This window comes from Rhodococcus sp. F64268 (assembly GCF_023015605.1).
Taxonomy (GTDB): Bacteria; Actinomycetota; Actinomycetes; order Mycobacteriales; family Mycobacteriaceae; genus Rhodococcus.
In genome coordinates this window covers 455,862-568,517 of sequence record NZ_JALKAI010000004.1, presented here as the reverse complement: position 1 = coordinate 568,517, position 112,656 = coordinate 455,862, and the positions used below count along the sequence as shown (strand labels likewise).

General features: G+C 65.5%; 117 protein-coding genes and 3 pseudogenes (2 of these 120 running past the window's edge). 63 read left to right on the top strand and 57 right to left on the bottom strand.

Annotated features, from left to right (window positions below; translation table 11 throughout):
• Positions 1-685, top strand: the 3' portion of a protein-coding gene (gene aztD / locus MWU77_RS13055) for a zinc metallochaperone AztD (protein ID WP_247273891.1). 536 nt of this gene lie to the left of the window's left edge; only the last 685 of its 1,221 coding nucleotides appear in the window; the start codon falls outside the window, past its left edge; the stop codon is at positions 683-685.
• A 112-nt stretch (positions 686-797) separates the two neighbouring features.
• On the opposite strand, the gene MWU77_RS13050 is transcribed toward aztD, so the two are convergent.
• Positions 798-2,618, bottom strand: coding sequence for an NAD(P)/FAD-dependent oxidoreductase (locus tag MWU77_RS13050; RefSeq protein WP_169689471.1), 1,821 nt, complete (start codon positions 2,616-2,618; stop codon positions 798-800).
• A gap of 148 nt (positions 2,619-2,766) precedes the next feature.
• Between MWU77_RS13050 and MWU77_RS13045 the strand changes: the two genes are divergently transcribed.
• On the top strand, positions 2,767-4,050 hold the full coding sequence (locus MWU77_RS13045) for a GAF domain-containing protein (RefSeq protein ID WP_169689470.1): 1,284 nt from the start codon (positions 2,767-2,769) through the stop codon (positions 4,048-4,050).
• A gap of 264 nt (positions 4,051-4,314) precedes the next feature.
• Positions 4,315-5,553, top strand: coding sequence for a glycosyltransferase 87 family protein (locus tag MWU77_RS13040; protein ID WP_169689469.1), 1,239 nt, complete (start codon positions 4,315-4,317; stop codon positions 5,551-5,553).
• On the opposite strand, the gene MWU77_RS13035 is transcribed toward MWU77_RS13040, so the two are convergent.
• Entirely contained in the window at positions 5,523-5,852 is a 330-nt protein-coding gene (locus MWU77_RS13035; RefSeq protein WP_169689468.1) for a branched-chain amino acid transporter permease, read from the bottom strand. The genes MWU77_RS13040 and MWU77_RS13035 overlap by 31 nt on opposite strands.
• A complete protein-coding gene (locus tag MWU77_RS13030; RefSeq protein WP_247273890.1) occupies positions 5,845-6,543 on the bottom strand; it encodes an AzlC family ABC transporter permease in 699 nt (232 codons plus the stop codon). Before MWU77_RS13030 ends, MWU77_RS13035 begins: the two co-directional genes overlap by 8 nt.
• 58 nt (positions 6,544-6,601) lie before the next feature.
• Here MWU77_RS13030 and MWU77_RS13025 point away from each other — a divergent pair, with 58 nt between their 5' ends.
• On the top strand, positions 6,602-7,360 hold the full coding sequence (locus tag MWU77_RS13025; RefSeq protein ID WP_247273889.1) for a M50 family metallopeptidase: 759 nt from the start codon (positions 6,602-6,604) through the stop codon (positions 7,358-7,360).
• A gap of 2 nt (positions 7,361-7,362) precedes the next feature.
• On the opposite strand, the gene MWU77_RS13020 is transcribed toward MWU77_RS13025, so the two are convergent.
• Together MWU77_RS13020 and MWU77_RS13015 are read right to left on the bottom strand one after the other, a co-directional pair.
• Positions 7,363-8,013 (bottom strand): cyclase family protein, encoded by a 651-nt coding sequence (locus tag MWU77_RS13020; protein ID WP_247273888.1) that lies wholly within the window; start codon positions 8,011-8,013, stop codon positions 7,363-7,365.
• Between the two features lie 30 nt (positions 8,014-8,043).
• Entirely contained in the window at positions 8,044-8,853 is an 810-nt protein-coding gene (locus MWU77_RS13015) for an acyl-CoA thioesterase domain-containing protein (RefSeq protein WP_169689465.1), read from the bottom strand.
• An 84-nt stretch (positions 8,854-8,937) separates the two neighbouring features.
• Here MWU77_RS13015 and MWU77_RS13010 point away from each other — a divergent pair, with 84 nt between their 5' ends.
• On the top strand, positions 8,938-10,008 hold the full coding sequence (locus MWU77_RS13010) for a nucleoside hydrolase (RefSeq protein ID WP_247273887.1): 1,071 nt from the start codon (positions 8,938-8,940) through the stop codon (positions 10,006-10,008).
• A gap of 35 nt (positions 10,009-10,043) precedes the next feature.
• Positions 10,044-10,445, top strand: a complete 402-nt coding sequence (locus tag MWU77_RS13005) for an Lsr2 family protein (RefSeq protein ID WP_247273886.1) — start codon at positions 10,044-10,046, stop codon at positions 10,443-10,445.
• Here the strand turns inward: MWU77_RS13005 and MWU77_RS13000 are convergent.
• The gene (locus MWU77_RS13000; protein WP_247273885.1) at positions 10,384-11,889 is read right to left on the bottom strand and encodes an FUSC family protein; all 1,506 of its coding nucleotides are present in this window, start codon (positions 11,887-11,889) and stop codon (positions 10,384-10,386) included. The genes MWU77_RS13005 and MWU77_RS13000 overlap by 62 nt on opposite strands.
• 70 nt (positions 11,890-11,959) lie before the next feature.
• Between MWU77_RS13000 and MWU77_RS12995 the strand changes: the two genes are divergently transcribed.
• Complete coding sequence (locus tag MWU77_RS12995) at positions 11,960-12,472, top strand: MarR family winged helix-turn-helix transcriptional regulator (protein WP_169689461.1); 513 nt, start codon at positions 11,960-11,962, stop codon at positions 12,470-12,472.
• A 22-nt stretch (positions 12,473-12,494) separates the two neighbouring features.
• On the opposite strand, the gene MWU77_RS12990 is transcribed toward MWU77_RS12995, so the two are convergent.
• Positions 12,495-12,968, bottom strand: coding sequence for a hypothetical protein (locus tag MWU77_RS12990; protein ID WP_247273884.1), 474 nt, complete (start codon positions 12,966-12,968; stop codon positions 12,495-12,497).
• Positions 12,969-12,971: 3 nt separating this feature from the next.
• On the bottom strand, positions 12,972-13,103 hold the full coding sequence (locus tag MWU77_RS24720; RefSeq protein WP_281499319.1) for a hypothetical protein: 132 nt from the start codon (positions 13,101-13,103) through the stop codon (positions 12,972-12,974).
• A gap of 230 nt (positions 13,104-13,333) precedes the next feature.
• Here MWU77_RS24720 and MWU77_RS12985 point away from each other — a divergent pair, with 230 nt between their 5' ends.
• The 3 genes from MWU77_RS12985 (at position 13,334) to MWU77_RS12975 (ending at position 15,206) form a co-directional block, all read left to right on the top strand.
• Positions 13,334-13,777: a hypothetical protein gene (locus tag MWU77_RS12985; RefSeq protein ID WP_247273883.1), complete on the top strand. Its 444-nt coding sequence runs from the start codon at positions 13,334-13,336 to the stop codon at positions 13,775-13,777.
• A 456-nt stretch (positions 13,778-14,233) separates the two neighbouring features.
• On the top strand, positions 14,234-14,401 hold the full coding sequence (locus MWU77_RS12980) for a hypothetical protein (protein ID WP_247273882.1): 168 nt from the start codon (positions 14,234-14,236) through the stop codon (positions 14,399-14,401).
• A gap of 217 nt (positions 14,402-14,618) precedes the next feature.
• A complete protein-coding gene (locus MWU77_RS12975) occupies positions 14,619-15,206 on the top strand; it encodes an HdeD family acid-resistance protein (RefSeq protein ID WP_169689459.1) in 588 nt (195 codons plus the stop codon).
• A 24-nt stretch (positions 15,207-15,230) separates the two neighbouring features.
• Here the strand turns inward: MWU77_RS12975 and MWU77_RS12970 are convergent, their stop codons facing one another.
• The 3 genes from MWU77_RS12970 to MWU77_RS12960 form a co-directional block, all read right to left on the bottom strand.
• Positions 15,231-15,638, bottom strand: coding sequence for a TIGR03618 family F420-dependent PPOX class oxidoreductase (locus MWU77_RS12970; protein WP_169689458.1), 408 nt, complete (start codon positions 15,636-15,638; stop codon positions 15,231-15,233).
• Between the two features lie 87 nt (positions 15,639-15,725).
• Positions 15,726-16,103, bottom strand: a complete 378-nt coding sequence (locus tag MWU77_RS12965) for a hypothetical protein (protein WP_169689457.1) — start codon at positions 16,101-16,103, stop codon at positions 15,726-15,728.
• Between the two features lie 165 nt (positions 16,104-16,268).
• Positions 16,269-16,922, bottom strand: a complete 654-nt coding sequence (locus MWU77_RS12960; RefSeq protein ID WP_169689456.1) for a TetR/AcrR family transcriptional regulator — start codon at positions 16,920-16,922, stop codon at positions 16,269-16,271.
• A gap of 120 nt (positions 16,923-17,042) precedes the next feature.
• On the opposite strand from MWU77_RS12960, the gene MWU77_RS12955 reads away from it, so the two are divergent.
• Together MWU77_RS12955 and MWU77_RS12950 are read left to right on the top strand one after the other, a co-directional pair.
• Positions 17,043-18,521 carry a DHA2 family efflux MFS transporter permease subunit gene (locus MWU77_RS12955; protein ID WP_247273881.1) on the top strand — a complete coding sequence of 493 codons (1,479 nt, stop codon included), beginning with the start codon at positions 17,043-17,045 and terminating at the stop codon, positions 18,519-18,521.
• A 125-nt stretch (positions 18,522-18,646) separates the two neighbouring features.
• On the top strand, positions 18,647-18,967 hold the full coding sequence (locus MWU77_RS12950) for a GYD domain-containing protein (protein WP_169689454.1): 321 nt from the start codon (positions 18,647-18,649) through the stop codon (positions 18,965-18,967).
• Here the strand turns inward: MWU77_RS12950 and MWU77_RS12945 are convergent.
• The 7 genes from MWU77_RS12945 to MWU77_RS12915 all read right to left on the bottom strand — a co-directional run bounded on the left by MWU77_RS12945 (position 18,946) and on the right by MWU77_RS12915 (position 26,495).
• The gene (locus tag MWU77_RS12945) at positions 18,946-20,100 is read right to left on the bottom strand and encodes a CoA transferase (RefSeq protein ID WP_169689453.1); all 1,155 of its coding nucleotides are present in this window, start codon (positions 20,098-20,100) and stop codon (positions 18,946-18,948) included. The genes MWU77_RS12950 and MWU77_RS12945 overlap by 22 nt on opposite strands.
• Positions 20,097-21,326, bottom strand: a complete 1,230-nt coding sequence (locus MWU77_RS12940) for an acetyl-CoA C-acetyltransferase (RefSeq protein ID WP_374229861.1) — start codon at positions 21,324-21,326, stop codon at positions 20,097-20,099. The genes MWU77_RS12945 and MWU77_RS12940 overlap by 4 nt, the downstream gene beginning before the upstream one ends.
• Positions 21,319-23,013 (bottom strand): AMP-binding protein, encoded by a 1,695-nt coding sequence (locus MWU77_RS12935; protein ID WP_247273880.1) that lies wholly within the window; start codon positions 23,011-23,013, stop codon positions 21,319-21,321. The genes MWU77_RS12940 and MWU77_RS12935 overlap by 8 nt, the downstream gene beginning before the upstream one ends.
• On the bottom strand, positions 23,010-23,870 hold the full coding sequence (locus tag MWU77_RS12930; RefSeq protein ID WP_247273879.1) for an alpha/beta fold hydrolase: 861 nt from the start codon (positions 23,868-23,870) through the stop codon (positions 23,010-23,012). Before MWU77_RS12930 ends, MWU77_RS12935 begins: the two co-directional genes overlap by 4 nt.
• Positions 23,867-24,613, bottom strand: coding sequence for a hotdog fold domain-containing protein (locus MWU77_RS12925; RefSeq protein ID WP_247273878.1), 747 nt, complete (start codon positions 24,611-24,613; stop codon positions 23,867-23,869). Before MWU77_RS12925 ends, MWU77_RS12930 begins: the two co-directional genes overlap by 4 nt.
• Entirely contained in the window at positions 24,610-25,806 is a 1,197-nt protein-coding gene (locus MWU77_RS12920) for an acyl-CoA dehydrogenase family protein (RefSeq protein WP_247273877.1), read from the bottom strand. The genes MWU77_RS12925 and MWU77_RS12920 overlap by 4 nt, the downstream gene beginning before the upstream one ends.
• 86 nt (positions 25,807-25,892) lie before the next feature.
• Entirely contained in the window at positions 25,893-26,495 is a 603-nt protein-coding gene (locus MWU77_RS12915) for a TetR/AcrR family transcriptional regulator (RefSeq protein WP_247273876.1), read from the bottom strand.
• 125 nt (positions 26,496-26,620) lie between these two features.
• Between MWU77_RS12915 and MWU77_RS12910 the strand changes: the two genes are divergently transcribed.
• From MWU77_RS12910 to MWU77_RS12900, 3 genes are read left to right on the top strand one after another with little or no spacing between them, the layout of a single operon-like run.
• Positions 26,621-27,118, top strand: coding sequence for a nuclear transport factor 2 family protein (locus MWU77_RS12910; RefSeq protein WP_169689447.1), 498 nt, complete (start codon positions 26,621-26,623; stop codon positions 27,116-27,118).
• On the top strand, positions 27,115-27,486 hold the full coding sequence (locus MWU77_RS12905) for a DUF485 domain-containing protein (RefSeq protein WP_247273875.1): 372 nt from the start codon (positions 27,115-27,117) through the stop codon (positions 27,484-27,486). Before MWU77_RS12910 ends, MWU77_RS12905 begins: the two co-directional genes overlap by 4 nt.
• Positions 27,483-29,099, top strand: coding sequence for a cation acetate symporter (locus tag MWU77_RS12900; RefSeq protein WP_169689445.1), 1,617 nt, complete (start codon positions 27,483-27,485; stop codon positions 29,097-29,099). The genes MWU77_RS12905 and MWU77_RS12900 overlap by 4 nt, the downstream gene beginning before the upstream one ends.
• A 14-nt stretch (positions 29,100-29,113) precedes the next feature.
• On the opposite strand, the gene MWU77_RS12895 is transcribed toward MWU77_RS12900, so the two are convergent.
• Both MWU77_RS12895 and MWU77_RS12890 read right to left on the bottom strand, forming a co-directional pair.
• Positions 29,114-29,644: a DinB family protein gene (locus MWU77_RS12895; protein WP_169689444.1), complete on the bottom strand. Its 531-nt coding sequence runs from the start codon at positions 29,642-29,644 to the stop codon at positions 29,114-29,116.
• Positions 29,645-29,705: 61 nt separating this feature from the next.
• The gene (locus MWU77_RS12890) at positions 29,706-29,888 is read right to left on the bottom strand and encodes a hypothetical protein (protein ID WP_169689443.1); all 183 of its coding nucleotides are present in this window, start codon (positions 29,886-29,888) and stop codon (positions 29,706-29,708) included.
• 151 nt (positions 29,889-30,039) lie between these two features.
• On the opposite strand from MWU77_RS12890, the gene MWU77_RS12885 reads away from it, so the two are divergent.
• Genes MWU77_RS12885 through MWU77_RS12875 form a run of 3 tightly spaced genes read left to right on the top strand, consistent with a single transcriptional unit; the run spans position 30,040 to position 31,863 of the window.
• Positions 30,040-30,498 (top strand): SRPBCC domain-containing protein, encoded by a 459-nt coding sequence (locus MWU77_RS12885; RefSeq protein WP_169689442.1) that lies wholly within the window; start codon positions 30,040-30,042, stop codon positions 30,496-30,498.
• Positions 30,485-30,823: a helix-turn-helix transcriptional regulator gene (locus MWU77_RS12880; protein WP_240959745.1), complete on the top strand. Its 339-nt coding sequence runs from the start codon at positions 30,485-30,487 to the stop codon at positions 30,821-30,823. The genes MWU77_RS12885 and MWU77_RS12880 overlap by 14 nt, the downstream gene beginning before the upstream one ends.
• Positions 30,824-30,867: 44 nt before the next feature.
• Entirely contained in the window at positions 30,868-31,863 is a 996-nt protein-coding gene (locus MWU77_RS12875) for an MBL fold metallo-hydrolase (protein ID WP_247273874.1), read from the top strand.
• 208 nt (positions 31,864-32,071) lie between these two features.
• Here MWU77_RS12875 and MWU77_RS12870 read toward each other — a convergent pair whose 3' ends face one another.
• The 4 genes and pseudogenes from MWU77_RS12870 to MWU77_RS12855 form a co-directional block, all read right to left on the bottom strand.
• Positions 32,072-33,151 carry a PrsW family intramembrane metalloprotease gene (locus MWU77_RS12870; RefSeq protein ID WP_247273873.1) on the bottom strand — a complete coding sequence of 360 codons (1,080 nt, stop codon included), beginning with the start codon at positions 33,149-33,151 and terminating at the stop codon, positions 32,072-32,074.
• Entirely contained in the window at positions 33,148-33,663 is a 516-nt protein-coding gene (locus MWU77_RS12865) for a hypothetical protein (RefSeq protein ID WP_247273872.1), read from the bottom strand. Before MWU77_RS12865 ends, MWU77_RS12870 begins: the two co-directional genes overlap by 4 nt.
• 356 nt (positions 33,664-34,019) lie before the next feature.
• Positions 34,020-34,265: pseudogene (locus MWU77_RS12860) on the bottom strand (hypothetical protein); the annotation flags it as partial.
• A 72-nt stretch (positions 34,266-34,337) separates the two neighbouring features.
• A pseudogene (locus MWU77_RS12855) lies at positions 34,338-34,963 on the bottom strand (IS1380 family transposase); the annotation flags it as partial.
• 17 nt (positions 34,964-34,980) lie between these two features.
• Between MWU77_RS12855 and MWU77_RS12850 the strand changes: the two are divergent.
• The 3 genes and pseudogenes from MWU77_RS12850 (at position 34,981) to MWU77_RS12840 (ending at position 37,707) form a co-directional block, all read left to right on the top strand.
• On the top strand, positions 34,981-35,325 hold the full coding sequence (locus tag MWU77_RS12850; RefSeq protein WP_247273871.1) for a TRAP transporter large permease subunit: 345 nt from the start codon (positions 34,981-34,983) through the stop codon (positions 35,323-35,325).
• A gap of 405 nt (positions 35,326-35,730) precedes the next feature.
• Positions 35,731-37,049, top strand: a pseudogene (locus tag MWU77_RS12845) (TrkH family potassium uptake protein).
• On the top strand, positions 37,042-37,707 hold the full coding sequence (locus tag MWU77_RS12840; RefSeq protein ID WP_247273870.1) for a TrkA family potassium uptake protein: 666 nt from the start codon (positions 37,042-37,044) through the stop codon (positions 37,705-37,707). The pseudogene MWU77_RS12845 and the gene MWU77_RS12840 overlap by 8 nt, the downstream one beginning before the upstream one ends.
• 44 nt (positions 37,708-37,751) lie before the next feature.
• On the opposite strand, the gene MWU77_RS12835 is transcribed toward MWU77_RS12840, so the two are convergent.
• Entirely contained in the window at positions 37,752-38,111 is a 360-nt protein-coding gene (locus MWU77_RS12835) for an Rv2640c family ArsR-like transcriptional regulator (RefSeq protein WP_247274121.1), read from the bottom strand.
• A gap of 93 nt (positions 38,112-38,204) precedes the next feature.
• Here MWU77_RS12835 and MWU77_RS12830 point away from each other — a divergent pair, with 93 nt between their 5' ends.
• Complete coding sequence (locus tag MWU77_RS12830) at positions 38,205-38,702, top strand: ArsI/CadI family heavy metal resistance metalloenzyme (protein ID WP_247274120.1); 498 nt, start codon at positions 38,205-38,207, stop codon at positions 38,700-38,702.
• Positions 38,703-38,713: 11 nt separating this feature from the next.
• Here MWU77_RS12830 and MWU77_RS12825 read toward each other — a convergent pair whose 3' ends face one another.
• The 6 genes from MWU77_RS12825 to MWU77_RS12800 all read right to left on the bottom strand — a co-directional run bounded on the left by MWU77_RS12825 (position 38,714) and on the right by MWU77_RS12800 (position 43,450).
• Entirely contained in the window at positions 38,714-39,151 is a 438-nt protein-coding gene (locus tag MWU77_RS12825) for an arsenate reductase ArsC (RefSeq protein WP_169689419.1), read from the bottom strand.
• Positions 39,152-39,237: 86 nt separating this feature from the next.
• Positions 39,238-40,278, bottom strand: a complete 1,041-nt coding sequence (gene arsB / locus MWU77_RS12820) for an ACR3 family arsenite efflux transporter (protein ID WP_247274119.1) — start codon at positions 40,276-40,278, stop codon at positions 39,238-39,240.
• Positions 40,279-40,313: 35 nt separating this feature from the next.
• The gene (locus MWU77_RS12815) at positions 40,314-40,715 is read right to left on the bottom strand and encodes a helix-turn-helix transcriptional regulator (protein ID WP_247273869.1); all 402 of its coding nucleotides are present in this window, start codon (positions 40,713-40,715) and stop codon (positions 40,314-40,316) included.
• Positions 40,716-40,905: 190 nt separating this feature from the next.
• A complete protein-coding gene (locus MWU77_RS12810; RefSeq protein ID WP_169689416.1) occupies positions 40,906-41,565 on the bottom strand; it encodes a tellurium resistance protein in 660 nt (219 codons plus the stop codon).
• A 107-nt stretch (positions 41,566-41,672) separates the two neighbouring features.
• Complete coding sequence (locus tag MWU77_RS12805; protein WP_247273868.1) at positions 41,673-42,758, bottom strand: DUF475 domain-containing protein; 1,086 nt, start codon at positions 42,756-42,758, stop codon at positions 41,673-41,675.
• Positions 42,759-42,874: 116 nt separating this feature from the next.
• Positions 42,875-43,450 (bottom strand): TerD family protein, encoded by a 576-nt coding sequence (locus tag MWU77_RS12800; RefSeq protein WP_169689414.1) that lies wholly within the window; start codon positions 43,448-43,450, stop codon positions 42,875-42,877.
• Positions 43,451-43,691: 241 nt separating this feature from the next.
• On the opposite strand from MWU77_RS12800, the gene MWU77_RS12795 reads away from it, so the two are divergent.
• The 7 genes from MWU77_RS12795 to MWU77_RS12765 all read left to right on the top strand — a co-directional run bounded on the left by MWU77_RS12795 (position 43,692) and on the right by MWU77_RS12765 (position 52,109).
• Positions 43,692-44,813, top strand: a complete 1,122-nt coding sequence (locus MWU77_RS12795) for a hypothetical protein (RefSeq protein WP_247274118.1) — start codon at positions 43,692-43,694, stop codon at positions 44,811-44,813.
• A 29-nt stretch (positions 44,814-44,842) separates the two neighbouring features.
• Positions 44,843-46,000, top strand: a complete 1,158-nt coding sequence (locus MWU77_RS12790; RefSeq protein ID WP_374229876.1) for an HpcH/HpaI aldolase/citrate lyase family protein — start codon at positions 44,843-44,845, stop codon at positions 45,998-46,000.
• On the top strand, positions 45,997-47,307 hold the full coding sequence (locus tag MWU77_RS12785; protein ID WP_247273866.1) for a phosphoribosyltransferase family protein: 1,311 nt from the start codon (positions 45,997-45,999) through the stop codon (positions 47,305-47,307). The genes MWU77_RS12790 and MWU77_RS12785 overlap by 4 nt, the downstream gene beginning before the upstream one ends.
• Entirely contained in the window at positions 47,304-48,410 is a 1,107-nt protein-coding gene (locus tag MWU77_RS12780) for a cysteine protease StiP family protein (RefSeq protein WP_247273865.1), read from the top strand. Before MWU77_RS12785 ends, MWU77_RS12780 begins: the two co-directional genes overlap by 4 nt.
• Positions 48,411-48,448: 38 nt before the next feature.
• Positions 48,449-49,246: an HAD family hydrolase gene (locus MWU77_RS12775; protein ID WP_169689637.1), complete on the top strand. Its 798-nt coding sequence runs from the start codon at positions 48,449-48,451 to the stop codon at positions 49,244-49,246.
• Between the two features lie 78 nt (positions 49,247-49,324).
• Positions 49,325-50,602, top strand: a complete 1,278-nt coding sequence (locus tag MWU77_RS12770; protein WP_247273864.1) for a TerD family protein — start codon at positions 49,325-49,327, stop codon at positions 50,600-50,602.
• A gap of 10 nt (positions 50,603-50,612) precedes the next feature.
• Positions 50,613-52,109, top strand: coding sequence for a TerD family protein (locus MWU77_RS12765; RefSeq protein WP_247273863.1), 1,497 nt, complete (start codon positions 50,613-50,615; stop codon positions 52,107-52,109).
• A gap of 65 nt (positions 52,110-52,174) precedes the next feature.
• Here MWU77_RS12765 and MWU77_RS12760 read toward each other — a convergent pair whose 3' ends face one another.
• Both MWU77_RS12760 and MWU77_RS12755 read right to left on the bottom strand, forming a co-directional pair.
• Complete coding sequence (locus MWU77_RS12760) at positions 52,175-52,504, bottom strand: hypothetical protein (protein ID WP_169689409.1); 330 nt, start codon at positions 52,502-52,504, stop codon at positions 52,175-52,177.
• A 15-nt stretch (positions 52,505-52,519) separates the two neighbouring features.
• A complete protein-coding gene (locus tag MWU77_RS12755; protein ID WP_247273862.1) occupies positions 52,520-53,659 on the bottom strand; it encodes an SRPBCC family protein in 1,140 nt (379 codons plus the stop codon).
• A 139-nt stretch (positions 53,660-53,798) separates the two neighbouring features.
• On the opposite strand from MWU77_RS12755, the gene MWU77_RS12750 reads away from it, so the two are divergent.
• The 6 genes from MWU77_RS12750 (at position 53,799) to MWU77_RS12725 (ending at position 59,751) form a co-directional block, all read left to right on the top strand.
• Positions 53,799-54,398 (top strand): TetR/AcrR family transcriptional regulator, encoded by a 600-nt coding sequence (locus MWU77_RS12750; protein ID WP_169689407.1) that lies wholly within the window; start codon positions 53,799-53,801, stop codon positions 54,396-54,398.
• 116 nt (positions 54,399-54,514) lie between these two features.
• Positions 54,515-56,074, top strand: coding sequence for a long-chain-fatty-acid--CoA ligase (locus tag MWU77_RS12745; RefSeq protein WP_247273861.1), 1,560 nt, complete (start codon positions 54,515-54,517; stop codon positions 56,072-56,074).
• A complete protein-coding gene (locus MWU77_RS12740) occupies positions 56,071-57,129 on the top strand; it encodes an MBL fold metallo-hydrolase (protein ID WP_169689405.1) in 1,059 nt (352 codons plus the stop codon). The genes MWU77_RS12745 and MWU77_RS12740 overlap by 4 nt, the downstream gene beginning before the upstream one ends.
• A gap of 16 nt (positions 57,130-57,145) precedes the next feature.
• Complete coding sequence (locus MWU77_RS12735; RefSeq protein ID WP_169689404.1) at positions 57,146-57,907, top strand: crotonase/enoyl-CoA hydratase family protein; 762 nt, start codon at positions 57,146-57,148, stop codon at positions 57,905-57,907.
• An 84-nt stretch (positions 57,908-57,991) separates the two neighbouring features.
• Positions 57,992-58,861: a LysR family transcriptional regulator gene (locus MWU77_RS12730; RefSeq protein ID WP_169689403.1), complete on the top strand. Its 870-nt coding sequence runs from the start codon at positions 57,992-57,994 to the stop codon at positions 58,859-58,861.
• A 5-nt stretch (positions 58,862-58,866) separates the two neighbouring features.
• The gene (locus tag MWU77_RS12725; RefSeq protein WP_169689402.1) at positions 58,867-59,751 is read left to right on the top strand and encodes a LysR family transcriptional regulator; all 885 of its coding nucleotides are present in this window, start codon (positions 58,867-58,869) and stop codon (positions 59,749-59,751) included.
• Positions 59,752-59,756: 5 nt separating this feature from the next.
• Here the strand turns inward: MWU77_RS12725 and MWU77_RS12720 are convergent, their stop codons facing one another.
• Positions 59,757-61,022, bottom strand: a complete 1,266-nt coding sequence (locus MWU77_RS12720; protein WP_247273860.1) for an amidohydrolase — start codon at positions 61,020-61,022, stop codon at positions 59,757-59,759.
• 117 nt (positions 61,023-61,139) lie between these two features.
• On the opposite strand from MWU77_RS12720, the gene MWU77_RS12715 reads away from it, so the two are divergent.
• A complete protein-coding gene (locus MWU77_RS12715; protein ID WP_374229860.1) occupies positions 61,140-62,246 on the top strand; it encodes a trans-aconitate 2-methyltransferase in 1,107 nt (368 codons plus the stop codon).
• A gap of 30 nt (positions 62,247-62,276) precedes the next feature.
• A complete protein-coding gene (locus tag MWU77_RS12710; RefSeq protein ID WP_169689399.1) occupies positions 62,277-62,912 on the top strand; it encodes a trimeric intracellular cation channel family protein in 636 nt (211 codons plus the stop codon).
• A 29-nt stretch (positions 62,913-62,941) separates the two neighbouring features.
• Here the strand turns inward: MWU77_RS12710 and MWU77_RS12705 are convergent, their stop codons facing one another.
• Positions 62,942-63,613, bottom strand: coding sequence for a FadR/GntR family transcriptional regulator (locus tag MWU77_RS12705; RefSeq protein ID WP_247274117.1), 672 nt, complete (start codon positions 63,611-63,613; stop codon positions 62,942-62,944).
• A gap of 196 nt (positions 63,614-63,809) precedes the next feature.
• Here MWU77_RS12705 and MWU77_RS12700 point away from each other — a divergent pair, with 196 nt between their 5' ends.
• Positions 63,810-65,660, top strand: a complete 1,851-nt coding sequence (locus MWU77_RS12700; protein ID WP_169689398.1) for a 2-isopropylmalate synthase — start codon at positions 63,810-63,812, stop codon at positions 65,658-65,660.
• Here MWU77_RS12700 and MWU77_RS12695 read toward each other — a convergent pair.
• The 3 genes from MWU77_RS12695 to fabG form a co-directional block, all read right to left on the bottom strand.
• Positions 65,609-67,234, bottom strand: coding sequence for an acyl-CoA synthetase (locus MWU77_RS12695; protein ID WP_169689397.1), 1,626 nt, complete (start codon positions 67,232-67,234; stop codon positions 65,609-65,611). The two genes, MWU77_RS12700 and MWU77_RS12695, sit on opposite strands and share 52 nt — an antisense overlap.
• 198 nt (positions 67,235-67,432) lie before the next feature.
• On the bottom strand, positions 67,433-68,644 hold the full coding sequence (locus tag MWU77_RS12690; RefSeq protein WP_247273858.1) for an acetyl-CoA C-acetyltransferase: 1,212 nt from the start codon (positions 68,642-68,644) through the stop codon (positions 67,433-67,435).
• A gap of 38 nt (positions 68,645-68,682) precedes the next feature.
• Positions 68,683-69,423: a 3-oxoacyl-ACP reductase FabG gene (gene fabG / locus MWU77_RS12685; RefSeq protein ID WP_247273857.1), complete on the bottom strand. Its 741-nt coding sequence runs from the start codon at positions 69,421-69,423 to the stop codon at positions 68,683-68,685.
• A gap of 167 nt (positions 69,424-69,590) precedes the next feature.
• Here fabG and MWU77_RS12680 point away from each other — a divergent pair, with 167 nt between their 5' ends.
• Positions 69,591-70,772 carry an acyl-CoA dehydrogenase family protein gene (locus tag MWU77_RS12680; RefSeq protein ID WP_247273856.1) on the top strand — a complete coding sequence of 394 codons (1,182 nt, stop codon included), beginning with the start codon at positions 69,591-69,593 and terminating at the stop codon, positions 70,770-70,772.
• A gap of 145 nt (positions 70,773-70,917) precedes the next feature.
• Here MWU77_RS12680 and MWU77_RS12675 read toward each other — a convergent pair whose 3' ends face one another.
• The 4 genes from MWU77_RS12675 to MWU77_RS12660 form a co-directional block, all read right to left on the bottom strand.
• Positions 70,918-72,573, bottom strand: a complete 1,656-nt coding sequence (locus MWU77_RS12675) for a class I adenylate-forming enzyme family protein (protein ID WP_247273855.1) — start codon at positions 72,571-72,573, stop codon at positions 70,918-70,920.
• Between the two features lie 14 nt (positions 72,574-72,587).
• Positions 72,588-73,352, bottom strand: a complete 765-nt coding sequence (locus MWU77_RS12670) for an SDR family NAD(P)-dependent oxidoreductase (RefSeq protein ID WP_169689387.1) — start codon at positions 73,350-73,352, stop codon at positions 72,588-72,590.
• 33 nt (positions 73,353-73,385) lie between these two features.
• Entirely contained in the window at positions 73,386-74,519 is a 1,134-nt protein-coding gene (locus MWU77_RS12665) for an acetyl-CoA C-acyltransferase (protein WP_247273854.1), read from the bottom strand.
• 180 nt (positions 74,520-74,699) lie between these two features.
• Positions 74,700-76,046 carry an MFS transporter gene (locus MWU77_RS12660; RefSeq protein WP_247273853.1) on the bottom strand — a complete coding sequence of 449 codons (1,347 nt, stop codon included), beginning with the start codon at positions 76,044-76,046 and terminating at the stop codon, positions 74,700-74,702.
• Between the two features lie 307 nt (positions 76,047-76,353).
• Here MWU77_RS12660 and MWU77_RS12655 point away from each other — a divergent pair, with 307 nt between their 5' ends.
• Genes MWU77_RS12655 through MWU77_RS12645 form a run of 3 tightly spaced genes read left to right on the top strand, consistent with a single transcriptional unit; the run spans position 76,354 to position 79,985 of the window.
• Positions 76,354-77,598, top strand: coding sequence for a CoA transferase (locus tag MWU77_RS12655; protein ID WP_247273852.1), 1,245 nt, complete (start codon positions 76,354-76,356; stop codon positions 77,596-77,598).
• Complete coding sequence (locus MWU77_RS12650; protein WP_247273851.1) at positions 77,595-78,788, top strand: acyl-CoA dehydrogenase family protein; 1,194 nt, start codon at positions 77,595-77,597, stop codon at positions 78,786-78,788. Before MWU77_RS12655 ends, MWU77_RS12650 begins: the two co-directional genes overlap by 4 nt.
• Before the next feature lie 39 nt (positions 78,789-78,827).
• Positions 78,828-79,985: an acyl-CoA dehydrogenase family protein gene (locus tag MWU77_RS12645; RefSeq protein WP_247273850.1), complete on the top strand. Its 1,158-nt coding sequence runs from the start codon at positions 78,828-78,830 to the stop codon at positions 79,983-79,985.
• Positions 79,986-80,071: 86 nt separating this feature from the next.
• On the opposite strand, the gene MWU77_RS12640 is transcribed toward MWU77_RS12645, so the two are convergent.
• On the bottom strand, positions 80,072-80,689 hold the full coding sequence (locus tag MWU77_RS12640) for a LysE family translocator (RefSeq protein WP_169689381.1): 618 nt from the start codon (positions 80,687-80,689) through the stop codon (positions 80,072-80,074).
• A 122-nt stretch (positions 80,690-80,811) separates the two neighbouring features.
• Between MWU77_RS12640 and MWU77_RS12635 the strand changes: the two genes are divergently transcribed.
• From MWU77_RS12635 to MWU77_RS12600, 8 genes are all read left to right on the top strand, one after another.
• Positions 80,812-81,264: an Lrp/AsnC family transcriptional regulator gene (locus MWU77_RS12635; protein ID WP_169689380.1), complete on the top strand. Its 453-nt coding sequence runs from the start codon at positions 80,812-80,814 to the stop codon at positions 81,262-81,264.
• A 69-nt stretch (positions 81,265-81,333) separates the two neighbouring features.
• Positions 81,334-81,954, top strand: a complete 621-nt coding sequence (locus tag MWU77_RS12630) for an AIM24 family protein (protein WP_169689379.1) — start codon at positions 81,334-81,336, stop codon at positions 81,952-81,954.
• A gap of 10 nt (positions 81,955-81,964) precedes the next feature.
• A complete protein-coding gene (locus tag MWU77_RS12625) occupies positions 81,965-82,669 on the top strand; it encodes an AIM24 family protein (RefSeq protein WP_169689378.1) in 705 nt (234 codons plus the stop codon).
• Positions 82,666-83,418: an AIM24 family protein gene (locus MWU77_RS12620; RefSeq protein ID WP_169689377.1), complete on the top strand. Its 753-nt coding sequence runs from the start codon at positions 82,666-82,668 to the stop codon at positions 83,416-83,418. Before MWU77_RS12625 ends, MWU77_RS12620 begins: the two co-directional genes overlap by 4 nt.
• Before the next feature lie 139 nt (positions 83,419-83,557).
• Positions 83,558-83,755: a bacterioferritin-associated ferredoxin gene (locus MWU77_RS12615; protein ID WP_054718585.1), complete on the top strand. Its 198-nt coding sequence runs from the start codon at positions 83,558-83,560 to the stop codon at positions 83,753-83,755.
• A 48-nt stretch (positions 83,756-83,803) separates the two neighbouring features.
• Positions 83,804-84,280: a bacterioferritin gene (gene bfr / locus MWU77_RS12610; protein ID WP_169689376.1), complete on the top strand. Its 477-nt coding sequence runs from the start codon at positions 83,804-83,806 to the stop codon at positions 84,278-84,280.
• Positions 84,281-84,421: 141 nt separating this feature from the next.
• Positions 84,422-84,808: a VOC family protein gene (locus MWU77_RS12605; RefSeq protein ID WP_247273849.1), complete on the top strand. Its 387-nt coding sequence runs from the start codon at positions 84,422-84,424 to the stop codon at positions 84,806-84,808.
• 42 nt (positions 84,809-84,850) lie between these two features.
• Complete coding sequence (locus tag MWU77_RS12600) at positions 84,851-85,354, top strand: DUF1992 domain-containing protein (protein ID WP_169689374.1); 504 nt, start codon at positions 84,851-84,853, stop codon at positions 85,352-85,354.
• A 147-nt stretch (positions 85,355-85,501) separates the two neighbouring features.
• On the opposite strand, the gene MWU77_RS12595 is transcribed toward MWU77_RS12600, so the two are convergent.
• Both MWU77_RS12595 and MWU77_RS12590 read right to left on the bottom strand, forming a co-directional pair.
• A complete protein-coding gene (locus tag MWU77_RS12595; protein ID WP_247273848.1) occupies positions 85,502-86,158 on the bottom strand; it encodes a CoA transferase subunit B in 657 nt (218 codons plus the stop codon).
• A gap of 2 nt (positions 86,159-86,160) precedes the next feature.
• Positions 86,161-86,922, bottom strand: coding sequence for a CoA transferase subunit A (locus MWU77_RS12590; RefSeq protein WP_247273847.1), 762 nt, complete (start codon positions 86,920-86,922; stop codon positions 86,161-86,163).
• A gap of 198 nt (positions 86,923-87,120) precedes the next feature.
• On the opposite strand from MWU77_RS12590, the gene MWU77_RS12585 reads away from it, so the two are divergent.
• The gene (locus tag MWU77_RS12585; RefSeq protein ID WP_247273846.1) at positions 87,121-87,903 is read left to right on the top strand and encodes an IclR family transcriptional regulator; all 783 of its coding nucleotides are present in this window, start codon (positions 87,121-87,123) and stop codon (positions 87,901-87,903) included.
• 29 nt (positions 87,904-87,932) lie between these two features.
• Here the strand turns inward: MWU77_RS12585 and MWU77_RS12580 are convergent, their stop codons facing one another.
• From MWU77_RS12580 to MWU77_RS12560, 5 genes are read right to left on the bottom strand one after another with little or no spacing between them, the layout of a single operon-like run.
• Entirely contained in the window at positions 87,933-88,751 is an 819-nt protein-coding gene (locus MWU77_RS12580) for a CoA ester lyase (protein WP_247273845.1), read from the bottom strand.
• The gene (locus MWU77_RS12575) at positions 88,748-89,230 is read right to left on the bottom strand and encodes a MaoC family dehydratase (RefSeq protein WP_169688945.1); all 483 of its coding nucleotides are present in this window, start codon (positions 89,228-89,230) and stop codon (positions 88,748-88,750) included. The genes MWU77_RS12580 and MWU77_RS12575 overlap by 4 nt, the downstream gene beginning before the upstream one ends.
• Positions 89,227-90,414: an acyl-CoA dehydrogenase family protein gene (locus tag MWU77_RS12570; protein WP_169688946.1), complete on the bottom strand. Its 1,188-nt coding sequence runs from the start codon at positions 90,412-90,414 to the stop codon at positions 89,227-89,229. The genes MWU77_RS12575 and MWU77_RS12570 overlap by 4 nt, the downstream gene beginning before the upstream one ends.
• A complete protein-coding gene (locus MWU77_RS12565) occupies positions 90,411-92,417 on the bottom strand; it encodes an acetyl/propionyl/methylcrotonyl-CoA carboxylase subunit alpha (RefSeq protein WP_169688947.1) in 2,007 nt (668 codons plus the stop codon). Before MWU77_RS12565 ends, MWU77_RS12570 begins: the two co-directional genes overlap by 4 nt.
• 5 nt (positions 92,418-92,422) lie before the next feature.
• On the bottom strand, positions 92,423-94,018 hold the full coding sequence (locus tag MWU77_RS12560) for a carboxyl transferase domain-containing protein (protein ID WP_247273844.1): 1,596 nt from the start codon (positions 94,016-94,018) through the stop codon (positions 92,423-92,425).
• 92 nt (positions 94,019-94,110) lie between these two features.
• On the opposite strand from MWU77_RS12560, the gene MWU77_RS12555 reads away from it, so the two are divergent.
• From MWU77_RS12555 to MWU77_RS12530, 6 genes are all read left to right on the top strand, one after another.
• The gene (locus MWU77_RS12555) at positions 94,111-94,731 is read left to right on the top strand and encodes a TetR/AcrR family transcriptional regulator (protein ID WP_169688949.1); all 621 of its coding nucleotides are present in this window, start codon (positions 94,111-94,113) and stop codon (positions 94,729-94,731) included.
• A gap of 16 nt (positions 94,732-94,747) precedes the next feature.
• Positions 94,748-95,518 carry a thioesterase family protein gene (locus MWU77_RS12550; protein WP_169688950.1) on the top strand — a complete coding sequence of 257 codons (771 nt, stop codon included), beginning with the start codon at positions 94,748-94,750 and terminating at the stop codon, positions 95,516-95,518.
• 71 nt (positions 95,519-95,589) lie between these two features.
• Positions 95,590-96,372, top strand: a complete 783-nt coding sequence (locus MWU77_RS12545) for a CPBP family intramembrane glutamic endopeptidase (RefSeq protein ID WP_247273843.1) — start codon at positions 95,590-95,592, stop codon at positions 96,370-96,372.
• Positions 96,373-96,458: 86 nt separating this feature from the next.
• On the top strand, positions 96,459-97,343 hold the full coding sequence (locus MWU77_RS12540; RefSeq protein WP_247274116.1) for a MoxR family ATPase: 885 nt from the start codon (positions 96,459-96,461) through the stop codon (positions 97,341-97,343).
• A 4-nt stretch (positions 97,344-97,347) separates the two neighbouring features.
• Positions 97,348-98,451 carry a VWA domain-containing protein gene (locus MWU77_RS12535; RefSeq protein ID WP_247273842.1) on the top strand — a complete coding sequence of 368 codons (1,104 nt, stop codon included), beginning with the start codon at positions 97,348-97,350 and terminating at the stop codon, positions 98,449-98,451.
• On the top strand, positions 98,444-99,565 hold the full coding sequence (locus MWU77_RS12530) for an XdhC family protein (protein ID WP_169688953.1): 1,122 nt from the start codon (positions 98,444-98,446) through the stop codon (positions 99,563-99,565). The genes MWU77_RS12535 and MWU77_RS12530 overlap by 8 nt, the downstream gene beginning before the upstream one ends.
• A gap of 70 nt (positions 99,566-99,635) precedes the next feature.
• Here MWU77_RS12530 and MWU77_RS12525 read toward each other — a convergent pair whose 3' ends face one another.
• On the bottom strand, positions 99,636-100,448 hold the full coding sequence (locus tag MWU77_RS12525; protein ID WP_169688954.1) for a mycofactocin-coupled SDR family oxidoreductase: 813 nt from the start codon (positions 100,446-100,448) through the stop codon (positions 99,636-99,638).
• 158 nt (positions 100,449-100,606) lie between these two features.
• Between MWU77_RS12525 and MWU77_RS12520 the strand changes: the two genes are divergently transcribed.
• From MWU77_RS12520 to MWU77_RS12505, 4 genes are read left to right on the top strand one after another with little or no spacing between them, the layout of a single operon-like run.
• Positions 100,607-101,092 carry a (2Fe-2S)-binding protein gene (locus MWU77_RS12520; RefSeq protein ID WP_169688955.1) on the top strand — a complete coding sequence of 162 codons (486 nt, stop codon included), beginning with the start codon at positions 100,607-100,609 and terminating at the stop codon, positions 101,090-101,092.
• Complete coding sequence (locus MWU77_RS12515) at positions 101,089-103,482, top strand: xanthine dehydrogenase family protein molybdopterin-binding subunit (protein WP_247273841.1); 2,394 nt, start codon at positions 101,089-101,091, stop codon at positions 103,480-103,482. Before MWU77_RS12520 ends, MWU77_RS12515 begins: the two co-directional genes overlap by 4 nt.
• Positions 103,479-104,333 carry a xanthine dehydrogenase family protein subunit M gene (locus tag MWU77_RS12510; RefSeq protein WP_169688957.1) on the top strand — a complete coding sequence of 285 codons (855 nt, stop codon included), beginning with the start codon at positions 103,479-103,481 and terminating at the stop codon, positions 104,331-104,333. The genes MWU77_RS12515 and MWU77_RS12510 overlap by 4 nt, the downstream gene beginning before the upstream one ends.
• A 31-nt stretch (positions 104,334-104,364) precedes the next feature.
• The gene (locus MWU77_RS12505; protein ID WP_169688958.1) at positions 104,365-105,063 is read left to right on the top strand and encodes an SRPBCC family protein; all 699 of its coding nucleotides are present in this window, start codon (positions 104,365-104,367) and stop codon (positions 105,061-105,063) included.
• 36 nt (positions 105,064-105,099) lie between these two features.
• Here MWU77_RS12505 and MWU77_RS12500 read toward each other — a convergent pair whose 3' ends face one another.
• Positions 105,100-106,053, bottom strand: coding sequence for a LysR family transcriptional regulator (locus tag MWU77_RS12500; protein WP_169688959.1), 954 nt, complete (start codon positions 106,051-106,053; stop codon positions 105,100-105,102).
• Between the two features lie 264 nt (positions 106,054-106,317).
• Here MWU77_RS12500 and MWU77_RS12495 point away from each other — a divergent pair, with 264 nt between their 5' ends.
• Positions 106,318-108,627, top strand: a complete 2,310-nt coding sequence (locus MWU77_RS12495) for an ATP-binding protein (RefSeq protein ID WP_247273840.1) — start codon at positions 106,318-106,320, stop codon at positions 108,625-108,627.
• Between the two features lie 392 nt (positions 108,628-109,019).
• Here MWU77_RS12495 and crcB read toward each other — a convergent pair whose 3' ends face one another.
• The 4 genes from crcB to MWU77_RS12475 all read right to left on the bottom strand — a co-directional run bounded on the left by crcB (position 109,020) and on the right by MWU77_RS12475 (position 111,155).
• Complete coding sequence (gene crcB, locus MWU77_RS12490; protein ID WP_281499317.1) at positions 109,020-109,388, bottom strand: fluoride efflux transporter CrcB; 369 nt, start codon at positions 109,386-109,388, stop codon at positions 109,020-109,022.
• Positions 109,388-109,822, bottom strand: a complete 435-nt coding sequence (locus MWU77_RS12485; protein WP_247273838.1) for a CrcB family protein — start codon at positions 109,820-109,822, stop codon at positions 109,388-109,390. Before MWU77_RS12485 ends, crcB begins: the two co-directional genes overlap by 1 nt.
• 43 nt (positions 109,823-109,865) lie before the next feature.
• Entirely contained in the window at positions 109,866-110,045 is a 180-nt protein-coding gene (locus MWU77_RS12480; RefSeq protein ID WP_247273837.1) for a hypothetical protein, read from the bottom strand.
• Positions 110,046-110,297: 252 nt separating this feature from the next.
• Positions 110,298-111,155 (bottom strand): alpha/beta fold hydrolase, encoded by an 858-nt coding sequence (locus MWU77_RS12475; RefSeq protein ID WP_240959568.1) that lies wholly within the window; start codon positions 111,153-111,155, stop codon positions 110,298-110,300.
• 288 nt (positions 111,156-111,443) lie between these two features.
• Here MWU77_RS12475 and MWU77_RS12470 point away from each other — a divergent pair, with 288 nt between their 5' ends.
• Positions 111,444-112,274, top strand: coding sequence for an SDR family oxidoreductase (locus MWU77_RS12470; RefSeq protein WP_169689318.1), 831 nt, complete (start codon positions 111,444-111,446; stop codon positions 112,272-112,274).
• A 4-nt stretch (positions 112,275-112,278) separates the two neighbouring features.
• Here MWU77_RS12470 and MWU77_RS12465 read toward each other — a convergent pair whose 3' ends face one another.
• Positions 112,279-112,656, bottom strand: the final stretch of a protein-coding gene (locus tag MWU77_RS12465; protein ID WP_247273836.1) for a glutaminase. Its footprint extends 921 nt past the window's final position; the window shows 378 of its 1,299 coding nt (coding positions 922-1,299); the start codon falls outside the window, past its right edge; the stop codon is at positions 112,279-112,281.

Sequence of the window (112,656 nt, the reverse complement as noted above, 5' to 3'; positions counted from 1 at the left end):
CGGTGTCGCCGTGCCACTCGAAGACGGATCACTCCTCGTCACCGAGGGCGATGGCGAAAGCCGCAGCAGCGTTGTTCTTCTCGACGTCGACCGCAACGAAGTCGCGCGAACCGACGAGTGCACCGGAGTCCACGGAGAAGCCGTCGCAGCCGACTCGGTCGTGTTCGGATGTGAGGACGGCATGGTGACCTTCCGCGACGGCACCTTCACGAAGGTCACCGCCCCCGACCCGTACGGACGGCTCGGGAACCAGGCCGGATCCGACGAGTCACCGATCGTGCTGGGCGACTACAAGACCGACCCCGACGCCGAGCTCGAACGCCCCGAACGAGTTGCGCTCGTCGACACCCGCACCGCGCAGATGAAACTCGTGGATCTGGGGACGAGTTACACGTTCCGCTCGCTGGGACGGGGGCCGCACGGCGAGGCACTGGTGCTCGGTACCGACGGTGCGCTGCACGTGATCGACCCTGAGACGGGTGATGTCGTCGACCGCATCGCAGTCCTCGACCCGTGGACCGAGCCCGACGAGTGGCAGTCGCCGCGACCAGCATTGGAAGTGCAGGGCCACACCGCGTACGTCACCGATCCGGCGAACGACGAGTTGCACGCCGTCGACCTCGAGTCGGGCGGGATCCGCACGACGACCCTGCCGCACACCCCCAACGAGATCAGCATCCCCTGACCTCCACAGTCGGGGCGAGCGAAGCGAGGGGAAGCGCAACCGCTCGATGCGGTGGCAGACGCACCCGGTCGACAGGCGGTATCTGCCACCGCACCGCGCGGCTGCGTATCCGTCAGCTTAAGTGGTGGACTTCCTGGAGCCCGTAGACAGGCGTCGGGATTCCCTCGTACCGCGCCTTGAGCTGGAGGGCGAGATAGAGCGAATAGTGCCGCGACTGATGCAGATTTCCGCCGTGGAACCACAGCCCGTCCTGCTGCGTGGGCTTCCACATGTTGCGCTGCTCGCCCTCCCACGGCCCCGGGTCCTTGGTGGTGTCCGAGCCCAGGCCCCAGCACTTTCCGACCTTGTCGGCGACGTCCTGACCGATCAGGTCGGCGACCCAGCCGTTCATCGAGCCGTATCCCGTCGCGTACACGACGAGGTCGGCTTCGAGTTCAGTGCCGTCCTCGAGGATGACGGAGTGCTCGGTCAGCTCCCGCACGTTGCCGTGGGCGAGCTTGATGTCGCCGTTCGCGACGAGCTCGGAGGCTCCGACGTCGATGTAATAACCTGACGCGCGGCGCAGGTATTTCATGAACAGGCCCGATCCGTCGTCGCCCCAATCATGAAGGAATCCGGCCTTTTCCAAGCGGTCGTAGAAGTCGGCGTCGCGTTCGGCAATCTTCTGATAGACCGGGATCTGGAACTCGTGCATGATCCGGTACGGCAGCGATGCGAACGTCAGATCGGCCTTGTGCGTGGTCACGCCGTTGGCGAGTGCACGTTCGGAGTAGAGGTCGCCGAGTCCGAGGTCCATGAGCGAATCTGATTTGACGATGTGCGTCGACGAGCGCTGCACCATGGTCACGTCGGCGCCGACCTCCCAGAGCGCACCGCAGATGTCGTGTGCGGAGTTGTTGGCTCCGATCACCACCGCCTTCTTGCCCGCGTAGGCGTCCGGTCCCGGATGCGCACTCGAATGGTGCTGGTCGCCTTGGAAACGGTCCATGCCGGGGAAGCTCGGAATGTTCGGTTTACCCGACATACCCGTCGCGATCACGAGTTGCTTGGGCCGCAGCACGAGCGGTTCTCCGTCGCGCTCGACGTTCACGGTCCACTCGCCGGCCGCATCGTCGTACGACGCCGACGTGCACAACGTCTTCGACCAGTACGGCACTTCCATGATGCGGGTGTACATCTCGAGCCAGTCGCCGATCTTGTCCTTCGGCGCGAACACCGGCCAGTTCTCGGGGAACGGCAGGTACGGAAGGTGGTCGTACCAGACGGGGTCGTGCAGGCACAGCGACTTGTACCGGCCGCGCCACTGGTCGCCCGGGCGGTCGTACTTGTCGAGGACGAGCGCCGGTATCCCGAGCTGACGCATCCGCGCGCCGAGCGCGATACCGCCCTGGCCACCACCGACGATGACGACGTACGGCTGAGTCTTGTAACCGAGCTCGCGTTCCTCCGCTTCGCGCTGTTCCGACCACGTGACGCGGTGGCGGTCGGCGCCGTGCTTCGTTCCGCGCGGGCGGCGTTCCTTCTTCCCTTCCTCGTGCCCCTTCAACTCTTGGAGCGTGGTGAGCAGCGTCCACGCGCCCTCGTCGTTCAGACGCAGGTGCCCCTCGCCGCGACCGACGGCGGTCTCGAAAGCGATCCAGGCGCTGACCACGCCGTCGTCCTCGGTCGGCGTCTCGGTGGTGCGGAAGCCGCTGGGATCGGTATCGGCGAGGCGTTCGCGCAGCATCCCGGCGACACCGTCGCGTCCCTCGACAGTCTTGAGGTTCCAGGTGAAGGACACGAGATCACGCCAGAAGCTGTCGGTGGCGAACATGCCTGCGGCCGCCTCGACGTCACGTGCAGCGAGCGCCGCTTCGAAATCTCGCAGCCATACATCGACCCGCTGCTGCGGGCCGGTGACGCGATCCGAGGGGTGCTCGAGAATGTCGGTCATGGCCGATCCTTTCCGGTCGTTGATGTGATCCAGCACACTCTCGATGCAGCGGCGCGGCAAGCGTTGCATCACGTTGCGTGTGGCGCGCGACACAACGTGGGACCTATGCTGCGGAGACCAGCAGGAACACGGAGGGACAGTGACGCGGATGGACAGGAGTACGTTCAGCGCGATCACACCCGGCACCGATCTGTCCCGCTACGCCCGCGACCTGATGCGGATGCACGACACGGTCATCGGTGGCGGTAAGCCGACGATGCAGCCGCGCAGCGTTGTCGCCCGGTCGTGGTCTCGAGTCCTGCGCACAGGTCTCGACCCAGTGGGCAGCAACGTGCGCGTTCCGTATTCGCCAGAGGAGATCGAACAGCGTCGGCGGTCGTCGCCGCTGGCCTCGATCATCGGCGACCTCGAACAGGTGATCTCGCCGGTTGCCGACGCTTCACAGATGTTGCTCGTCGTGACGGACGCGGACGGCGTCATCCTGTGGCGCAGCGGTTCGGCACGCGTGCGGTCGCGGGCCGATGCGCTGGGGTTCTGCGTGGGGTCCGTCTGGACGGAAGAGAAGGTGGGCACCAACGCGATCGGCACCGCGCTGGCCGAGACCGCGCCGGTGCAGTTGTTCTCCGGCGAACATTTCGAGCAGTCGCAACACCCCTGGTACTGCACGGCAGCGCCGATACATGACCCCATCAGTGGCGATCTGCTGGGCATCGTCGACGTCAGCGGGCCGGCCATGACGCTGCATCCCGCAATCGGAGCGTTGGTCGACACCGCGGTGCGCCTCGCCGAATCGCAGTTGTGGCGGCAGCACGAACAACGACTCGATCGTCTGCGCACCGAGGCCGCGCCCCTGCTGGCGGCGGTCAGCGGTCCGGTTCTGCTGGTCGACGATCACGGTTGGGTCGCGCACGCGTCCGGGGTCGCCGCGACCCGTCGCGTCGGTGCTCCCCGTACCGACCGCGCCCTGACAGTGCCCGGTCTCGGACTGTGCGTGCCGGAGCAGTTGTCGCACGGATGGTTGATCAGGCCGTCCGAATCTGCGGCGACGATCCGCATGACGTTGCGGCTGTCATCGTCACCGACCGTCGAGGTAACGGGCACGGGGCGTCAGTGGCGCAGCGCTGTGACGGTCCGACACGCTGAGATCCTGCTGCTGTTACAGATGCGTGGCCGAATCGGGATGTCGGTGACGGAGTTGAGCCACACGCTGTTCGGCGATGCTGATCACGCCGTTGCGGTACGCGCGGAGGTGTCGCGGTTGCGCCGTGCGTTGGGCTCGGTCGTGGATAGCAGGCCTTATCGTCTGGCCGAGTCGGTGGAATTGTCGTTGGATCTCTGCGGAGCCGAGGACGTGAGCGAATCTGCATTCGTGCTGCACTGTGCCGGTTTCGGCGTGCGAACCCGGATCTCGGAGAAGTATTCGGCAGTCTAGCGATAGGCCGATACACCTGGATATTCATAGGTGGAGTACGCGCTATCGGAGTCTCTACCTATATCTAGCAAATATACGATAAATAGGTATATATCGGATACGCCTCCGTATCAAGCCTTCGGAAAACGCCTGAAAGGGATAAACCGAACAGCTTATGTGGCAGAACCGTCCGGACTCGGCTGCGCCGTACAACGTTTGTGTAACGTGACCACGGGGTCGCCCCGACGGGATCCCGAAACGTCGTCGTCCCCGGAGGTCTACCCCGTGCTGTTGTCCGAAGTCCGCGCAAGGCCCGTGCACTCCGCACTGATCGCCATCGGACTGTTGGTCACGGCGTACGCGGTGGCGGGATATGTCCAGGACGCGTTCACCGAATACCTCATGGATCTCGACGTCTTCCGCGACGCCGGGTACGCCTTCCTTCACCACACCCCCCTGTACACGGAGGGCTTCTACAGCCACTCGGGCTTCCGATTCATCTACCCACCGTTCGCCGCGTTCCTGTTCGCGCCGATGGCGATGGTCGGCAGCACAACATTGCAGGTGCTGTGGACAGCCGGTCTCATCGCCCTGGTGTGGTGGATCCTCAAGGTCGTCTACCAGCGCCTCGACGTCACCCGCGCGAGCCTCGTCGCGTCCGCCTCCCTCGGTGTGGTCCTTCTGCTCGAGCCGTTCCGGTCGAACTTCGCGTTCGGCCAGATCAACATCATCCTCATGGCACTCGTGGTCGCCGACGTCCTCGGCGTGATTCCCGCCCGCTTCCGCGGGGTCGGTATCGCAGTGGCCGCAGCAATCAAGGTGACGCCCGCCGCGTTCGGTCTGTTGCTCCTGCTCCGCAAGGACATCCCGTCGGTGGCCCGGGCGTTCGGCGCGTTCTTCGCGACGGTCGCGTTCGGCTACTGGCTGCGACCCGACTCCTCGGTGTTCTTCTGGACCGAAGAATTCTTCGCGACCGACCGCGCCGGCGACCAGGAATTCTTCCGCAACCAGGCACTCACCGGCTTGATCGCCCGGTTCGGATTCTCCGAGGGCACCAGCAAGATCCTGTGGATCATCGGCGCCGCGCTCATCGTCGCCGCGACCGCGTGGGCCGCGCACCGCTTCCTCCGCGCAGGAGAAACCGTGCCCGCCCTCGCCCTGGTGGGCCTCGCGACGCTGCTCGCCGCACCGATCGCCGTCACCCACCACTGGGTGTATTCGCTGTTCCTGGTGCCGCTGCTCGTCGCCCCGCGCTACCGCCGCTGGTGGCCCGTACTCGTGCCCGCGACGTTGATCTTCCTGTTCGGGCCCAACAAGCTGCTCACCGATGCGTCGTCGCGCGGCTGGGTGGAACAGATGGTGCTCGAGACCCTCGGCAACTCGCAGGCCATCATCGCGGTCGTCGTGTTCGTCGCCGCGGTCTTCGCCGCACGCACCCGCCGCGGCGAGATCATGACCCCGATCCCGCCGGTCACCATCCCGACAGCGGACGCTCAGCTCCAGAAGGCCGACGCCACCAAGTAGAGGCCGGTCCCTGCCACGGTGCTCAGTGCCGCGTTGCGCCGCCACAGGTGCATCGCGATCGTGCCGGACAACCCGATCGTCGCGGGGAGCCACGTCGTCGCACCCACGTCCCGCAGCGTGTACATGACGAGGATGATCATGACGCCGACGGGCATCGTCCGGCCCAGAAAGTCGACGACGGCCGAATGCTTCAGGGCGGACAGCGCCACGAATGGCGCGGCGCGCAGCGCGACCGTCACGACGAACATCACCAGCAGCGCGCCGAGCACATATCCGGCGCCGGGTACCGATTCAGGCACTGGCAGCCCTGTTCCGATAGACGAACCTCGCGAGCAGACACGCGACGAACAATCCGAGTCCGACGACAAGCATCTGTTCCTTCGCGATCAACATCGCCACCAGCCCGCACACCACCGCGAGCACCGTGGCCGGAACGTCGCGGTTGACACGGAACGCGTCGATCGCGAGCACCGTGAACAATGCGGTGAGCGCGAACTCGAGGCCCGTGAGGCCTGCGGGCAGCACCGCACCGATGAGTGCGCCGACAGTGCCCGACACCACCCACATGGCCTGGCACAACACCTGCACGGTCAGCACGCGGGTGCCGGACAGATCCTGACCGGCCTTCGGCGCAATGATCGCGTAGGACTCGTCGGTGAGCGCGTAGACGGCGTAGAGGCGGCCGATTCTGCTGCCGATCGAGTGCAGGGGAAACGACAGACCGTAGAACACGTGCCGGAAGTTCACGAGCAGCGTCGCCGCCGCGATCGATGCGAACGGTGTCACCGCGCTGACGAGACCGATCGCCAGGAATTCCATCGAGCCGGCGTAGATCACGATCGAGAAGATCGGCGCCCACCACCAGTCGAAGCCGCCCTGGGTGAGCACCACCCCGAACGCGAGGCCGAGCGGAATCAGTCCGAGTCCGACGGCCCACGAGTCCGCGATACCCGCGCGGACCGCGATGGCACGACTGTCAGGCATGCTCATGAGGCTATCGAGGCCGGCGACGTGTCGTGCCTCACCCGTACCCGACGAAAGGTGACCAGTGGCGTCGAGTCCCGATTCGTCCACGAACGCAGCCTCGTTCACGAACGCGGTGGAATCCGCGTGGCAGGCTGTCACGACCGTCGACGAACCCGCGTCGACAGTGATGGTGGTGGTCACAGCAGCGATCGCGCTGATCCTCGTGACGGTCCGGCCCCTGTGGCTCAAGACCCGCCACGTGATCACGCAGGCGCACGAGGGTTCTCATGCGCTCGTCGCGGCATTGGTGGGACGCAAGCTGTCAGGCATCCGATTGCACAGCGACACGTCGGGGGTGACGGTGTCGTCGGGAAACCCGCGCGGCCCCGGCATGGTCGCGACGGCGTTCGCGGGGTACACCGGCCCGGCGGTGCTCGGTTTCGCCGCGGCCACACTGCTGACCCTGAACCGGCCGGCGGCGGTGTTGTGGTCGATTCTCGCTGCGTTGGCGCTATTGCTCCTGTTGATTCGCAATCTGTACGGATTTTTCTCCGTCGTGGTCGCGGGTGCGATCGTGGGTGCCGCGGCATATCTCGGTGATCCGGTCGTGCGCTACGCGGCCGCGTATCTGATCACCTGGGTCCTGTTGCTCGGCGCGACGCGTCCGGTGTTCGAGCTCGCCAGTACTCACATGCGAGGACGTGGCCAGGGCTCGGACGCCGATCAGCTGAGGTGGCTGACGCGGATCCCGGCAGGTGTGTGGATCGTGGTGTTCGGCCTGATCACGGCGGGGACCGCGGTGTACGGGACGGCTCGTGTCGTGGTGACGCACCTGCCCTGACTTCACTGCGCGAGCTGCATCGCCACCGCGCGCACAGGCGCCCCGTCGGCGCCCTCGAACGGAATCGGCAGCAGGCTCACCAGCGGGTCGTCGAAATCGATCCCCGCGAGGTTCGTCAGATTCTCACAGATCACGCCGCCCGCATCGGCGATCACGTGGTGCGCGGCAAGTATCTCGTCGCCCGTCGGATCGATACTCGGGGCGTCGATGCCGATGGTGCGCACACCGCGGGCCAGCAACCACCGGCAGGCGTCCGGGCTCAGCGCCGGATGCCGGAAGTACTCATCGGTACCGAAATACTCCGACCAGCCCGTGTGCACGACGGCGATGTCGCCCGAGCGGAGTTCGATCTCACCCCACAGGTCCGGAGTGATCAGCTCGCCCGGGCCGACGCGTCCGCGCACGTCAAGTACCACGCCTCGGCCCACGAACGCGGTGAGCGGGAGCAATTCGACGGAGTCGCCGTCGTCGCGGATGTGTCGCGGTGCGTCGACGTGGGTGCCGGTCTGCGACCCCATCGCGATGTGCAGCAGGTTGTAGCCGTCGCCGGCGATGCTCGCGTGCGACGTGAATACGGGTGTCGGGTCTCCCGGATACACCTGCGTGCTCGGCGACACCGGGTGACTGAGGTCGATGACCCGCACTACTCGCATGGCGCACATGCTAGTTCGGCATCGTCGCCCTCAGCCGAAATCGACCTGCCGGTGCGGATCGGCCAGTGCGGTCACCGTTCCGGAACCGAACGGCCCGAGTCGATCGAACAGCACCGACGTGCCGACGGAGATGCCGTCGGAGCTGATGTGGTGGTCGGCCTCGACACCCACTTCCGGTCCGACGGGTAGCCGTGACAGTGTGATGGTGAGGTCGGCGTTGATGAATCCCACACCGCGGTCGCTCCAGTTGGTCACCAGGCTCGTTGCCTCCCCGACCGTCGCGGTGCGCACGAACGGCGACATTTCTTCCCCGACGACGACGGGCAGCTGGCGCGCCCACAAGCGCTTGCGACTCGCGTTCTGGTGTTCGGATCGCGTGGTCGACCACCCGTCGGGATGAGCGTCGCTACCGAACCAGGTGGGGAAGACGAATCCGGTCTCCGGATCGGCGGGGGTTTCCGCGGGCGGCTCCGGCCGGTCCTCACGGACCCACACCACACCCGGCGGCTGCTCCGATGGCCGCAGGAAGACGACGGTCGCGCGGGCGGAGATGTCGTCCCCCTGCTTCAGCAGCGCATCGGCGACACGGATCCGGTTACCGTCGCGCACGCGCGTGGTGGTGAATCGGATCTCGGCGTTGCGGACCGGCTTGAACAGGTCGACGGTCAGGCGCGCGGGCACCATCGTGTCGTCGCCGTGCAGGTTCTCGAGCTCGCGGGCGATCAGCCCGCACACGCACGGCCCCGCGAGCATCGTGGACGACCACGGACTCTCGGCGTACTTGGTGGGCAGGTATGTGCCCTCGGCGTCCGTGAAAAATCCCCAGGCCTTCTTCTGCATCGTCGAATGTTCCCAAGCCGGGATCGGCGGCAGACCGGGACCCCCGGGTGCACGATGCCGATGCGATGTCGCAAGATGTGTGCTGTGGGCTCCCCCGACCTCCCGAACACACCGGCTCGACTCGTCGTCGACGTGGACACCGGCATCGATGATGCCCTTGCGCTGCTGTATCTGCTCGCGAGCCCGGACGCCGACATCGCTGCGGTGTTGTGCACGGCCGGAAATGTTCCCGTCGATCAGGTGACCGCGAATACCCTTGCGGTGCTTGAAATGTGCGGCAGATCCGACATCGAGGTCGCGGTCGGGGCGCAGGTTCCGCTCGTCGCACCGTTGATGACCACCGAGGACACCCACGGACCGCTGGGGGTCGGGTACGCCGAGCTTCCGCCGGCATCGCGCGCGCCGTCGGCACGCAACGCAGCCGAGGCATGGGTCGAGCTCACACGCACACACCCGGGCGAGCTGACCGGACTAGTGACCGGGCCGATGACGAATCTCGCGCTGGCGATACGGATGGACCCGGACCTTCCGAGACGACTGCGCCGACTGGTGATCATGGGCGGTTGTTTCAACCATCCCGGAAACACGACGCCGACGTCCGAATGGAATGTGGCGGTCGACCCGGAGGCCGCGCGCGAAGTGTTCGATGCGTTCTCCGGTCTACCCGACTCGCAGCGTCCGATCGTGTGTCCGCTGGACGTCACCGAGACCATCGAGATGCACGCCGTGCATGTGGCGAGGATCGCGGAGGAAGCGGAAAGCCTTCCTGCCGAAGTACTGTCGCCCGACGATCCGCGGGGGCTGCGGTCTCGGGCGTCGAACATGGTGGTGCGTCACCTGTCGGATTCCCTTCGCTTCTACATGGAGTTCCACCGCGACCAGAATCTCGGGTTCCTCGCGCACGTGCACGATCCGTTCGCGGCAGCCGTGGCGCTGGGAACCATTCAGTACACGACCAAGCCCGCGACCGTGGATGTCGAGTTGGAGGGACGCCTCACCCGTGGCACCACGATCGCCGACTGGGCGGGCATGTGGGGGCGCGAACCGAACGCGGATATCGTGACCGGCACCCGGCCCGAGGCATTCTTCGAGCACTTCGTCGCCCGGGTTGGTGCATTTGCCCGGAATTTGAAGCTACCCTTCAGTAACAACTAGCGTCTTGGTTGAAAGTTCGGGGACAAGGAGACAGTGTGGCGCAGCAGGTGCGTGTCGAGTATTACGACGACATCGACGGCGAACCGATTACCGACGGTCTGGCGCAATCATTCCGGATCACGGTCGACGACGTGGAATACGAGATCGATCTTCGTCCCTCCAACGCAGACAAGTTCTGGGCCGTTCTGCAGCCATGGCTCAACGAGTCGAAGCGCAATCGGACACCGAAGCTACCCAGCATCCCTCCCACAGCCCAAGTAGCGGCACCCACTCCGGCACGGAAGCGAAAGCCACGCGATCGCAAGGTGATTCCCGGTCGCTCACCCGAGCAGCTGGCCGCGGTGCGTCATTGGGCACGGGGCCAGGGCTTCGATGTCAGTTCACGCGGACGAATTCCGTCGCACATTCTCGAGAGTTTCGAGGCAGCTCACGCGTGACCTCGGTCAGGTGAGCACGGTCGCCGCGCTGGAGGGTCAGCGCGGCGACGATCACACCGACCACAACGCCGATCAAGGTGTCGCCGACGCGGCTGAGTGCGACGTCGGGACCGAGACCGGTTCCCAGACCGGTCAGCATCAGTGCCATCGCGGTGACGAACACGGACGCGAGCGCGTAATTTCGCGTGACGAACATTTCGGTGGCCGTCTGGAGCACCACGATGACGACGACCAGCGGCCAGTAGCCCGGATCCAGCACGAGCAGCACCGCAGCAAGCATCGCTCCGAACGCATTGCCGATCAGTCGTTGGATCGCACGCTGCACGGTATGGCGGTAGTTCACGCCCTGTAGTGCAGCCATCGCGCCCATCGTCGCCCAGAGTGGATGGTCCATACCGACGGCGGCGGCAAACCATCCCGCAAGCAGAGACGCGATCGCAACCCGTGCGACGCCCATCAGAATCTCGCCATCGCGTAGGCGCCGAACACCGTCTCCGACGAAACCCCAGAAGCGCCCGGCAACTCCGGCACCGCCGACCACGACCCCCTCCGCATCGATTCGGGGAATGTCGATGTCGCGCCGCACCTTGCGCAATTCCGTCTCGAACCGGCGGAAGTCGTCGCGCCGCGCACGCACCGTGTCGTGGGACCCACTGTCGAGCACGTTCTCGGCGGCGTCGAGCAGTGCGAGCAGCTCGCGGCTGTGAGTTCGTATCCGGCGGTCGCCACCGAGGGCGATCACCTCACGGGCAGCGGCGATGTTCCGGCGGGCCGTAGCAACTTCTGCCGCGCCGTCGGATTCCACCGCGACACTTTCGAGCGCAGAAACAGAGGCCAGCGCACGGGCAACTGCGACTCGCGCCGGACTCTGCGGGTGCGACAGCGCGGGGAGCATCGCGATAGTCCAACCGACCATCGAACCGATGGCGGCTGCAGCGGTGACGAGACCCACGTCCGCAGCACTGTGGGCGAAACCGGCCGCACCAGCTGCGGCGAAGATGAGGATCACGGGGCCGGGGCCAGTGAGACGGAAGGCTGTGAGCAGCCAGAACGATACGCCGGCAGCTCCCGACAGAAGAAGAATCTGCAACCACATCGGCAGCCCCACGGCGCCGAGCGTGGCACCGAATGCGGTGAAAGCGATGAGTCCGCCGGCAACGCACGCAAGCTTCGTGGCGAGCCTCGGAAACGGTTCGTAGCGGAGAAAGGCCGAACAGAGCGCACCCAGCGCGGCGAATCCCGCAACTTCCGGGTGGCCGAGCAGGCCACCCCCGACCAGCGCGATCAAGGTGGCGACGCCGACACGAACGGCCACAGCGATCGTGGGATCACCCCTGCGTATCTCGAGAGCTTCCCGCCACGCGGTGGCCGACACCGAATGCGCCAGAGCGCCGCCCGAATCACGGAGGCGGTCGCGGTCGGAGAGTCGGCGTGTCGGAAGCATGATTCCAGGTTAATACTTCACAGGTAAAATATCTACGAAGTTGTTGGTTCTCGGACGTTAGAATGCACACATGCCCACGCACCCCACCCCGCCCGACTACGTCGAACGCATACGTCACGCGTGGGCGGCCCGCTACCCCGAACTCGATCTCCGCGCAATCGACGTGATCGGCCGTATCACCAGAATCGGCTCGCTCGCGCTTGCGCAGCTCGAGAAAGAACTCGAGCCGAGCGGCGTCGGACGCACCGAATTCGAGGTACTCAGCGCACTCGCACGCAGTGAACACCCACTACGTGCCAGCGAGGTCACCTCCGTCACCGGCATCTCGGGGGCCTCCACCACCAAGCACACCGAACGACTCGTGAAGATCGGCCTGATCGAACGTCAGCGTCTCGAACGCGACGGACGCGTGGTCCTGCTCTCGCTGACCGATGAGGGGCGCGAGGTCGTCGAGCGGGAACTTCCGCGCCGCGTCGCAAGCGAGAAGAAGATGCTCGACGGACTCAGCGACGACGAACTCGACGTGCTCACCGGACTGCTGCAGCGCATCGCGCGCAATGTCGAAGAGCAGACGCTGCGCTGACGCGCGCCCGGGACAGTGTCGGTCAGGGCATTTCCATGGTCTCGGACCGCTCGATCTCGGCGACAGCACGTCGCAGATACGGGCCCGGCGTAGATCGGCGCGCGGCAAGAAGGTCGGCGAGCACCAGTACACCCGCGCTCAGGTAGTCGGCCGGTCGCACTTTCGGCGCTTCCTCGTCGTGCACACCCAAGGTGCCGGTGAGCACGGCAACCACCGCGTCGGGCTGCAGCGACGGCAGCCAGCGCATCCCGTGCCGAAGGGCTCGCTCGAGCACGCTCTGGACATCCTCACCCGTCAATCCGTCCGGGTGAAGCTCCTCGAGCAACTCGCGCACCATCCCCGCGTGCACCGCGGTGACCTGCTCGTACGGAAACGCGACCAGCTCGGCGAGCGCTTCGTCGAACGCGAGCACCGCCTCGCTGCGGGCCGCGGTCACCGCGGCGTCGGTCTCAGTGGCGATCTGCCGGGTGATCGTCGGCCAATGTTCGGGCCACACGTGCTACTCCTCCAGACGCTCGGTCCCGGCGGTTCCGGGTCGTAGCCGGCGCTGCAATGACAGCGCGTCGTACGGGGCGAATCCTTTCATGTCGTCAATGCCGTCGGGCGTGTCGCCGTCTCGAGTCCATGTCATCGATAGAAGACTTCTCGTATGGGCAGGACCGAAATGACGACACTGTGGACGATCGAGGACCTCGAACTGTGGCGGAGCGACTCCGTCGTCGCGTCTGTGCTGGCGTTGACGCTGCAGTGACAGGTCAGAGCGGGAGCCACGCTCCTGAACCGCCGTGGCCAGCTGCCAGCAACCGTGCACCGCGATCACGGGCACAACACCGGCCACACGAGACTCTGTGGATCACGGTGGTGGCTCTGCTACCCATACTGTTCGCAGCCGCAACCCTGCTCAGCGCGCATTACCTCGACGAGCACCGCCAATCCGCCATTGGCGTTGTCCTGAGCAATTGGTACTTCGTCGCTGTGTTCGGATCCGTGGTGATCGTGCCGGTCCTGGCGGTCTCGCTCTGTGGGGCCGCAGCGCTGTCCCGCCGGTTCCGTATCGGGCGTCTGCTGTCGACGGTGGGGTGCACGGCAGCGCTGCTGGCAACTGCCGCGCTCACCTACGCCGGTGTCACCGAAGCGCTCTCCGGCGGCATTCGGCAGCAGGACCCCAACAGCTGGACACCGTCACTGTCCGCCCTTGAAACTCTCGTGTTCGCGACGCCGTTCGCCGTGATCGCGGGTGCCAATATGTGGGCGCTTGTCCGCCTCTGGGCACGCGGACCCTCGGCACAGGACGACAAGGCCTGAAGTCATCGCAATCGACCACTTCGATGGGTACCCGCGCTGGGTCCTCGTCCAGTCGATCGCCATGGCATCCGGGCTTATTCCTGTGGTCTCGGCCCGATTTCATGGTGCTTGTCGGCCCGTACGATGTGATGGATGCGCGATCGGTTGCAAACTTGTGGCTCTTCGGTCCGTAACGTGTGGTTGTGGCTCACATGCGGGGCAGTTGCGGTTGCTCTCCTCATCACAGGTATCTCCACCATTCCTCGGGCGTTTCATAACGACCCTTGCGACTCCGCCCTCCCCTTCGCGTCCGAGTTGGGACTGCATCTGTCCGGCGACGACGATGTCGTCTCTTGCGAATGGCACTCGAGCTTCCCGGACTCCTCCGGAACTGTCATGGTTCGTACCGCGTCACACGCCACGCGAGATGCCTTGCTGGAGCGGTCCGGTGTGAGCGAGGAGCTTTACCGATGGAATGTGAGTATCGATGACGGACCGTTCCGCGAAGAGGTACGCAGACCGAACCTCGAACGCAGCGAGCAGGTGTATATGGCCACCGCACCGAATGGCCACCGGCTGAGAATCAGCTACGACGAGCATGTGGAGTTCGGACTCCTGCTCACAGTGCGGGCTATCCAGGTGTGACCACTCTTCCCACCTCGTCGCATCCCGTTGACGAGGTGGATCGATTCGTCGACCCGAGTTACCGATCCGTGCCGATGCCACGTCCCGAGACTACGGCTGCATTCGTCCATCGATATGACGGTCTCGATTTCCCCTGCGGATCAAGGTAAGCCGACCTATTCTGAGGACCATCAACATCGGACCATCAAGATCGCGTCGTCATACGCAAGGAGCCGTCATGTCCGCGAATCCGGAGTCAGCATCCGACCTGTTCCGTTCGGTGTTCAAAACAGTGTGGTGGGTGGTGCTGATTCGAGGCATCCTCGCGGTCCTGTTCGGCATCGTCGCCCTGGTATGGCCGGGGATCACCGTGTGGGCCCTCGTTGTCGTATTCGCCGCGTACGCGATCGTCGACGGGGTTGTCCTCGTGTGGCATTCCATCCGCGATCGAGCAACGCTCGACGGCTGGGGGCTGTGGCTGGCCATGGGCATCCTGTCGGTTGTTGCCGGCCTGGTCGCGCTGTTCTGGCCGGGAATCACAGCGCTGGTACTGCTGTACCTGATCGCGTTCTACGCAATCCTGTTCGGCATCATCGGCATTGTCGGTGCCCTGCGGTTCCGTAAGGTCCCGGATTCCGGGTGGGTGTGGTCGCTGATCGCCGGGGTAGTTGCAGTGATCTTCGGCGTGATCCTGCTGATCTTCCCCGGCTCCGGCATCCTCGGCCTGATCGTCCTGCTCGGCATCTACGCGATCCTGTTCGGCATCCTGCTGATCGTCATGTCGTTCCAGGTTCGCAGCGCCGCCAAGAAGGCCGGCATCATGTGAGCAGGCCGCTCCCCGGCGCCGGCCTCACGCGTTCATCAACCGGCCCCACGCATGCCAGCGGTCGATCTCGATCCACGCGCTCACACGCTTACGGTCGCGAACATGATAGGGCTGCCCGGTGTAGTGCCGTGCGATCCGATCGATGTCGGTCAGGTCGGGGTCGTCGACGAATTCGACGACCCTGCCCTGAATGCTCACGTGGGTGACCCAGTCGTCCGGATCCATCGCACTCAAAGCCACTCGCGGATCATTGCGGAGATATTCGAGACGCTTGCGGCCCTCGTCCATGTTCACGAGGATGCGGCCGTTTTCGTAGATGTACCAGGTGGGGACCGAAACGGGCTGGCCGCTGGCGCGCAACGAAGCAATCGTTGCGTGGTTGGGACGAGCGAGTAGTTCTGCAACGGCGTCGGGAAGCGGGGGCTTCGGCACGGTGAAACTCCTCCAGGACGGTGGTCTGTTCGAGTTCGAAACCCGAGCGTAGCGAACACCGGTCTCGAGACCATGCCTCCCGCACGGTCATTTGGGGAGCGCAGCGAAACCGCCGTGTTCGGCCTGCTCCCCCGGATCCCGCAGCGCCTCGTCCACACCACTGCACGGCACGCCCCAGGACTTGGCGCGCTGCATCAGCGTGGCCTCCGCGGGAGTACACAGTCCGTCGAGGACGTTGTCGGTCGCGACCGCGTAGACGACCCGCTCATCGAGTTCCCGGGTCGGGGTGAGCCCGTGCTCGACCGCCCATCGCCGCACAAGTTCCCATCGGGTGAGCTCCGCCAGGCTGGCCGGGGTCCCGATCAGCAGCACCCGTGGTCGGGTTGCGCCCGGCCGCACGGGTTCCGGGGAGACGAATGTGTCGGGACGGACTGCGGTCATGAGTTGCCTTTCGGAGGTCTCCACGGATCCAACGTGTCAACAACTAATGGGTGAAATCACAAACACATTTCATTGTGATTGGCATTACACCACAATCGGGTCACACGCCACCCAGCCGACACGCCCAGGCTCCGGAAGGCTACACATCTCTCCGTCCTCCATCGGCAACCGTGGTTGCGCCGGCAACCTCTATCCGTCGGCAGCCGACGACGTCATGGCAGCCACCGCTGGGGCCATCCGATCCAGCGCCCACAACCATCGCGAGTACGGCGTCGGATGCTCCGGAGTGGAACCCATCGTGTCCCAGGTCCACAACGCCACACGCCAGGCGCTGAAAGCCAATTCCGCGTGGAGTCGCGCTTCGCCCGCGTCGAAACTCGGGGCCAGTGCACGCAGGACCGTGACGGCGACACGGGTCAATTCACCATCCTCGCTCGAGAGATGGGCACGCAGTTCCGGTTCCGCATCCAGCAGCGCGCCGATGCGCCGATGTTCGTGATGATCGATCGGATCGTCGCGGATGAGTTCTCCGAGCCTGCCCATCAAACGTCCTACGGCGTGCCGGGGAGTCAGCGCAGCATCGGCGTCCGGGGGGTGATTCGCCGCGAGGGCAAGCAGGGCCACCCTGAGTTCGCCCTGCCCGGGCAGGATCGCAGCCTCCTTGGATGGGAAATAACGGAAGAAGGTCCGTGCGGAAACGCCGGCCGTCTCCGCGATCCGAGCCACCGTCGTCGCCTCCAGCCCATCGCGCTCCACGCAATCGACAGCGGCCTGGTGGATCAGCGCAGTGGTCTCGCGACGGCGGCGCTCGCGCAATCCCCGCGCGGGTGCGGATTCAGACATATCGACATCCTGCCGCATCGATCCTGTGGGGCACCACACCATTCTGTCGCATTACGCCAACTTGGCAGAGTGTGTCATAATTTCCTGTCTCCGCATCCCACTCGGAAATCAGGTACCTCCTTGACCACGACGGCCCGAACCGCCGCACCCACAGCACTCGCGCCGGCTGTGAAGGGCACGATCACCGTGCTCGCCGTAGCCGCCTTCGTCATGATCCTCAACGAGACGGTCCTGGCAGTGGCCATGCCGCAACTCATGATCGACTTCGGCGTGGACGCCACAGCAATCCAGTGGCTCTCGACGGGATTCCTGCTGACCATGGCCGTAGTCATCCCGACGACCGGCTTTCTCCTGCAACGCTTCACGGTCCGCGCCCTGTTCACGAGCGCGCTCGTACTGTTCCTCGCCGGTTCGCTGATCGCCGCGTTGGCCCCCAACTTCCCCGTCATGCTCGCTGCCCGTGTGGTCCAGGCCGGCGGCACCGCGATCATCATGCCGCTGCTCATGACCACCACGCTCACCTCGGTACCCCCGGCCCGACGCGGCGCGATCATGGGCATGAACACCATCGTCATCGCATGCGCCCCGGCCGTCGGCCCCACGCTCTCCGGAGCCATCCTGGGTTCGGTCGGCTGGCGCTGGATCTTCTGGATGATGGTCGCCATCGCCGCCGTGACGCTGCCGATCGGACTGACCTTCATCGCCAATGGCGGCGAGCCCCGGCGCGCCCCGCTCGATGTGCTCTCGGTAGTCCTGTCCGCGTTCGGTTTCGGTGGCATCGTCTACGCCCTGTCGGGCGCGGAGGCCGCACTGAGAGGCGCATGGATTCCCACGGCCATAGCCCTTGCGGTAGGAGCCGTCGGGCTGGTGCTCTTCGTCGCGCGCCAGCGGATGCTGCAGGACCGCGGCGCGTCACTACTGGATCTGCGCCCTTTCTCTGTGCCGACGTTCCGCTACTCCGTCATCACCGTGGCAATCGGCTTCGGCCTGCTCTTGGGTTCGGTGGTCCTGCTGTCCATGGTTCTGCAGCACGGACTCGGAATGAACTCGCTCGAGGTCGGACTGTTGTTGCTACCCGCCGGGCTCGTCCAGGCGGTGCTTGCACCCTTCGTCGGCCGGGCTTTCGATCGCGTCGGCCCCCGCCCGCTGGTCCTTCCCGCGACCGTCCTCCTGGCCGTGTCGATGTTCGCGCTGGCCTTCGTCTCCACGTCCACCCCGATCTGGTACGTGCTGCTCTTCAACACCCTGTACGGAGCCGGTATGGCCTTCGTGCTCACATCCCTGCTGACCGCCTCGCTCTCGTCGCTACCGCGCCACCTCTACGGCCACGGTTCAGCGATCATGAACACCTTCCAGCAGCTGGCCGGAGCTGCCGGCACCGCACTGTTGGTGGCGGCCATGACATTCGGTGCCTCCAAGGCGACCGAAACGGGACCTGCCGCGGAGATGGCGGGAGCCCGCTGGGCATTCCTGATCTCGGGGGTGCTCTGCTTGATCGCGATTCTCACCGCGACGAAGATCCACCCGGCAGCAGCCGAATCGTCTCGACCCGAGTCCCTGGTCCCCGTGGAAGACGACGACAAGGTTCGCATCGTCTAGGGAAGCGCGCTCCCGAAGGTGCCTCGTCGACAGGTGGGTCTCTTTCCTCGAAACCACCGCGCGTTGCGCGCGAGGTGTCCGACCATGGAAGGCGACAGCAACGCCGGCCGAGGAAAGCAGGAACCATGCCGACATACCTGTGGCAGGTCACCTATACCGCAGAGGGCGCAAAGGGACTACTGAGCGACGGCGGGAGCGCCCGCCGCGATGCGATCGTCGCCATGGTCGAAAGCGTCGGCGGCACCGTCGAGTCCGTGCACTTCGCGTTGGGAGGGCACGATCTGTACGTGCTCGGTGAGGTGCCCGACGAAATTGCCGCCGCCACTTTGGAACTGCGCACCATCGCGTCGGGTGCAGCGCGGTCGAAGCCGATCGCGCTGCTCACCCCCGAGCAGGTCGATGAGGCTTCGCGCCGCGATGCGTCCTATCGAGCGCCCGGCAGCTGACCTGCTCCGAGCACCTCGGCGGTGTGCTCCCCGTGCCGAGGTGCTGGACGCGCATCGGTGTACCGGCCGTTCCAGCGCAACGGAGACCGCGCGGTGAGCACAGGGCCGATATCCGGCTGATCGATGTACTGCACCACCGAGTCGGGGCGGGCGGCGAGATCTGCGGCCACTTCGTCCATCGTGCGGTACGGCGCCCACAACACCCGCGTGCCCGCGAGGTCCGCTTCGATTCGAGCGAGGGTTCGTCGCGAAAACCAGGGTGCAAGGATTGCGGTGATCGCCTCGCGCGCCGCATAGCGGTCGCCCTCGAGATCGAAGTCGAGCCCGCGCTGCGCACCGAGCGCGTCGAACACCGCTCCGGTGCCGGTGACCTCGACAAGCGCCCGCCACTGTCCACGAGTCAGACCGACGATCATGACGTAGCGGCCGTCTGCGGTTGCGAACTCGGAACCGTAGCTGCCGTACAGGGCGTTGCCCTGCAACTCACGCCCCGACCCACGTGCCTGAGCTTCTGCAAGCCAGCCCATGCTCGCGACCGCAGCATGTGCGACGTCGTCGAGCGCGAGTTCGAGATACGCTCCCTCGCCGGTCTGTTCACGGCGACGCAGCGCGGTGACGATGCCGAGTGCGGCATGCACGCCGGTGAGCAGATCCCACGCGGGAAGCACATGGTTGACCGGTGCACCGAGACCGGTCGGGCCCGTCATCAGCGGGATGCCCGCGGCAGCGTTGACGGTGTAGTCGACCGCCGGGGTGCCGTCCGCATTGCCCGCGATATGCACGTGGATCAGGTCCGGCCGATGCGCGAGGAGCACATCGTGGGCGAGCCACGGGGCGTGCGCCGCGTTCTCGAGGACGATGCCTGCGTCGGCGATCAATTCGATGACGCGGGCGCGATCCTCGTCGCTGCGCAGATCCACCGCGATCGAACGTTTCGCCTGATTCAGCCCCGTCCAGTACAGGCTCGCGCCGTTCTCGGTCACTGGCCAGCGGCCTCCGTCGACGGCACCGCCGACCGGGTCGACGCGAATGACGTCGGCGCCGAGTTCGGCGAGCATCCGGCCTGCCGTCGGCCCGGCGACGAAGCTGGACAGATCGATTACGCGGACGCCGTCCAACGGCCGCACGGTCACGCGACCCGCTCGAAGATCGCGGTCAGGCCCTGACCACCGCCGATGCACATCGTCTCGAGGCCGTAGCGCGCGCCGCGACGATCGAGTTCACGCAGCATCGTCGCGAGGATCCGCACGCCGGTCGCGCCGACAGGGTGACCGAGGGAGATCCCGGATCCGTTGACGTTGGTGCGCTCGAAATCTGCTGCGGTGAACTTCCATTCGCGCGTCACGGCGAGGGCCTGTGCGGCGAATGCCTCGTTGAGTTCGATGAGGTCGATATCCGACAGGTTCAGTCCCGCACGATCGAGTGCTTTCGCGGTGGACGGCACCGGGCCGATGCCCATCTCGGCGGGCGCCACTCCGGCGGCAGCCCATGTGACGAGCTTGCCCAGCGGGCGCAGACCGAGCCGGTCCGCGGTCGCGCGGTTGGTCACGATACAGGCTGCGGCACCGTCGTTCTGCCCGCTGGCGTTGCCCGCAGTGACGGTGGCGTCGGGATCCTGCTTGCCCATGATCGGGCGGAGCTTCGCGAGCGTCTCGACGGTGGTGTCGGCGCGCGGGTGCTCGTCGCGGTCGATCGTCTTCGGATCACCCTTGCGCTGCGGCACCTGCACGGACACGATCTCGTCGGCGAACTTCCCCGATTCGATCGCGGCAACGGCACGGCGGTGCGATTCGACAGCCAGTTCGTCTTGTTCTAGGCGGGGGATGTCGTACTTCCGCCGCAAGTTCTCGGCGGTTTCGAGCATGCCACCGGGCACCGGATAGTTGCGGCCACCGGCGGTGACACGGCCGCGGGCGAGGCGGTCGTGCAACGCGGCGGGCGCACCCTTCGCTCCCCAGCGCATCGATTCGGTGTAGTACTCGGAGCGGCTCATCGATTCGACTCCGCCGGCGATGACGATGTCGGCGACCCCGGTCTGCACGCGCATCGCGGCATCGAGCACCGCCTGCAGACCGGAACCGCATCGACGGTCGAGTTGCAGACCGGGGACGGTGACGGGCAGGCCCGCATCGAGTGCCGCCACACGACCGATCGCGGGTGCCTCACCGTTGGGATAGCACTGGCCGAAGATGACATCGTCGATCTTCCCGGGGTCGAGCGCTGTGCGCGACAGTAACTCCGAGATGACACGCGCGGCCAGGTCGGTGGCGGGCACGTCGATGTACATGCCGCCGTAGCGACCGACGGGGGTACGCAGTGGCTCGCAGATCACCACATCGTTCGCGTTGGAATCAGTCACGACGGAAATCCCTTTCACGGTCGGTCCAGTTCTGCGCCCATTCGCGCAGTTCTACGGCCCGGATCTTCGAGCCGTTCCCGCCCACAGTGGTGGGCATGCGGTCGATGACATGGATGGCCGTCGGCACCTTGAATGCGGCGAGTTCGCTCTTGCACCAAGCTTTCAGGTTCTCGGCATCCGTGTCGGCGGGCGCATCGTCCGTCGGTACCACGAAACCGACGGCCTGCGTGTAGCCACCGTCGCCGGTGATCCCGACGACCTTCACGACACCCACCCCCGGGTGCTGTGCGAGGCGACCCTCGATTTCGGCGGGGCCGACGAGGAACCCTCGCAGGCGCAGCACGTCGCCCATGCGGCACACGTAACGGTAGCCGCCGTCGCCCAGTGCCACAGCGAGGTCGCCGCTGCGAAACCAGCCGTCCTTCGTGAAGGCGCGCACCGCAGCCTCGGGATTACCCAGGTAGGCGTCGACGACGTTGGGGCCGCGGAACTGCAGTTCACCCTGCTCGCCGTCTGCGACCCGCGTGTCGTCGAGAGGATCCGCGACACGCAGTTCGATCGCAGGCTCGACCGCGCGGCCACCACCGTTCCAGCGCACCGATTCCGGGTCGTCTGCGTTCCACAACATCGTGAGAGCGAACACCTCGGACGACCCGAAGACACCGGAGGTGTGCGTGCCGAACTCGTCGCGCGCCCACCGTGCGATCTCGTGCGATCGTCCGAGGAAATCGGCGATCCCGATCCACCTCAGGGTCGACAGATCCGTTCGCTCTCCGTCATGCCACTCGTCGTAGAGGCGGCCGAACAGGTCGTCGGCACCCACCGCATGGGTGACCTTCACCTGCCGCATGCGGCGGAGCACCGCCGACGGATCGAACACCGTTTCCATGAGCAGTGCTCCGCCCCCGGCGATCATCGCCATGGCGGTGCTGAAGCCGAACACACCGGAGACGGGAAGAACACACAGCCCCACGTCACCCTCCCCGACCTGCATGATCGCAGCATCGGCATGGCCGTGTCGCACGATGGCGCTGTGACGGTGGGCCGCGAGCTTCGGGACACCGGTCGAGCCGGAGGTCGTGAACGCGACAGCCAGCCTGTCGTCGGGGTCGTCGTCGACTCCGGCTGCGGTGAGGGTTGCCCGATCGGGTGTGTCGGGAACCCGGATGCCTCCCGTGACTCCGCTCCCAGCGATCCAGGATCCCCCGCCGAGATCGAATTCTTTGGTTATGGCGGAAGTTTCGATGGGTCCGTGCACCACCGCGACGACCGGGGTCGCCACATCGGGAACAGATGCGGCGGCTTCGGCGAGGCGACCGAACAGGTCCAAACCGTGGAATGCAGCCGGGACGGCGACCACGGCCGGACATGCAGCAGTGAGGATGTGGGCGACCTCACCGGTGTTGTACCGGGTATTGACACCGATGACGTGAGCGCCCACCGTGGCTGCAGCGAACTGCCAGACAAGCGCGTCGGACCAGTTGGGCAGCATCACCGCGATGCATTGGCCGGGACGGACTCCGACGGCGTCGAGTTCGGCGCACAGCGCTTCGGCGCGGTTGCGCAGATCGGCTCTGCTGCTGACGATGACGTCGTCGCCGACCACGTCGTACGTGATTGCCGCTTCGGGGTTTTCGGAGACGAGTGTGTCCAGTAGCGCCGAGAGAGTCTCGGTTCTGGTGCTCACAGCACTACCTCCTCGGCGACAACCGACTGCTGCAATTCGTTGATCCAGGTATCGACGAGTCCTGCGAAGTCGTCGATCTCTTCCATCGGGTAGTGGCCGATCCCGTCCAGTGCGGTGAATCGTGCACGACCGGGCGTGGTTTCGTTGGCGAGCTCTGCGACGCGCGCGATTTCGTCGACATTGATCCACGGGTCATCACGGCCCGCGACGACATGCAAGGGTGCCGTGACCTGGTTCAGCCGGTCGCGCACGTCATGAGTGCCCCAGCCGATCAGGTCGGACGACGAGATCTCGGGGTCTTCACGCTTGTGCATGAGCGCTATCAGGTGGGCCTTGCGCTCGGGAACCGAACGTCCCACCGATGCAAGAGTACCCAGGTACGTCCGTTCGGCACGAGCAGGACCGGCGACGTCTTCGAGTTCTCGACGGAGACCGTTGACGTTGACGCGACCGGGACCTGCTTCGGCCTCCATGGCGATCGCGCCGGAGAGTGGCCGCTCGGGGCGGGTTGCGAGTTCGAGGGTGAGTTTGCCACCGATCGAGCAACCGATCACGTAGGGGCGTTCGATCTCCAGAGCGTCGAGTACGCCGCACAGCCAGTCGCCGTAGTCGACGATACTGGTCACCGGACCGGACGGTGCAGGCTCGGAGCGTCCATGGCCGGGCAGGTCGGGCACGATCACGCGGTAACCCCGATCTGCGAGGTCGCGCGACACGTGCCGCCACTGCACGCCGCTCTGACCGGCAGTGTGGATGCACAGGACCGCAGGCAATGCCTCGACGTCGAGGTGGTCGGGTGTGACGATCTCGACGAAGCCGAGAGCGCCATCGATTTCGAGATAACGTGCCTCGATCATGAGTCGGCCTTCCGGGCGATGAGTCGCGCATGCGCGATGATCATGTTGAGCGGTTTGGTCAACCTCAGGTACTCGTATCCGTCTCCGGTGGAGGAGAACTCACCGCTGATCGCGCGCCGCATGAAATCGTCGGCATCCGACAGCACGAGGTCGACCCAGGTATGGGCCGGTGCGACGAAGGTGAACGTGGCGCCGTGAGGGACACGGCGGGTGACATCGATGATGTTGCCCTTGTAGACCCGGAGGTGGAGTTCCCTGTCGCCGCAGCGCAGACCGATCGTGCCGTCCCAGGTGGACAGTGACGAGGTAAAGCCCCGATCGTCTTCGAGGCTGTCGCTCAGAAGGTTTCCCCATTCAGCGCTGCAGAAGTCGAGTTCCGGCGTGGATACGGCCGCGGCGGGGTCGTCGAGAATCCATGTTTCGGTGCCGCTCTCGAGAATCGTCCCGGCTTCGTCGCGCAGCCTGATGTGCCGCTCGATGCGGCCACCGGCAACGCGGGTGATCACGGACTCGATGATCACCGTGTCGTTCACGCCCACTGGACGGTCCGTCTTCCATTGGGCTTGCGTCCGGTTGGCATCGGGTACGGCGGGGACGACGATGTCTGCGGCAGTCACACCGACACCGGGGGAGCCGGCGGGCAGGGACACCCCGGCAGCCGAGAGGATCTCGGACACGAGGAACGACTGCGGCCCGGTCCGGTCGCCGACCGCGGCAAGTTTCGGGGACATTGCGGTGCTCATGCTTTTTCCGGCCTTCCGAGCAGTTCGTCCGAGATGATTCGCATCTGGATCTCGCTGGTGCCTTCGAAGATCTTCGTCAGGCGGGCGTCGCGCCAATGCCTTTCGACCTGGAAGTCGGTGGTGTAACCGGCGCCACCGTGGATCTGCACTGCCTCGCTCGTGACCTGTTCGGCCATCTCGGTTGCCACCAGCTTGCACATCGACGCTTCGAGCGAGCAGCGGCGTCCGGTATCGATGTCGGTAGCCACCGAGTACATGAGCTGGCGGGCCGCTTCGATATCGGCGGCCATCTTGGCGATCTTGAACCGAAGATGCTGGAAATCGCCGATGGGGCGCCCGAACTGACGGCGGGTGTGCATGTATTCGATGGAGTCCTCGAGCGCGGCGCGGGCCAGGCCGATCGCGCGGGCAGCAGTGTGGGCGCGGCCTACTTCGAGGCCGGATACGGCAAGGTAGAAGCCCTTGCCTTCTTCGCCGAGCATCCTGCCTGCCGGGATGCGGTAGTTGTCGAACGCCAATTCCCAAGTGCTCCAGCCGAAGTAACCGATCTTCCGGACCTTCGTGCCCGAGATTCCGTCGGGGAATCCGCCGCGCTCCTTCTCGATGAGGAACGCGCTGATCCCGCGATGCGGCTTGGCCGGGTCCTTGTTCGGGTCTGTACGAGCGAACAGCACCATGTAGTCTGCCTCGTCGGCGTATGTGCACCACATCTTCGTGCCGTTCACGACCCATTCGTCGCCGTCACGCACGGCTCGGCACGAAATGTTGGCAACGTCGGAACCCGCTTCGGCCTCGGACAGCGCGTAGGCACCGAGGTATTCGCCGCGCGCGACCTTGGGTAGCAGCGCTTCCTGCTGCTCCGGCGTGAAGCCACCACCCATGCCGTTACCGCGCGCAAGCAGGCCCGACACGCTCATCCACGCACGGGAGAGTTCCTCCGCAACGAGGCAGTACTCGAAGACGCCGAGCCCGAGTCCGCCGTACTCCTCCGGGATCATGATCCCGAAGAAGCCGATCTCGGCCATCTCCTTCTTCAGCGAATCCGGGATCGTGCCCTGGACGGGGTCGAGTTCGTTCGCAACTGGCAACACCCGCGTCATCGCGAAGTCGCGGGCAAGATCTCGGATCCCGAGGCGCTCTTCGGTGAGGTACCGCGGCGAGTCGGTGCGGGGCTGAGACGGCCGGTGAGTCATGGGTACTCCCTCTATGGACCGGAGTAGGTCATTAACGCTTGTTCACCCAGTACAGCACGAGACCTATCGGCCGTCAACGCCCCGGATCAGACTTTCCGGCATCCCACGAGGTTGAGCGCATATCGGCCGTAGTCGTCGGCCACCTCCTGCGCGGTGAGCGGGCCGTCCGCACGGAACCACAGCGGGATCCCCGCACACATCGTCAACACCGCCGTGACGGCCTGATGCACGTTCGAGAGATCGAATAACCCCTGCTGGGTGGCCTCTTCCGCAATCCCGACGAACAAATGCTCCTGCGCGTCACGCGACCCCACGACACGTCGACGATTGAGATCGTCGAGATAGCGCAGCTCGGTGTTGGCCACCAGGCAGGCCCGGGGATTCCGCGCCGTGAACAGCGCATGAGCGACGACGGCGACCTTCCATTTTTCGGCCGGATCCGAACCGGCCTTTCGCAGGGCATTCCGGGTCGCGGTGAACTGCTCATCGCTCGCGCGACGCAGGATCTCAACCAGCAGTTCCGACTTGTTCTCGAAATGGTTGTAGACGTTTGCAGCACTACAACCTGCACTGTTCGCGATACTTCGCATGGTCGCACCGTGAAATCCGGATGCATAGAACTCGTCGAGAGCGGTTTCGAGAATTCGTTCCCGGACGGACGGCAAAGTCGCAGTTGACCGCGTGTTCATCTTTCGAAGGGTAGTGGCACATGCGCCGACCAGCAACAACGCCCCGGTTGACCGCATACCTACCCGTTGTTATGGTTCGCATCACATGAACATGCGTTAATCCCAGCGCTCCCGGAGGTTCTCCCGTGACCAACCCCGAATCCGATCGCTCTCTCATCGAGCGCATCACTCGCCTCGAAGACCTGGAGGCGATCCGCACGCTCGATGCCCGGTACTGCCGCCATCTCGACGACGGGAACTGGGACGCCCTGATGGACCTGTTCACCGAGGACGGCGAGTTCGACGGCCTATCACATCCCAAGGGCAAGGACGAGATGAAAACGTTCTTCGCCGGACTTGCCGACGGCGGCCTCACTGCGTTCTGGCATTTCATCACCAACCTCGAAATCGACCTCAACGGTGACCGCGCCACGGTCCGCTCGTTCCTGTGGCAGCCGTGCGTCACCGACGGCACGGCAAGCATCGCGGCCGGACGCTACACCGACGAGGTCGTCAAGATCGACGGCCGGTGGCTCTATCGCGTCAAACAGGTCCGTTTCCATTTCTTCGGGCCCCTCGAAGCCGGCTGGGACGAGAACCTCTTCGCGCTCGACACAGCACGCCGGGCGGCGGTGCGGGCATGAACGGCACCGTCTCCAACCAGGGCACCTTCGCTGCGGACGATCTGATCTGGTCGCGGATGCTGCAGCTACCCGAGGTCGCCGAACTGCGGCATCGACGCAAGATGGTCACCAACACCCTCGGCGGCATCACCATCGCGTTGTTCACGGGCTTCCTCGTGGCCTGGATCGGATTCCCCCATCAACTCGGTTCCACATCCGTCCTGGGAATCCCGCTTTCGCTCTGGGTGGTTCTGAGCCAGTTCGCTGGAACCTGGGTCCTCGTATGGGCGTATTTCCGACTGTCCCGCACCTACATTCAGCCCGCCGCCGACGCCGCGATCCGCGCTGTCGCCGACAACCGGCCCGAGACCGAGGAGGTCGTCGCATGACCGGCGACGCCGATTACCTGGCCATCGCAATCTGCAGTGCCGTCATCTCACTGACCCTGTGGGTGACGTTCGCGGCATCCCGGCGCGCCAAGAGCGCCGATGGTTTCTTCGCGGCCGGCCGCTCGATCTCTAGTTGGCAGAACGGATTTGCCATCGCCGGTGAGTTCATCTCCGCCGGTAGCTTCCTCGGCACCACAGGCCTGATCTTCTCCAAGGGCGTCGACGGCACCGTCATCCTGTTCACGTCCGTCATCTCTTTCCTGCCGGTGCTGTTCCTGCTCGCTGAGAAGATGCGCAATCTCGGCAAGTACACCCTCGCCGACGTGCTCGTCTTCCGCACCGAATCCCGCAATGTGCGGGTCGTGGTGGCGCTCAGCACCATCGCGACCGGCACGTTCGTGTTGCTCGCCCAGCTCGTCGCCGCCGGCGTGTTGCTCGAATCGGTGTCCGGTATCCCGTTCTGGCTGTCGGTGATCGTCGCGGGTTCGCTCATGGGTATCTACGTGTTCGTCGGCGGCATGCTCGCCACGACCTGGGTTCAGGTCATCAAGTCGTCGATCCTGTCGGTCCTCGCGCTCATCGTGTGCTTCGGCATTCTCGCGCAGTTCGGCTTCAGCTTCCCCAAGGTTCTCGGCGACGCCACCGACAATGCTGTTGCGGGCGAAGCCATCCTGTCACCGGGCCTGATCTTCGGCGAGACCAGCGCGATCAACCTCGTCTCCTACGCCTTGGCGTTCGCACTCGGCACCGCCGGCATGGCGCACATCCTCATCCGGTTCTTCACCGTCCCTGAGGCACAGACCGCACGACGCTCGCTCGGCTGGACAGTCGCGCTGTGCAGCATGTTCTACCTCATCGTCATCGTGATGGGCTTCGGCGCCGCGGCGCTGCTCGGCCCGAACGGTACCGATCTCGTCGGCCCCGGCGGCAACCTCGCCGCTCCGGTCCTCGTCACCGAACTCGGCGGCGGCATCGGCACCACCGGCGGTTCGATCGCGCTCGCGCTCGTCGCCGCGGTTGCCTTCGCGTCCATCATCGCCGTCGTCGCAGGTGTGGTCATCTCCGCCGCAGGAACATTCGCCCGCGATGTGTGGCCGGCCCTGACCCGCAAGGAACCCGTCGAGCATCTCGACGTCGCGGACCGGCGGCGCGAGGAGAACGCCCAGGCGCGAATCGCCCGATACGGCGCGGTCGTATTCAGCATCATCGCCATCGGTCTGACCATGCTGATCGGCGACGACACCAACATCACGTTCTTCATGGGCATGGCGTTCATGGTCGCCGGTAGCGCCCATCTCCCCGCCCTGGTCCTGAGCCTGAACTGGCGACGGTTCAACAGCACCGGCGCGGTGTGGGGCGTGCTTACCGGGCTGATCTCGACCGTCGTGAGCCTGATGTTCACCGAGGCACTGTGGATGGGCAGCGGACCCGCGCCCTTGACGATCCAGCTGCCGGTGATCTTCACGATGCCGCTCGGCCTGGCCGCCTGTGTCGTCGGCTCGCTCGTGGCCGAGAAGCGCCATGGTCGCGGCGTCCACGACGACGAGAAGTTCGCCGAGATGCTCGTCCGGGCAGAGACCGGCATCGGCGCGGAGCTCGCCGGCACCCACTGACGTCTGCGAGAAGATCAGTCGAAGGTCATGCCGGCATCGGCGCCGCGTTGCATGGTGGTGTTCGCACCGTCGAGCGACTCGCGAATGATGTCGGCATGACCGCTGTGGTGGGCTGTTTCGCGGATGATGTGCAGCAACACCTTTCGCGCACTCCACCATTCCCGCTCCGGCGCCCACGGTGCGGTCGGGAGCGGAACCTGCAGGTCGAGGTCGAGGCGTGCGACGAATTGCTCGGTCGCGGCCGCCACCTTCGCATACTCGTCCAGCAAACCGGCCAGCGTCTCGTCGTCGCTCATGTGGTACGACTCCGCTGCAGAGTCCATGTCGAAGACGGCGTTCTCGTCGAGCTGGCGGATCCTGTCGATCCAGCCGCTCTCGGTGCCCGATACGTGCTTGATGAGTCCGCCGAGGGTGAGGTCGCTGGCGGTGCTTCGGGCGCGAGCGCCCGCGTCGTCGAGTCCGCGCACGGTGATGAGGAGCATGTCTCGTTGTTCCGCGAGCATGGCCAGAATATCGGCGGCTTCGACGGTCATGTTTTCGGTCATGCAGTCAATGTAAGAACAATCGCGGTCGATTTCGGTCCGCAATCCTTTGATCCGACGAAATCTACGCCGCGAATCCGACCGCGCCGATCACCGGGATGACCGTCATGAACACGATCGCGATGACGAACAGGGCGATCGTCAGCTTCCGGTTCCACTTGGCTCGCGCTCCGCTGGCCGCGGCGAGGAAGAATACGAAGCCCAGACAGATGGAGCCGATTCCGATGATCACAGGTGTTTCGAGCATGTGTCCATCATTCCGTACACCGGGCGAACCGATGCCACCGGTTGGGTAGTGCGATACGCGCACCGGTATGCAACCGGGGGGTTGCAATAACGGCCATGCGCTGCAACCATGGAGTTGCACTTCATCCGGAGATCCACCCTCAGGAGGAATCATGACCGACCAACTCGGCACCATCGAACGACAGATCACGATCGACGCCCCGGCCGCACGAGTATGGGAACTCGTCGCCGAACCCGGCTGGTACATCAACGACAGCAGGATCACCGAACACCGGATCGAACGCAACGGCGACTTCACTGTAGTCCACGACCCCGTCCACGGCGCCTTCACATTCCGCACAGTCACGCTGGACGAACCGAAGTATGCAGCATTCCGCTGGCTGTCCGACCACACAGACCCCGGCAGCCCCTCCACGCTCGTCGAATTCCGACTCGATGCCGTCTCCGACACCTCGACCGTCCTGAGCGTGACGGAGACCGGGTTCGATTCACTCCCGGGTGACGCCGTCGAACGCCGCGCAAAGTACGAGGGCAATGTCGAAGGCTGGATCATCGAACTGGACCTCGCCAAGGCTCACCTGGAGAAGGGGAAAACGGTTGCAGCACACTGAGCCCGATCAGGAATCCGAGACCACACGCGTTTTCGCGGCTCTGGCCGACGAGACGCGGTGGCGGATCCTTCAACGCCTCGGGCGATCGCCCGCGTCCGCGTCGGGCCTCGCATCCGAGTTCACGGTGTCGCGCCAGGCCATCGCCAAACACCTGGCAGTACTCGAAGCATGCGAACTCGTCACATCCGAACGCGTCGGCCGCGAACTCCGGTTCTCCGCCGCCGGTTCCAGGCTGAGCGCGGTGGGCCGGGCATTGGACGCTGTCGGCTCGGGCTGGGATCGCAGGCTCGATGCCATCAAGGCGGCTGCGGAACGTTCTCGTTGAGTTCGGAGTAGCGTGAGAAAGCCGAATTTGTCGAGGGGGAGCGCATGTCGGAGTCGGGACTGACACAACTGGGCGACGGGGTGTGGGCGTTCCTGCGCCCGTCGGGCGGCTGGGGCGAGGCCAACACCGGGCTCGTCGTCGCACAGGGCACCGCGTCGCTCGTGGTGGATACCGTGTGGGACGTCGCGTGGGCAAAACGTGTCGCCGAAGTGCAGCAACCGCTCGTGGCCGACGCACCGATCACCGAGGCCGTCAATACTCACTCCGACGGCGACCACTGGTGGGGCAACGACACACTTCCCGCCGGGACACGCATCACGACCAGTGCGGCGGCACTGGACGGAATGCACGAGGATCTGCCTCCGGCGGCGCTGACCGCGATGGCCTTTGCCGGCGAGCTGATCGGGTGGATGCCCGGACCGGTCGGCGCGGCCGGGTCCTACATGGCCCGGGTACGGGCCGGCGCCCGGTTTCCGCGCCGGACGCCCCGCTTCCCCGACCACACCTTCGACGAGACCCACCGGCTCACGATCGGCGACCGAACCGTCGACCTCGAACGGCTCGGACCGTGCCACACCGCGGGCGACCTCGTGGCGCACGTGCCCGACGCGGGCGTGGTCTTCGCCGGCGACATGCTGTTCATCGGGACGACGCCCATCCTGTGGCACGGCCCGCTCGAGAACTGGATCGCGGCGCTCGATCGGCTGCTCGCGTGGGACGCCGACGTCTACGTTCCGGGTCACGGACCACTGTGCGGCGCCGACGAGATCCGTGAACTACGCGCGTACTGGGTGTGGTTGAGCGAGGCCGCCCGCGCACGATACGACCGCGGAATCGCGGCCCACCAGGCAGCACGAGAACTGGCTCGCAGCACCGAATTCGAACGATGGAACCACTGGAGCTCACCGGAGCGGATGGTGCTGAGCCTGAGCACCCTGTTCGACCAGTGGCACGGAAACCCACCCGGACCACCCACTGTGCTGCGCCGCGCGCGGGCGTTCGCCGACGCCGAAACTCTTCTGCGCGAAGGCTTGTTCTAGGACAGATGTTCCGACGCCGGATGCGACGTGCGCGTCCAGTCCGACCCCACAGGCCACTGGCCAGGTCGACCATGTCGCCGTTGTCGAATCCGCCGGCCTCGACTCGGTCGGATGCCATGCAGATGCCGGTCAGGACGTGCGGAGTCGTGCGATTTCATTGCGTGACTCGACGACGTCGGGAGTGTCGGCTCCCTTGCTGGCCGCCAGATCAGCACACAGGTCCACCGCCCCGCGGACCAGGTGTCGGCGACGCCGGCGTTCGGCACGACTGGTACCAGCCTTGACATACTGCCGCTGCTGCCGCCAGCCACCAGCGGCCGTCACCTCGCCGTCCGTCAGCACTCCGGACTCGACTTCCGGGGCGAAGGACATCACGAACGAATTGAGCCTCTCGAGGATGCGCCCAGACGAAAGCGATCCACAGCGCCGTCAACGCGAAGATCGCGTCGCCGAGCGCGATGACCAAGGTCAGAGCCCTGCTGCCCCCGGAGATCGCGACCAGCGAGTTCCAGATGCCGTGGGCCACGATCGGGGCCACGATCAACGCCACTCCCCGTCCGATCCGACGCGGCTGGGCAGCAGAGCCGATCAGATACATCACGCCCGCGCAGAAGAGCGCGGTGAACAGGGGATGCGAGATGATGTCGGAGAAGGTACGTATCGCAATCGATCCGACGAGACCGTCGGTCTGATGCGCGCCGAAGCCCTGGGTGGCCCCGGCAACTGAGTACATGAAGTCTTCGCTGGTCTGGAAACCGAGCCCGATGAACGCACCGAGGAGTAGTCCGTCGGTCACGGTGCGCACCAGGCGCGGTGCGAGGGCGAGAAGGACCACGATTCCGATGCCCTTGGCCGTCTCCTCGACCAACGGGGCCGAGAGAGCCGCGTACCAGTCCTGGGCCCACACCTGCCCGAACAGTTTGGTGTAGAGGGAGCCGAGTGCGCTGTTGCCCGGTACGGCCATGACGAATGTCGCTGCTGTTGCGCCCCACACGAAGCCCGTGACGACGAGCCCCAGCGGCTGGCGTTCGAATCGGTCGATGTGCCGGAACCACCACCCCCACACGATGACACTGATGACGGCGACGATGCCGGCAACGAGGAGTGCGCGCCCGAAGTACCCGGTATAGGGGGTGACCACCACCTGCCAGCCCTTGACCGCGCCGACCCCGCAGAGCCACAGATACATCCAGAAGACCACGTTTCGTGGTTGGACGAACCGGAACTTCTCGCCCCACGCGGTCTTGTCGAGCGCCGCTGATCGTGATTCGAGCAGTGCAGGGCTCACTGTCCGTTCCTTTCAGTGGTTCCCATGCCGGCGAGCATCGCCTGGATTTCCTGGCCACGGTCCGCGATTTGATCGGGCGGGCCGACCACCTTCACCCGCAGGCCGGTGCCGTCGGCGACGAAGGCTGTCACCGACCCGGCAGTGCTGGGTGTGTCGAATCGGACCTGGACACCGGACAGGCCTGCGTCGGTGGTCACCGGCTGCGGGGCGCTGGACAGGGCGAGCACGGAGTTCCCGTTCGAACCTATGGCATCGACACCTGTGGCATCGATCTGCGACAGCAACTCGTCCGCTGTACCGTCGAACTTGTCGGCTTTGACAGAGAACGTGACATTGCCACGGGTCAGAGCGACCTGCGGAACTGAGTCGGATGCGCCGTGTTGCCCGACACGGAATCCGCTGTCGACGTTCCACCCGGGGACGGGTGCGAACGAAATCGTGTCGGTCACCGCCAGCCGATCGCCCGCAATGACAGGATCCTCGGAAGACACCGCAGAATCGATGGCCGGCACGATCACCACCCAAAGGAGCCACACTGCGAGGATCGCCAGTGCATGCGGGAAGACGCGTGTGTCGAGTCCGAGGAATCGGTGGTCAACCGGTGGACGCCGGCCAGGTGAAAGGGACCCGGACCTCGATATCCCACTCGCTGCACTACTCGATGTCTACGCTCCTGGTCTTCAACATGGCGGGATGGACTGGGGCTGCCCCCCGGCCGTCTCGTCGGCCCGTCGGTAGTCGGGGCCCGGCCGCGTCTGTTACCCGGGTTGATCTTCGCAATTCCGACCAGCGCACTAACCGATGCGCCGCTCGACACTTGAGTTGTCACGTCGAATACATCAAGCACAGGCTCGCACCTGCTCTCGGCTCAGTGCAGAGGAGCATTCCGTATCTCGAGGCTAACACCGATGCGGCGAGAGCCGGTGCTGGTTTGATATACGACGTTGTCGCGCAACGTCGCCCACAACACGTTCGCACTGCGCCGCGCCAACGCCAGGACCGCTTGTGTGTGACGTCTTCCTTCGCTGCGTTTGCGGTCGTAGTAGGTCTGGGACTCTGGACTGGATCGGATGCTGGGCTGCGTCGACAGGCAGAACACTCGCAGCAGGCGGCGATGACCATCCGACCACTCGTATAGGGTTGTTCCACTGGGCCTTTCGTGTCGTAGATGGTCAGGGAGAGTCTGTTATCCGAGAATCGGTCGGTTCCGTCCGAACGTCGTGTCGAACAGGGTGCTCCACGCCGATTCCCATGGCCGGCCCTCGGGTAGATACAACGTCAACCGGCGCGCCGACAACGCGATTCGAGCAGGGATCGACACAATGGTCCGCCGGACGGTGCCAGTGGTGGCCTGGACCAGCTTCGGATCGCCGGTGACTGCAGCCGCGGCGCGGGTGAGATCGAACGCCATCACCACACAAACCAGCCACGCAGCATTGGCAGTGAACCGAGACGACAGTAAATGAGCGAGAGGGGAGCTCTTTCAGGTCCGCGTGGACCTGCTCGATGATCGCGTGATGGCGGTGGAGCTTGTCGGCGACGACATCGAGATCGGGGGCGTCGACAGTGGTGAAGAAGGCATGAAATCGCCAGACGTCGAACAATTCGTCCTGGCCCTGGTCCGTCTTCGGCCACAGGTCGGGATACGCCGTACGCCCACCCGGCCCGGAACCCGGTGGGCCTTCTTCTTCGAGGCGATCGCGGTCTTGATGGGTGAGGTCAGGCGGACGGTGACCGAGACATCGGCGCCGCCGCGCAGCGCCGCCGAGATGGTGGGATATCCGTAGAGAACGCCGAGCCCGCCCGCGCCAGCGGTCTGGGCGTGGCCTGTGCCGTGGTTCGCGTCCCAGATCGCGATCATCGCGTTGACGGTGCCGATCATGGGGCCGGTGGTCGAGGCGTTGGGGTACAGCCCAGTGTGGTTCGGTATCTTCGTCGTGCTGCTCGCTGAGATCGGGTTGGTGACGCCGCCGCTCGGGTTGAATGTGCTCGTTGCGTCGAAGTCGGCGAATCGTCCTGTCGGGGAAGATTTCTGGGGGGGAGTTTCCGTATGCGGTGGGTCTGTTGGTGTTCGGTGTGATCTTCCTGATGTGGCCGGACATCGTGATGTGGGTTCCGGAATCACGTTGAGCCGTCGACGGGTACTGATGCCGATCGCCGACGCTTCTCCGTAGCGCTCACCGACACTCCCTGTTCATTTGCACTACCAAAGAGTCTCCTTCAACGCTTATGACCTCTGGCCACCCACCAGCCAGTCGAGAGAGACCCACATGCCGCGCTCCGGCGAGCAGATCGTCAAGAAATGCCAACGACGCCTGACCGGGATGCCAAGGCGGATCCACCGTTCATCGGGCACTCCCTCCTGCGGCCACCGGAGGTTCGCGGGGGAGCACGTTGCGGAACCGGTTTTCTCGGAATTTACAGCCACAGCACGCCGATTCCGCGCCCGAAAGGTCGGTTTTCGCTGATCAAGGGTGGGTTCAGGAAGACCCGGCACGATGGCGGGTCTAGTGTGCGACGACGTGAATACACGCACGAGCGCGTGGCCGGGTCCGCTGCGGCGGATCAGCGCGCAGGTGATGCGCAGTCCGGCCCGGGTGGTGGCATCGAGTTTCGCTCTCGCCCTGCTGGTGGGGACCGCCTTGTTGCTGGTGCCGGCCGCGACGCAGTCCGGGGTCGGTGCCGCAGTGTTGCCCGCGTTGTTCACCGCGACGTCCGCGGTGTGTCTCACCGGGCTGATCGTCGTCGACACCGCCACCTACTGGTCCGGATACGGGCACGCGGTGATCGTCGCGCTGATCCAGGTCGGGGGTTTCGGCATCATGACGATGGCCTCGCTGATCGGCTTGGTGCTGGCCAACCGCATCGGGTTGCGGGCTCGGCTCAACGCCGCCGCGGAGGTCCGTACCTCCGGCCTGGGGGATGTGCGGTCGGTCGTCGTCGGGGTGGTGCGCACGAGTGTGCTCATCGAAGCGGTCGTGGCTACGGCGTTGGCGGTCCGGTTCGTGATCGGTTACGACGAATCCGTCCCACGGGCGGTGTGGCTCGGGGGCTTCCACGCGGTCTCGGCGTTCAACAACGCCGGTTTCGCGCTCTACAGCGACAACATCATCGGGTTCGCCGACGACCCCTGGATCTGCGTGCCACTGCTGGTCGCGGTGGTGCTCGGCGGTATCGGCTTTCCGGTGTTGTTCGAGATCGGGCGGCATCTGCGCGGCCGCAGGCGCCGGTGGTCGCTGCACACCCGGCTGACGGTGACGGTGACCGCGGTGTTGCTGGTGCTCGGCCCGCTGCTGGTGATGGTGCTCGAGTGGGGCCACACCCTCAGCGGCCACCCGCTCGGGGCGAAACTGCTGATTGCCACTTTCCAGGGGGTCATGCCGCGCACAGCCGGGTTCAACAGTGTCGACTACGCCCAGATGGACGAGGCAACGCTGCTGGTGACCGATCTGCTGATGTTCATCGGTGGCGGCAGCGGCGGCACCGCCGGCGGTATCAAGGTCACTACCTTCGCGGTGCTGCTGTTCGTCATTCTCGCCGAGGTGCGCGGAGAGAAATCGGTGACGACCGGACGAGTAGGCGCATCGATCCCCGGGTGCAGCGCCAGGCCCTGTCGGTGGCGCTGATCGGGGTCGCGCTGGTGGTGATCCCGACCCTGGCCCTGCTCGCAGGCACCGGATTCGACCTCGACGCGCTGCTGTTCGAGGTGATCTCCGCGTTCGCCACGGTGGGACTGTCCACCGGCATCACCGCGCAGCTACCGGCCTGGGGACAGGTGATCCTTGTCGTCTTGATGTATCTGGGCCGGATCGGTCCGATCACGCTGGTCGGTGCGCTGGCGGCCCGGGAGAACAATCGACGTTTCGAACGTCCCGTAGAAAGGCCCTTCATTGGCTAGAAAACCCGCTGCCGACGTCGTCGTGGTCCTCGGCCTGGGCCGCTTCGGCAAGTCACTGGCGCTCGAGTTGATGACGCAGGGCACCGAGGTGCTCGGCATCGACTCCAGCGAAGCGGTGATCGACAAGGTGTCGAGCCGGCTCACCCATGCCGCGGTCGCCGACACCACCGACGAGGAGTCCCTGCGACAGCTGTCGGTGCACGAATACGACCGGGCGGTCGTGGGGATCGGCTCCGATCTCGAAGCCAGCCTGCTGACGGCCTCGGCGCTGATCAACATGGCGGTGCCGAACGTGTGGGCCAAGGCGATCAGTAACGCGCACGCGAAGATCCTCACCCAGATCGGGGTGCATCATGTCGTGCGGCCCGAGCACGACATGGGCAAACGCGTCGCGCATCTGGTGCGGGGCCGGATGATGGATTACATCGAGTTCGATGACGGTTTCGCCATGGTCAAGACCGGCCCGCCGGCGTTCATGGTCGGCCAGCCCTTGGCGCAGACCACCATTCGTAGCCGGTACAAGGTCACGGTGGTGGCGATCAAACGTCCCGGCGAAGGGTTCACCTATGCCACCGCCGACACGATTGTCGCCCCGGGCGACACCATCATCGTCTCCGGTCAGGTCCGTGACACCGAGCGTTTCGCCGAGCTGACCTGAGCCCCGTCTCGTTGTCGGATCGGGGTCTCTGCGGGTCGGGCCGGTCAGCGGCAGCAGTTCGGGTCGAGCACCGCGCGCAGGGCGTCGAGGGCTTCGGTGCGCACTCGGTGATAGACGTTCATGCCCCGGCGGGTCGAGTCGACCATCCCGGCTTTGCGGAGTTGTCCGAGGTGGTGGCTGACGGTCGATTCGGCCAGACCCACCGCGTCGGCGAGGTCACAGGTGCATACCTCGCCGTCTTCGGCAGTGAGCAGGATCGACATGAGCTGGATGCGGGTGGGATCGGCCAGTGCCTTCAGCCGCAGCGCGACCTCGAGGGCCGCTGCGGTGTTCATCGGAGCCGCCGAGACGGGGGTGCAGCAGATCGGCGCGGTGATGTCGACGACGGGCAGAGTCTTGGGCATGGTTTCCATGCTCCCACCTTCTTGACATATGTCAAAAAGGAGCGGACAGTGAATCTCGTTAATTCGATGTATGTCTCACAGGTGGAGGTTCTCATGTCCCGCGTTCAGCTCGCCCTCAACGTTGACGACCTGCAGCAGTCGGTGACGTTCTATTCGAAGTTGTTCGGTACGGCGCCGAACAAGCTCGAGCCCGGCTACGCGAACTTCGCACTGACCGAGCCGCCGCTCAAGCTCGTGTTGCTCGAAAACCCTGGCAAGGGCGGCTCGATCAACCACCTCGGCGTCGAAGTGGAGTCCTCCGACAAGGTCCATGCGGAAATCGCACGACTGACCGGCGAAGGGTTGTTCACCGACGAGGAGATCGGCACCACGTGCTGTTTCGCCACCCAGGACAAGGTGTGGGTGACCGGTCCGGCCGGGGAGAAGTGGGAGGTCTATACCGTCCTCGCCGACTCGGAGACGTTCGGTTCGAGCCCGCAGCACCTCGACGGCCCGCAGGCGTCCGAGGCCGGTGTGTGCTGCGGTACCGCTTCAGCAACCCCGGAACAGCAGGAGGAGAAGTCGGCGGCCACCGAGGCCTCTTGCTGTTGAAGTCGCGACCGTCAGCCTGCGGTTGGCCGCGTGGCCAGCTCCGCGATCAGGGCCTCGACCTTGGCTTTGATCTCGTCACGGATCGGGCGCACGGTCTCGACGCCTTGGCCGGCCGGGTCGTCGAGCACCCAGTCGCGGTAGGACTTACCCGGGAAGACCGGGCAGGTGTCCCCGCACCCCATGGTGATCACCACATCGGAGGCCTGCACAGCGTCGACAGTGAGAATCTTGGGGTTCTGCGCGGAGATGTCGATGCCGACCTCGGACATGGCCTCGACGGCGGCCGGGTTGACCTGGTCGGCCGGGGCGGATCCGGCGGAGCGGACCTCGACCCGGTCCCCGGCGAGGTGCGTGAGGAATCCGGCGGCCATCTGGGAGCGGCCGGCGTTGTGCACGCACACGAACAGCACCGAGGGTGTGGAGTTGGCGGTCGTGGAGTCGGTGGTCATGTAGGTAGAGGGCCCTTTCGTGAGGGAAGGTCCAGTGGAGACGGTGTCGAGTTCGGTGAGCAGAGCGCGCACCCTGGCGTCTCGGGCTACGGCGCGGTGGGGGTGGCTTGGTCGGCGAAGCGTTTGCGCAGCGCCAACGAGACATAGATCAGCGCAACCAGGATCGGCACTTCGATGAGTGGGCCGACCACCCCCGCCAGCGCCTGTCCGGATGTCACGCCGAAGGTGCCGATCGCCACGGCGATGGCGAGTTCGAAGTTGTTGCCTGCCGCGGTGAATGCCAGGGTCGTAGTGCGCTCGTAGCCCAGACCGATCGCGGCGCCGAACAGGAACCCGCCGCCCCACATCAGGATGAAGTACGCCAGCAGGGGCAGGGCGATGCGCACGACGTCGAGCGGCTGCGAGGTGATCTGCTCACCCTGCAAGGCGAACAGGACCACGATCGTGAACAGCAACCCGTAGAGCGCCCACGGTCCGATCTTCGGCAGGAAGGTGTCCTCGTACCAGGTGCGGCCCTTGGCCTTTTCACCGAAGTGGCGGGTGAGGAACCCGGCCACCAGGGGGATGCCGAGGAAGATCAGCACCGACTTGGCGATCTGCCACGGCGAGACGTCCAAGGTGGTCTGCTCGAGGCCGAGCCACCCGGGCAGCACCGACAGGTAGAACCAGCCGAGGACGGCGAACATGAGCACCTGGAACACCGAGTTGATCGCGACCAACACGGCGGCGGCTTCGCGGTCACCGCACGCGAGGTCGTTCCAGATGATCACCATGGCGATGCACCGGGCCAGACCGACGATGATCAGGCCGGTGCGGTATTCGGGCAGGTCAGGCAGCAGCAACCAGGCCAGTGCGAACATCAGGGCGGGCCCGAGGATCCAGTTGAGGATCAGCGACGAGATCAACAGTTTACGATCGCCGGTGACGGTGTCGAGTCGGTCGTAACGCACCTTCGCCAGCACCGGATACATCATGATCAGCAGACCGAGGGCGATCGGCAATGAGATGTTGTCGATCTCGAGGACGCCGAGCGCGTCGCCGAGCCCGGGGATCATCCGGCCGAGCAGCAGGCCGGCGACCATGGCGATGCCGATCCACACGGCCAGGAAGCGGTCGAGGGTCGACATCTTGCCGGCGACGGACCGCTTGTCGGTAGTGGTGGTCACGAGTGGGTCTCCTCGAGGACGATGGCCGGGGTGCAGGCCGAGGTGGGCAGCACGCCGGATTCGGTGGCGAGCACCGCGGACAGCTGTTCGAGCGCGGCGGGGATCACCCGGTAGTACACCCAGGTGCCGCGACGTTCGCAGTCGAGCAGGCCGGCTTCGCGCAGCACCTTGAGGTGGTGCGAGATGGTCGGTTGCGACAGGTCGAATGCGGGGCTGATGTCGCACACACAGCTCTCGCCGCCCTGGTGGCTGGCGATGATGCTGAGCATGCGCAGGCGCACCGGGTCACCGAGGGCTTTGAACATGCGGGCCAGGTCGCCGGCCCAATCGGAGGTGAGGGGCTCACGCGACAGGGGTGGGCAGCACGGCTCACCCTCACTCGGCAGCTGATTCGACATATGTCTATATTGACCATCATCAATTCAAGCGTCAACTCGAGTTCATCCCGGAAGGCCGCCTACCGCGAACGCATCGTCGGCCCGGTGCGGCCGAGGCGCTTTCGGACCGATTTCCTGACCGCAGGCGTGCGGACCCGAACGCCCGCCACAGCGACATTCGCTCTGGCGGGCGGGAAACGGGTGAACGCGCCTACTTACGCCCGGCCTGCCACTGCATGCCCCATCCGTACTGACGGTCGAGGTCGGACTGGCTGCCGTTGACGTACTCGACGAGACGCTGCACAGTCACACCCTGCCCGGTGCTCTGCAGCATCGCGATCGCGCAGATGCGGGCGCCGTTGTTCGGCGAATCGAGACGGACCTCGATTTCCTGGCCCGAAGGCTGGGTGAGAGTGATGACGCCATCGACGGCGGCCCAATTCGCTGCGCCCTCGTAGATCATGGCGAAGATCAGCACGCGCTTGAACAGTTCGGGGCGTTCGAGGTTGATGTGCATGTTCTCGCCGCCCTGGGCGGAGCCGGTGCGGTCGTCGCCGTCGAGGTGGATATACGGCGCGGAGTTCAGCGCTCCGAAGCTGTTCCCGAGCGCCTGGATGACGCCCTTCGAACCGTCGGCCAGCTCGTAGAGGCACCCGAGGTCGAGGTCGACCCCGCCGGTGGCACCGGTGAGCTTGGCGAGGAAGCCCTTCTTCTGCTCACCGCGCGACCAGTTGAGATTCACGCGGACCACGCCCTGTCCCGCACCGCCCTTACTGAGGCTGACGGTCGGGGATTCTTTCGTCAGGTTGATCTTGCTGAGGTTCACTCCACTGGACCCTTGCTCGGGCTTCTTGTTGTAGTCGATGGCCATGTGCGTGCCTTTCACTGAGTGGTGTGCAGGTGTGCAGGTGCCGGATACGGAAAATGGGAGCCCTCGGCCCGAAATCAGGTCGGGGGCTCCCATCGGGCTCAGTGCGATCAGACGGACACTTCCGCCTTCGCTTCCTTGCGGTTTCGGTAGATGCTCGACCCGAACGCCGCACCGATCAGGACGATGCCGACGAGGCCGGTGATGAGCTCCGGGACATGAGTACCGATCGAGTACAGCAGGATCAGTGCGAGCGCACCGATCGCCCAGTGGGCTCCATGCTCGAGGTAGACGTACTCGGACAGCGTCCCCTTGCGGACAAGGTAGATGGTGATCGACCGGACGAACATGGCACCGATGAAGCCGAGACCCAGCGCGATGATGATCGGGTCGGACGTGATGGCGAAAGCACCGATGACACCGTCGAACGAGAACGAGGCGTCGAGGACCTCGAGGTAGAGGAACAGGAAGAAGCCGGCTTTACCGGTTGCCTTCGCGAGGCCGCTCGGCCCGCCGGTCGGTTCCTCGTCCTCTTCGGGGATATGGAACATCTCGCCGAGGCCGTTGACCGCAATGTAGGTGATCATGCCGAGTGCACCAGCGATCATCACGGTCGAGACCTTGTCGTCCGGCGCGATGACCGTAGCCGTGATGAGGAGCAGCACGACCGCGATGACGACCTCGAGCTGATCGAGTTTGCCTGCCTTCGCCAATGGCCGCTCGAGCCATTCCAGCCACTTGATCTCACGTTCTTCGAGGATGAAGTGCAGGAACAGCATCAGCAGGAACATGCCACCGAACGCCGCGATCTGCGGGTGGGCGTCGGTGATCAACGTTTCGTAGCTGGGATCGCCGTTGGGGAAGTACGCAGCGCCATCCGCCGGGGGATTGAGCGCGAGGTCCAACGCTGCGATCGGTCCGAGGCCCGACGCAACCCACACGATGAGCAGCGGGAAGACCAGACGCATACCGAAAACGGCGATGAGAATGCCGATGGTGAGGAAGATCTTCTGCCAGAACTCGCTCATCCGCCGCAGGACGGTCGCGTTGATGACCGCGTTGTCGAACGAGAGCGATACCTCGAGGATGCCGAGGATCACACAGAGGAACAGGGCTTGGGGGCCGCCATAGAGGAAGGCAACCACCAGAGAGACGACGGTGACGGCGAAGGACGCACCGAATATTCGCAGTACCACGAAGCGTGGCCTTTCTTTTCGACTTCAGGGCTATGCAGGGTGGTTACTGCAATCCGGCGAATGCAGATCCGGTCCCGGCATCGAGGCACAGGACCGGATCCGATTATCGGCGACTGTCAGACGTTGACGCCGTAGTCGCGGGCGATGCCCGACAGGCCGGAGGCGTAGCCCTGGCCGATCGCACGGAACTTCCACTCTGCGCCGTGGCGGTAGAGCTCACCGAACACCATGGCGGTCTCGGTGGAGGCATCTTCGCTGAGGTCGTAGCGGGCCAGTTCGGTGCCGTTGGCGCGGTCGACGACGCGGATGTAGGCATTGCGGACCTGGCCGAACGACTGGCTGCGAGCGTCGCCGTCGTAGATCGACACGGGGAAGAAGATGGACTCGATGTTCGCCGGGACGGCAGCCAGGTCGACGTTGATGACCTCGTCGTCGCCTTCGCCCTCACCGGTGCGGTTGTCGCCGGCGTGCTCGATGGAGCCGTCGGGCGACTTCATGTTGTTGAAGAAGACGAAGTGCTGGTCGGAGACCACCTTCTTGTCGGCGCCCGTCGCAATGGCACTCGCGTCGAGGTCGAAGTCGGTGCCGGTGGTGGTACGCACGTCCCAGCCGAGGCCGACCGCAACTGCGGTGAGGTTGGGGGCTTCCTTCGTCAAGGAGACGTTTCCACCCTTGGTCAAGCTGACGCCCATGCGGGGTCCTTTCGATCGGTCGTCGACGCACCGAGGCGGTACGTCCGGTTTTCGCGCGTGTTCCACCACAGTAATAGGTGGGAATGAAGTACGCTCCTGTCCACTGTGCCCAGTGTTGCGGGCCACGGTGGCGAAGACCGGGCGACCAGTACCATTCGGTCTTGTGGCGAGCCGATGGACGCGCCGCCTCTTCGGCGGCGGGAACTCCGAAGACCCCGCAGCTCGTCGTGCCCATGACGCGATGGTGGCTGCGTTCCTCGATATGGATCGACGTCAGTCGGTCGCCGAAGCAGGCGTTGCCGAGTCTCACGAACTCGCTCCCGAGCGGAATCTGCGCCGGCAGTGGGAACCGATCAGACAGAGCTGCTATCGCGCAGCCGAAGAATACCTACAACTCGCGCACACCGAACCCGACCAGGAATTGGCGTCGACGGCCGACTACGAACACGCCATTCGTCGAATAGGCGACGCAACAAGAATTCTCGATGAATTCTACGAGAACAATCGCGGTCACCTCGAGCATGTTTCCGCACTTGCCCAGACGGTTCCCCAACTTGCACATCGGGTTCGGGCGGAAGCCCGAGTCGCGCTCGAGTCGTTGCAGGCCCCCGAACGCGCAGCGTTCGCGCACTATCGATCGGTGGCTATCGCCACCGAGACACTCGAGAACGCGCTGCGTTCCCTGGACTCCGCTCGCGGTACCAGCGCTCTGCGCGCAGGAGCACATGCGGTCGAGGAAGCCACGAACACTCTGCGGCAGGCTCTGGCCGACGCCCCCGGACGTCAGAATGAGGCGCGCAACACCGTGGCGTCGGTCACCACCCGGTTGAACGCAGTGCGTACCCGGGCAGAGGGTCTGCCACCTGCATATTCGTCCTTGCTCCGTGAATTCAATGCCGCGAGCTCGGCCGATCTGTCCGACAATGCCCGACAGGCCGAGGCACTCCTCGAGCGCGCAGACGCACGCCTCGGCGAAGCACGCCGAACCGCGGACGACGCCCGGCCCGAACTCGCACTTGATCTCGCCACCGAGGTCCGCGTCGATCTCGCCGCCGCCGAAGAACTCGTCGATGCCGTAACCGACCGACTGGCGACTTTGCGCGCCGTCCGGAAGAATCCGGAGGCCAAGGTCGACGAGGTGCGGTTCCGCTTGCGTGATGCGCAGCTGCTTGCCGTGCAGCGTGACCTGACCGCGGAGTGGGGGTCGGTTCTCGACGCTCAATTGGACCGGATCGACAGGGCGGTCGATTCGCTCACCGGCGTCCACCCGGACTACTGGGCCTACGTGCGCGATCTCGATGCGGTGTCGGATTTCATCGCCACAGTGGTAGAACGAATGAGAGGACGGGCCAACGGCCGATGACGGGGGCAACTTTCACGAAGGCGCAGACGATGCGCCATTTTCACCACCTGGATCGGACCACGCTCGAGAGGTTGTTCTTTCGTGCGCCGCAGTCGTTCGGCGATGGTGACGACCGCGAGCGCCTCGCGGTCGCTCTCGGTGCCACGCTGTACGTGCCCGCGACCCGCAGCGACCTGACCGCAACGATCCTGCGCCGGGCGAGCGAGGGCGTCACGTCGATGGTCCTCGATCTCGAGGATGCCGTCGCCGATCACGAGGTGGAGCAGGGACTTCGCGACGCGGTCGCCACTCTCGACGAGCTTGCCGCACAGGGTGACGACCCGATGCTTCTGTTCATCCGTGTCCGCACGGCCGACAGCATCGACCGCATCGCGGACATCCTCGGCGACGGTGTGCGAGTGCTCACCGGGTTTGTGCTGCCCAAGTTCGATTCCGTCGGTGGCCGCGAGTTCCTCGAAGCAGTGGTGCGCGCATCCGACCGGCTCCGCAAGCATCTGTACGCAATGCCGGTCATCGAATCGACCTCGGTGGTGCACCGAGAGACCCGCGACGAAGAGTTGCGCGGCATCTCACAGTTGCTCGCCGAATTCCGGCAGCAGGTGCTGGCCGTCCGAGTCGGGGCGACCGACATGTGTGCGACGTTCGGAATTCGGCGCGACCGCGACCTGACCATCTACGACGTGCGGGTCGTCGTAGATGTGATCGCCACCATCGTCAACTATCTCGGCCGCACCGACGGCACCGGATTCGTCATCACGGGCCCGGTCTGGGAGTACTTCGCCGACCACGAGCGGATGTTCCGGCCGATGCTCCGGGCCACTCCGTTCGAGGAGCAGGACGCCGTGCTCTTCCGGCAACAGCTCGTCAGTCGCGACCTGGACGGGCTGCTGAGGGAGATCGCGCTCGACCGCGCCAACGGCATCCAGGGCAAGACCGTGATCCATCCGTCGCATGTCGCGGCAGTACACGCATTGTCCGCGGTGACACACGAGGAATACCACGATGCCATCGACATTCTCGAAGTCGACACCGGCGGTGTCCGAGCGTCCGGGTACGGCAACAAGATGAACGAACGTCGGCCGCACCGAACTTGGGCACAGCAGACCCTGGTACGCGCATCCGTTTTCGGGGTCACCAACAAAGGAGTCTCGTTCGTGGACCTGCTGACTGCACTGGTGGTCCGATGACCGACACACTTCGTCCCAGCTGGGCAACAGAGACATTCGGGCTCGAGTTGCATCATGACCTGACGTCGACGGGATACACCGTCCTCGAACTGGTCGAGCCGGGCCTGCGCCGAAACCCGCGCCGCGCACACCTGCTGGTTTCGACGGTGCTCGGCAAACACCTGCCCACCGATCCCGCTGTGGTGCTGGCCGCGGGCAACAGGCTCGGCGAGCTGGTCGCCGACGTCCTCGGCCCCGAGGCCTCCGATGCGGTTGTACTTGGGTTCGCCGAAACCGCAACGGGATTGGGCCATTGTGTTGCCGACAGGCTGGCGGCGGCGTGCTACCTGCACTCCACGCGCCGCCACGTTCCCGGTGCCGACGTGTTCGCAGGATTCGAAGAAGGCCACTCGCACGCCACATCGCACCTGCTGCAGCCCACCTCGGGAGAACTGTTCGCGAACACTGCACCGTTGGTGCTCGTCGACGACGAGATCTCCACCGGCGCCACCGCACTCGACGCGATCCGGGCCCTGCACCGGCAGCAACCGCGGCCGCGCTACGTCGTCGCGTCCCTGGTCGATATGCGCTCGGACGGACACCGCCTGCGCACCGCTGCCGTCGCCGAGGAACTCGGCGCTCACATCGATCAAGTGAGCCTCGCCTGCGGACACACCGAAGTCCCCGACGGCCTGACCGCGCGTGTGACGGCACTCCCCGATCCGGACCTGAATCCCGTTGCACCACAGCGGGGAATCAGTCGATTCGTGACATTGCCGTGGCCGGATCACGTGCCCGACGGCGGTCGGCACGGCGTATTGCGTGCCGACGTCCCGGCGTTCGACATCGCCATCACCGCCGCCGCCAATGCGCTGTCGGACGCGCGGGACACCACCCGTCCGGCGATCGTGATCGGTCACGAGGAACTGATGTATCTGCCGTTGCGGCTTGCGGATGCACTCACCTCACGTGGAACACCAACACGGTTTCAGACCACCACGCGGTCCCCTGCGTATGTCCTCGATGTTCCCGGATATCCACTGCGGCGAGGATTCACCTTCGCCGCACCGGAATACATCGACGTCGGCCTCGAAGCGGAATCACCTCGCTACCTGTACAACGCGCAGTGGACCGACGCCGACGCGCGTCCCGAACTGATCCTGGTGATCGACGACCCGGCCGACACCGAACGCTTGCGTGGCCCGGGCGGGATACTCGATGTACTGACGGCAGCGGGCGAAGACGTACTCGTCGCCGTGGTGCCGTCCACGGATCCGGTGAAGTTGCGCCGATCCAGGGAAGGTCGTGTCAGGGAGGACAACAAGTGACCACACCGTTGACCGGGCCCGATTTCGGGTCGTACGCCGCCGACGAGGTGAGCTGGCTCCTCAAGGACCTGTCCCACGTCGACCTCGAAGGCGGCATCACCGAGCGGGAGGCCAGAATCCAGGCGGGACTTGCCCACTACGCCGAGTCCCTCCCCATCGAGTACCAACCCGACGCCGCCTACCGTGAGTTGTTCGACAAGGCCCTCGCCACTACCGCGCCCCGTCTTGCGCAGGCCGTCGGCACCGTCACCGAGTTGCTGCTCGCCGAACGCGGCACCGACCTGAGCCTCGTGTCGCTGGCCCGGGCAGGCACCCCGATCGGAATTCTCATCCGGCGCTGGGCACAGCAGCATCACGACCTCGATCTTCCGCACTATGCCGTCTCTATCGTGCGCGGACGCGGAATCGACAGGGCAGCACTCGATTACATCACCGAACATCATGACCCGAAATCCGTGGTGTTCGTCGACGGCTGGACCGGAAAGGGCGCCATCGCACGGGAGCTCGCGGCAGCGCTCGCCGAGTACAGCGCCTCTGGCGGTCCGGTCCTGTCGAGTGATCTCGCAGTACTCGCAGACCCCGGACATTGCGTGCGCACGTTCGGCACACGCGACGACTTCCTCATCGCGTCGGCATGTCTGAACTCGACCGTGTCCGGCCTCGTCTCACGCACCGTACTCAACGACGACTTCATCGCACCGGGCGAATTCCACGGCGCCAAGTTCTATGCCGAACTCGCACGAGACGACGTCTCCGGTGTCCTTCTCGACACCGTGGCCGCCGAGTTCGGCGATCGCGGTGCTGCCGTTGCGCAGGCCAGGAAGGTCTCGGACTCCGACCGCGAGCCCACCTGGGCCGGTTGGGAATCGGTTGAGAAGGTCCGCATCCAGTTCGGCATCTCCAGTGTCAACTTCGTCAAACCCGGTGTCGGTGAAACCACACGTGTACTCCTGCGGCGCGTCCCGTGGAAGGTACTCGTGCGCGACATCCACGCCGACGAACACGCCCACATCCGGATGCTCGCTTCGGCTCGGGACGTGCCCGTGGTGGAAGTCCCCGACCTCGCCTATTCGTGCATGGGCCTGATCAAGGATCTCCCGTGACCGCCACCGCGCTCATCGCAACCGATCTCGATCGCACGATGATCTACTCGCGCGGCGCGATGGGCGAAGACCGTTTCGCCGCAGGCGGGCTCGTGTGCGTCGAATACTACGAGGGTGCTCCGCTGTCGTATGTGACCGAGAAAGCGGCGCTGGGGCTCCGGGAACTCGCCGCGACTCTGCCGGTGGTGCCCACCACCACGCGCACTCCCGAACAGTTCCGCCGCATCGATCTCCCTGGCGGTCCCTGGCCGTACGCCATCACGAGCAACGGGGGAGCGATCCTCGTCGACGGCGACGCCGATGTGAGCTGGCGGCGAGGCATCGACGACACGGTGCGCGCATCCTCCGCGAGCCTCGACGAGGTCGTCACGGAGCTCAGGCGACGCATATCCGACGATTGGGTCTCGAAGCTCCGGATCGCCGAGGACCTGTTCTGTTATCTCGTCGTCGATGTCGCCGCCCAGCCCCGGGGCTTCATGAGCGACTGGAGCGCGTGGTGTGCGGGTCACGGCTGGAATGCCTCACAGCAGGGACGCAAGATCTACTCGATGCCCGACCCCGTGTGCAAGAGCCGCGCAGTCGCGGAGGTGCACCGACGGCTGACGGATGCGGGACTGCTCGCCTCTGGCGCGCAGGTGTTCGCGGCAGGCGACGGTGCACTCGATGCCGAGATGCTCGCGTCCGCCGACTCGGCGATACGCCCCCGGCATGGAGAGCTCGAGTCCATGAACTGGCAGCATCCGACGCTTACCGTCACGGAGAGCACGGGCATCACGGCCGGTGAAGAGATCCTCACCTGGTTCACCCGGTCAACAGCAGTACCCGTCGCTTCGTAGAGTTGGTGGCGGTGTCATCACCGCCGACCCCGCCCCTATGCTCAACCGTCCACCCGCCGACACAGTGAGGACTTCGATTTGTCCAGCCCGCTCGCCAAAGGCCAGAACGGCCCCCTCAGCGCAAACGACGTCGTCGTTTCCCTGGAACTGACGACACCGGCAGACCTGTCTGCACTGTTGGTCAAGGCCGACGGCAAAGTCCGATCCGACGCCGACTTCGTCTTCTTCAACCAGCCCACAGGCCCCGGTGTCAACCTTGTGCCCGGTGCGCCCGGACAGGCCGCGTCGCTCGCGGTGTCGCTCGGTGCGGTTCCGGCCGATATCGAGCAGGTACGCGCAGTGATCACCCTCGACGACGCGTCGAGCAGCTTCGGGCGCTTCGCGCCTCCCACCGCGCGAGTGTCCGACGCGAACGGCACGGTGCTCTACGAATACCGGATCGAGGGCCTGAGCACTGAATCCATCGTGATCGCGCTCGAGCTGTATCGCCGCCAGGGCGCTTGGAAGGTCCGGGCGGTCGGGCAGGGTTACGCCGGCGGGTTCGCGGCGCTGGTGACCGATCACGGCGTTTCCGTGGACGATGCTCCGGCAACCCCCGCTGCGTCGCAGCCTGCGCAACCCGTGGCACCCCCGCCGCCTGCACAACCCGTGGCGCCCCCGCCGCCTGCCTACAACCCGCCCCCACAGCAGCAGCAACAGTTCGCGCCACCTCAGCAGCAGGTCAACCAGGCACCCCCCACGCCCACCGGGCCGCCCGAGGTGAGCCTGACGAAGAGTCGTCCGGTGAGTCTGGTCAAGGGGCAGAAGGTCACGCTCCGCAAGGATGGCGGTGTCGCACTCAGTTTCCTGCGGATGGGCCTCGGCTGGGACCCCGTCAAGAAGAGCGGCCTGTTCGGCAGCCGATCGGCCAACATCGACCTCGATGCGTCGGCGGTGATGTTCGCCGATCACAACATCGTCGACGTCGCCTACTACGGGCAGCTCACCGCGAAAGACGGCTCGATCCAGCACCAGGGCGACAACCTCACGGGCGAGGGCGCAGGCGACGACGAGGTGGTCCTCGTCGACCTCACACGAGTGCCCCCGCACATCAACACGGTGATGTTCATCGTCACCTCATACAAGGGCCACACCTTCGAGCAGGTCCAGAACGCATTCTGCCGCCTCGTCGACGGCACCACCAACGACGAACTCGCCCGCTACACGCTTCAGGGCGGAATGCCGTTCACCGGCATGGTGATGGCAAAGGTGTATCGCCAGGGCAGCGAATGGAAACTGCAGGCCATCGGTGAAGGCATCCAGGCCAAGCATCCGGGCGAGGCTGCGCCGCAGCTCGGTCGCTTCCTGGCGTCGTAACGTGAACGGAGTGTTCTCTCCGGGGCAGAACGCTCCGTTGACAGCCCGAGCCGTCCGTTTCACCGTCTCGGCCGACATCCCGACCGACCTGTGTGCGTTCGTGGTCGACGACCGCCTGCAGGTCGCTTCGTCGGACGACGTCGTGTTCTACAACCAGCCTCGGACGCAGGGCGTTCGACTCGACGGCGACGCGATCGTCGTCGAGTTGGACGCCCTGCGCAGCGGTGCTCGCGTGTTGTGCGCGGTGGGCACGGATTCGGCCGTCGCCGTCTCCACCTCGTTGACAGATCCGGCGGGTGCACCGCTCGCCGCATTCGATGTGGAACCATCGGGCACCGAAACCGCACTGTTGTGCTGGGAGCTCTACCCGCACAGCGGAAACTGGAAAATGCGGGCCCTCGGTCAGGGCTATGCAGGTGGTCTGGGCGAGATGTTCACCGCGCACGGAGTCGAGGTCGACGACGATCCGCCGCCGCGAGAGCAGCTGCAGCCATCCGCACCCGCCACGAGCGATGCCACACCGTCGTTCGAGTGGTTGTGGAAGATCTTCGAGGATGCCTCACGATCCGCGGCGGCCTACGTGGCGGCCCACGAATATGCGCAGCACCGCCTCGACGACGAACTCTCCGCCGCAGTCTCCGATCCCGCGACCCGCACCGGCGCGGCAGCGGAAGCAGCACGCGCACTGGCCCACCGACGGTGTGAGGAACTGAACGCTGCCGCGGAGAAGCGGCACCGTGAGGACACTGCGAGTCTCACCGACGAACTCCGCGCAATCGACGTCACGCTTCACGCGTCGCTGGCATCGTGGACGTCCCCGGCCTGGAACACACTGCGCACGACCAGTGACGGAATCCGAGTGGGCGAGCTATCGGCACCCGAACGCGGAACACTCCGGGTGCCGCTGTGCGTGCCGTTGCCCATGCGCCGGCCGCTGTGGATCGACGGCGATGATGCGGCCTCACAGCAGATCGTCACTGCACTCGCGTTGCGTCTGCTCGCCGCGCAGCCCGGCACACGTATCGACGTCATCGACCCTGCGGGTGCGCTCGTCGAGCTCAGGGAGCTGACTGCCCCGGTGCTCGCAGGACCACCCGTCCTCGGTATCGGGGGTGTCGCGGCGAAACTGAAGGGCCTGGCCGACAGCGCCGAGCTGACAGCCCTGTCGATGTCCACCGATCCTGCTGCAGCACACTTGGAACCGCGCGTTCTCGTATTGGCAGGCATGCCTCACGGATACAGCAGCGCCGACCTCATTCAGATCATTCGGCTAACCCAGCTGTCCGGTGCGCAGCACATCTCGATCGTGATCGCCGGCGCAGCCGACTCCGTGGTCGATGATCCCGCATACCGGGCGCTACTCGAACAATCCCAGCACCTACCGTCGAGTGACGATGGGCATTTCGCGGATCCGTGGACCGGCAACGACTGGACTTTCACTCCCGATGTGATTCCCGCCGACGCGGTCCTGTTGCGACGCGTGGTCGCAACCCTCGGCACGGCGTAGCGCGAAGGGGAGGTTGTGTGCGACTTTCGTCGAATCTCCGCACACAACACCCCCTTCGGCTACGGTCACGGCACCGGCTCTAGCACCGCATCCATACTCGCAGCCCCCGTGTCGGGCACTCGGGGTTGATGCCATGCCTCCACGGGGAACGAGATGTTGATCAACGAGTAGCAGACGTGCAGGAGCCGGGTGGCGTCCTCGGGCAGGTTCTCGAGGTCGAACGTGTCGAGATACGCTGCGGCATCGGCGAGCCGGGGGAGAGCTGCGTCGTAGAACGCTTGCAGTTCGGGCATCGTGCTCTCGAGACGCCGGCCGTAGCGCTGCGCCTCGGTCGGTAGCGCCCAGTCGGCCCACGGCTCGAGGTCGGAGAACTCTTCGGGAAGCAACTGTGTCATAGCGGCTTTGACTTCCTATCCGGCCGAGGCCGTTGCAGGGGTGTGCGTCGCCCGGTACTCGTCGACGATTTTCTGCGCCGACGAATGCAGATGACGCAGCAGAATCTCCTGATCGCACAGTGGGAATTCCGATACCACACGGGTTTCGAGCATCTTCTGGGTCGCTTCGAGCGTGTTGGAATCCTGCAGTGCGAATTCCTTGAACGTCACCGCAGCGATCTCCTGACGCAAGCGGTCCGTGGCGTTGCGAGGCGGCGCCATGTACATAGTGCCTTCGAAGATGTGGCGGTTGTACGCGGTCGGCCAGTAGTGATAGGTCAGGAACCAGCCCGGCTCCCACATGACGAGCATGAAGTTCGGGAAGAACACGTAGGAGTCGAGGCCCCACGAGGGATGCCGAGCGGGATTGAGTCCGGTGGGCAGATCGGCGAGACCGGGGATGTCGGGCTTGTCCCACGGACCGAAATTGCCACTGCGCAGGATACGTTCGATGGGTTTGACCATCGAAGGGTCCTTCGGCGGAGCCATTCCGCCCCACGACGACACCATTCCGTGCGGGCCGTCCACGTCGTAGTGCAGGGCTTCGAAGCCGTAGCCCTGGAGTTTTTGCGCTTCCTCCGTCACGTACTGCTTCGAGTGGAGAACCGGGGCGTGGTAGAACTCGGCGAACGCGTCGATGTAGAGCTTCCAGTTACTTCCCACCTCCGACCGGTATGTGAACCGTTGGGTGAGTTCACCGAACGGGAACCCTTCGAGTCCGGCCGCGAACTTGCCCAGGCTCTCGCGCAGCGGGTTCGTGTTCGAGTCGTCGAGGTTGACGAAGATGAACCCTTCCCACACGTCGACCTGGACGGGAGTGAGGTCGGCTGTGGATGGGTCTTCACCGATCGGGAATCGGCAGGCAGCGATCGTCCCATCGGTGTCTTCGATGATCAGCACGGTGACCTCTGCGATCACGATGTCTTGCGTGTAGCGGCGTTCGTCGTTCCGGAGTTGGTCGATACGACCGACATTGAGCCACGAGCGCTTGAAAATTGCCTCGCGTTCGAGGTCATAGTGTTCGGGGCTGATCGAATCCTCGTACGACATCGGCGTCGTACCGATTCCGTAGTGCGCGGTCCAGCTTCCTTCTTCTGGTTTCGGAAAGTGCGACATGTTCTCCAGGTCCTTCCGACCGGTGACGCTTGTGCGATGCAGTGTCTCGGGCCGGACTCGATAACATGACTGCCGGTCCAATTCGACGTGCAGCCGACGATATGGACCGACGGTCCAGTTGTCAACGGAAGGCTTCACGATGGCGGATCCACAGCCGAAGAAGGAGCGGAGCGACGCAGCACGCAATCGTCGCGCGATCCTCGACACCACCGACGCCCTCCTGGCCGCCCACGGCTCCGAGCACGTGTCGATCGACCAGATCGCGGCAGCGGCAGGCGTCGGCAAGGGCACGATCTTCCACCGCTTCGGAAGCCGTGCGGGCTTGATGCGAGAACTCGTGCGCGAGCGCGCCCTGGACCTGCGTGATGCCGTGACCGACGGTGAGCCGCCCCTCGGCCCGGGAGCACCTGCACCCGACCGGCTCCTGGCCTATTTCGATGCGATGTTCCGGCTCATCGTCGACAACGTCGAGCTCATGATCGCGTACGGCAATTCCACCAGCGAAGCTCAGGAAGACGAGATCAACGTGTTCTGGGCGCGACACATCGCCGCACTGCTGGCAGAAGCGCGGCCCGACGTCGACGCCACCGTCCTCGGTCGTCTACTCCTCGGCGCCCTGAACCCCGATGTGATCCTGCAGCACATCCGGGCGGGACAGACCGAACGACTCGCCCACGCTGTGCACAGCCTCGTGACGTCGGTCGTCGGTGAACCCGGACGCACCGACCGACGCACATAGGATTGCCCTATCGCTTGATGCGGTCGCAGGTCTTTGTCGCCGTCGTCACGGTCGTGATCGACTGGGAATCCCCGGACCGGTAGTCCGTGTGGACAGATGTCGACCAGGAGTGTCTCGTGAGCGAACTGCACCTTCCCAACCGTATCCGGCAGCTGGCGGTCTCCCAGCCGTCGGCGCCTGCGGTCACGGCCGAAGGCACAACCCTCACGTACGCGGAGTTCGACTCGTACACCAACAAGGTGGCCACAGCACTGACCGCGCTGGCGACGTCACCCGGCCGGGTCGGTGCACTGCTCCGCATGGGTCTACCCGGCGCGGCGGCATTCGTCGGTTGCGCGAAGGCCGGACTCGTCTTCACCCCCATCAACTGGCGCCTCAACCCCGACGAGATCGCGTGGATCGCAGCGGACGCGCAGCTCGGTGTGCTCATCGTCGAGGCAGACTTCGCCGACGCCGCCCGCGCTGTCGCCGCCGCGCTTCCGGATGTGCGCACCATCGTTGTCGGTGAGGCATCCCTCGACGGTGCCCGCAGCTGGGACGAACTTGTCGCATCGGGCGACGACACCGACCCGGGCCTCGGCGACGACCCTGAGACCGCGGTCCTGCAGCTCTATACTTCCGGCACCACCGGAAAACCCAAAGGCGTTGTCGCCGTGCATCGCAACCTCTACAACGTGCCCGAGAACTTCGAGCTCTACGAGTTCGACGACGATTCGGTGTCGTTGAATGCCCTCCCCCTGTTCCACATTGCCGGTTCCGGATGGACCAGCACATGCCTGTCCGCGGGTCTGCATCTGGTGCTGCTCGGCGAGATGCGCCCCGCGCTGGTGGCCGCGACGATCGCCGAGTACGGCGTCACCCACGCATTTCTCGTGCCCTCCGCGATCGGCATGATCCTCGAGTTGCCCGACCTCGCCGACTACGATCTGTCGAGCCTGAAGGTGGTCGCATACGGGGCGTCACCGATCACTCCGACGATGCTCGCGCGCACCATGGACACCCTCGGATGCCGCCTCGTGCAGCGCTACGGGATGACCGAGACGATGGGCGCACTCACCGCGTTGCGCGCCGAAGACCACGACCCGCACGGTCCACGCACGTATCTCCTTCGATCCGCAGGCACGCCGCTTCCAGGCACCGAGGTGCAGATCCGCGACATCGTCACGGGCGTGGCACTTCCGCAAGGCGAAACCGGCGAGATCGTCTCGCGATCGCGCAACAACGTCTCGGGGTACTGGCGCCGCGACCTCGAGAGCGCGTCGCTGTACACCTCCGACGGATTCCTGCGCACCGGGGACGCCGGCCACATCGACGAGGACGGCTACCTGTTCGTCACCGACCGCGTGAAGGACATGATCATCACCGGCGGGGAGAACGTGTACCCCGTCGAGGTGGAAGCGGTACTCGCCGAGCATCCCGCTGTCGCGGAGGTCGCCGTGGTCGGCCTACCCGACGAGCGCTGGGGCGAGGCGGTCACGGCGGTAGTGCGCTTGGTGAACGGCGTCGAGCGCCCGTCCGAAGCCGAACTCATCGCGTTCACGGTGGGTCGGCTCGCGTCGTACAAGAAGCCGCAGCGGATTCATATCGTCGCCGAACTGCCGCGCAATGCGAGCGGCAAGATCCTCAAGCGCACTCTGCGCGACACTCTCGGCACCCGAGTGGAGGCAACATCATGATCATCACCGAAGACATCGGTGTCGCCCAGCGCGAGGCGTGGGCCGCAAAGACCCTCCCACCGGTCGAGGAGGTGCGGCCGGGGCTGTGGTCGATTCCCGTCCCCATGCCGGGAAATGCATTGCGCTACGTCCTGATCTACGCACTCGCACTCGATACCGGACTCGCGTTGATCGACGTCGGCATGGACACCGAGGAGTCCTGGCAGGCTCTCGTCGACGGCATCGCCTCGACCGGCCACCACATCTCCGACGTCCGGTATGCGGCGATCACACACTTGCACCCCGACCACTTCGGTCTCGCTCCTCGACTACGTGAGACCACGGGCGCTGCGATCGCGATGCACACCGCCGAGGCAGCAGCACTGGGCCACTTCACTCCCACCGATGTGGCCGCCGACGTGGAAGCCTGGCGGGTGGATCTGACCGACCTCGGCGCTCCACCGGAGGTCGTCGCGGCACCCCGATTTGACCTCGTCCGGTTCAAGGCGGGTGAGTCGGCCGATTTCGTGTTGTCGGGTGGCGATCGCCTCGACCTGCCCGGATGGAACATCGAGGCGGTGTGGACACCCGGGCACACTCCGGGCCACCTCGCCTTCGTCGACCGCGACCACGACCTGCTGTTCAGTGGCGACCACATGCTGCCGCGCATCAGCCCGAACATCTCGTCCGGTCCTGGCGAACTCGAGTCCCCGTTGCATCGGTACCTGTTGTCGCTGCATGCGACGACCTCGTTGCCGGACTGCGAGGTGCTGCCCGCACACGAATACCGGTTCCGCGGTGTTGCCGAGCGCGCCCGGGAACTGATGGGACACCACGACGATCGTCTCGAGGAGATCCGCGCCGCGATCGAGGCACGCCCGGAGTCGACGGCGTGGGAGGTCACCACGCACATCACCTGGTCGCGGCCGATCGATGCGATGGACCCGAGGCTGCTCCGGCTCGCCGTCCGCGAGACACAGGCCCACCTGATCGTTCTTTCCGAACGAAATGTCATTCTCTCTGATGGAGGGACTCCTTCTCGATGGAGTCTCGCCACACCCGTCGCCGACCAGTAACGAAGGAAAAGCAGACATGAGCGTTGTTCTCACCGAGTTCGCCGACGGCATCGCCGTCTTCACTCTCAATCGCCCCGAGGCCAAGAACGCCGTCACCCTCGAGGTGTCCGAGGCACTCGCCGCCGCGATGGACGAATTCGAGGCACGCCCCGACCTGACCATCGGCATCCTCACGGGCGCGGGCGGAACGTTCTGCGCCGGCATGGATCTCAAGGCGTTCTCGCGCGGTGAGCGCCCCTCGATTCCCGGTCGCGGTTTCGGCGGCATCACCGAGGCACCGCCCACCAAGCCGCTCATCGCCGCGGTCGAAGGCTGGGCACTCGCGGGCGGATGCGAACTCGCGCTGTCCGCCGACCTGATCGTCGCGTCGCGCGAAGCGAAGTTCGGCATCCCCGAGGTCAAGCGTGGCCTCGCCGCCGCGGCCGGTGGCCTGCTGCGCCTGCCGAAGATCCTCCCGTACCCGCTGGCCATGGAGATGGCCATCACCGGCGACCCGCTCACCGCCGAGGTCGCCCTGCAGCACGGTCTCGTCAACCGGGTCACCGAACCGGGTGAGGCGCTGACCGTCGCGAAGGAACTCGCTGCACGCGTGGCTGCCAACGGACCGCTCGCGGTGAAGGCAACCAAGCAGGTCGTGGCGATGTCCGCGAAGTACACCGACCCCGACGCGTTCGTCGCGCAGCGCAAGTTCATCGACCCCGTGTTCGCATCGAACGATGCTCAGGAAGGCGCCAAGGCATTCGCCGAGAAGCGTGCTCCGGTCTGGACAGGCGCATAGAAAGAGCTTCCCGATGGAGCATCCGGCGGTGCGTTCGTGCGCACCGCCGGGCACCACAATCCGCCGACCGCCTAACATGAACGGGTGGACCTGCATCTCGTGACTTATTTCGTGGCCGTCATCGACCACGGCGGAATCACGAAAGCAGCTCAGGCTCTGTATATTTCACAGCCATCACTGTCGCAGGCCATCCGCACCTTCGAACGAAGGCTCGGCACCACCCTGTTCGACCGGACAGGTAGGCGCCTCACCCTCACCGAGGACGGCCGCACCCTCGAGATCGCGGCACGCCGCATACTCGTCGACGTCGAACGCGCGAAGAGCAAGGTCGCTGCGGTCCGCGAGCTCGAGGCAGGCCGAATCCAGATCGTGACCTACTCCGCGTTCTCGATCCATCCCGTCGTCGAACTCGTCCGACGGTTCCGAAGCCGCCACCCCGGCATCATGGTGTCGATCTCCGACTCCGACGGACCGGCGGGTGTGCACTCCGCCCTCCGGCGCGGCGAGGCCGAGATCGGAGTGACCGATCTGTCGGCCGAGCACGCAGGCATGATCACCGTTCCACTTCTCGAGCAGGAGATGGTCCTCGCTCTGCACCCCGACCTCGCGGCCGGCCTTCCCGACCCCGTCCCGCGCGAGATCGTCCGCAAGGTTCCCCTGGTCATCGATCTGGGATCACCCGCCGATGCCGCGAAAACCGGCGAGCTGCTGGGCTCCGACAATGTCGTTGTCGATTGCGCCCACCCCACTGCCATCTGGGGGTTCGTGATGCGCGGCACCGGAGCGACTGTGGTGCCCCGGCAGGTCGCCGAGAAGCAGATCCCCGGCGCGACCGTCCTGCGCCTCGACCCGCAGCTGCACCGTCCCGTCGGACTCGTTCTGCGAGCCGGGGAGCCGTCACCGGCAGCGGCCGCATTCATCTCTGCCGCAACCGGCACGAAACCGGGAGCGTAGACACCATGGAATTCCGCCAGATCGAATACTTCCTCGCAGTCGTCGAGAACGACGGCATCAACGGCGCGGCTGCCGCGCTCGGCGTCGCGCAGCCGACCGTGTCACAGGCGCTGCGCAGCCTCGAACGCGAGCTGAGTGTGCAGTTGTTCCACCGCATCGGCCGCGGCATGGTGCTCACCGCTGCCGGACACAGCCTCATCGGGCCGAGCCGCCAGATCCTGCGTGACGTGGCCGGGGTCGAAGAGCTGCTGACCTCCTCGTCGGCCGAGGTCACGGGCCGTCTCGACCTGATGGTATTCCCGGCGCTCGCAACCGGCCCGATCATCGATCTGGTCGCCCAGTTCAGGCGTGCTCACCCGAAAGCCACGGTGCGCTTCGGTGATCTCCGCACCGAGGGCGACTCGGCTTCGTTGATCCGCGACGGGCACTGCGAATTCGTGGTCGCGCATCTGCCGCTCGAAGGCAGGCTCGGACTCGACGTCATCGAGCTGGGCGAACAGGAGTACTGGATGGTGTATCCACCGGGAACCGAGCTGCCACCCGGCCCGGTCACGCTCTCGGCGATGCCCCCCATCCCGATGGTGTTCGTGCCGCGCGGAGGCGGGACGTTGAGCGACGAGTTCGATCACGAAATGCGCCAGGGAGGCCATCGGCCCCGCATCGCCGCACTCGCCAATCACCGCGAGGCGCGTCTGCCGATGGTGCTGGCGGGTGTCGGCGGGTCGCTGGTGGAGCGTTCGCTCGCCGAGTCCGTCCGTGACATTGCGGTCGTGCGGCCCTGCGAACCCACCTTCACCCGTACATTCGGCCTGGTGTTCGATCCCGCAGCGCTGTCGAAGGCCGGACGCGCGTTCGTCGACCTGGCAAAAACGGCAACGAACCGGACCTGAAGCGATCAGTGTTCCGCGAGCCACGCGAGGGCGGCGACGACGAGCGCTTCCACCCCGGTGTCCAGTGTGGGTTGCACGACCGGTGCGAACGCCGGTGAATGATTGACCGGGATGTCCTGCGCGACCCGGCCGCGTTCCACGGCGTTCCGATAGGCCGACGGGTCGATGCCACCGATACCCCAGTAGGTGTAGGGAACGCCGAGCGCATTCGGGATGTCGCTGAAATCCTCGCTGGCCGTCTGCCGGGGCAGTTCCCGGTACCGGTCACCGAAATGCTCCGCGAACGCGACCGCCACCCTTGCGGTCACTTCACCGTCGTTGCGTGTCAGCGGAAAACGTTCGTAGAGTTCGAATTCCGGTTCTCTCGGCGAATCCGAGGCCTGACATTCGGCAGTCACGATCCTGCGGATCGCGCGTAGCATCGTCTCGCGGGTGCCCTCATCGTAGGTACGCATGTTGAGTTGCAGCACCGCGCTGTCGGGGATCACGTTGCCCTTGCTGCCCGCGTGGACACTGCCCACGGTGAGCACTGCGGACTCGCCGGGCGCGGTCTCCCTCGATACGACGGTCTGGAGGCGCACGATGATCATCGCGGCGAGCACCACGGGATCGACCGCGGCCTGCGGCATGGAACCGTGCGCTCCCCGCCCGTACACGGTGATGCGCATGCTGTCCGCGGCGGACAGGACCGCTCCGGATCTGGTGCCGACGTCGCCGGCCGGTGCCGGAAGGACATGCTGAGCGAGCGCGACGTCGACGCCGGGCAGCAGTTCCGCGAGGCCGTCGTCGACCATGGCACGGGCGCCGTCGCCGGTTTCCTCGGCCTGCTGGAACAGCGTCACCAGGGTGCCCTGCCAATGGTGGGAGCCCTGCCGGAGCAGATCCGCCGCCCCGAGCAGTGCCGTGACGTGCACATCGTGCCCGCACGCGTGCATCACCGGCACATCATTTCCGTCTCCGTCGACCGTCCGGACGGTACTGGCGTAGGGGAGACCGGTCGCTTCTGCCACAGGCAGGGCGTCCATATCGGCGCGGAGCAGAACGGTGGGTCCGTGCCCGTTGCGCAGAATCCCGACGACGCCGGTGCCACCGATTCCCTCGTGCACCGCGTATCCGGTGTCGCGGAGGCGGCTTGCGACCTTGTTCGCAGTGGCGTGTTCCTGATGTGAGAGTTCCGGGTGCGCGTGCAGATCGCGGTAGAAGTCCTCCAGCCCACTGCGCACACTTGGTAGTGCGTCGAGGACCGCTCCAGCACGTGAAGACGAGATCATGCCTGACCACGGTAGCCCTCCTGGACATGATTTGGACGGCGAACGACCGGTGACACAGGCCTGCCCGCGGACGACGATGGAAACAATCACTCGTCCTCCTGCACGGAGATGACCGCTATGTCCACATCGATACCCGAACAGCCCTCGGCTTCCGTTGCCCGAACCGAATCCGTCGACGACTTCGCACAGCGCATCCTCGATGCCACACTCGGCGCGATCGACGTGTTCTCCATCTATCTCGGAGACCGGCTCGGGTGGTACCGCAGTCTGGCCTCGGACGGACCTGCGACGGCAGACGAACTTGCCGACCGCACCGGCACGCATCCGCGGTATGCGCGGGAATGGCTCGAGCAACAGGCTGCCACGGGCCTGCTCTCGGTCGATGATGCGGAACCTCCGCGGTTCACCCTCTCTGCGGCCGGTGCGGAAGTACTCACGGACGAGCGAAGCCTGTCGTACATGACTCCGCTGCCGCGGATCCTCACCGGCGGTGCCATGCAGATGCCTGCGTTGCTCGAGGCGTATCGCACGGGCAGCAGCGTCGGCTGGGCGCAGTACGGCAGCGATGCCCGGGAGTCCCAGGCCGACGTGAATCGTCCGTGGTTCGAACAGGCCCTGCCCGGCGCATTGCACTCCGTACCCGATCTCGACGAGTTGCTGCGCACCCCTGGTGCCGCGATCGCAGACATCGGGTGCGGCGGCGCATGGTCCACTCTCACGCTCGCGCGCACCTACCCGGATGCCTCAGTGCACGGTTTCGACATCGACGCCGCGACCGTCGAAATGGCCCGGTCGAATGTCGCGTCCGAACCCGAAGTAGCACAGCGCATCACGATTACCGAGACGGACGCAGCCGGGCTGCCGGAGTCGACGTTCCTGGCGGTGTTCGCATTCGAGTGCATCCACGACATGCCGCAGCCCGTCGAGGTGCTCTCGGCGGCACGCCGGTCACTGGCTCCCGGTGGCGTGGTGATCGTCATGGACGAGGCCGTAGCCGACGAATTCACGGCGCCCGGCGACGAGGTCGAGCGGCTCATGTACGGATACAGTCTGATGTTCTGTCTTCCCGACGGTATGAACCATCAGCCCAGCGTGGGGACAGGAACGGTCATGCGGCCCGCGACGCTGCGGCGATATGCGCACGAGGCCGGATTCGCCCGGATGGATGTCCTTCCCATCGAGAATTTCGGTTTCTTCCGTTTCTACCGGCTGTCGGGCGGGTGAAAGTCTGCAGCGTCCGGTAGACAGACGACCATGCCCACCGACTCGACGCTGTTGCTCGTTCTGGATCTGACCGGCACCTTCGTCTTCGCCCTCAACGGTGCACTGACCGCGGTCCGCGTCGCACGGGTCGACATCGTCGGCGTGGTGACCCTTGGCATGTTCACCGCGCTGGGCGGCGGCACGATCCGGGATGTCCTCCTCGATGCACTGCCCCCGGCCACCTTCCTCGACTGGCGTTATCTCGCGATCGCCGCGGCGGGCGGGTTGATCGCGTTCGGTCTGAGTCGCGTGCTCGACCGCCTCTCGTTTCCCATCACGGTCCTCGACGCGATCGGCTTGAGCGTGTTCGCGGTCCTCGGCGCCGCGAAAGCCCTGGCTCTGGATTTCGGCGTCGTGCAGGCCGTCATCGTCGGCACGATCACCGCGGTCGGCGGTGGCACGATCCGCGATGTCATGGTCATGCGGATTCCGACGGTGCTGACCAGCGAGCTCTACGCCATTCCCGCGCTGGTCGGTGCGGCCGGATTCGCCACCGCCCACAGTCTCGGTTTCGGTGGAACGGTAGCTCTTCTCAGCTCTGCCGCATTGTGTTTCGCAATTCGGATGCTCGGCGTGCAATTCTCCCTGCATGCTCCGAGACCACCCGGACAACATCTCGATCCGTAGATCGATGTCGACCGTCGTTCATCGCCGCGTCATCGGATGAGCAGCTCCTTGAGCGTATTCAGGTGGGTACGGGTGAGGGTGGCTGCGAGCCCGGCATCACGTGAGTCGATCGCGTCGTAGATGCGTTCGTGCGTGGCCTGGTCGGCGTCATCGCCGTGATCGCCTCGGTCGCGGAGCATGTCGACCATCGCCCGCCGGTTGCGCGGCGCGAAATGAGTGAACAACTCGAGAAGGATCGGACTGTGCGCCGCACGGAGGATGCCACGGTGGAACGCCATGTCGGTGTCGACGTGTTTCTCGACGTCGACGCGGTGGTGCGCGCGGTCGGTCAGCGCGCGGCGCAGGTCCTCGAGTTCCTCCGGTGTGCGACGTTCAGCGGCCAGTGCCGATGCCTCCACCTCGATCGCGATGCGCGCTTCGATGACGGCGACGATGTCGGCTCGATGCAGCACTGCATCCCAGTTCTCCGGAATATCGAGGGCGGTGACGAACACCCCTGCCCCTTGACGCGAAACGAGCACCCCCTGGCCGGCGAGTTGCCGGATCGCCTCACGCACGGTCGAGCGGCCGACTCCGAGCGCAGGGGCGAGTGTCGTCTCCCCGGGTAACTTGTCTCCCACGTTCCACTCGCCGTCTCTGATTCGCGACAACAGCAGGTCGGCAGCCTGTTCGGCGAGTGACTCACGACGGACGAGTGACATGTCGGCATTCTCCCATGCCGGACTCAGCACCCTCCAGCTCCTCAGCTTGTCTGAGTAGTTGTGGTAGCGTCGCCGCATGCTCATCCTCGGATTCCTCCTTCTTCGCCGCCACGGCGGGGTGTAGCCCGACCGGCTCCCGTCGTGGAGCCCGATCGCGCCGGTCGACATTTCACGACCCGTAGAAGGAACCACGAACATGACCGCCTTCCCCAGCATCAACACTCCAGCCGGACCGGTACCCGCCGATGCTCCGTCCTGGAATCGGCAGACGCACTCACAGATGCCCTCCCACCGTTACCGTGATGTGTACTCACGTGTGGAAGTGCCACTCACAGAGCGTGACTGGCCGTCCAAGCGCATGACGGCAGCTCCCCTGTGGGTGCCGGTCGACCTGCGCGACGGCAATCAGGCGCTGGCCGAGCCGATGGACCCCACCCGCAAGCGCCGTTTGTTCGAACTGATGGTCGCGATGGGTTACAAGGAGATCGAGGTCGGCTATCCGTCGGCCTCGCAGACCGACTACGACTTCATCCGTCTCATCGCCGACACCGACATCGCACCCGGCGATGTCACCATCGTCGTATTCACCCCTGCCCGCCGCGACCTCATCGAGCGCACCGTGGAGTCGATCCGCGGTGTCCGCAATGACGTTGTCGTCCACATGTACACGGCGACCGCACCGACATGGCGCGATGTCGTGCTCGGGCACGGCCGCACTGCACTCACAGAGTTGATCGTCTCCGGCGGACGCGACGTACTGGAGTTCGCCGGCGACCTGGAGAATGTGCGCTTCGAGTTCTCGCCCGAGGTCTTCAACCTCACCGAACCCGACTACGCCCTCGAGGTCTGCGACGACATGACGACGCTGTGGGATGCCTCGGCGCAGCGTCCCGTCATCGTCAACCTTCCCGCGACCGTCGAGATCGCAACGCCGAACGTCTATGCCGATCAGATCGAATACATGCACAAGAACCTCACTCGCCGTGATGCAGTGATCCTGTCCGTACACCCACACAACGACCGCGGTACCGGGGTCGCGTGTGCCGAACTCGCCGTCCTGGCCGGAGCACAGCGCGTCGAAGGCTGCATTTTCGGCAACGGGGAGCGCACGGGCAATGTCGATATCGCCACCCTCGCTCTGAACCTGCATGCGCAGGGCGTCGATCCGATGATCGACTTCTCCGACATCGACGAGATCCGCCGCACCGTCGAGCACGCCAACCGTATCGAGATCAATCCCAGACATCCGTATGTCGGAGACCTCGTGCACACCGCTTTCAGTGGCACTCACCAGGACGCGATCAAGAAGGGTTTCGCCGAGCACCATGCCCGCGCGGCCGCCGAGGGCCGTCGAGTCAGCGAGACCGAGTGGCGCGTGCCGTACCTGCCCATCGATCCCGCCGACCTCGGCCGCAGCTACGATGCCGTCATCCGGGTGAACTCGCAGTCCGGTAAGGGCGGAATCGCCTACCTGCTGGAAACCGAGTACGGCATCGAACTGCCCCGGCGTCTGCAGATCGACTTCGCCCGCCACGTACAGAAGCACACCGACGCCACCGGCAGCGAGGTCACCGCATCACAACTGTGGGACATCTTCGAGGCCGAGTACATCGTTACGCCGGGTGGCAAGCCCGCCATCGAACTGACGGGCTTCGATACCACCGAGGAAACCACGACTCTCACACTGCGCGTGGATAACTCCGAGCACTCCAGCTCGCATCACGGCGTCGGCCCGGTGGAGGCCGTCACCGAAGCACTCGCTCGTGTCGGGATCTCGCTGGACGTCCTCGCCCTGCATCAGACCAGCATCGGCTCCGGCAGCGGCGCTCCGGCGCCGTCAGCGCTCGAGGACAGCGACGCGCTCACCCTGATCGAGTACCGCAGGGGCACAGTCACGCGGTGGGCTGCCGGCAAGAGCCGATCCGTGCTGACCGCCACCCTCGAGTCCCTCATCGGCGCCGCGAACACCGGCCCGAGTGCAGCCCTCACAGGTGATCAGACCTCGGTGGTCACCGACTGCGTCAGTACCGATTTGGCCCACCGGTAATCTGCCTTGCCTGCGGGGGAGCGGACGATCTGCGGCATCACGACGACGTGCCGGGGGACCTTGTACCCGGCGATGACGGTCCGGCAGTGTTCGGCGAGCTCCTCCTGCGTCGGCTCGTGCGCACCCTCGCGTAGCTGTACGACCACCGACACCGTCTCGCCCAGACGGGGATCCGGTACGCCGGTGACGAGTGCATCCTCCACTGCGGGATGCCCCTTGACCGCCTCCTCGACCTCCTCGGCGTAGATCTTCTCGCCACCACTGTTGATGCACGCCGAGCCGCGGCCGAGCACGATGATCGAGCCGTCCGCCTCGACCGTGGCGAGGTCGCCGAGCAGCGACATCCGTGTGCCGTCCACGACGGGAAAGGTGGCGGCGGTCTTCTCGGGGTCGTTGAAGTAACCCACCGGTACGTGACCGACCCGCGCAAGGTAGCCGATGGCGTCCGAGCCCGGTTCGATCGTCGAATAGTCGGTGTCGACGACGCGCACCTTCGGGGACGCGGGCAGTCTCTGTTTGCCGTCCTCGCCGGGGGTGAGGGCACCATTGGCTCCCGATTCGGACGAGCCGAAAGAGTTGAGCAGCATGACGTTGGGGAGCAGTTCCTTCAGGCGGTCGCGCACGCTGACCGACCACAGCGCACCTCCCGAACCGATGACGATCAGCGAGCTGAGGTCGAACTCGTCGCGACGCTCCGCGAGGACGTCGGCGATGGGCCGGCTGATGGCATCTCCGACGACCATGAGCACGGCGGCCTTGTGCTCGTCGATCCGACGCAGCGCCTCCGCGGGTTCGAAGTTCCGCATGATCACCTGGGGGAAGCCCATGAACAGGCCCATGAACACGGCGTACATGGCAGCGCCGTGCATGAGCGGAGCGGTGACGACATACGTCAACGGGTGTTCGTTGGCGGCGGCCGCGGCAGCGAGCGATTCGGGGCTGTCGTGCGGGTCGCCGTACGCGTTGCCTCCGCCGAGTGCGGCGAAGTAGAAGTCCTCGTGCCGCCACATCACGCCCTTGGGCATGCCGGTGGTGCCGCCCGTGTAGAGGATGTAGAGGTCGTCGTCGCTGCGCGGAGCGAAGTCGCGCTCATCCGAGGCGTCCGCGACGGCGTCGTCGTACCGCACGACGGTGACCTCGGCGAGCGCTGCTGCGTCATCGAGCGCCGGCGTGGGAGCATCTCCGACGACCACGATGTGCCGCAGGTGGGGACAGTCGGGCAAAACCTCGGCGACGACGTCGGTCAGGTCTGCGTCCACCACGAGCGCGACGAGTTCGGCATTGTTGTAGAGGTAGTCGAGTTCGGCGCCCACGTATCGGAAGTTGATATTGATCGGGACGGCCCTGATCTTCATTGTGCCGAGCATCGTGTCGAGGTATTCGAGACTGTTGCGCATGTGCAGTCCGACATGGTCGCCGGGTGCGACCCCCGCTGCGGCGAGGTGATGACCGATCCGGTTGGCGGCGGCATCGTATTGCGCGTAGGTGTGCGATCGGTCGCCGCAGACGATGGCCGTGCGATCGGGAATCGCGTCGACCACCGCTTCGGTGAGGTCGGCCAGATTCAGAGACATTGTGCTGTTCCTTCCGATCGGTCGTGCAACGGCGCCGCTCGCATCTCTGCCCGAAATGTGCCGTACGCCACTCTGGGCAAAAGTAGAACACATATCAGTTCTGGCATCAATGGGTGCGTCCGACCAGCGGAAACAAGCAACGGTCGGCCGGCAGATGCCGGCCGACCGTTGTCGGGGGAACTCAAACGTGACGACGAATCAGGACACGCGTTCGAAGATCGCAGCGAGGCCCTGGCCGCCGCCGATGCACATGGTCTCGAGGGCGTAGCGGCCCTCACGTCGGTGCAACTCGCGGGCCAGTGTCGCGAGCATGCGACCACCGGTCGCGCCGACCGGATGACCGAGCGAGATACCGGAACCGTGGATGTTGGTGCGCTCGAAATCTGCGGCACCGAACTTCCACTCACGGGTCACGGCCAGCGCCTGCGCCGCGAACGCCTCGTTGAGTTCGATGACGTCGACATCGGCAAGCGTGATACCGGCCTTCGCGAGTGCGATCTCGGTCGCGGGCACGGGGCCGATGCCCATGACCTTGGGCGCAACACCAGCCACACCCCACGACACGATACGCACGAGCGGGGTCAAGCCGAGCTCCGCAGCCTTCTCCGGTGTCGTGACGATCGCCATCGACGCGGCATCATTCTGCCCGCTGGCGTTGCCGGCCGTGACGGTGGCGCCGGGATCCTGCTTGCCCATGATCGGCCGCAGCGACGAGAGGGTCTCGACAGTGGTGTCGGCACGGGGATGCTCGTCGGTGTCGATGGTCTGGTCGCCCTTACGCGAGGGCACGGTGACCGGGATGATCTCCTCGGCGAGGATGCCGGCCTGCTGAGCGGCCACCGCGCGGCGGTGCGACTCTGCGGCGAGCTCATCCTGCTCCTGACGGCTGATGCCGTACTCGGCGCGCAGGTTCTCGGCAGTCTCGATCATGCCGCCGGGAACCGGGTAGTGCTTGCCTCCGGCAGTCGAGCGGGCACGGACCAGGCCGTCGTGCATCTGCACACCGGTGCGTGCACCGCCCCAGCGGATGTCCGTCGAGTAGAACGCTGCGTTGCTCATCGACTCGGTGCCACCGGCGACGACGAGTTCGTTGTCGCCGTTGCCGACCTGCAGCGCAGCCTGGATCACGGCCTGCAGGCCGGAGCCACACCGACGGTCGATGTGCATGCCGGGCACGGTGACCGGAAGCCCGGCGTCGAGAGCGACGACACGACCGATGGCCGGGGCCTCACTGTTGCCGTTGCAGTGGCCGAGAATGACGTCACCGACCTCGTCGGGAGACACACCCGTCCGATCGAGCAGACCCTTCAGTGCCGTGACACCGAGATCGACGGCAGTGAGGGACTTGAACATTCCGCCGTAGCGACCGATAGGGGTACGAACCGGCTCACAGATGACAACTTCGCGCATGATGACCTTTCGGGAAGAGAACGTGACGACAGAGACCGTCACATGAAGCGGCCGCCGGTGACCTCGAGGACGGTGCCGGTCATGTAGGACGACATGTCGGAAGCGAGGAACAGTGCAACAGAAGCAATTTCATCGACCTCGCCCGGACGGCCCATCGGGATCTCGGCCATCTTGCCGTCCCATGCCTTCTGCGGCATGGCCTCGGTCATCGCCGAGCGGATCAGGCCGGGCTGGATCGCGTTGACACGGACGCCGTGGTGCGCCATCTCCTTCGCTGCCGCCTTGGTGAGACCCACGATGCCCGCCTTCGCCGCGGAGTAGTTGGTCTGGCCGACCATGCCGACCTTGCCGGACAGCGATGAGATGTTGACGATTGCGCCGCGCTTGGCCTCGCGCATGATCGCGGCAGCCTTGCGGGTGCCGTGCCAGGTGCCCTTGAGATGCACGGAAATGACGAGGTCGAAATCCTCCTCGGTCATCGTGCGCATCGTCGCGTCGCGGGTGATACCTGCGTTGTTGACCACGACATCGAGAGAACCGAACCCGTCGACAGCCTCTGCGAGGAGAGTGTCCCAATCGGCGGATTCGACGACGTTCGCCTTGACCGCGCGAGCGACGTCGCGTCCGCCGAGCTTCTCCGCTGCTGCGGTGGCGGCGTCGAGATCGAGGTCGCCGATGACGACTCGGGCGCCGGCGTCGACGAAGTTCTGGGCGATCGCGAAGCCGATACCCTGGGCGCCGCCGGTGATCACGGCGGTACGGTTCTCCAACAGCGACATCTGAAATCCTTTCGAGGGGAACTGAGTTGTCCCCGAAACGGGTCGATGTCTTCGAATATATCCACGCAACGACCCGAATCACCCCACGAAATCCATCGAGACTGCCTATATGGGAATGGCGCCATTCGTATTGGACACCACCCGAGACTGCCTCGAAAGTGGTAGGCATGACACTTGCGACTCCGACCCCCGAGGTCGACGAAGACGACTTCCGCGAGATCCTCGCCCAGACCCGCGCGTTCGTGCGCAATGTCGTGGTCCCCCGCGAGCAGGAGATCGCCGACACCAACGCAATTCCCGACGACATTCGACAGGCCGCCAAGGACATGGGCCTGTTCGGATACGCGATCCCGCAAGCGTGGGGCGGTCTCGGCCTGAACCTCCAGCAGGACGCCGAACTCGCCATGGAACTCGGCTACACCACCCTGTCGCTTCGCTCGATGTTCGGCACCAACAACGGCATCGCCGGTCAGGTTCTCGTCAATTTCGGCACCGACGAGCAGAAGCAGCAGTGGCTCGAGGGCATCGCCTCCGGCGACGTCGTCGCGTCGTTCGCGCTCACCGAGCCCGGCGCCGGCTCCAACCCGTCGGGCCTGCGCACCAAGGCCGTCCGTGACGGCGACGACTGGGTGATCACCGGCGAGAAACGCTTCATCACCAACGCGCCGCTCGCGAACCTGTTCGTCGTGTTCGCCCGCACCCGCCCGGCCGACAGCGACGGCACCGGTATCGCGGTGTTCCTCGTCCCCGCCGACACCGAAGGCGTGCAAGTCTCCGGCAAGGACGCCAAGATGGGCCAGGAAGGCGCCTGGACGGCAGACGTGCACTTCAACGAGGTACGGGTGCCGAATTCGGCTCTCGTCGGCGGCAGCGAGGACGTCGGATACAAGGCCGCGATGGTTTCCCTCGCGCGCGGTCGCGTCCACATCGCTGCGCTGTCGGTCGGACAGGCACAGCGCGCGCTCGACGAGTCCGTCGAGTACGCGGCCACCGCAACTCAGGGCGGTAACCCGATCGGCAACTTCCAGCTTGTGCAGGCGATGATCGCCGATCAGCAGACCGGTGTGATGGCCGGCCGCGCCCTCGTGCGCGACGCCGCGAAGGCGTGGGTGGAGGAGACCGACCGCCGCATCGCTCCGTCGGTGGCGAAGCTGTACTGCACCGAGATGGTCGGCAAGGTCGCCGATCTTGCCGTGCAGATCCACGGCGGCACCGGGTACATGCGCGAGGTGCCGGTCGAGCGCATCTACCGCGACGTGCGTCTGCTGCGCCTGTACGAGGGCACCAGCGAGATCCAGCGTCTGATCATCGGCGGCGGACTCGTCAAGCAGGCCCAGCGCTCGTCGTAACCGCTTCACGCACAGACAGCCACACCTCGTCGACGGGGTGTGGCTGTCTCGTTCGTGCGCGAACTCCACCCGTGAAACACCAACCGCCCGTGCGCAGATCCGGTATGGGTCTACCGGAGCCATGCACGGGCGGCGGTTCGCTGCGTTATTCCAGCTGGGCGCGCAGGTCGGTCTTGAGAATCTTTCCGGCGGCAGAGGTCGGCAGCGCATCCAGGATCACGATGTCCCGGATCTTCTTGTACGGCAGTACACGTTCGGCCACGTACGCCATGAGTTCGTCCTCATCGACCTCGGCACCCGCGACAGGCACGACGAATGCCACGGGCTCCTGCCCTGTCGTACCCACATCGCGACCGACCACCGCAGCGGTCGACACGGACGGATGCGTCACGAGGATCTCCTCGAGCTCACGCGGATACACGTTGTAGCCCTTGTAGATCAGCATGTCCTTCGCGCGGTCCGCGATGAACAGATAACCGTCGTCGTCGCGGTAGGCGATGTCACCGGTCGCGAGCCAGCCGTCCACGTACTGCTCCGCCGTGATCTCGGGGTGACCGAGATACCCGTCGGTGACCTGCGGGCCACGAACCCACAGTTCGCCACGTTCGTTCGGACCGGCCGTCGCCGTCATGTCACCTTGCGGCCGGATCTCGATCTCGGTGTCGAAGACAGGAAGGCCGACGCTTCCGATCCGATATCGGAGACCCCGGGCCAGTGGCATGGCGGTGACCACGCACGTGCCCTCGGTCAGCCCGTAACCCTCGGCAACGGTCGCGTTGGGGAATGCGACGGCAAGTGCCTCGAGAGTGACATGGTCGATCGGAGCCGCGCCCGACGACACCACCCGCACCGTCGACAGGTCGCGGGTCGCGACATCCGGGTGCGTGGCAAGCGCGTGCCACATCGCGGGGCTGCCCGTGATGTAGCCGGCGCGATGGATCTCGATCAGTTCGAGCATGCGGGCCGGGTCGAAGCGGCCCGCGAGCACCTGTGTGAGACCGCAGGCCAGCAGGAACGACGTATTGATCAGCGCATGTGCGTGAAACAGAGGCGACACGACGATCGTCGACCCCTCGCCCGGAACGACGCCCGCGATGTCGAGGCCGTCGATCTTCTCGAGCGACACCAGACCATCCTTCACCACGGTCTGGTACCCGGCACGCCACCCGCACATCTGCGTCACGTTGCCGACGACGTTGCGGTGCAGAACCCGCACGCCCTTCGAAATGCCGGTGGTGCCACCGGTGTACGCGATGTGTGCGACATCGTCACCGCCGACCTGCGCAGGTGCGAACTCGGTGGCGTGACCGGCCAGCAACTCGTCGAACCGGACCGCCTCGACCGCACCGGTCTCGACAGGCTCGTCGGACACGACCGCGACGAGACGGATCGTGGTGCCTGCCGCAGCACCGAGCAGCGTGGGGAGCTGCTGCGGTTGGGACACGGCTGCGACGGCTCCGGTCTCCTCGATCTGACGCCGAAGACCCGGCTCGGGCTGAAGCGGATTCACAAGGGTCACGGCCGCACCGACACGCAACGCGCCGTAATACGCGATGTGGAACTCTGCGCAGTTGCCGAGATGCATGAGCACCACGTCGTGTTCGGCGACACCGGCGGCGCTCAACGCACCTGCGAACTGCGCCGACTTCTCGTCGAGCTCGCGGTACGACAGAACCCGATCACCGTCGACGACCGCAGCGCGGTCGCCGTACATGGCGGCGAGACTCGGCGCCCACACCGCCATCGAAACCTGTGGGTAGGACAACGACGTGTCTGCCCAACCGAATTGAACGGAAGTCATCTTCGATCCCCGGATCAGCGCGGGGCCATACGGATGGCACCGTCCAGGCGGATGGTCTCACCGTTGAGGTAGCCGTTCTCGAGGATCGATGCGGCGAGACGACCGAACTCCTCCGGACGGCCCATACGCGACGGGTTCGGCACAGTGGCCTCGAGCGATGCACGGACGTCGTCGCGCAGACGCGCGAGCAGCGGCGTGTCCATGATGCCCGGGGCGATCGTGTTGACTCGGATGTTCTTGCTTGCAAGATCGCGGGCAGCGACGATCGTCATGCCGACGATGCCTGCCTTGGACGCCGAGTAGTTGATCTGGCCGATCTGGCCTTCGTACGCTGCTGCAGACGCCGTCATCACGACCACTCCGCGCTCACCGTCGATCGGCTCGAGCTGCGCCATGCGCTCGGCGCCCAGGCGCAGCGCGTTGAACGATCCGATCAGGTTGAGGCGGATGACGAACTCGAAGTCCTCGAGCGAGCCGGCCTTGCCTTCCTTGTCGAGGATCCGCATCTTGCGGCCGGCACCGGCGCAGTGCACGACGCCGCGCAGTCCGCCGCGCTCGTGCGCGACATCGAGTGCGGCGGCAAACTGCTCCGCATCAGTGACGTCCGCACCCGCGAACGTCGCACCGTCACCGAGATCCTTGGCGACATCGGCGCCGTTCGACGACGGCAGATCGATGAGGGTGACGTTGCCGCCTGCGGCGAGCACGCGCTGGGCGGTGGCAAGTCCGAGCCCGGAGGCACCACCGGTGATTGCGACGGAAAGACCCTTGAGTTCCATTATTTTCGATCCTTGATGTGAGTTATGTGGATATCAGAGCAGTTCGAGGATGGTGGCGTTGGCCATACCGCCGGCCTCACACATCGACTGCAGTCCGTATCGAATTCCGTTGTCACGCATGTGGTGTACGAGTCGGGTCATGAGGATCGCGCCGGAGCCACCGAGCGGGTGACCGACACCGATCGCGCCGCCGAGCGGGTTGAGCCGGTCGAGCTTCGCGCCGGTCTCGGCGAGCCAGGCGAGCGGCACGGGCGCGAAGGCCTCGTTGATCTCGAACGCGCCGATGTCGTCGATCGACAGACCCGAGCGCTTCAGCGCCTTCTCCGTGGCGGGAATCGGGCCGGTGAGCATGACGACCGGGTCGTCGGCCGCGACGACAGCAGTGTGGATGCGTGCGAGGGGAGCCCATCCCTGCGCGGCCGCGTACTCACTGGTGGTGACGAGCAGTGCGCCGGCGCCGTCGGAGATCTGCGACGAGTTACCCGCGTGGATGACGCCGTCTTCCTTGAACACGGTCTTGAGCTTGGCGAGCGACTCGAGGCTGCCGCCCCGGCGGATGCCCTCGTCAGTGGTGAGGCCGGCGAGCGGCGCGAGCTGCCGGTCGAATGCGCCTGCGTCGGTGGCCGCTGCCGAGAGTTCGTGCGAACGCAGAGCGAACTCGTCGAGCTGGGTGCGGGAGAAACCCCACTTCTCGGCGATCATCTCGGCACCGATGCCCTGGCTGAATCCGGAGACGCCGAACCGCTCGAGCACCTCGGCCGGGTAGTTCTCGTTGGGGGTCTTCACGGCGCTGCCCATCGGAACCTGCGACATGGACTCGACACCACCGGCGATCACCACGTCGGCCTGCCCGGAGATCACCGATCCTGCCGCGAACGACACGGACTGCTGGCTCGAACCGCATGCACGGTTGATCGTGGTGGCAGGCACCGTCTCGGGCCATCCGGCGGCAAAGACCGCGCTCCGCGACACGATTCCGGCCTGCGCTCCGACCTGGCTCACACAACCCCACTGGACGTCGTCGACGGTGGCGGGGTCGAGACCGGTGCGCTCGGCGAGTGCGGTGAGCACGTGTGCGGACAGGTTGACGGGGTGAACTTCGGACAGTGCACCGTTACGGCGCCCGATGGGGGTACGGACGGCATCGACGATCACGGCATCGCGCATGGGGATCGGGTCCTTTGTGAAAGCGAACAATCGGGTCTTGTGGGCAACCGGTGGAGCGAGCACCGGAGAAAAGCAGCCGGCCGGGTGGTGGCCCTCACTTCGAGGAGACCACGCACCCGGCCGGTGAGGATAAGTCTTTCGGCGGAAGCTTCCGTTAGGCGGAAGCTATGCCGACTTCGTTCAGGCCACGCCGCGGATGATCTTGCGGTCGCGTTCGGGGTTGGCGAATACCAGCACGAGCACCGCGGCGATCGCACCGAGGACACCGATGATCTGGAACGATGTCGCGTAGCCCTCCGCCGCGGTTGCAGCGTTGTCGACGATGAGGCCGGTGCCGTAGGGAGCGACGAGGCCACCGATCGCCATGAGCGCGAGGAACACACCCATCGTGCCTGCGGTCTGCTGCGGCGGGCACAGCTCGGAGATCGCGGCGTTGATCAGCGGGAAGGCGATGGCACCGAAGCCGTAGCCGATCGAGACGAGCGCGACCGCCAACGCCGGAGTACCGATCGACGGGAGGAACACCAGGACTGCACCGCAGACGAGGACACCGACGGCGGGAACGATGATGCGGACCACGCGGGAGGTGTGGCCGCGGCTGCGTAGGCGGTCGGTGACGGTGCCCGACGAGATCATCAGGAACAGTCCGACGATCGAGGGCAGCGCGAACATCGAGCCTGCCTGCAGAGCGCTGTAGCCGAGACCCAGTTCGAAGTACGACGGCAGCCAGGTCAGGACGACGGTGGTGAGCGCGTAGACGACGATGATCATGACGGCACAGCTCGCGAAGGTGCGGGAGAAGAAGATCTTGCGCCACGGCACGGACGGCTCGGTCGGAGCGGACGCCACAGCAGTATCGGCGCCCTTGACCGCCTTGGTGGTGTAAGGGCCTTCCTTGAAGCCGGGAACCCAGCACATGATCCACACCAGACCCAGCACCGACAGCGCGACGATGGCCATCCGCCAGCCGTATTCGACGGTGATGAAGGTCAGGACGGGTGCGAGTGCGATCTTCGCGACCGAGGCGGAGCCGGCGAGGAACGCGCCGGGAAGACCGCGCTTGGCGGGCGGGTGCCACGAGTACGCGGCGGTGTGCATGAGCGCCGAACTCGGACCTTCGCCCAGGCCGAGCAGCATGCGGCACACGACGAGCACCACGAAGCCGCCGGTGACGACGAGCGGAAGCATCACGACCGACCAGATCAGGCCGAGTGCGAGCAGTGCCCACTTGAGAGTCAGCTTCTTCTCGAGCGGTCCGGCGAGGAAGCCCCCGATCGTGAAGGTCACGAAGAACAGGGAACCGACGAGGCCGATCTGCGACGAGGTCATCCCGAATTCACGGGCGAGCGGCTGGGCGATGATGCCGAGCACGGCCTTGTCGGCGTAGTTCACCACGTACAGGAAGATGACAAGACTGGTCATCCCCCACGCGCGGCCGGGAGTCACCTTGAACGGTGATCTGGATTCGGATGGCTGGGGGCCATCGTGGGTACTGGACGTACCGTTCACGATTTCACCTGTAGTCACGCGGGAGTCCCTTCAGACTCGGAGGATAACGACGCAGGCCGCACTCTGACTCGCACTCGGCGTGGACCGTCACGCCTGGCGTTGAATTCATTGAACGTGACCGAGCTCACCGAACACAAAGAGCCTTACGCGAACCAATCGATCACCAGAACCTATGACCCATCACAAGTGGTCGGGATATTGGTCTGCGCTAACCGAGCAATAGCCGATCCGGTGCTGGTCCGCCCCCGAAAGCTGTTGCATGCTGGCTGGGAACCGATTCGGGTCGCGTGTGCCCGGAACACGCGACGGACGAGGACAGGACGCCATGAATTCCACCGCTTCCACAGACGAGTTGCCCTCGTCCACCGCCCCCCTCGCGGGAGTCCGTGTGGTCGAAGTGTCGAGCTTCGTGGCCGCGCCCCTGTGCGGAATGACGCTCGCCGCTCTCGGTGCCGACGTGATCCGTGTCGACCCGATCGGCGGAGCCGCCGACTACAAGCGCTGGCCCCTCACTGCGGACGGCGAGTCGATCTACTGGGCGAACTTGAACAAGGGCAAACGCTCGTTCGCCGCCGACTTCCGAAATCCGCAGGCGCACAAGCTGATCAGAGATCTGATCATCGACGCCGGTATCCTCGTCACCAATGCGGCCGGACGCGATTGGCTCGATTACGACGAACTCGCCGCCATCCGCCCCGACCTGATCCACGTACAGGTCCTCGGGCGCGCCGACGGCACCGGCGCCGTCGACTACACCGTCAACGCCGCAGCCGGATTCCCCCAGGTCACCGGACCCGAGAACCTCGACGGCCCGGTCAACCACGTACTGCCCGCATGGGACGTCTCGTGCGGCCTCTACGCCGCACTGTCCGTCGCCTCCGCCGTGTACCGCCGTGAGATCACCGGCGCCGGAACCAAGATCGTTCTCCCTCTCGAAGACGTCGCGTTCGCCACCGTCGGCAACCTCGGCTACATCGCCGAGGCCCAGCTCGGCCTGACCGGCCGCGGCCGGGTCGGCAACGCCGTCTACGGCACCTACGGGTGCGACTTCGCCACCAGCGATGGCGCCCGGTTCATGACCGTCGCACTGACCCCGCGACATTTCCGCGACCTCACCGAACTGACCGGCACGACCGCCGCCGTCACCGCCGTCGAAGCTGCACTGGGCACCGACTTTCGCGACGAAGGCGAACGCTACAAGCACCGCGCGGTCCTCAACGGCCTGTTCGCACCGTGGTTCGCCGCGCGGACGGCAGGAGAGGTCGAAGCCGCACTCGACGGCACCTCGATCCTGCACGAGCGCTACCGCACCTTCGCCGAGCTCGCCGCCGACCCGCTGATCACGAACAATCCGATGTTCCAGCAACTCGACCAGCCGCGCATCGGCACCTACTCCGCGGCCAGCACCCCCATGTCGTTCGACGGCGTGCACCCGGCCGTCCGTCCCGCCCCTGCCAACGGTGACGACACCGCCACCGTCCTCGTCGAGCACCTCGGGCTGACCGACGACGAAGTCGATGCCCTCGCCGCTGCAGGCGCCGTCCACACCAAGCAGAAGGACCTCGCATGACCCGCCTCGCCCAGACCCTCGGACTGACCGAATTCCAGTCGGAGATCCTCGACAACGTTCGACGGTTCGTCGACCGCGAGATCATCCCGAACGCGCAGGAACTCGAGCATTCCGATACCTATCCGCAGGCGATCGTCGATCAGATGCGCGAGATGGGCCTGTTCGGCCTGATGATCCCCGAGGAGTACGGCGGACTCGGCGAGTCACTGCTGACCTATGCGCTGTGCGTCGAGGAACTCGCGCGCGGCTGGATGAGTGTCTCCGGCGTCATCAACACGCACTTCATCGTCGCGTACATGATCTGCCAGCACGGCACTGAAGCCCAGAAGCAGCACTTCCTGCCGCGCATGGCGACCGGCGAGGTGCGCGGTGCCTTCTCGATGTCCGAGCCCGAACTCGGCTCGGACGTCGCCGCGATCCGTACCAAGGCCAAGCGCGACGCCGACGGCAACTACGTCATCAACGGCCAGAAGATGTGGCTGACCAACGGCGGCAGCTCCACTCTCGTCGCCGCGCTCGTCAAGACCGAAGAGGGCTCCGACAAAGCCCACAAGAATCTCACGGCGTTCCTCGTCGAGAAGCCCGCCGGGTTCGGCGAGGTGGCGCCGGGTCTGACGATCCCCGGCAAGATCGACAAAATGGGCTACAAGGGCATCGACACCACCGAGCTCGTCTTCGACAACTACAAGGCCTCCGCCGATACGATCCTCGGTGGCGAGCCGGGTCGCGGCTTCTTCCAGATGATGGACGGCGTCGAGGTCGGTCGTGTGAACGTGTCCGCTCGCGCGTGTGGTGTCGCGATCCGCGCATTCGAGCTCGCAGCGCGCTATGCGCAGCAGCGCACCACGTTCGGCAAGCCGATCGCACAACACCAGGCGATCGGGTTCTCTCTCGCCGAGATGGCGACCAAGGTCGAGGCCGCGCACCTGATGATGGTCAACGCTGCGCGCCTGAAGGATTCGGGTGAGCGCAACGACGTCGCGGCAGGTATGGCGAAGTACCTGACGAGTGAGTACTGCTCCGAGGTGACGCAGGCGAGTTTCCGCATCCATGGTGGCTACGGCTATTCGAAGGAGTACGAGATCGAGCGGCTCATGCGTGAGGCTCCGTTCCTGCTCATCGGTGAGGGCACCAGCGAGATCCAGAAGACGATCATCAGCAAGGGCATCCTCCGCGAATACGCGCTGTAATCCAGCTGCCCTGTCATACATAACCCGGAAGGAAAATCCGTGCAGCGTACGGTGTTCAACGAGGATCACGAAGCATTCCGCGATACGGTTCGCACCTTCATCGCGAAGGAAGTCACGCCGGTCTACGAACAGTGGGAAGAAGAGGGACATCCCCCGCGTGACTTCTACCGCCGCATGGGTGAACTCGGTTTCCTCGGCATCCAGGTACCCGAAGAGTACGGCGGAGGCGGCGAGAAGTCGCTGAAGTTCAATGTGATCCTCGCGGAAGAGGCGTCGGCTGCGGGTGCGTCGTTCGGTTCGTCGTCGGTGCACTCGAACCTGATCCTGCCGTACATCATGCAGAATGCGACCGACGAGCAGAAGCAACGCTGGCTTCCCGGATTCGCTTCCGGCGAGCTGATGTTCGCGATCGCGATGACCGAGCCGGGTACCGGCTCCGACCTCGCGAACATTGCAACCAGCGCAAAGCTTTCCGAAGACGGCAGCCACTACGTCCTCAACGGATCGAAGACGTTCATCACCGGCGGCGCACTCGCCGACCGCGTGCTCGTCGTCGCCCGCACCACCCCCTACGACCCGGAAGACCGTCGCGGCGGCCTCTCGATCCTGGTAGTGGATGCATCGAGCGAAGGCTACTCCGTCGGCCGCAAGCTGAAGAAGATCGGCCTCAAGACCTCCGATACCGCAGAGCTGTCGTTCGACGATGTCAAGGTTCCGGTCACGGATCTGCTCGGTGAAGAAGGCAAGGCCTTCTCGTACCTCACCCAGAACCTCGCGCAGGAGCGCCTGACGATTGCGTTCGGCGCGGCAGCCACCGCGTCGGCCGCGATCGCCCACGCCATCGCATACACCAAGGACCGCAAGGTTTTCGGTAAGCCGGTGGCGTCGTTCCAGAATTCGAAGTTCGTGCTCGCGGAGTGCTCTGCGGAGCTCCAGGCATTGCAGATCATGGTCGACAACGCCATCGAGCTCAACGATCGTGACGAACTCACCGTCCCGGATGCCGCTCGCGCGAAGCTCTTCGCGACAGAGACCGCCGGTCGGATCATCGACAAGTGCCTGCAGCTGCACGGCGGATACGGCTACATCACCGAGTACCCGATCGCGCGCCTGTACGCCGACACCCGCGTCACCCGCATCTACGGTGGCACGAGCGAGGTCATGAAGACGATCATCGCGAAAGATCTCGGCCTCTGACTTGATCCGGCCGCGAACCGGAACCACACAGAAATCGCGGATCATGCTCCCTCACAGGAAACATGGTCCGCGATTTCTCGTCGGTGCTAGAGGAATGCCTGATCGATCACCAGCACCGCTCCGAGCACGATCATCACAACGCCCGACACTCGGCTCACGACACTCGCCAGCGACGGACGGGCGCGCAGCACCCTTCTCGCGCCGGCACCGACACCCAGATACACCACAGCACACGTGATCACGTGCACCACACCGAGCATCGCGATCTGCGCGGCGAGCGGCCACGGGCCCGCCGGATCGGTGAACTGCGGCAGCAGCGCCAGGAGCAACAGAAACACCTTCGGGTTGAGGCCGCTGACCCCCACACCCTTGACGGTCTGCCGCGCCCACGAGTCGGCGCCACCCGGTCCGCCTTCCTGCGGAGCCGACGGACTCGTGAACATCCCCACGCCGAGCCAGATCAGGTATGCGGCACCGATGGTCGACAGCACCGCGAGCAGGACCGGCGACTGTGCGAGCACAGCCGCGACACCGGCCGCGACGATCGCGGTCATCGCAAGGTGCCCGAGCAGCATTCCGCTGACGGCAGGCACGACACTCCGATAGCGCAGTCCCGCAGTGATCGCATAAGCCCAGTCCGCCCCCGGCGTCAGTACGAACAGTATCGACACCATCCAAAACGCAGCAACGACACCGGCAGCCATGGTCACCTCATTTCCGTGAATTGAACGGGACGATCAGCCCCAAGGAAAGATTAGGAATCCTTGCCTGGAATGTGTTTGCGAGTATTACCTCGACGAGGGTCATTTGAGGGAAGATCTTCGTCATGGACGCAATCGACAGGGAAATTCTTGCCGAGCTACAGAAAGACGGCCGCCTCACCATCACCGAGCTCGCCGACCGCGTGCGTCTGAGCATCTCGCCCTGCCACCGGCGCCTGCGCGCACTGGAGCGCGACGGAGCGATCAGCGGCTACCACGCCCAGCTCGACGCGAATGCCCTCGGCCTCACCTTCGAATCCCTGGTGTTCGTCACGATGCACACCGCGGAACGCATCACCCTCGACGCATTCGAGACGGCCGTGGCGACGATTCCCAACGTGATTCAGGCGCAACGCTTGTTCGGCGACCCGGACTATCTCCTGCGCGTCCTCACCCGCGACCTGTCGGCCTACCAGACGCTCTACGACGAACAGCTCTCCGCGCTGCCCGGCGTCCAACGCCTCAGTTCGACGCTCGTCATGAAACGTGTCGTGGAGAATCGGCCGCTGCCGCTGTGAACTGCTCCGTCGGCGAGTGGTAGGGGACCCGCAACGACAGCGTCACCACCAGCCGCTACTCTTCGCGCCATGCGACTGCTCGAGAAATCGAAACGGGTGATCGAAGCCCAGCTGAACAACTCCACAATCCGCGCATTGTCGGGGTCGATGGTGGCGTACGAAGGGCAGATCACGTTCAAATCTGCGGGGTTCGGCGGAGGTGACGGGGTACTCGCCGGCCTGCGCCAGCGCGCCGCCGGCGAAGGCCTGTCCCTCATGGAATGCACGGGTACCGGCGTCGTGTACCTCGCCCACGAGGCACAGGACACGACGGTACTCGAGTTGAACAACGAGACGTTGCAGGTCGAGTCCGAACAGTTGCTCGCCTTGAACGGAAACCTCAACACCAACGTCACATTTGCCGGTGTGCGCGGCGGGATGAGCGGGCAGGGCCTGTTCACGACGACGGTGTCGGGATCCGGACAGGTGGCCTTGCTCTCTGCCGGCGGCCCGCTGATCCACCTCGAAGTGTCTCCGCAGTACCCGCTCGTCGTCGACCCTGATGCGTTCGTCTGCGCGAAGGGGATGCTGACGCAATCGTTCGTGACAGATGTGTCGTGGCGGTCGGCAATCGGCCAAGGCAGCGGCGAGGCATTCTCGCTCCGCTGGGAGGGCTCCGGCATCGTGTCCATTCAGCCGGCGGAACGGTAAGGGGCAGGACATGGCATTCACGAAGATCAACAGCAAGGTCGTGCGGGTCGACCTCATGCAATCGGGGCCCATCGTCGCGCGCCGCGGCGCAATGCTCTTCTACACGGGCGAGGTGCAGTTCGCTCCACACGGCAGCCCGGGTGGGGCGGGTGGCGCTCCCGGCCTCGGAGGGATGGCAGGAATGGCCGGCCGGATGCTGCAGGGCGAGCACGAGGCCACGATGCTCGCCCAGGGCAAGGGCAGCGTGCACTACGGCTTCAAGGGGCTCGAAACACACGTCGTCGACATGTCGGCCGGCGGTGAGCTCCGCGTGGAAGCGTCGCGGATGCTCGCCCACACGGTCGGTCTGCAGAGTTCGGTGGTGTCGGCGAATGCGACGCCGTCCGGCGGTGGTGGTGGCGGCGGACTGTTCGGCGCCCTGCGTGGCGCCGCGACCGGCATGGTGACGGGACAGGGCATGTTCACCACCCAGCTGTCCGGCTACGGCGCAGCCGTACTGCTCGCGCACGGTGGGGTACTCGAACTGCAGGTGGGCGGGCCGTCCCCGGTGGTCGTCGACCCGCAGGCCTTCGTCGCCTCGTACGGTCCGGTGCGGACCGAGCTGAAGTCGTCGATGACCTGGCGCAATGCGGGCCGCACCGGCGGCGAGTCGATGCAACTCGAATGCACCGGTCAAGGAATCGTCTACGTGCAGGCATCGGAGGAGAAGCTGTGAGTGCCGTCCTGAATCCGTCACACCTGGTGGGCAGCGACAACGTCCCCGGCAACAACTATGCGTTCAGCATCGATCTGCAGTCGCCGTGGTTCCTGTCGAAGGGCGCGATGATCGCCTACTACGGTCAGGTGCAGTTCAATGCGCTCACTCAGTTGCACGGCCAGATGCTGCACATGGTGGCTCGGTCGTTCTCGGCGCCGATGTATCTCGGCGACTACGTCGTGGCAGAAGGTTTCGGAAAGCTGATCCTCGGGGATCGGGGATACGACATCAATTCGTTCGACCTCGACGATGGGAACCTCACCGTTCGGCAGGCCAACCTACTTGCGTGGGAGCCCGGTCTGGCACTGAAGCAGTCCATCGTGCCCGGGTTTCTCACCTTGATCGGGACCGGCAAGTTCCTGGCGTCGTCGAACGGGCCGGTGATGTTCGCCGAGCCACCGTTGCGCGTCGATCCGGAGGCCTTGGTCGGATGGGCGGACTGCCCGTCGCCCAGCCACCACTTCGACGAAGCGTGGATCACCGGGTTCATGTCTGCGGGTGCACGCTTGTTCGGGGTGCAGTCCGGCGAAGAGCGCCAGTTCGATTTCACCGGTGCGGGCACGGTGCTGATCCAATCGAGCGAGAAGGTCATCCACGATTCGTCGCTCGTGCGCACCATCGAGGGACAGATCCCGGGCTTGTCGTCAGGCGGGTTGCAGCGAATCAACCAGGTGGTGTCACAACAGCTACAGCAGCAACAGGGGTAACACCCCCTGGGTCGATCCTGGGTCTATCACGGATCAGCTATTCCGATTTTGTGACTACGATCACACGCTAGGGTAGCCTAACCAGATGTAAGGTTTGGACAACCTAAGAAAGTGTCTTCGGCAACAGGAATGGTGGCTCATGATCGTCTGCAGTTGCCACGCACTCACGCATCATCACATCGAGGCGGAGGTCGCAGCCGGTGCGCGCTGCACCCGCGAGGTGAGTGCAGCCTGTCGAGCAGGCACCGATTGCGGCAACTGCGTCCGCAACATCTCGGCGATCATCCGGCACGCCCGCGCTCAGAGTGAGATCATCGAACTCGAGACCGCCGTGTAGCCAGCCCCTACCCGGCGGTGAAACCCGATGGTTCACCCGGGAGGTGCCATGAAGGGCGACAAGAAGGTAATCGAACTACTCAACGAGCAGCTCACTGCCGAGCTCACAGCGATCAACCAGTATTTTCTTCATTCGAAGATGCAGGAAGATCGCGGATGGACGAAACTCGCCTCGCACACGCGCGCCGAGTCGTTCGACGAGATGCGGCACGCCGAAAAGCTCACCGACCGGATTCTGTACCTCGACGGACTCCCCAACTATCAGCGGCTCGGGTCGCTGCGACTGGGCCAGACCGTGAAAGAGATGCTCGAATCGGATCTGGTCGTCGAGGTCGAGGCACGTGATCGGCTCCGCAAGGGATCCGAGTACATGCGTTCGGTCAGCGACATCACGTCGGCGAACATCTTCGAGGCGATCCTCGCCGACGAAGAAGAACACATCGACTACCTGGAAACCCAGCTCGACCTGCTGGAGCAGCTCGGTGAGCCGCTCTATCTGGCCAAGCACGTGACGCCGGAGGAATGACGGCGTAGCAGCAAGAACATGTGAGGGCGGCCCCATCGGGGTCGTCCTCACATGCGTCTGCGATGAGTTCCGGCCGATCCGACGGTCGGTATCCGATGGATGGCACGGCACACCGCCGGGCCCCGTCCGGAAGGAGACCTCATGGCCGCACCCTCCCTCGGCAGCATGCTTCTGGCGAGCACGGATCCCGAGCGCCTACGCGACTGGTACACCAGCGCATTCTCGGTGAAGTCCGAGCGCACCCCCGGCGAACCCGCATACGACGTCCTCGATTTCGACGGCTTCTACGTCATGCTCGACCGTCGCGCCGATATCGGTGCGCTCAATCCCGAACCCGGACGTCTGATCATCAACCTCGAAGTGACCGGTGCGCGAGACATCGTTGCCCGCCTCGACGAACTCGGCACCAAGTGGCACTCGCCCCTCGAAGATCGCGACGGCAGCCTTTTCGCGACCGCGATCGACCCGGACGGCAACTACGTGCAACTCGTCGAGCTCAGCGACGAGGCAAAAGCTGCAATGACATGAGGTCGATCGCGTCGGACTGTCGGCGATGGCATCCTGGAGGACGTGACCGAGCGCAAGCGTCCGGACGTGAGTTTCGAGACGTGGGTCGAGCGACAGATCCGCGTCGCGCAGGAACGTGGCGACTTCGACAACCTTCCCGGCGCCGGAAAACCGATCCCGAACCACGGGAACGACGAAATGTGGTGGCTCAAGACCTATCTCGAGCGCGAGGGTTTGTCGGGGGAGGCGTTGCTGCCGCCGGAACTACAGTTGCGCAAGGAGATCGAACGACTACCCGAGTCGGTGCGGACGATTCCGACGGAGAGGGACGTGCGGCGGGTCGTCGCCGATCTGAACCGCCGTGTCGCCGCGTGCCTGCTCTCTCCGGAACGCCTCCCCGTTCCACTGCACAAGGTCGATGTCGACGACGTGCTCGAAACTTGGCGCACAGCGAGAGAGCGACGGCGCACGGAAGCGAAGAATTCCTTGGCCGAACAAGTGAGCGCTGCGCAGCCACCGGCGAGCACCGAACGCCGGCGACGGTTCCGATGGTTTCGGGCGCGATAAACCCGTAGGCATCCATCTCGCGTTCGATAGCGGCCCAATCCCCGGATGCCACACGATCAGGCCACGGGCACCCTACGGTGCCCGTGGCCCTGTTCGTTCGATCCGTCATGGGTCATGCCGAATGTGAGGTCGGTGCAAGTGTCCGACTCAAGCCAGGGAGGCTCCGGTGGCCGCTCGGACCTGCTCCTCGGACACGCCGGGCGCGGTCTCGACCAGCTTCAACCCATCGTCGGTGACATCGATGACGGCAAGATTCGTGACGATCCGCTGCACCACACCCTCACCCGTCAACGGAAGCGAACACTTCTCCACGATCTTCGGGTTGCCCTGCTTGTCGGTGTGCTCCATCAACACGATCACCTTACGGGCACCGTGCACCAGATCCATCGCACCACCCATACCCTTGACCATCTTGCCCGGCACCATCCAATTCGCCAGATCACCGGTGGCCGAGACCTCCATGCCACCGAGCACAGCCGTATCGATGTGGCCGCCACGGATCATGCCGAAGCTCAACGACGAATCGAAGAACGCCGCACCCGGATTGACCGTCACCGTCTCCTTACCGGCATTGATCAGATCAGGATCGATCTCCTCGTCCGTCGGATACCGGCCCGTGCCCAAGATCCCGTTCTCACTGTGCAACGTCACTCGCACACCCTCGGGCAGATAGTTCGGGATCAACGTCGGCAAACCGATACCGAGGTTGACGTACTCACCCGGAGACAGTTCCTGCGCGGCACGCGCAGCCATCTCGGTACGCGACCACCCGACGGTCTCGGCGGTGTTCACACTGGTGCTCATGCTCACGCTCCCTTTCCGGCGCTGACGGTGCGCTTCTCGATCTGCTTGTCCTGCACACCCGTATGGACGATGCGATCGACGAACACCCCCGGCAGATGCACCTGACCCGGATCGATCTCACCCGGCTCGACGAGCTCCTCGACCTGCACGATGCACACCGTGCCCGCCATCGCCGCGAGCGGATTGAAGTTCATCGCGGCCTTGTTGAACACCAGATTGCCCTCGGTATCACCGCGCAGCGCGTGCACCAGCGAATAGTCGGCGTTGATCGACTCCTCGAGCACATACCGCTTGCCGCGGAACTCGCGGATCTCCTTGGCCGGCGACGCGATCTCCACCGAACCATCGGCGGCGTACCGCCACGGCAACCCGCCCTCGGAGATCGGGGTACCCACACCCGCGGGGGTGAAGAACGCCGGAATCCCGGCGCCACCGGCGCGGAGCTTCTCCGCGAGGGTGCCCTGCGGTGTCAGCTCCACCTCGAGCTCACCGGAAAGATACTGGCGTGCGAATTCCTTGTTCTCACCGACGTATGACGCGGTGACCCTCCGGATCCGTTTCTCACCGAGAAGAATCCCGAGTCCGTGCCCGTCGACACCGCAATTGTTGGAAAACACCTCGAAATCGGTGGCGTCGCCCGCGGCGATCGCCTTGATCAACTCGTCGGGGATACCGCACAGACCGAAACCGCCGACGGCGAGCAGCGCACCCGACGGAATGTCCGCAACGGCGGCCTCGGGCGTCTCGAATACCTTGGAAGCCAAATCCAATACCTCTCCGGTCCATGGGACACATCGCCACCGGGCAGATGTGTCCGCTGAGTGAACACGCCTTCTTTGCTGTGTACCAATTAATAGTGTGGGTGATCACATTGCAAGGGCATCGCGGGCTGAAATTGCACATTGGTCGCTGAACGAACACGCCATCGGAGAGTGTTCACTCAGTGGACGTATGCTGAGCCTGTGACATCAGGCGCTCAGGGACAGTTGGTCGGGAGGGTTGCAGCACTCCTGCGGGCCGTCTCCGCCCACGAACCGACCGGAGTGTCGACGTCCGACCTCGCACGCGAGACCGATCTTGCCAGGCCGACGGTCCACCGCCTGCTCGCCACGCTCGCCGACGAAGGACTGGTCGACAGGCACCGCGACAACGGGCGATGGACATTGGGCCCGGAGTTGTACCTGCTCGGTTCACTCGCAGCCGCGCGCTACGACATCGCGGAACTCGCAGGGGACGTCCTACGCGACCTCGCCCGGGAAACCGGGGAGAGCGCCTATCTTTCCGCACGGCGTGGTGACGAGACCGTGTGCCTGGCCGTCGAGGAAGGCAGCTTTCCGCTGCGTTCGCATGTGCTGCACGTCGGGATCCGGTTCCCGCTGGGCGTGGCGTCGGCGGGGCTGGCGATCCTGTCGCATCTACCCGACCGAGACATCGACGCGTATCTGTCGAGAACCGATCTCTCGACGGAGTGGGGGCCAGACCACGCGAGAGGTGATATCGAGAAGCGCATCGCCGCTACCCGTTTGGCCGGGTACTCGGTCAATCCGGCGCTCATCGTCGAGGGAAGTTGGGGCATGGGCGCGGCAGTGTTCGACACACGCGACACCCCGACGTGGGCGCTCAGCATCACCGGTGTCGAAAGCCGTTTCCGCGACGACCGCCGCGCCGGCCTCGGTGAGTCGCTGCTGAACCAGGCGCACCGGCTCACTCAACTACTACGACGACGGCCGCAGCCGGGCCACTGACCCTTGCGGGATCAGCGGCCCGGCGAGCGTCAGTCCGTGCGGCTCGGGACCCGCTGAAGCAGCCGCTCGGCGTGCTTCAGAATCGGGCCGTCGACCATCTTGCCCTCGAAATCGAAGACGCCTCGCTGGCTTTGCGCGGCGGCAAGCACGCGCCGTGCCCAGTCGGCTTCTTCCTCGGTGGGCGCGAACGCACGGCGGATCACCTCGATCTGAGCGGGGTGAATCGCGACCTTGATGTCGAATCCGACAGCCACCGTGTCGAGGGATTCCTCGTACAACCCATCGGTGTCCTTGATGTCGAGGTATACCGAGTCCAGCGCCCAGCAGGCATGACCTTTCGCGGCGAGCAGCGACACCGACCGAGCATGCTGCGCGACAGCCCGGTAGGTTCCGTCGGCGCGTCGGCTCGAGTTGCCGCCGAGGCCCGCGACAAGGTCTTCGGCACCCCACATGACACCGATCGTGTTGTCCGCCTTCGCGATCTCCTCGACGGCGAGCACTCCCAGCGGCGACTCGATCAGAGCAACGACCTCGAGCAGTTCGAGGGAGCGCACTTCGTCGGCGCTTTCACACTTCGGGAGCATCACCCGGGTGTAGGACGTGCGACGCAGCGCTTCGAGGTCGAGTTCGTGATCGGCGGTTCCCACCGGGTTGACCCGCACGACTGTGCGTTCCGGGTCGAGCGGGGTGGCGACGAGTGCGTCGCGGGCGGCCTGCTTGTCGCCGGCCGACACGGCGTCCTCGAGGTCGATGATGACGACGTCGGAGCGGTCGGCTGCCTTGGCGTAGCGTTCGGGACGGTCGGCCGGTACGAAAAGCCATGCGGGGCCGGGTAGTTCCCAAGTCATGAGGTGGGCCTCTTCTGTACGAGTGTTTTACGGACCGCGATGCCGACGACATCGCCGTGCTGGTTGCGGCCCGTGTGCTCGAGGGTGACGATGCCTTCGCCTGGGCGACTCTTCGACTCACGCTTGTCGAGGATCTTCGTCTCGACGTAGAGGGTGTCGCCGTGGAACAGCGGCTTCGGGAACGACACTTCGGAGAACCCGAGGTTTGCGACGATCGTGCCCTGCGTGAGCTGCGCGACGGACAGGCCGATCATCGTGGACAGGGTGAACATCGAGTTCACCAGTCGCTCACCGAAACTCGTCCCCGCAGCGTACGCGGCATCGAGGTGCAGGGCCTGCGTGTTCATCGTCTGCGTCGTGAACAGCGTGTTGTCGGCCTCGGTGATGGTGCGGCCCGGCCGATGCTCGTAGATCGCGCCGAGCTCGTACTCTTCGAACCACAGACCACGCTGAGTAATTCGCTTTTCGGTCTCGCTCACAGTCCCAGCCCCCGTGCGATGAGCATCAGCTGCACCTCGGTGGTGCCCTCACCGATTTCGAGGATCTTGCTGTCGCGGTAGTGCCGGGCCACGGCGTATTCGTTCATGAACCCGTAACCGCCGTGGATCTGCGTGGCGTCGCGCGCGTTGTCCATGGCCGCCTCGGAGGCAACGAGTTTCGCGATGGACGCCTGCTTCTTGAACGGCTTTCCGGCGAGCATGGCAGCCGCGGCGTCGTAGTAGGCGGTACGAGCGGTATGGGCACGCGCTTCCATCCGCGCGATCTTGAATGCGATGGCCTGGTTGTTGCCGATCGCGGTGCCGAACGCTTCGCGCTCCTTGGCGTACTTGATCGATTCGTCGACGCAGCCCTGCGCGGCACCGACCGACAGCGCCGCGATCGCGATGCGGCCCTCGTCGAGAATGCGCAGGAAGTTCGCGTAGCCGCGACCACGCTGCCCGAGGAGGTTCGCTTCGGGGACGCGCACATCGGCGAAGGTCAGCGGGTGGGTGTCGGAGGCATTCCAGCCGACCTTGTTGTAGGCGGGTTCCGCGGTGAATCCGGGGGTATCGGCGGGCACGAGGATCGTCGAGATCTCCTTCTTCCCGTTCGCGTCGGCCCCGGTGACCGCGGTGACCGTGACGAGAGAGGTGATGTCGGTGCCGGAGTTGGTGATGAACTGCTTGTTGCCGTTGATCACCCAGTGCCCGTCCTCGAGCTTCGCGGTGGTCTTGGTACCTCCTGCATCGCTACCGGCGCCGGGCTCGGTCAGGCCGAACGCCGCGAGGTTGCGGCCACTCGTGAGCTGCGGCAGCCATTCCTGCTTCTGCTCCTCGGTGCCGAAGCGGTAGACCGGCATCGCGCCGAGCGAGACGCCCGCCTCGAGGGTGATGGCGACCGACTGATCGACCTTGCCGAGTTCCTCGAGTGCGAGGCAGAGGGCGAAATAGTCGCCGCCCATTCCGCCGTACTCCTCGGGGAAGGGAAGACCGAACAGACCCATATCCGCCATTCCCTGCACCACTTCGTACGGGAACGAATGCTCGGCGTCGTGCTTGGCCGCGACCGGCGCGACGACGGTGCGCGCGAAGTCAGCGACGGACTTCTTCAGCTGTTCGTATTCGTCGGGGAGTTGGCCGGTGGCCAGGTACGACGGGGAACCGTGGTTTGTCGGCTCGGTCATGCCACATCTTCTTTCGTGTCGGCGTGCGGAGTGATGCGTGCGAGCAGTTGATCGACCTTGACCTGTTCGCCTGCGGCAGCGAACAGTTCGACGACGCCGTCGATCGGGGCAGTGAGCGCGTGCTCCATCTTCATGGCTTCGACGATTGCGATCGTCTGGCCCGCGGTGACCTCGGCGCCTGCGTCTACGGGGACGGCGATGACGGAACCCGGCATCGGGCTCGTGATATCGGCGTCGCCGGCCTGATCGTCGCCGCCACGCACGCTGGCCTCGCGGACCTCACGGACCGCGACGGCGCCGTGTCCGTCGGCGAGCCAGATCGCGTCGTCGACCTCCGCGACCCGGAACACCTGACGGCGGCCGTCGAGCACGACCGCGAGGACCGAACCGTCCAGGGTCGCGGACAGCGAATACTCTTTGCCATCTTCGACATTCACGATTCCGGAAACGGGGGTCCCGGTGAGCCGCACGTGCGCGGTGCGATCACCGGACGCAAGGCGATAACTCGTGGGCACATGCGGGCCCACGCGCCATCCGTCGGGAATGTCCCACGGGTCGGAGGTGTCGTCGGGCCAGTGCTGCAACCAGCGAAGCACGGCCGCAGCGACCAGGGCGGCATCGGAGGTCTGCGGTGCGGTGTAGTCGCCGAGCCGCCGATCGAGCAGGCCGGTGTCCAGTGCGCCTGCCACTACCTCGGGATCGGCCAGCAGGAACCGCGCGAAGTCGATATTGGTCACCACACCGAGCACCGCGGTATCGGCGAGCGCGCGATCGAGGCGCCGCAGCGCTCCGGCACGATCGTCGGCGTGCGCGATGACCTTGGCGAGCATCGGGTCGTAATCACTGCCGACGACGGTTCCCGGCTGCAGACCGGAGTCGACGCGCACTCCGGGACCGGACGCTTCGACCACGTCGGCGACGGTGCCGCCGGTGGGCAGGAACCCGCGACCGGGATCCTCGGCGTACACGCGGGCTTCGATGGCGTGACCGGTGAGGGCGATGTCGTCCTGGGTGAATCCGAGGGGCTCCCCGGCGGCGACACGCACCTGCCACTCGACGAGGTCGAGGCCGGTGACCATCTCGGTGACGGGATGCTCGACCTGCAGGCGGGTGTTCATCTCCATGAAGAAGAACTCGTCGGGGGCGTCGGCCGAGACGATGAACTCGACGGTGCCAGCGCCGGTGTAGTCGACGCTCCGCGCGGTGTTGCAGGCCGCTTCACCGATACGAGCGCGGGTGGCCTCGTCGAGCAGCGGTGACGGCGCTTCCTCGATGACCTTCTGGTGGCGACGCTGCAGGCTGCATTCGCGCTCGCCGAGGTGGACGACGTTGCCGTGGGTGTCGGCGAGGATCTGCACCTCGATGTGTCGCGGTCGCAGTACGAATCGCTCGAGGAAGAGTGTGTCGTCGCCGAACGACGACGCGGCCTCGCGACGCGCGGAGACCAGGGCGTCGGGAAGATCGGCGGGATCGTGCACCAGCCGCATGCCCTTGCCGCCACCTCCGGCCGACGGCTTGACCAGCACCGGGTAGCCGACTTCGGCGGCGCCGGCGATCAACTCGTCGTCGGTCAGGCCCGGTCGTGAGATACCCGGGACGACGGGGACATCGAACTCCGAGACCGCGCCCTTGGCCGTGATCTTGTCGCCCATGGTCTCGATCGCGTGGGCGGACGGGCCGAGGAATGCGATACCCGCCGTGGCGCACGCGGAAGCGAAAGCCGAGTTCTCCGACAGGAATCCGTAGCCCGGGTGGATCGCCTGCGCACCGGTTTCGACTGCCGCGGCGATGACCTTGTCGATCACCAGGTAGCTCTCGCGGGCCGCGGCGGGCCCGAGGAGTACAGCGGTGTCGGCTTCGCGCACGTGCCGGGCGTCGCGGTCGGCCTCACTGAACACTGCGACTGAGCGGATGCCCATCGACCGCAGCGTGCGGATGACGCGGACGGCGATCTCTCCGCGGTTGGCTACCAGTACTGTATCGATGCGTTTCGTGTCACTCATCTCGCTCACATCCGGAAGACGCCGTAGGAGACCGGCTCGAGCGGCGCGTTCGCGCACGTCGAGAGTGCCAGTCCGAGAACTTTTCTGGTGTCGGCAGGGTCGATGATGCCGTCGTCCCACAACCGAGCGGTGGAGTAGTAGGGGTTGCCCTGATCTTCGTACTGCTCGCGGATCGGGGCCTTGAACGCTTCTTCGTCCTCGGCCGACCACGGCTTGCCCGATGCGTCGAGCTGATCCGAACGCACGGTCGCGAGGACCGATGCGGCCTGCTCGCCGCCCATCACCGAGATGCGGGCATTGGGCCACATCCAGAGGAAGCGAGGTGAATACGCGCGCCCGCACATCGAGTAGTTGCCGGCGCCGTAGGAACCACCGACGACGACGGTGAGCTTGGGAACGCGGGCGCAAGCGACGGCGGTGACCATCTTCGCGCCGTGCTTGGCGATGCCGGCAGCCTCGTAGTCGCGGCCGACCATGAATCCGGAGATGTTCTGCAGGAACAGCAGCGGGATGGAGCGCTTGTCGCACAGCTCGATGAAATGTGCGCCCTTGAGCGCAGATTCACCGAAGAGCACACCGTTGTTGGCGATGATGCCGACGGGGTGGCCGTGGATGCGCGCGAATCCGGTGACCAGGGTCTTGCCGTATTCGGCCTTGAACTCGTGGAACGAGGAGCCGTCGACCACCCGGGAGATGACCTCGCGCACGTCGTACGGGGTGCGCGAATCGGTGGGGACCACGTCGTAGAGTTCGGCCGGGTCGGCGTCGGGTTCGGCGGTCGGTGCGACGTCCCACGGGCGCGGGGTGCGCGGTCCGAGGGTCGAGACGATGTTGCGCACGATGCGCAGGGCGTCGCGGTCATCTTCGGCGAGGTGGTCGGTGACGCCGGAAACCTTCGAATGCAGGTCGCCGCCACCGAGCTCTTCGGCCGTGACGACCTCACCGGTCGCGGCCTTCACCAGCGGCGGGCCGCCGAGGAAGATGGTGCCCTGGTTACGGACGATGACGGCCTCGTCGCTCATCGCGGGCACGTAGGCGCCGCCGGCGGTGCACGAACCGAGGACCGCCGCGATCTGCGGGATCCCCTGCGCGCTCATCGTCGCCTGGTTGTAGAAGATGCGGCCGAAATGCTCGCGATCGGGGAAGACCTCGTCCTGCCGGGGCAGGAAGGCGCCACCGGAGTCGACGAGGTAGATGCACGGCAGCTTGTTCTGCAACGCGACTTCCTGCGCGCGCAGATGCTTCTTGACGGTGATCGGGTAGTAGGTGCCGCCCTTGACCGTGGCGTCGTTCGCGACGATCACGCACTCGCGACCGGCGACGCGGCCGATCCCGGTGATGACTCCGGCGCCGGGGCACTCGTCGTCGTACATGCCGTTCGCCGCGAGCGGGGACAGCTCGAGGAACGGGCTTCCGGTGTCGAGAAGCTCGTCGACGCGGTCGCGGGGGAGCAGCTTCCCTCGCGCGACGTGGCGTTCGCGGGATTTCTCGCTGCCCCCGAGGGCTGCAGCAGCAAGCTTCTCCCGGAGTTCCCTGACCAATTGTTCGTGCTGGTCACGGCTAGTTTTCGAGAGAGCGTGAGCGGTTGTCACGGTCACCATCCTCGGTTGTTTGACCTAATCACCATTAACTGAAAGACTAGGTTAGTCATGATTAACCGAGTTGTCCACACCACATCGAGTGGAGTTTCCGCATGAACCAGGCCACCGACGTGGATCAGGCCACGCTCACGCCGCGGTCACTCGCGAAAGCCGAGCGGCGACGGCAACTACTGGTGGCCGCTGCGAGACTGATCGCCGAGCGCGGCTTCACCGGCGTGCGGCTCGAAGATCTCGGGGCGGCCGTCGGCATCAGCGGACCAGCGGTCTACCGGCACTTTCCCAACAAGGACGCACTGCTTGTCGAGATACTCGTCGACATCAGCCGACGCCTGTTCGCCGGCGGCACTGCGGTCGAGGAGCGCACCTCCGATCCCCGCGAGACACTCGAGGGCCTCGTCGACTTCCACCTCGACTTCGCGCTGGGAGAACAGGACCTCATCCGCGTCCAGGACCGCGAACTGCACTCACTCACTGAAGAGGGACGACGCCAGGTCCGTACCCTGCAGCGCCGCTACGTCGAGATCTGGGTGGGCGTGCTGTGTCGTATCGATCCGGCACTCGCCGAATCCGACGCCCGCACCATGGCGCATGCGACCTTCGGGCTCATCAACTCCACACCACACAGCGCCGACCCTCGGTCACCGCGCAGCACCCGCACCGTGCTGCGACGGATGGCACTCGCAGCACTCGACTCCACACGTGTGGATAAGTAGGACAAGGAGATCGGTCATGAGCTACTTCGAACGCACCGGGAAGCACTCTTTCCGCGCAACCGAGCATGTGGGTGGCGCATGGAACATCACGGAACAGCACATCGCGCCCGCCTTCGGACTGCTCGCGCACGTCGTCGAATGCGACCGCGACGCACGGCGCAACGACGGCCTGGTGATCGGCCGCCTCTCCTACGACATCCTCGGGGTCCTTCCGATCGGCGATATGGATGCCGAGGTGACGGTGCTGCGTCCGGGCCGCACCATCGAACTCGTCGAGGCCGTGCTCAGCCACGGCGGACGTGCCGCTGTGCGACTGCGGGCGTGGCTCATGGCTCCGGGTGCCACCGATGCACTCGAGGGCACATCGCTACCCCGGATCGTCTCGCCGGACGAGATGAAACCCTGGGACGCCTCGCAGGTGTGGCCGGGCGGGTTCATCGAATCTGCGGAGGTCCGGCGAGATCAGGTAGAGCCTGGACGAGCCTCGTTCTGGGTACGTACCCCGATTCCGCTGCTCGCCGATGAGAAGGTCAGCGACCTCGCCCACGCTGTCCGGCTCTTCGACATCTCCAACGGCATGACCGTGCGCGCCGACCCGAAGGCCGTCGCCTTCCCCAACCTCGATCTGACCGCCCATCTGTTCAGGCAGCCGCAGGGTGACTGGGTCGGCTTCGACACCACCGTCTCGTTCGGGGCCGACGGCATCGGCCTGACCAGCAGCGTCCTGCACGACACCGCCGGACCGGTCGGCACGATGTCGCAGATCCTCACGGTGCGCCCCAACTGAACTCTGCTCCACACCACCGATTCCCGTACCGTCGGGTCGACGATCCTGTACGACGCGACAAGGAGAATCGGGTGAGCAGGACCGCGGTACACGACATCTCGCGCCCCCGGCTGTGGCGTGCAGTCCTGCTCTGGATCGTCGTGTGGGCAGTGTGTGGGCTCGCCGCCCCGATCGTGCAGGACGCGACCGGCCTGTCCACGGATGTGCTGGCGCTGGTCATGCTTGCGCCTGCCCTCGCGTCGGCCGTCGTGTGGCTCGCAGTGCGACGCGACCTTCCGGCGCCGTGGCCGCCAGTGGCCACCCGCGCGATCGTGTGGCCCACCGTGCTCGCCCTCGTGTGGATTGCAGTGTTCACCGCGGGACTCGTCGCAGCCGGCTTCTCGTTCGGCTCCGGAATCGGTGTCGCCGGAGTTCCGCTCGCGGTGGTGCTGGTGGCGCAAGCCGTCGGGGCCCTCGGCGAGGAGATCGGGTGGCGCGGCACGCTGCAGCATCTCGCCGAATCACGGATGTCCCGATGGGTAGCTGCCCTGCTTCTCGGCGCAGTGTTCGGCGCGACCCATGTCGGCTACTGGTCGGAAGGCCCCCTGTTCGTCGCGGGATTTTCCCTCTCGACGGCACTGATGGGGCTCGCAATGGTGCTGATCGCCCGGGGCAGTTTCGCGCAGCGCATGATCCCGGCGACGCTCATCCACCTCGGCCTGAACCTGGTGACCGCCGACGCCGGCGGCTTCGACGACCCGTGGCTCCTCATCGCACCGGCCGCAGCAGCAACCGCGGTCGTTCTCATCGCCACGCGGATGACGAATTACGATCCGGCGCGCATCCCGCGGCCCGCATCCGTCCCAACCGAGTGAGTGAGGTCCTAGGCTCCCCACCGAGTGAACGAGGTTCTAGGCTCCCCACCGAGCGAACGAGGTTCTAGGCTCACAGAATGGCAGACATGACGGTGGATATTCGATCCCTCGAGGACCTGACGGCCGCACTCGAATCGACCGGTTACCTCGCCGACGAGGGTGTCGCGATGTCGGCGTTCCTCGCGCTCCGCATGGGCAGGCCTCTGTTCTGTGAAGGAGAGCCCGGCACGGGAAAGACCTCCCTGGCCGTCGCACTTGCAGAAGCACTGAACCTGCCGTTGATCCGGCTACAGTGCCACGAGGGCATCGACGCCTCACAAGCGCTGTACGACTGGGATTTCCCCCGGCAATTGCTGCACCTGCGCACGCTCGAAGCCGCAAGCGAAGGGAGCTTCGACGCCGATACCGCCGAACGCTCCCTCTACACCGAACGATTCCTACTCGCCCGCCCACTCCTGCAGGCACTGACCGACGCACCGTGTGTGCTGCTCGTCGACGAAATCGACCGCGCCGACGACGAATTCGAAGCCTTCCTGCTGCAGATTCTCGACGAGAACTCGGTGACCATCCCCGAACTCGGCGAGATCCGGGCAAGCGTTCCGCCCCTCGTCGTACTCACGTCCAACCGCACCCGTGAGGTGCACGACGCGCTCAAACGACGCTGCCTCTATCACTGGGTCGAGCACCCGGGCCTCGATCGCGAAATCGCGATCCTGCGTATGCGTCTGCCCGGAATCGATGCGGCACTCGCCGAACAGATCGCCCGCGCTGTCCACGCTCTCCGCGACGCCGACCTGCTCAAACCCCCGGGTGTCGCCGAATCCCTCGACTGGGCACGGGCACTGATCGAACTCGACCGCGACGTGCTCGACACCACGACCGCTGCCGCGACCCTCGGCGCAGTCCTGAAGTATCGCGAAGACCTCGAGCGGGTCGCGCGCGCCGGACTCGACCGGATCCTGGCAGGCTGAACACATGGGCGACGGTGCGCTCGTCGGCGTTGCAGGGTTCGCGCGAGCCCTCGAAGAAGCCGGCCTCCCGGTCACACTCGACGCCACGCACGCCTACGTTCGTGCCCTACTCGAAGTGGATGCGAGCAACCCGGCGCACGTGTACTGGACGGGTCGCACGACCCTCTGCCGCGACCCCGACGACATCCCCCGCTACGACCTCGCGTTCGAAGCGTGGTTCGGCGGCGACCTGCCCGTCATCTCCCGCACCACCGGACAGCAGCAGCGCACCGCCACGGTTGCCGCGCTCACCTCGCCGGGTGGGTCCGACAGCGAAGGCGACGACTCGCCACGACTCCAGGTCGCCGCCGACGACACCGAGATCCTGCGGCACCGCGACATCGCCGAGCTCACCCCGGCCGAACGCGCCCACCTCGACGAGATGCTCACGCTGCTCGAACCCCGCCCACCGAGACGACCCGCAGCGCGCCTGCGGCCGTCGCGACGCGGCACCGTCGACCCGCGGCGCACCCTGCGTGCCATGCTCGCCGCGGGCGGTGAAGCAGTGCGGCCTGCCCGGCATAGTCGCGCGACCCGCCCGCGCCGGGTGGTACTGCTCATCGACGTGTCCGGCTCCATGAGCCCCTACGCAGATGCACTCCTGCGTTTCGCGCACGTCGTCACCCGCAGCAACCCTGCTGCCACCGAAGTGTTCTCCCTCGGCACACGCATGACCCGCCTGTCGCGTGCGATGCGTGCCCGCGACCCCGAACGCGCGCTGGCCGCGGCATCGAGCACCGTTCCCGATTGGGCAGGCGGCACCCGGCTCGGCGACACGTTGCGTGCGTTCCTCGACCGTTGGGGCCGACGAGGCATCGCCCGGGGCGCTGTCGTCGTCATCTTCTCCGACGGCTGGGAACGCGGCGACACGTCTCTGCTCGCCGAACAGATGGCGCAGCTGCGCCGGCTCGCCCACGCCGTACTGTGGGTCAACCCCCATGCGGGCGCCGACGGCTACGAACCCATCCAGTCCGGGATCTCGGCCGCACTCCCGCACCTCGACCGACTGCTCGCCGGGCACAGCCTTGCGACGTTGGAGGAACTGCTGAAGGAGGTCCATCGTGCGTGATGTTCTCGACGAACTCGAGCGCCGCTACCGCGCAGGAGAAACCGTCGCATTGGGCACCGTCGTCTCGACGTTCCGGTCCGCGCCACGCGAGGCCGGCGCATCGATGCTCGTCGCGGGCGACGGCACCGTCACGGGCAGCGTGTCCGGCGGATGCGTCGAGGGCGCGGTCTACGAATTGGGCCGAGACGTCATCGGCGACGGCAACGCCGTGCTGCAGCGATACGGGGTGTCCGACGACGACGCCTTCGCGGTCGGCCTGACCTGCGGCGGCATCATCGACGTCTTCGTCGAACGCATCGACCCCGCGGAGTTCACCGCGCTCGGCGACGTCATCGACTCGATCCACGCGAGCGAACCCGTCGCGGTCGCCACCGTCACCGAACATCCCGACCCTACCGTGATCGGGCGCCGCATGGTGGTGTGGCCGGACCGGTCCGACGGCGAACTGCCGTCTGCCCGCATGACGGACGCGATCACCGACGATGCGCGCGGCCTGCTCGATGTGGGCCGTTCCGGGACCCTGCACTACGGACCCGATGGTCAGCGACGCGGTGAAGGTATGTCCGTGTTCGTCAACGCATTCCAGCCGCGACCCCGGCTACTGGTGTTCGGGGCAATCGATTTCGCGGCCGCGATGGCCACGCTCGGTGCCTTTCTCGGCTATCGGGTGACGGTGTGCGACGCGCGCGGTGTGTTCGCGACCCCCGCACGTTTCCCGTCGGCCGACGAGGTGGTCGTCGAGTGGCCGCACCGCTATCTCGCCGCCGAACACGAAGCGGGCCGGGTCGACAAGCGCACGGTGATCGCGGTGCTCACCCACGACCCGAAGTTCGACGTACCGCTTCTCGAAGTGGCGCTACGAATCGATGTCGCCTACGTGGGAGCGATGGGCTCACGCCGCACGCACGACGACAGGCTCGCCCGCCTGCGCGAGATCGGTATCACCGACGAAGAGATCGCCAAGCTGAGCTCGCCGATCGGCCTCGATCTCGGGGCCCGCACCCCCGAAGAGACCGCGGTGTCGATCGGCGCCGAGATCATCGCGCTGCGGTGGGGCGGACAGGGGCAACGCCTCGCGGACCGGCAAGGGCCGATCCACACACACGACAGCTGATGACCGAATGTCACCTTCGTACAGTCGACGTGACTGAAGGTGACATTCGGCCGTCGGCCGAAAGCCGTTCTCAGAAGTACTGGGCTCCGCCGTCGATCGCCAGACTCTGCGCGGTGACGAACGCCGATTCGTCGGAGGCCAGGAACGCGACCATGTTCGAGATCTCGTCGGCCTCCGCCATGTACTTGTTCAGGAACGGCATCGTCATACCGCCGAGGCGCGGATTGGACTCCGCGGTCTGCGCGATGCGTTCACGCATACTTCCCGACCCCATCGGGGTGTTCACCGCGCCGGGATGGATGCTGTTGACGCGGATGTCGTGTTGCCCGAGCTCTGCCGCGAAAGCGCGGGCCATGCCGACGAGCGCGTGCTTGCTGGTGGTGTAGTGCACCATGAACGGCTGCAGCTTCACCCCGGCCAGTGAGCTGGTGACGACGATCGACCCGCCGCCGCGGGTGATCAGGTGCGGCGTGGTCGCGGTGATCGTGTTCCACACACCGGTGACGTTGATGTCGAGGGTGTCGCGGAAGCTCTCGGGCGTGACCTCGTCCCACGTCTGCGGAATGCAGATACCGGCGTTGGCGACCACCACATCGAGACCGCCGAACTGCGCGACTCCCTCCTCGACCACCGCTTTCATACCGTCGAGATCGCGGACGTCGCACTGCTTCAGCTGCGCCTTCGCACCTTCCGACTCGACGAGCCGCCGCGTTTCCTCCAGGTCGTCGAGGGTAGCGGAATCGTAGGGGACGCCGGGTAGCGGGCCTGCGAGATCGATTCCGACGATCTGCGCGCCCTCACGGGCCAGCCGTACGGCGTGGGCGCGGCCCTGGCCACGGGCAACTCCGGTGATGAACGCGATCTTGTTGTCGAGCCGGGCCATGTGCGGTTCCTCTCGCGGTCGGAGCTTCGGCCGCCGGCGCTGCTGCGGCCGAGAGATTTCCGTCAATCACCTCCTTTCTACGCGCGGGATACAGGAAGCTGGCAGTGACTCATATCACTGGCATACACACGGGATTGCGGAAAGCACTGGGAGGTCCGATGCGCATCGTGGTCACGGTCGACGGAGCGGTCTACACCGACGACGTCGAACCCCGGCTCCTTCTCGTCCACTACCTGCGGGAACGACTCGGCAAGGTGGGCACTGTCGTGGGATGCGACACCAGCAACTGCGGTGCGTGCACCGTCCTGCTGGACGGCAAGAGCGTCAAGTCCTGCTCGGTGCTCGCCGTGCAGGCCGACGACAGGGCTGTCACGACGGTCGAAGGCCTCGCGAAGGACGGCGCGCTCCACCCCGTCCAAGAAGCCTTCCGCGAGAAACACGCGCTGCAGTGCGGGTACTGCACGCCCGGCATGATCATGGCGACCGTCGACCTGCTGAACGAGAACCCCGACCCCGACGAGGAGCAGGTCCGGCTCGGCCTCGAAGGAAACCTCTGTCGTTGCACGGGATATCAGAACATCGTGGCCGCCGCGCAGGACGCTGCCCGGCGTATGCAGGGAACCCGGACGGAGGATGCCCGATGACCACCACCGAATCACGCAGCGCCAGCGGGGTGGAGCCCGAGATCGGGCAGTCCCGTCGCCGCAAGGAGGACGAGCATCTCCTCACCGGCCGGACCCGCTGGACGGACAACATCGTTCTCCCCGGCATGCTGCATGCCGCGATCCTGCGCAGTCCCTTCTCCCACGCCCGCATCACCGGCATCGATGTGGAGGGGGCGAAGACACTGCCCGGCGTCATCGCCGTGTACACGGGCGCCGACCTCGCCGAAGAGCAGGGGAGCCTGCCGTGTGCGTGGCCGATCACCGAGGACCAGCTGGCTCCGCCCGCGCCGTCACTGGCCGTCGACACCGTCAACTTCGCCGGTGAGGCGGTCGCGGTCGTGGTGGCCCGCACCGCCTACGAGGCACACGACGCACTCGATGTCATCGACGTCGACTACGAGGACCTACCGGTGGTGCTCGACCTCACGGACGCGGCAGCCGATACCGAACTGGTGCACCCCGACCTCGGTACCAACCGCAGCGCCACATGGACATTCGACTCCGCCGAAGCAGGCAGCGGGAGCAACGTCGAGGACGCGATCCGCGACGCGGAAGTGCTCATCGAACGCACCTTTCGTCAGCAACGCCTGATTCCTGCGTTCATGGAACCCCGGTCGGTGGTCGTCGATCCGACCGCTACGCAGATCACCATGTGGTCGGCCACCCAGGTGCCACACGTGCTCAAGCTGATGCTGGCGATGTCCCTCGGGATACCCGAGCACAAGTTGCGGGTGATCGCACCCGATGTGGGCGGCGGCTTCGGCGGCAAGTTGCAGGTGACCCCGGAAGAGGTACTCACGCTGCTCATCGCGCGCAGGCTCCACAAACCGGTCAAGTACACCGAGTCGCGGAGCGAGTCGATGGCCGCGGCGCACCACGGCCGCGACCAGGTGCAGAAACTCACGCTCGCCGCCCGGCGCGACGGCACCGTCACCGGGTTCGAGGTCGAGCTGCTCGCCGACATGGGCGCCTACCTGCGTCTCGTCACGCCGGGCGTCCCGATCCTCGGCGCGTTCATGTTCACCGGAATCTACAAGTTCGACTCCTACCGCTTCACCTGCACGAACGTGTTCACCAACAAGGTGCCCACCGATGCATACCGCGGTGCGGGGCGCCCCGAGGCGACGTTCGCGATCGAACGGATGATGGACGAACTCGCCGTCGAGCTGTCCATGGATCCGATCGAAGTACGTGAGAAGAACTGGATCAAGCACGAAGAGTTCCCGTTCGATTCGGTGGCGGGCCTGACCTACGACTCGGGCAACTACGAAGCGGCCACTGCGAAAGCCCTGGAACTGTTCGACTACGACGGCCTGCGCCGTGAGCAGGCGCAACGACGTGAATCCAAGGACCCGGTACAGCTCGGCATCGGGGTGTCCACGTTCACCGAGATGTGCGGTCTGGCACCGTCTCGAGTCCTCGGATCGCTGTCGTACGGAGCAGGCGGGTGGGAGCATGCGGCTGTCCGCATGCTGCCCACAGGGAAGGTCGAAGTGGTCACCGGGTCGTCGGCCCACGGCCAGGGACACGAGACCGCGTGGAGCCAGATCGTCGCCGATCAGCTGGGAATTCCGTTCGACGATATCGAGATCCTGCACGGCGACACCCAGTCGTCGCCCCGTGGACTCGACACCTACGGGTCACGCTCGCTCGCTGTCGGTGGTATCGCCGTGGTCAAGGCTGCCGAGAAAGTCGTGGCGAAGGCGCGGCCGATCGCGGCGCACCTGATGGAATGTGCGGAAGACGATCTCGAATTCACCGGCGGCCGGTTCAAGGTGAAGGGCACCGAGAAGTCCGTTGCGCTGACCGACGTCGCACTCGCCGTGTTCGCCGCGCACGACCTACCCGACGGCGTCGAGCCGAATCTCGATTCCGAAGCGACGTACGATCCGGACAACTTTTCGTTCCCGCACGGCACACACCTGTGTGCGGTGGAGATCGACACCGAGACGGGGCACGTACGCATCCGCAAGTACGTATGCGTCGACGACATCGGGCACGTTGTGAACCCGCTCATCGTGGAGGGTCAGGTGCACGGTGGTCTGGCCCAGGGGATCTCTCAGGCGTTGTACGAGGAGGCCGTCCACGACGAGTCCGGAACACTGCTCAGCGGCTCGTTCGCCGAATATCTGCTGCCGACGGCGGTGGATCTCCCGAGTTTCGTCACCGACCGCACCGACACACCGGCTCCAGGAAACCCGCTAGGAGTCAAGGGAGTCGGTGAAGCAGGCACGATCGCGTCGACACCCGCCGTGGTCAACTCCGTACTCGACGCGCTCCGGCCCTTCGGGGTTCGTTCCATCGACATGCCGTGCACGCCCATGCGGGTCTGGCACGCCCTCCGTTCCGCCGAGGAGACAAACCGATGATTCCCGCTGAATTCGAGTACGCCGCTCCCACCACACTCGACGAGGCCGTCTCGGCACTGAACGAAGCCGGTGAAGACGCCAAGGTGCTGGCCGGAGGCCAGAGCCTGATGCCGGTACTGCGGCTCCGGATGGCAGCACCGACCACCATCATCGACCTCGGTCGCGTCTCTGACCTGCGCGGTATCCGCGAGGACGGCGATACCCTGGTGATCGGCGCGACCACTACGCACTACGAGGTGCTGCACGATCCGCTCGTCGCCCGGCATGCACAGTTGCTGGCGGAGGCCACCGCCACCGTCGCCGATCCGCAGATCCGCCACCGCGGAACGTTGGGCGGTGCGCTCGTGCATGCCGATCCCGCAGGGGACCTGTCGGCTCCTGCTCTGGCGCTCGACGCGGAATTCGTCGTCGTCGGCGCGTCCGGTACACGCACCGTCACGGCGTCGGACTTCTTCGAGGACTACTTCACGACCGCAGTTCGGCCCGGTGAAATCCTTGCGGAGATCCGCATTCCCAAGCACACGGGGTGGCAGGCACGCTATGAGAAGTTCCATCGTGCAGCGCAACAATGGTCGATCGTGGGTGTCGCAGCGACAATCGACATCGACAATGGCACGATCCGACAAGCGAAGGTCGCCCTGACGAACATGGCGGCGGTGCCCGTACGGGCCCGCGCGGTCGAAGAAGCACTCGTCGGGCAAGCGGCCACCGCCGACACGATCGCGTCAGCCGCCGAACACGCGGCAGACGGGACCGATCCGATGACCGACGGCAATGCCGACGCCGAGTATCGAAGCCACCTGGCGACGGTCCTCGCCCGGCGAGCCGTGACGACCGCGGCGGGACTCTGAGTAGCCCCGCAGAAACGACGCAGGAGAATCGATGCAACTCGAACACCAGCTGTCCGTACCGGCACCCGTCGACGAGGTGTGGGCCGCGCTGCTCGACCCGGAGAAGGTCGCTCCCTGCATGCCCGGGGCAACACTGACCGGTGTGGACGGTGACACCTTCACCGGCACAGTGAAGGTCAAGCTGGGCCCGGTCGCGCTCACGTACAAGGGCACCGGCGTCTACGTCGAGAAGGACGAGTCGGCCAGGCGAGCAGTCATCGAAGCGAACGCGAAGGACGCGAGGGGCAACGGAACCGTCAGCGCCACCATCACCATCGTGCTCACCGGCGAGGGCGACCACACCGACGGCACCGTGACCACCGACATGACCATCACGGGCAAGCCGGCGCAGTTCGGCCGCGGCATGATCTCGGACGTCGGCGGCAAGATCCTCGAACAGTTCGCAGCGTGCCTGTCCGAGAAGCTCGGCCCGGGAGCAGCCGAGCCCGAGGAGGCTCCTGCCGCAGGCGCGAGCGCTTCCACTCCGGCGACTGCTGCTCCGTCGACCGCTCCTTCGGCACCGGCGAGCGCACCGAAGCCGCAGGCACCGGCGGCGCAGCCCGAAGCCGAGCCGCTCGACCTCATGCACTATGCGAGCGGTTCCGCCGTGCAACGCATCGCGCCGGTCGTGGGGATCGCCGCAATTCTCGCGGTGATCCTCGTGGTGATCCTCCGCAAGCGCTCGAACTGACCGCACCGCTCGCTCTCCGCGGTGACCGGAAGACCTTCAGGTCACCGCGGAGAGGCGTGTGGTGTGGAGTCCGGCAGCCAGATCGGGTGTGGCGATCACCGACAATTCGGTGCGCAGCCAGCGGTGGCCCGGGTCGTCGTCGAACTCCTCGTGCCACACCGCCCACTCACGGACGGCGGGCAGCGAGAAGTTCGGTTCGAGGATCCGTAGCTGCGCCACACCGGCGATCCGCCGTGCCATGCGCTCGGGAATGATCGTCACGAGGTCGGTCATCTCGAGCACGTACGGCAACACCGCGATGTTGGTGGTCGTCGCGGACGGCCTCGTACCGATCCCGGCCCGGGACAGGGTTCGGCTCAGGCTCTTGTCGCCGCCGTACTGCAGATAGGACAGCAGCGGGTAGCCGGCGAGCACATCCGCGGTGAGTTCGATACCTGCGTACGGATGTCCGCTCCACACGACCCCGACGTATCGGTCGTGGAGGACGACCCGGCGACGGCACTGTTCGAATTCGGATGTGGCGAGAAGTTGTTCCGGCACCACGGCGAGGTCGACCTCGTGGCTGTGGAATGCCTCGATCCCGGCCATCGACAGTGGGTGCATGTCGAACCTGATGCCGTGTGATCGGTACCGATTCCGTCTCAGGAGATTCCGGAGCAGCGTCACCTCCGAGTAGTCCCCGGTCAAGAGCGTGAAGGCACGCTCGGCTGTCGCGGGATCGAACTCGGGGACAGTGAGGATCGAGCGTTCCACGGTGGACAGCACGCGGCGGAGCGGTTCGGCGAGGGCGAGTGCACGCGGCGTCGGCCGCAGTGTTCGTCCGCTCTTGACGAGAAGTGGGTCGTCGAACTGCTTGCGCAGGCGCGCAAGCGCGGTGCTGGTGGCGGGTTGCGACATGTTCAGTCGGCGTGCAGCCTTCGTCACATTGCATTCGGTGAGGAGGACATCGAGGACGACGAGCAGATTCAGATCGACTCGACGCAGTTCCACCGCATTTCTCCTCTTCATGGGGGATTGCTCGGCCTGGGGGATCCTATCCCAGTCGCCCGTTACATACTGAACGTCCGGTATCTGTTACATCGAATACCTGATATCCAAATCGGACATGCAATTTGTATAAACGCATGACACGGCCCTAATCTGGCCCAGATCTCACTGGTTGAGTGTTAGATTGCCGATCTTTTTTCAGGGGAAGGTCCCGATTTCGGCCCGGCCGGTGTGAGACACGGATCAGAAAGGCCAGGCCCACCCCCCATGAGCCTCTTCCGCAACCTACGGCTGCCGACACCGGACAACTGGCGCCTGTGGCAGAAGGTCACGGCGGTTGTCGCTGTGCCCCTCATCGCAGCCTCGCTCTACGGCGGACTGCGCGTGTACGACACCGTCCAAGAGGCGACGCACTACTCCGAGCAGGCCGAGCGGGTGACGATCATCCCCACATTGGCACAGTGGAGCATGGGCGTCGCAGGCGCTGCGCTGGCAAACATGATCCACCTGCCCACCGACAACGCCGCGGCGATCATCTCCGAGAACGAGCCGGCGCTCGACGCGTTCCTCGCCGACAACGAGCTGGATCCCAAGATCATGGGCGCAGTGTCGCGCGCTGTCCAGGAAGGCGAGGCCCTCTACCAGAGCGCCACGCAAGGCGGAGTATCGCGTGAGGCTCTCCACGAACAGGCCCAGGGATTCGTCTCCCGGATCACGCTGGTATTCCGCACCATCGTCGACTCGACCGGTGACTCCCAGGTGCTCGACGATGCCGGCCTGCTCCTCTCCACCTGGGACACCCAGTGGGAGATCATCGACCAGATCGTCGCGTTCGGGGCGCTCATGGACGGGTCCGAGGCGGCGAGCCTCATGTTCACCAACGCGCAGGCCGCCGAGGCGGGCAAGCTCGCGCTGTTCCTCGAGAGCGTCAATGATCCCGAGCTGGCGAGCCAGCTCAATGGACTGATGGACCAGCGACGAGCCCTCATCGCGGGTATCGACGACGCGTCCACCGACGTCTCTGCACTGCGCAACTCCATCTTCGCGACCCTGACCATGTACCAGGAGGTCGTCGACGGGGCAGGTACCCGCATCGTCGCGACCCTCGACGATCTCGCGTCCACGGCCAAGCGCGACGCCTGGGGAACGGCCATCGGCGTGACGGTCATCCTCACGCTTGCCCTCGCCCTCGCCCTGCTTGTTGCCGCTTCTCTGATCCGGCCGCTACGACGCCTCCGCAACGACACCCTCCGTGCTGCCGAAGTCGGCCTGCCGGAAGCGATCGCGACGATCAAGAACGGCGCCGACATCGAAACGGTCAATCTCGATCCGGTCCGCGTCACCACGCGTGAGGAGATCGGTGAGGTCGCCCGCGCGGTCGACAACATGGGTGCGGGTGCGCTCCGCCTCGCAGGTGAGCAGGCAGCACTTCGCCGTCAGGTCAACGAGATGCTCGAAACCCTTGCGCGGCGGAACAAGACCCTCGTCGAGCAGCAGCTCACGCTCATCGACTCGCTCGAGCACGAAGAACGCGACCCCACACGACTCCAGAACCTGTTCGCGCTCGACCACCTTGCAGCACGTATGCGACGCACCGGCGATTCGCTGCTCGTGCTCGCAGGCACCCGTCAGCGCATGGGACGCGTGCCCGACACCCCGTTGAGCGACGTGCTCCGCGCCGCGGTCTCCCAGGTCGAGAACTACCAGCGTGTCGATTTCGGTAACGCACCGGAAGGCAGCCTGCTCGGCAGCTCCGTGACCGACATCGTGCACCTCGTCGCCGAACTCCTCGACAACGCGCTCCGCGCCTCCCCACCGGACAGCACTGTCGCATTCGCGTTCTCCCGCGCGGTCGACGGTGGGCTGCTGCTCGAGATCGCCGACCGCGGAATCGGCATCCCGAGCGAGGAACTGATCGACGTCAACGATCGACTCTCGAGCGACGACGAGGGCAGCTGGGGCGCCGCCCGACGCATGGGTCTGTTCGTGGTCGCGCGCCTCGCTGCGCGTAACGGGATCACGGTGCGCCTGCGCCCGACATTCGACTCCACGACCAACGCCGGCATCACCGCGAGCGTCTATCTGCCCATCCGACTGCTCAAGGGCGTGGGCAACTCTGTCAGCGACACGTACCAGATCGACCGTCCGCGGCGGCTGCAGCGATCGGCGACCGAGACCGAGCATGCGATCAACCCGTACCCGCTCGCACAGGAGATTTCCGAACGGCCCGCAGGACAGCAGCCGCCGAGGAATTCGTTCTCCGAGAACACAGGGCAGTACGACTCGAGCCCGCAGTACGACCCTGAGGCGCAGTTCGATCCTGAGGCGCAGTTCGATCCTGAGCCCCAGTACGGCTCCGACTCTCAGTACAACTACAACTCCGAGGCCCAGTACTTGCCGGAACCCCAGTACGGTCAGGGCCCACAGCACGGGCAGCCGTACGAGGGTGGTCAGGGGCAAGACGTCGACGGTGAGTGGCAGCAGGATCCAGCACCGCGCTCGCAGAACTCCGGCACGAGCCCGACCATCCAGCGCGGCCGCCTCCACGAGCGGTGGCCGAGCAGGCGCGAGGACTGAGCCCGGGCTCACCGCGAGCCACCGATACCGACATACGTGCGGCTGACGACATTGTCGTCGGCCGCACGTATGTCTACAGCGTCCGACTCGGTCCGACATGCCCCTCCGGATCGTGATCTTCTCGCAATCATCACCGAAAAAAGTGACGGCAGACACTTATTTCAAAGAATACCGTTCGGTCTCCCGGTTGCCGGATTCCAACTCCTACCAGCAGAAATAGTGGCGGACCCCGTAGCCTGCACCGGAAATGGCCGCAATGAAGACGTGACCTTTCCGTTATATTCGCCTACGGTCGTGGTAATCCCGGCAACGGGAGTAACAGACCAGCGGCGCCGGGCCGAAACGCACCCGTCGGGGGTGGCCCGGCGTCGCGCCCCTCAGGGCGCTCGCCGTCACGACATGAGCCGGACGGCTCCGAATCCAGCGGCCGCTGCCACCACCGCGAGGACAAGGGCCCCCAGGGCCCCGAAAAACGCAGCGCGGTACCTGCCCTCCTCGAGCAGCCGCACCGTTTCTACGCTCACCGTGCTGAATGTGGTGTATCCGCCGCAGAATCCGACGCCGAGGACGACTTCGAGTCGCCGATCCGCGTCGTGGAGCAAGACGAGGCCCATCAGAATCCCGAGCAACAACGATCCCGACACGTTGACCACGAGCGTCGACCATGGGAACTGCAGGCTCCGACGATTGCGAATCTCCCCGTCCACCACGAATCGCGCCAGCGCGCCGAGGCTTCCCGCAAGAGCCACCCACAGGGACATCACGACGCGCCACGCCGGCCAAGGCGCGCACCCACCGCAATGCCCATACCCGCCGCACAGACGCCCAGAATCACCGAGAGAACCGCGTAGGACGCAGCGAGCACGAGATTGCCGTCACGCCCGAACGTCGTCACTTCGACGGCGAAGGTGCTGTATGTCGTGAATGCGCCGAGCAGGCCCGTCCCCGCGGCAAGGCGAAGCAGGTATCGACGACCCGTATCAGGCCCTGTTCGCAGCAGAGCCTCGAGCAACAAACCGAGAGCAAAGGCTCCCACGACATTGACCGCGAGCGTGGCGGTCGGCCAGCCGTGCGGCGAGGAAGGAAACACGAGGCCGGCGTAGTAACGACCGAGCGTCCCGAGCGCACCGCCGACGGCGACCGCCGCGAGCGCGGACGGGCGGCGATATGCGGCGGCACCTCGGTCGTCGACCACAGGTCAGTTCCTTCCCGTGAGAAGTAGGAACCTACCGCCGAAACTATGAAGCGGCCACTCGCGCAGCTCGGGCCTCGAGCTCGTCAGCGTCGACCTCTGCACCCCACGCCCGCAGCGCCGACGCGGTCACGCGCAGCGACTCCGCCGACGGCGTCGTGGACGACGCTGCCGGTGCGGGACGACTCTTGCGTCCGGCCAGGGGGAACATCGCGCTGAAGAGCATGCTTGACCTTTCGTGCGGATCTGCCAGATAGTGCGCACGGCCGAGCGCCCACGACGGAGCTCCCGAACACACAGGTTGTCCGTTACGGGTCTACCACCGAGTAACTTGGATGTGAATGCGAAGTGAGTCACATCGCCGCGCGCGGCAGCGGACCCGACAGGTCACCGCGTGGGGCACACGACCCCGATACCCATGAGTGAGCGAAATCATGACGTTCACACAGGGATCCGCGCGTCGAGCACACTGCCCGACTCATCGGATCGGCGCGAACATCTCCTCGGCAAGCAGCGCCGGCGCCTCGAGCGGGAGCAGGCGGCCCGCACCCTGCACGACCTCGACAGTTGCGCCGATCTCGCTCGCGATCTTCCTCAGCGGGGCGACCTGCACGAGCGGGTCCTGATCTCCCACCACGAGCTCCACAGCGCGGCCGTTCCACCGCTGCCACAGCGACCGGCCGATACGAGGCATCCCCGCCAGCGACGTGCAGTACGCACCGACGCGGCACGACCACCGCAGTGTGGCCTCGTCCGGCTCGAAGCCCGAACCCGCGAGAGCGCGGAGGTAACGCTCGGTGTTCTCGAAGTTCGGCTCATTGCGCCATTGGAGGCCCGGAATCAGTGCGCGGTGCCAACGCGCACGCGGTACCAGTCCGAGGGGCGCGGCGAGGACGAGTTTCTCGACCCGCTCCACGTCGGTGATCGCAGCAGCAACCGACGCAGCCCATCCGAGCCCCAGGATCGGTGCCACGCCGATCTCCAGCAGATCGAGGATCTCCGTGAGCCATCGGCCGTACGCGGCGTGGACGTTGCCCTCAGGGCGGGTGCATGCGCTGGCCCCCGGCAAGCCGGGCAGGTCGACGAGCAGCACTCGCCGGGACGGATCGAACGAGTCGGCCAGATCGCGCAGGCCCGCAGCAGGGAGGTCACCTCCCGCAAGGACGACGATCGGATGCCCCGTCGCGGGCCCGACGCTGAGCACGTGGGTCTCTCCGAGGGACGTACGTGCTACCTGCTCGTCGACGGGCCTCGGCCAGTGCGACAGCATTCCTGCACACGCGTGATGGATGACGCTGTCATCGCCGGGACAACGGTACGGGGACTTGGTGAGCATTCCCAGTCACCCACCGATCCGGACCAGAGCTGCATCTTCACAGGTGAACGGCATGTTTGGATCTTCTCTCGTACGTACGACACATCTCTCGCCGACCAGACTTCCGGCACACCGCAGGACACCGTAGCTCACTGTTCGGCACTCACGCCAGCAGGGCTTCTCAGAGCACGCACACCAGTACCAATCTCCCCATCAGCACCATCGGCGAGTATCGTTCCGATCACGTTGTGGCCTCTGCCACAGCACCGTACGGTCTTGACCTTCAGCAGATCTCGCGAAAGGAACATGATGGACATCGACGTACTGGTCGTCATCGGCGTCGGCGGAATGGGACTCGCGATTGCGCGGCGACTCGGCGCAGGCCGCACCGTTCTACTGGCAGACTTCGACGAGGAAACCCTCGGCAACGCCGCAACTACCCTCCACGGCGAGGGCCACACCGTGAAGACGCACGTCGTCGACGTGTCCGATCACAATTCGGTTGCCTCGCTCGCCGATTCTGCGGCCGGACTCGGACGCGTCACTCACGTTGCACACACCGCCGGGGTGTCGCCCGAGCAGGCGCCCATCGACACAGTCCTGAAAGTGGATCTCCTGGGTGTCGCACTCGTCCTCGACGAGTTCGCCCGGGTCATCGCTCCGCGCGGGGCCGGCGTCGTGATCGCCAGCATGGCCGGCCACATGGGAGCCCTACCTTCCGAACACGAGACGGCGCTCGCTGTCACGCCGGCAGCCGAACTACTCGACCTTCCCTTCCTCGACCCCGAGAAGCTGGGACACCCCGGAATCGCGTACACCGTCGCGAAACGTGGAAATGCCCTGCGGGTGCAGGCAGCGGCGGCCGCATGGGGAAAGCGCGGGGCGCGAATCAATTCCATCAGCCCCGGCGTCATCTCCACTCCCATGGGCAGGCAGGAACTCTCCGGTGAATCCGGGCAGCGCATGCAATCGATGGTGGACATGTCGGCAACCGGCAGACTCGGCACCCCCGATGACATCGCAGGTGCAGCTGCGTTCCTCCTCGACCCGCAGGCCGGTTTCATCACCGGCACAGACCTTCTGGTCGACGGTGGCGTGGTCGCCGCGGTCCGTGCTGTTCAGCAGGCAGGAACGAACTGACCGGTCAATCAGGCAGCCCGCGTCTCCATTGCACATCCATCGGCAACTCGCCGATCGACTCCAGCACCGAGGGGCGGTAACCGCCGCCGACCTCGGGATCGGGGAAATGTTCCTCGGGATCGATGAACATCACCTCGATCCCGTCGAGGTGAAGTCGGCGGACCATCTCGAGCAGAACCCTTCTACCTGCTGGGAACACCGAGCGGACGAGGGCCAGGTCGAGCACGAGCCGCGGGGTGACGATCGGTTCGTCGATCAGGTCGCGCACGATCGTCTCCACGTTCGTGAACTGGAGGTCGCCCTGCAACACCAGCAGGGTGACGGCGGTATCTCCGTCTCCGAATTCCCTGCGGCGACGCAGAACCGAGTGCGCCACCATGGG

Coding starts and splice junctions, on each gene's coding strand:
- MWU77_RS12540 (WP_247274116.1), top strand. CDS start 96,459: ATGACGGTGGATATTCGATCCCTCGAGGACCTGACGGCCGCACTCGAA.
- MWU77_RS12560 (WP_247273844.1), bottom strand. CDS start 94,018: ATGGTGACCGTGACAACCGCTCACGCTCTCTCGAAAACTAGCCGTGAC.
- MWU77_RS12555 (WP_169688949.1), top strand. CDS start 94,111: ATGAACCAGGCCACCGACGTGGATCAGGCCACGCTCACGCCGCGGTCA.
- MWU77_RS12550 (WP_169688950.1), top strand. CDS start 94,748: ATGAGCTACTTCGAACGCACCGGGAAGCACTCTTTCCGCGCAACCGAG.
- MWU77_RS12675 (WP_247273855.1), bottom strand. CDS start 72,573: ATGACTTCCGTTCAATTCGGTTGGGCAGACACGTCGTTGTCCTACCCA.
- MWU77_RS12725 (WP_169689402.1), top strand. CDS start 58,867: ATGGAATTCCGCCAGATCGAATACTTCCTCGCAGTCGTCGAGAACGAC.
- MWU77_RS12810 (WP_169689416.1), bottom strand. CDS start 41,565: ATGGCCATCGACTACAACAAGAAGCCCGAGCAAGGGTCCAGTGGAGTG.
- MWU77_RS12525 (WP_169688954.1), bottom strand. CDS start 100,448: ATGGCCCGGCTCGACAACAAGATCGCGTTCATCACCGGAGTTGCCCGT.
- MWU77_RS12635 (WP_169689380.1), top strand. CDS start 80,812: ATGGACGCAATCGACAGGGAAATTCTTGCCGAGCTACAGAAAGACGGC.
- MWU77_RS12695 (WP_169689397.1), bottom strand. CDS start 67,234: ATGTCTCTGAATCTGGCCGACCTCACCGAAGCGGTGGTCGACGCGATT.
- MWU77_RS12995 (WP_169689461.1), top strand. CDS start 11,960: ATGCCCACGCACCCCACCCCGCCCGACTACGTCGAACGCATACGTCAC.
- MWU77_RS12885 (WP_169689442.1), top strand. CDS start 30,040: ATGACCGACCAACTCGGCACCATCGAACGACAGATCACGATCGACGCC.
- MWU77_RS12835 (WP_247274121.1), bottom strand. CDS start 38,111: ATGCCCAAGACTCTGCCCGTCGTCGACATCACCGCGCCGATCTGCTGC.
- bfr (WP_169689376.1), top strand. CDS start 83,804: ATGAAGGGCGACAAGAAGGTAATCGAACTACTCAACGAGCAGCTCACT.
- MWU77_RS12960 (WP_169689456.1), bottom strand. CDS start 16,922: ATGTCTGAATCCGCACCCGCGCGGGGATTGCGCGAGCGCCGCCGTCGC.
- MWU77_RS24720 (WP_281499319.1), bottom strand. CDS start 13,103: ATGACATGGACTCGAGACGGCGACACGCCCGACGGCATTGACGACATG.
- MWU77_RS12710 (WP_169689399.1), top strand. CDS start 62,277: ATGCCCACCGACTCGACGCTGTTGCTCGTTCTGGATCTGACCGGCACC.
- MWU77_RS12505 (WP_169688958.1), top strand. CDS start 104,365: ATGCAACTCGAACACCAGCTGTCCGTACCGGCACCCGTCGACGAGGTG.
- MWU77_RS12595 (WP_247273848.1), bottom strand. CDS start 86,158: ATGAGCACCAGTGTGAACACCGCCGAGACCGTCGGGTGGTCGCGTACC.
- MWU77_RS12565 (WP_169688947.1), bottom strand. CDS start 92,417: ATGAGTGACACGAAACGCATCGATACAGTACTGGTAGCCAACCGCGGA.
- MWU77_RS12630 (WP_169689379.1), top strand. CDS start 81,334: ATGCGACTGCTCGAGAAATCGAAACGGGTGATCGAAGCCCAGCTGAAC.
- fabG (WP_247273857.1), bottom strand. CDS start 69,423: ATGTCGCTGTTGGAGAACCGTACCGCCGTGATCACCGGCGGCGCCCAG.
- MWU77_RS12640 (WP_169689381.1), bottom strand. CDS start 80,689: ATGGCTGCCGGTGTCGTTGCTGCGTTTTGGATGGTGTCGATACTGTTC.
- MWU77_RS12890 (WP_169689443.1), bottom strand. CDS start 29,888: ATGCTCGAAACACCTGTGATCATCGGAATCGGCTCCATCTGTCTGGGC.
- MWU77_RS12680 (WP_247273856.1), top strand. CDS start 69,591: ATGACACTTGCGACTCCGACCCCCGAGGTCGACGAAGACGACTTCCGC.
- MWU77_RS12650 (WP_247273851.1), top strand. CDS start 77,595: ATGACCCGCCTCGCCCAGACCCTCGGACTGACCGAATTCCAGTCGGAG.
- MWU77_RS12800 (WP_169689414.1), bottom strand. CDS start 43,450: ATGGGCGTCAGCTTGACCAAGGGTGGAAACGTCTCCTTGACGAAGGAA.
- MWU77_RS12720 (WP_247273860.1), bottom strand. CDS start 61,022: ATGATCTCGTCTTCACGTGCTGGAGCGGTCCTCGACGCACTACCAAGT.
- MWU77_RS12470 (WP_169689318.1), top strand. CDS start 111,444: ATGGACATCGACGTACTGGTCGTCATCGGCGTCGGCGGAATGGGACTC.
- MWU77_RS12925 (WP_247273878.1), bottom strand. CDS start 24,613: ATGAGCACCGCAATGTCCCCGAAACTTGCCGCGGTCGGCGACCGGACC.
- MWU77_RS12920 (WP_247273877.1), bottom strand. CDS start 25,806: ATGACTCACCGGCCGTCTCAGCCCCGCACCGACTCGCCGCGGTACCTC.
- MWU77_RS12775 (WP_169689637.1), top strand. CDS start 48,449: ATGATCTACTCGCGCGGCGCGATGGGCGAAGACCGTTTCGCCGCAGGC.
- MWU77_RS12515 (WP_247273841.1), top strand. CDS start 101,089: ATGACCACCACCGAATCACGCAGCGCCAGCGGGGTGGAGCCCGAGATC.
- MWU77_RS13000 (WP_247273885.1), bottom strand. CDS start 11,889: ATGCTTCCGACACGCCGACTCTCCGACCGCGACCGCCTCCGTGATTCG.
- MWU77_RS12950 (WP_169689454.1), top strand. CDS start 18,647: ATGCCGACATACCTGTGGCAGGTCACCTATACCGCAGAGGGCGCAAAG.
- MWU77_RS12895 (WP_169689444.1), bottom strand. CDS start 29,644: ATGACCGAAAACATGACCGTCGAAGCCGCCGATATTCTGGCCATGCTC.
- MWU77_RS12535 (WP_247273842.1), top strand. CDS start 97,348: ATGGGCGACGGTGCGCTCGTCGGCGTTGCAGGGTTCGCGCGAGCCCTC.
- MWU77_RS12735 (WP_169689404.1), top strand. CDS start 57,146: ATGAGCGTTGTTCTCACCGAGTTCGCCGACGGCATCGCCGTCTTCACT.
- MWU77_RS12815 (WP_247273869.1), bottom strand. CDS start 40,715: ATGTCGAATCAGCTGCCGAGTGAGGGTGAGCCGTGCTGCCCACCCCTG.
- MWU77_RS12825 (WP_169689419.1), bottom strand. CDS start 39,151: ATGACCACCGACTCCACGACCGCCAACTCCACACCCTCGGTGCTGTTC.
- MWU77_RS12905 (WP_247273875.1), top strand. CDS start 27,115: ATGAACGGCACCGTCTCCAACCAGGGCACCTTCGCTGCGGACGATCTG.
- MWU77_RS12755 (WP_247273862.1), bottom strand. CDS start 53,659: ATGTCGCACTTTCCGAAACCAGAAGAAGGAAGCTGGACCGCGCACTAC.
- MWU77_RS12975 (WP_169689459.1), top strand. CDS start 14,619: ATGTCCGCGAATCCGGAGTCAGCATCCGACCTGTTCCGTTCGGTGTTC.
- MWU77_RS13050 (WP_169689471.1), bottom strand. CDS start 2,618: ATGACCGACATTCTCGAGCACCCCTCGGATCGCGTCACCGGCCCGCAG.
- MWU77_RS12930 (WP_247273879.1), bottom strand. CDS start 23,870: ATGATCGAGGCACGTTATCTCGAAATCGATGGCGCTCTCGGCTTCGTC.
- MWU77_RS12785 (WP_247273866.1), top strand. CDS start 45,997: ATGACCGACACACTTCGTCCCAGCTGGGCAACAGAGACATTCGGGCTC.
- MWU77_RS12665 (WP_247273854.1), bottom strand. CDS start 74,519: ATGCGCGATGCCGTGATCGTCGATGCCGTCCGTACCCCCATCGGGCGC.
- MWU77_RS12625 (WP_169689378.1), top strand. CDS start 81,965: ATGGCATTCACGAAGATCAACAGCAAGGTCGTGCGGGTCGACCTCATG.
- MWU77_RS12915 (WP_247273876.1), bottom strand. CDS start 26,495: ATGAACACGCGGTCAACTGCGACTTTGCCGTCCGTCCGGGAACGAATT.
- MWU77_RS12760 (WP_169689409.1), bottom strand. CDS start 52,504: ATGACACAGTTGCTTCCCGAAGAGTTCTCCGACCTCGAGCCGTGGGCC.
- MWU77_RS13030 (WP_247273890.1), bottom strand. CDS start 6,543: ATGAGCATGCCTGACAGTCGTGCCATCGCGGTCCGCGCGGGTATCGCG.
- MWU77_RS12750 (WP_169689407.1), top strand. CDS start 53,799: ATGGCGGATCCACAGCCGAAGAAGGAGCGGAGCGACGCAGCACGCAAT.
- MWU77_RS13020 (WP_247273888.1), bottom strand. CDS start 8,013: ATGCGAGTAGTGCGGGTCATCGACCTCAGTCACCCGGTGTCGCCGAGC.
- MWU77_RS12495 (WP_247273840.1), top strand. CDS start 106,318: ATGAGCCTCTTCCGCAACCTACGGCTGCCGACACCGGACAACTGGCGC.
- crcB (WP_281499317.1), bottom strand. CDS start 109,388: ATGTCCCTGTGGGTGGCTCTTGCGGGAAGCCTCGGCGCGCTGGCGCGA.
- MWU77_RS12740 (WP_169689405.1), top strand. CDS start 56,071: ATGATCATCACCGAAGACATCGGTGTCGCCCAGCGCGAGGCGTGGGCC.
- MWU77_RS12875 (WP_247273874.1), top strand. CDS start 30,868: ATGTCGGAGTCGGGACTGACACAACTGGGCGACGGGGTGTGGGCGTTC.
- MWU77_RS12830 (WP_247274120.1), top strand. CDS start 38,205: ATGTCCCGCGTTCAGCTCGCCCTCAACGTTGACGACCTGCAGCAGTCG.
- MWU77_RS12690 (WP_247273858.1), bottom strand. CDS start 68,644: ATGCGCGAAGTTGTCATCTGTGAGCCGGTTCGTACCCCTATCGGTCGC.
- MWU77_RS12795 (WP_247274118.1), top strand. CDS start 43,692: ATGGTGGCTGCGTTCCTCGATATGGATCGACGTCAGTCGGTCGCCGAA.
- MWU77_RS12510 (WP_169688957.1), top strand. CDS start 103,479: ATGATTCCCGCTGAATTCGAGTACGCCGCTCCCACCACACTCGACGAG.
- MWU77_RS12900 (WP_169689445.1), top strand. CDS start 27,483: ATGACCGGCGACGCCGATTACCTGGCCATCGCAATCTGCAGTGCCGTC.
- MWU77_RS12790 (WP_374229876.1), top strand. CDS start 44,843: ATGCGCCATTTTCACCACCTGGATCGGACCACGCTCGAGAGGTTGTTC.
- MWU77_RS12475 (WP_240959568.1), bottom strand. CDS start 111,155: ATGCTCACCAAGTCCCCGTACCGTTGTCCCGGCGATGACAGCGTCATC.
- MWU77_RS12520 (WP_169688955.1), top strand. CDS start 100,607: ATGCGCATCGTGGTCACGGTCGACGGAGCGGTCTACACCGACGACGTC.
- MWU77_RS12700 (WP_169689398.1), top strand. CDS start 63,810: ATGACCGCCTTCCCCAGCATCAACACTCCAGCCGGACCGGTACCCGCC.
- MWU77_RS12580 (WP_247273845.1), bottom strand. CDS start 88,751: ATGACTTGGGAACTACCCGGCCCCGCATGGCTTTTCGTACCGGCCGAC.
- MWU77_RS12605 (WP_247273849.1), top strand. CDS start 84,422: ATGGCCGCACCCTCCCTCGGCAGCATGCTTCTGGCGAGCACGGATCCC.
- arsB (WP_247274119.1), bottom strand. CDS start 40,278: ATGTCGACCCTCGACCGCTTCCTGGCCGTGTGGATCGGCATCGCCATG.
- MWU77_RS12715 (WP_374229860.1), top strand. CDS start 61,140: ATGTCCACATCGATACCCGAACAGCCCTCGGCTTCCGTTGCCCGAACC.
- MWU77_RS13015 (WP_169689465.1), bottom strand. CDS start 8,853: ATGCAGAAGAAGGCCTGGGGATTTTTCACGGACGCCGAGGGCACATAC.
- MWU77_RS12615 (WP_054718585.1), top strand. CDS start 83,558: ATGATCGTCTGCAGTTGCCACGCACTCACGCATCATCACATCGAGGCG.
- MWU77_RS12480 (WP_247273837.1), bottom strand. CDS start 110,045: ATGCTCTTCAGCGCGATGTTCCCCCTGGCCGGACGCAAGAGTCGTCCC.
- MWU77_RS12570 (WP_169688946.1), bottom strand. CDS start 90,414: ATGACCGAGCCGACAAACCACGGTTCCCCGTCGTACCTGGCCACCGGC.
- MWU77_RS13045 (WP_169689470.1), top strand. CDS start 2,767: ATGGACAGGAGTACGTTCAGCGCGATCACACCCGGCACCGATCTGTCC.
- MWU77_RS12670 (WP_169689387.1), bottom strand. CDS start 73,352: ATGGAACTCAAGGGTCTTTCCGTCGCAATCACCGGTGGTGCCTCCGGG.
- MWU77_RS12705 (WP_247274117.1), bottom strand. CDS start 63,613: ATGTCACTCGTCCGTCGTGAGTCACTCGCCGAACAGGCTGCCGACCTG.
- MWU77_RS12655 (WP_247273852.1), top strand. CDS start 76,354: ATGAATTCCACCGCTTCCACAGACGAGTTGCCCTCGTCCACCGCCCCC.